Source organism: Amycolatopsis sp. FBCC-B4732 (assembly GCF_023008405.1).
Lineage (GTDB): Bacteria > Actinomycetota > Actinomycetes > Mycobacteriales > Pseudonocardiaceae > Amycolatopsis > Amycolatopsis pretoriensis_A.
On the sequence record NZ_CP095376.1, the window covers coordinates 3,601,353 to 3,716,695 of the forward strand.

General features: G+C 72.7%; 89 protein-coding genes and 1 pseudogene (2 of these 90 cut by a window edge). 35 read left to right on the plus strand and 55 right to left on the minus strand.

The window, feature by feature from the left end:
- Both MUY14_RS15435 and MUY14_RS15440 read right to left on the minus strand, forming a co-directional pair.
- Positions 1 to 622, minus strand: the start of a protein-coding gene (locus MUY14_RS15435; protein ID WP_247023700.1) for a beta-galactosidase. The gene continues 3,470 nt to the left of window position 1, outside the view; 622 of the gene's 4,092 nt are visible here — the first part of the coding sequence; its start codon is at positions 620 to 622; the stop codon falls past the left edge of the window.
- Positions 623 to 788: 166 nt separating this feature from the next.
- On the minus strand, positions 789 to 1,832 hold the full coding sequence (locus MUY14_RS15440) for a LacI family DNA-binding transcriptional regulator (protein ID WP_281506330.1): 1,044 nt from the start codon (positions 1,830 to 1,832) through the stop codon (positions 789 to 791).
- 111 nt (positions 1,833 to 1,943) lie between these two features.
- Between MUY14_RS15440 and MUY14_RS15445 the strand changes: the two genes are divergently transcribed.
- The gene (locus MUY14_RS15445; protein ID WP_396126807.1) at positions 1,944 to 3,266 is read left to right on the plus strand and encodes a TSUP family transporter; all 1,323 of its coding nucleotides are present in this window, start codon (positions 1,944 to 1,946) and stop codon (positions 3,264 to 3,266) included.
- Here the strand turns inward: MUY14_RS15445 and MUY14_RS15450 are convergent.
- A complete protein-coding gene (locus MUY14_RS15450; RefSeq protein WP_247023701.1) occupies positions 3,263 to 3,916 on the minus strand; it encodes a metalloregulator ArsR/SmtB family transcription factor in 654 nt (217 codons plus the stop codon). The genes MUY14_RS15445 and MUY14_RS15450 overlap by 4 nt on opposite strands.
- A gap of 88 nt (positions 3,917 to 4,004) precedes the next feature.
- Here MUY14_RS15450 and folE point away from each other — a divergent pair, with 88 nt between their 5' ends.
- Together folE and MUY14_RS15460 are read left to right on the plus strand one after the other, a co-directional pair.
- Complete coding sequence (folE, locus tag MUY14_RS15455; RefSeq protein ID WP_247023702.1) at positions 4,005 to 4,613, plus strand: GTP cyclohydrolase I FolE; 609 nt, start codon at positions 4,005 to 4,007, stop codon at positions 4,611 to 4,613.
- Positions 4,610 to 5,821, plus strand: a complete 1,212-nt coding sequence (locus MUY14_RS15460) for an NAD(P)/FAD-dependent oxidoreductase (protein WP_247023703.1) — start codon at positions 4,610 to 4,612, stop codon at positions 5,819 to 5,821. Before folE ends, MUY14_RS15460 begins: the two co-directional genes overlap by 4 nt.
- Before the next feature lie 40 nt (positions 5,822 to 5,861).
- Here the strand turns inward: MUY14_RS15460 and MUY14_RS15465 are convergent, their stop codons facing one another.
- The 4 genes from MUY14_RS15465 to MUY14_RS15480 all read right to left on the minus strand — a co-directional run bounded on the left by MUY14_RS15465 (position 5,862) and on the right by MUY14_RS15480 (position 9,111).
- A complete protein-coding gene (locus MUY14_RS15465; protein ID WP_247023704.1) occupies positions 5,862 to 6,296 on the minus strand; it encodes a hypothetical protein in 435 nt (144 codons plus the stop codon).
- Between the two features lie 111 nt (positions 6,297 to 6,407).
- Entirely contained in the window at positions 6,408 to 7,067 is a 660-nt protein-coding gene (locus tag MUY14_RS15470; protein ID WP_247023705.1) for a response regulator transcription factor, read from the minus strand.
- The gene (locus MUY14_RS15475; RefSeq protein WP_247025143.1) at positions 7,064 to 8,563 is read right to left on the minus strand and encodes a GAF domain-containing protein; all 1,500 of its coding nucleotides are present in this window, start codon (positions 8,561 to 8,563) and stop codon (positions 7,064 to 7,066) included. The genes MUY14_RS15470 and MUY14_RS15475 overlap by 4 nt, the downstream gene beginning before the upstream one ends.
- 149 nt (positions 8,564 to 8,712) lie before the next feature.
- The gene (locus tag MUY14_RS15480; protein WP_247023706.1) at positions 8,713 to 9,111 is read right to left on the minus strand and encodes a pyridoxamine 5'-phosphate oxidase family protein; all 399 of its coding nucleotides are present in this window, start codon (positions 9,109 to 9,111) and stop codon (positions 8,713 to 8,715) included.
- Positions 9,112 to 9,349: 238 nt separating this feature from the next.
- Here MUY14_RS15480 and MUY14_RS15485 point away from each other — a divergent pair, with 238 nt between their 5' ends.
- Complete coding sequence (locus MUY14_RS15485; RefSeq protein ID WP_247023707.1) at positions 9,350 to 9,964, plus strand: sigma-70 family RNA polymerase sigma factor; 615 nt, start codon at positions 9,350 to 9,352, stop codon at positions 9,962 to 9,964.
- Between the two features lie 25 nt (positions 9,965 to 9,989).
- Positions 9,990 to 10,505 carry an AAA family ATPase gene (locus tag MUY14_RS15490; RefSeq protein WP_247023708.1) on the plus strand — a complete coding sequence of 172 codons (516 nt, stop codon included), beginning with the start codon at positions 9,990 to 9,992 and terminating at the stop codon, positions 10,503 to 10,505.
- Here the strand turns inward: MUY14_RS15490 and MUY14_RS15495 are convergent.
- Positions 10,474 to 11,865, minus strand: a pseudogene (locus MUY14_RS15495) (MFS transporter). The gene MUY14_RS15490 and the pseudogene MUY14_RS15495 overlap by 32 nt on opposite strands.
- Positions 11,866 to 12,278: 413 nt before the next feature.
- Positions 12,279 to 13,079 (minus strand): IclR family transcriptional regulator, encoded by an 801-nt coding sequence (locus MUY14_RS15500; protein WP_247023709.1) that lies wholly within the window; start codon positions 13,077 to 13,079, stop codon positions 12,279 to 12,281.
- A gap of 116 nt (positions 13,080 to 13,195) precedes the next feature.
- Here MUY14_RS15500 and MUY14_RS15505 point away from each other — a divergent pair, with 116 nt between their 5' ends.
- From MUY14_RS15505 to MUY14_RS15530, 7 genes are all read left to right on the plus strand, one after another.
- On the plus strand, positions 13,196 to 14,344 hold the full coding sequence (locus MUY14_RS15505) for a CaiB/BaiF CoA-transferase family protein (RefSeq protein WP_247023710.1): 1,149 nt from the start codon (positions 13,196 to 13,198) through the stop codon (positions 14,342 to 14,344).
- 1 nt (position 14,345) lies between these two features.
- A complete protein-coding gene (locus MUY14_RS15510) occupies positions 14,346 to 15,248 on the plus strand; it encodes a hydroxymethylglutaryl-CoA lyase (protein ID WP_247023711.1) in 903 nt (300 codons plus the stop codon).
- Between the two features lie 319 nt (positions 15,249 to 15,567).
- The gene (locus MUY14_RS15515) at positions 15,568 to 16,998 is read left to right on the plus strand and encodes a DUF1996 domain-containing protein (protein WP_247023712.1); all 1,431 of its coding nucleotides are present in this window, start codon (positions 15,568 to 15,570) and stop codon (positions 16,996 to 16,998) included.
- A gap of 210 nt (positions 16,999 to 17,208) precedes the next feature.
- A complete protein-coding gene (locus MUY14_RS46890) occupies positions 17,209 to 17,343 on the plus strand; it encodes a hypothetical protein (protein WP_255482016.1) in 135 nt (44 codons plus the stop codon).
- A 73-nt stretch (positions 17,344 to 17,416) separates the two neighbouring features.
- Entirely contained in the window at positions 17,417 to 19,723 is a 2,307-nt protein-coding gene (locus MUY14_RS15520; protein ID WP_247023713.1) for a YcaO-like family protein, read from the plus strand.
- 10 nt (positions 19,724 to 19,733) lie between these two features.
- On the plus strand, positions 19,734 to 20,954 hold the full coding sequence (locus tag MUY14_RS15525; RefSeq protein WP_247023714.1) for an MFS transporter: 1,221 nt from the start codon (positions 19,734 to 19,736) through the stop codon (positions 20,952 to 20,954).
- Positions 20,947 to 21,417: a GNAT family N-acetyltransferase gene (locus MUY14_RS15530; RefSeq protein WP_247023715.1), complete on the plus strand. Its 471-nt coding sequence runs from the start codon at positions 20,947 to 20,949 to the stop codon at positions 21,415 to 21,417. Before MUY14_RS15525 ends, MUY14_RS15530 begins: the two co-directional genes overlap by 8 nt.
- On the opposite strand, the gene MUY14_RS15535 is transcribed toward MUY14_RS15530, so the two are convergent.
- Positions 21,377 to 22,600 (minus strand): MFS transporter, encoded by a 1,224-nt coding sequence (locus MUY14_RS15535; RefSeq protein ID WP_247023716.1) that lies wholly within the window; start codon positions 22,598 to 22,600, stop codon positions 21,377 to 21,379. The two genes, MUY14_RS15530 and MUY14_RS15535, sit on opposite strands and share 41 nt — an antisense overlap.
- A 75-nt stretch (positions 22,601 to 22,675) precedes the next feature.
- Between MUY14_RS15535 and MUY14_RS15540 the strand changes: the two genes are divergently transcribed.
- On the plus strand, positions 22,676 to 23,206 hold the full coding sequence (locus MUY14_RS15540) for a transcriptional regulator (protein WP_247023717.1): 531 nt from the start codon (positions 22,676 to 22,678) through the stop codon (positions 23,204 to 23,206).
- A 50-nt stretch (positions 23,207 to 23,256) separates the two neighbouring features.
- On the opposite strand, the gene MUY14_RS15545 is transcribed toward MUY14_RS15540, so the two are convergent.
- From MUY14_RS15545 to MUY14_RS15570, 6 genes are all read right to left on the minus strand, one after another.
- Positions 23,257 to 24,015: an SH3 domain-containing protein gene (locus MUY14_RS15545; RefSeq protein ID WP_247023718.1), complete on the minus strand. Its 759-nt coding sequence runs from the start codon at positions 24,013 to 24,015 to the stop codon at positions 23,257 to 23,259.
- Between the two features lie 146 nt (positions 24,016 to 24,161).
- Entirely contained in the window at positions 24,162 to 25,601 is a 1,440-nt protein-coding gene (locus tag MUY14_RS15550; protein WP_247023719.1) for a glycoside hydrolase family 3 protein, read from the minus strand.
- A gap of 3 nt (positions 25,602 to 25,604) precedes the next feature.
- Complete coding sequence (locus tag MUY14_RS15555) at positions 25,605 to 26,435, minus strand: carbohydrate ABC transporter permease (RefSeq protein WP_247023720.1); 831 nt, start codon at positions 26,433 to 26,435, stop codon at positions 25,605 to 25,607.
- Entirely contained in the window at positions 26,432 to 27,418 is a 987-nt protein-coding gene (locus tag MUY14_RS15560; protein WP_086858551.1) for a carbohydrate ABC transporter permease, read from the minus strand. The genes MUY14_RS15555 and MUY14_RS15560 overlap by 4 nt, the downstream gene beginning before the upstream one ends.
- Positions 27,415 to 28,719: a sugar ABC transporter substrate-binding protein gene (locus tag MUY14_RS15565; protein ID WP_247023721.1), complete on the minus strand. Its 1,305-nt coding sequence runs from the start codon at positions 28,717 to 28,719 to the stop codon at positions 27,415 to 27,417. Before MUY14_RS15565 ends, MUY14_RS15560 begins: the two co-directional genes overlap by 4 nt.
- Positions 28,720 to 29,551: 832 nt before the next feature.
- Complete coding sequence (locus MUY14_RS15570) at positions 29,552 to 29,887, minus strand: hypothetical protein (protein ID WP_247023722.1); 336 nt, start codon at positions 29,885 to 29,887, stop codon at positions 29,552 to 29,554.
- Between the two features lie 12 nt (positions 29,888 to 29,899).
- On the opposite strand from MUY14_RS15570, the gene MUY14_RS15575 reads away from it, so the two are divergent.
- Positions 29,900 to 30,190, plus strand: coding sequence for a hypothetical protein (locus MUY14_RS15575; RefSeq protein ID WP_247023723.1), 291 nt, complete (start codon positions 29,900 to 29,902; stop codon positions 30,188 to 30,190).
- Here the strand turns inward: MUY14_RS15575 and MUY14_RS15580 are convergent.
- From MUY14_RS15580 to MUY14_RS15590, 3 genes are all read right to left on the minus strand, one after another.
- Complete coding sequence (locus MUY14_RS15580) at positions 30,117 to 30,434, minus strand: FHA domain-containing protein (protein WP_247025144.1); 318 nt, start codon at positions 30,432 to 30,434, stop codon at positions 30,117 to 30,119. The genes MUY14_RS15575 and MUY14_RS15580 overlap by 74 nt on opposite strands.
- A gap of 222 nt (positions 30,435 to 30,656) precedes the next feature.
- A complete protein-coding gene (locus MUY14_RS15585; RefSeq protein WP_247023724.1) occupies positions 30,657 to 32,759 on the minus strand; it encodes a (Fe-S)-binding protein in 2,103 nt (700 codons plus the stop codon).
- A gap of 31 nt (positions 32,760 to 32,790) precedes the next feature.
- Positions 32,791 to 33,210: a hypothetical protein gene (locus MUY14_RS15590; protein ID WP_247023725.1), complete on the minus strand. Its 420-nt coding sequence runs from the start codon at positions 33,208 to 33,210 to the stop codon at positions 32,791 to 32,793.
- A 221-nt stretch (positions 33,211 to 33,431) separates the two neighbouring features.
- Between MUY14_RS15590 and MUY14_RS15595 the strand changes: the two genes are divergently transcribed.
- Positions 33,432 to 34,094 (plus strand): nitroreductase family protein, encoded by a 663-nt coding sequence (locus MUY14_RS15595; protein ID WP_247023726.1) that lies wholly within the window; start codon positions 33,432 to 33,434, stop codon positions 34,092 to 34,094.
- Here MUY14_RS15595 and MUY14_RS15600 read toward each other — a convergent pair.
- The 3 genes from MUY14_RS15600 to MUY14_RS15610 form a co-directional block, all read right to left on the minus strand.
- Positions 34,091 to 36,181, minus strand: a complete 2,091-nt coding sequence (locus tag MUY14_RS15600) for an EAL domain-containing protein (RefSeq protein WP_247023727.1) — start codon at positions 36,179 to 36,181, stop codon at positions 34,091 to 34,093. The two genes, MUY14_RS15595 and MUY14_RS15600, sit on opposite strands and share 4 nt — an antisense overlap.
- Positions 36,182 to 36,270: 89 nt before the next feature.
- On the minus strand, positions 36,271 to 37,362 hold the full coding sequence (locus MUY14_RS15605; protein ID WP_247023728.1) for an alpha/beta hydrolase: 1,092 nt from the start codon (positions 37,360 to 37,362) through the stop codon (positions 36,271 to 36,273).
- 71 nt (positions 37,363 to 37,433) lie between these two features.
- Positions 37,434 to 38,753, minus strand: a complete 1,320-nt coding sequence (locus tag MUY14_RS15610) for a cytochrome P450 (protein ID WP_247023729.1) — start codon at positions 38,751 to 38,753, stop codon at positions 37,434 to 37,436.
- Between the two features lie 122 nt (positions 38,754 to 38,875).
- Here MUY14_RS15610 and MUY14_RS15615 point away from each other — a divergent pair, with 122 nt between their 5' ends.
- A complete protein-coding gene (locus tag MUY14_RS15615) occupies positions 38,876 to 39,691 on the plus strand; it encodes an SAM-dependent methyltransferase (RefSeq protein WP_247023730.1) in 816 nt (271 codons plus the stop codon).
- Between the two features lie 10 nt (positions 39,692 to 39,701).
- Here MUY14_RS15615 and MUY14_RS15620 read toward each other — a convergent pair whose 3' ends face one another.
- Entirely contained in the window at positions 39,702 to 42,617 is a 2,916-nt protein-coding gene (locus tag MUY14_RS15620) for a glycoside hydrolase family 3 protein (protein ID WP_247023731.1), read from the minus strand.
- 334 nt (positions 42,618 to 42,951) lie between these two features.
- On the opposite strand from MUY14_RS15620, the gene MUY14_RS15625 reads away from it, so the two are divergent.
- The 5 genes from MUY14_RS15625 (at position 42,952) to MUY14_RS15645 (ending at position 49,066) form a co-directional block, all read left to right on the plus strand.
- A complete protein-coding gene (locus tag MUY14_RS15625; RefSeq protein WP_247023732.1) occupies positions 42,952 to 44,004 on the plus strand; it encodes a LacI family DNA-binding transcriptional regulator in 1,053 nt (350 codons plus the stop codon).
- Between the two features lie 87 nt (positions 44,005 to 44,091).
- Positions 44,092 to 45,318 (plus strand): sugar ABC transporter substrate-binding protein, encoded by a 1,227-nt coding sequence (locus MUY14_RS15630; protein WP_247023733.1) that lies wholly within the window; start codon positions 44,092 to 44,094, stop codon positions 45,316 to 45,318.
- The gene (locus MUY14_RS15635; protein WP_396126808.1) at positions 45,315 to 46,253 is read left to right on the plus strand and encodes a carbohydrate ABC transporter permease; all 939 of its coding nucleotides are present in this window, start codon (positions 45,315 to 45,317) and stop codon (positions 46,251 to 46,253) included. The genes MUY14_RS15630 and MUY14_RS15635 overlap by 4 nt, the downstream gene beginning before the upstream one ends.
- On the plus strand, positions 46,250 to 47,053 hold the full coding sequence (locus tag MUY14_RS15640; RefSeq protein ID WP_247023734.1) for a carbohydrate ABC transporter permease: 804 nt from the start codon (positions 46,250 to 46,252) through the stop codon (positions 47,051 to 47,053). The genes MUY14_RS15635 and MUY14_RS15640 overlap by 4 nt, the downstream gene beginning before the upstream one ends.
- A gap of 9 nt (positions 47,054 to 47,062) precedes the next feature.
- Positions 47,063 to 49,066: a TIM-barrel domain-containing protein gene (locus MUY14_RS15645; RefSeq protein WP_247023735.1), complete on the plus strand. Its 2,004-nt coding sequence runs from the start codon at positions 47,063 to 47,065 to the stop codon at positions 49,064 to 49,066.
- On the opposite strand, the gene MUY14_RS15650 is transcribed toward MUY14_RS15645, so the two are convergent.
- Positions 49,067 to 49,627 carry a TetR/AcrR family transcriptional regulator gene (locus MUY14_RS15650; protein ID WP_247023736.1) on the minus strand — a complete coding sequence of 187 codons (561 nt, stop codon included), beginning with the start codon at positions 49,625 to 49,627 and terminating at the stop codon, positions 49,067 to 49,069.
- 83 nt (positions 49,628 to 49,710) lie between these two features.
- Here MUY14_RS15650 and MUY14_RS15655 point away from each other — a divergent pair, with 83 nt between their 5' ends.
- The 3 genes from MUY14_RS15655 (at position 49,711) to MUY14_RS15665 (ending at position 52,129) form a co-directional block, all read left to right on the plus strand.
- Positions 49,711 to 50,592 carry an aldo/keto reductase gene (locus MUY14_RS15655; protein WP_247023737.1) on the plus strand — a complete coding sequence of 294 codons (882 nt, stop codon included), beginning with the start codon at positions 49,711 to 49,713 and terminating at the stop codon, positions 50,590 to 50,592.
- 70 nt (positions 50,593 to 50,662) lie between these two features.
- Positions 50,663 to 51,520, plus strand: a complete 858-nt coding sequence (locus tag MUY14_RS15660) for an oxidoreductase (RefSeq protein ID WP_247023738.1) — start codon at positions 50,663 to 50,665, stop codon at positions 51,518 to 51,520.
- Between the two features lie 9 nt (positions 51,521 to 51,529).
- Positions 51,530 to 52,129: a TetR/AcrR family transcriptional regulator gene (locus tag MUY14_RS15665; RefSeq protein WP_247023739.1), complete on the plus strand. Its 600-nt coding sequence runs from the start codon at positions 51,530 to 51,532 to the stop codon at positions 52,127 to 52,129.
- Between the two features lie 65 nt (positions 52,130 to 52,194).
- Here MUY14_RS15665 and MUY14_RS15670 read toward each other — a convergent pair whose 3' ends face one another.
- From MUY14_RS15670 to MUY14_RS15715, 10 genes are all read right to left on the minus strand, one after another.
- A complete protein-coding gene (locus MUY14_RS15670) occupies positions 52,195 to 53,310 on the minus strand; it encodes a GntG family PLP-dependent aldolase (protein WP_247023740.1) in 1,116 nt (371 codons plus the stop codon).
- A gap of 17 nt (positions 53,311 to 53,327) precedes the next feature.
- Entirely contained in the window at positions 53,328 to 54,803 is a 1,476-nt protein-coding gene (locus MUY14_RS15675) for an argininosuccinate lyase (RefSeq protein ID WP_247023741.1), read from the minus strand.
- The gene (locus MUY14_RS15680; protein ID WP_247023742.1) at positions 54,800 to 54,967 is read right to left on the minus strand and encodes a hypothetical protein; all 168 of its coding nucleotides are present in this window, start codon (positions 54,965 to 54,967) and stop codon (positions 54,800 to 54,802) included. The genes MUY14_RS15675 and MUY14_RS15680 overlap by 4 nt, the downstream gene beginning before the upstream one ends.
- Complete coding sequence (locus MUY14_RS15685) at positions 54,964 to 56,157, minus strand: ATP-grasp domain-containing protein (RefSeq protein WP_247023743.1); 1,194 nt, start codon at positions 56,155 to 56,157, stop codon at positions 54,964 to 54,966. Before MUY14_RS15685 ends, MUY14_RS15680 begins: the two co-directional genes overlap by 4 nt.
- On the minus strand, positions 56,154 to 57,188 hold the full coding sequence (locus MUY14_RS15690) for a pyridoxal-phosphate dependent enzyme (protein WP_247023744.1): 1,035 nt from the start codon (positions 57,186 to 57,188) through the stop codon (positions 56,154 to 56,156). The genes MUY14_RS15685 and MUY14_RS15690 overlap by 4 nt, the downstream gene beginning before the upstream one ends.
- A gap of 5 nt (positions 57,189 to 57,193) precedes the next feature.
- Positions 57,194 to 58,012 carry a kinase gene (locus MUY14_RS15695; protein ID WP_247023745.1) on the minus strand — a complete coding sequence of 273 codons (819 nt, stop codon included), beginning with the start codon at positions 58,010 to 58,012 and terminating at the stop codon, positions 57,194 to 57,196.
- A 218-nt stretch (positions 58,013 to 58,230) separates the two neighbouring features.
- Positions 58,231 to 62,214: an amino acid adenylation domain-containing protein gene (locus MUY14_RS15700; protein WP_247023746.1), complete on the minus strand. Its 3,984-nt coding sequence runs from the start codon at positions 62,212 to 62,214 to the stop codon at positions 58,231 to 58,233.
- Positions 62,211 to 82,253 carry a non-ribosomal peptide synthase/polyketide synthase gene (locus MUY14_RS15705; RefSeq protein ID WP_247023747.1) on the minus strand — a complete coding sequence of 6,681 codons (20,043 nt, stop codon included), beginning with the start codon at positions 82,251 to 82,253 and terminating at the stop codon, positions 62,211 to 62,213. The genes MUY14_RS15700 and MUY14_RS15705 overlap by 4 nt, the downstream gene beginning before the upstream one ends.
- Before the next feature lie 16 nt (positions 82,254 to 82,269).
- Entirely contained in the window at positions 82,270 to 82,476 is a 207-nt protein-coding gene (locus tag MUY14_RS15710) for an MbtH family protein (RefSeq protein WP_125315379.1), read from the minus strand.
- A complete protein-coding gene (locus MUY14_RS15715; protein WP_247023748.1) occupies positions 82,473 to 83,753 on the minus strand; it encodes an MFS transporter in 1,281 nt (426 codons plus the stop codon). Before MUY14_RS15715 ends, MUY14_RS15710 begins: the two co-directional genes overlap by 4 nt.
- Positions 83,754 to 83,919: 166 nt before the next feature.
- On the opposite strand from MUY14_RS15715, the gene MUY14_RS15720 reads away from it, so the two are divergent.
- Positions 83,920 to 84,180, plus strand: coding sequence for a hypothetical protein (locus tag MUY14_RS15720; RefSeq protein ID WP_247023749.1), 261 nt, complete (start codon positions 83,920 to 83,922; stop codon positions 84,178 to 84,180).
- On the opposite strand, the gene MUY14_RS15725 is transcribed toward MUY14_RS15720, so the two are convergent.
- From MUY14_RS15725 to MUY14_RS15740, 4 genes are read right to left on the minus strand one after another with little or no spacing between them, the layout of a single operon-like run.
- Positions 84,175 to 85,428, minus strand: a complete 1,254-nt coding sequence (locus MUY14_RS15725; RefSeq protein ID WP_247023750.1) for a glutamate synthase-related protein — start codon at positions 85,426 to 85,428, stop codon at positions 84,175 to 84,177. The two genes, MUY14_RS15720 and MUY14_RS15725, sit on opposite strands and share 6 nt — an antisense overlap.
- Positions 85,425 to 86,408, minus strand: coding sequence for an asparagine synthetase A (locus MUY14_RS15730; protein ID WP_247023751.1), 984 nt, complete (start codon positions 86,406 to 86,408; stop codon positions 85,425 to 85,427). Before MUY14_RS15730 ends, MUY14_RS15725 begins: the two co-directional genes overlap by 4 nt.
- A gap of 31 nt (positions 86,409 to 86,439) precedes the next feature.
- Positions 86,440 to 87,690 (minus strand): methylaspartate mutase, encoded by a 1,251-nt coding sequence (locus MUY14_RS15735; RefSeq protein WP_247023752.1) that lies wholly within the window; start codon positions 87,688 to 87,690, stop codon positions 86,440 to 86,442.
- Positions 87,687 to 88,172 carry a cobalamin B12-binding domain-containing protein gene (locus MUY14_RS15740; RefSeq protein ID WP_247023753.1) on the minus strand — a complete coding sequence of 162 codons (486 nt, stop codon included), beginning with the start codon at positions 88,170 to 88,172 and terminating at the stop codon, positions 87,687 to 87,689. Before MUY14_RS15740 ends, MUY14_RS15735 begins: the two co-directional genes overlap by 4 nt.
- A gap of 409 nt (positions 88,173 to 88,581) precedes the next feature.
- Here MUY14_RS15740 and MUY14_RS15745 point away from each other — a divergent pair, with 409 nt between their 5' ends.
- From MUY14_RS15745 to MUY14_RS15760, 4 genes are all read left to right on the plus strand, one after another.
- A complete protein-coding gene (locus tag MUY14_RS15745) occupies positions 88,582 to 91,452 on the plus strand; it encodes a type 2 lanthipeptide synthetase LanM family protein (RefSeq protein WP_247023754.1) in 2,871 nt (956 codons plus the stop codon).
- Between the two features lie 37 nt (positions 91,453 to 91,489).
- Complete coding sequence (locus MUY14_RS15750; RefSeq protein ID WP_160702386.1) at positions 91,490 to 91,669, plus strand: hypothetical protein; 180 nt, start codon at positions 91,490 to 91,492, stop codon at positions 91,667 to 91,669.
- Between the two features lie 93 nt (positions 91,670 to 91,762).
- Positions 91,763 to 91,936 carry a hypothetical protein gene (locus tag MUY14_RS15755; protein ID WP_247023755.1) on the plus strand — a complete coding sequence of 58 codons (174 nt, stop codon included), beginning with the start codon at positions 91,763 to 91,765 and terminating at the stop codon, positions 91,934 to 91,936.
- A 68-nt stretch (positions 91,937 to 92,004) separates the two neighbouring features.
- Complete coding sequence (locus MUY14_RS15760) at positions 92,005 to 94,893, plus strand: helix-turn-helix transcriptional regulator (RefSeq protein ID WP_247023756.1); 2,889 nt, start codon at positions 92,005 to 92,007, stop codon at positions 94,891 to 94,893.
- A gap of 18 nt (positions 94,894 to 94,911) precedes the next feature.
- Here MUY14_RS15760 and MUY14_RS15765 read toward each other — a convergent pair whose 3' ends face one another.
- The gene (locus MUY14_RS15765; RefSeq protein ID WP_247023757.1) at positions 94,912 to 95,295 is read right to left on the minus strand and encodes an ATP-binding protein; all 384 of its coding nucleotides are present in this window, start codon (positions 95,293 to 95,295) and stop codon (positions 94,912 to 94,914) included.
- A 95-nt stretch (positions 95,296 to 95,390) separates the two neighbouring features.
- On the opposite strand from MUY14_RS15765, the gene MUY14_RS15770 reads away from it, so the two are divergent.
- Positions 95,391 to 96,002 (plus strand): TetR/AcrR family transcriptional regulator, encoded by a 612-nt coding sequence (locus MUY14_RS15770; RefSeq protein ID WP_247023758.1) that lies wholly within the window; start codon positions 95,391 to 95,393, stop codon positions 96,000 to 96,002.
- Between the two features lie 22 nt (positions 96,003 to 96,024).
- On the opposite strand, the gene MUY14_RS15775 is transcribed toward MUY14_RS15770, so the two are convergent.
- Positions 96,025 to 96,582, minus strand: a complete 558-nt coding sequence (locus tag MUY14_RS15775; RefSeq protein WP_247023759.1) for a YceI family protein — start codon at positions 96,580 to 96,582, stop codon at positions 96,025 to 96,027.
- 105 nt (positions 96,583 to 96,687) lie between these two features.
- Between MUY14_RS15775 and MUY14_RS15780 the strand changes: the two genes are divergently transcribed.
- Genes MUY14_RS15780 through MUY14_RS15790 form a run of 3 tightly spaced genes read left to right on the plus strand, consistent with a single transcriptional unit; the run spans position 96,688 to position 98,937 of the window.
- Entirely contained in the window at positions 96,688 to 97,176 is a 489-nt protein-coding gene (locus MUY14_RS15780; RefSeq protein ID WP_247023760.1) for a MarR family winged helix-turn-helix transcriptional regulator, read from the plus strand.
- Entirely contained in the window at positions 97,173 to 98,156 is a 984-nt protein-coding gene (locus tag MUY14_RS15785) for a glutathione S-transferase family protein (protein ID WP_247023761.1), read from the plus strand. The genes MUY14_RS15780 and MUY14_RS15785 overlap by 4 nt, the downstream gene beginning before the upstream one ends.
- 22 nt (positions 98,157 to 98,178) lie before the next feature.
- The gene (locus MUY14_RS15790) at positions 98,179 to 98,937 is read left to right on the plus strand and encodes an SDR family NAD(P)-dependent oxidoreductase (protein ID WP_247023762.1); all 759 of its coding nucleotides are present in this window, start codon (positions 98,179 to 98,181) and stop codon (positions 98,935 to 98,937) included.
- Positions 98,938 to 99,307: 370 nt separating this feature from the next.
- Here the strand turns inward: MUY14_RS15790 and MUY14_RS15795 are convergent, their stop codons facing one another.
- Entirely contained in the window at positions 99,308 to 100,240 is a 933-nt protein-coding gene (locus tag MUY14_RS15795; RefSeq protein ID WP_247023763.1) for a YafY family protein, read from the minus strand.
- 62 nt (positions 100,241 to 100,302) lie between these two features.
- Here MUY14_RS15795 and MUY14_RS15800 point away from each other — a divergent pair, with 62 nt between their 5' ends.
- Entirely contained in the window at positions 100,303 to 101,445 is a 1,143-nt protein-coding gene (locus MUY14_RS15800) for an epoxide hydrolase family protein (RefSeq protein ID WP_247023764.1), read from the plus strand.
- Positions 101,446 to 101,460: 15 nt separating this feature from the next.
- Here MUY14_RS15800 and MUY14_RS15805 read toward each other — a convergent pair whose 3' ends face one another.
- The 5 genes from MUY14_RS15805 to MUY14_RS15825 form a co-directional block, all read right to left on the minus strand.
- Positions 101,461 to 102,678 carry an MFS transporter gene (locus MUY14_RS15805; RefSeq protein ID WP_247023765.1) on the minus strand — a complete coding sequence of 406 codons (1,218 nt, stop codon included), beginning with the start codon at positions 102,676 to 102,678 and terminating at the stop codon, positions 101,461 to 101,463.
- Entirely contained in the window at positions 102,671 to 103,912 is a 1,242-nt protein-coding gene (locus tag MUY14_RS15810) for a glycosyltransferase family 2 protein (protein WP_281506300.1), read from the minus strand. The genes MUY14_RS15805 and MUY14_RS15810 overlap by 8 nt, the downstream gene beginning before the upstream one ends.
- 156 nt (positions 103,913 to 104,068) lie before the next feature.
- Positions 104,069 to 104,563: a GNAT family N-acetyltransferase gene (locus MUY14_RS15815; protein ID WP_247023767.1), complete on the minus strand. Its 495-nt coding sequence runs from the start codon at positions 104,561 to 104,563 to the stop codon at positions 104,069 to 104,071.
- Between the two features lies 1 nt (position 104,564).
- A complete protein-coding gene (locus MUY14_RS15820) occupies positions 104,565 to 105,077 on the minus strand; it encodes a TetR family transcriptional regulator C-terminal domain-containing protein (protein ID WP_247025146.1) in 513 nt (170 codons plus the stop codon).
- A complete protein-coding gene (locus MUY14_RS15825) occupies positions 105,019 to 105,675 on the minus strand; it encodes a GNAT family N-acetyltransferase (RefSeq protein ID WP_247023768.1) in 657 nt (218 codons plus the stop codon). Before MUY14_RS15825 ends, MUY14_RS15820 begins: the two co-directional genes overlap by 59 nt.
- A 136-nt stretch (positions 105,676 to 105,811) precedes the next feature.
- On the opposite strand from MUY14_RS15825, the gene MUY14_RS15830 reads away from it, so the two are divergent.
- Complete coding sequence (locus MUY14_RS15830) at positions 105,812 to 106,411, plus strand: hypothetical protein (RefSeq protein ID WP_247023769.1); 600 nt, start codon at positions 105,812 to 105,814, stop codon at positions 106,409 to 106,411.
- Positions 106,412 to 106,429: 18 nt separating this feature from the next.
- Here MUY14_RS15830 and MUY14_RS15835 read toward each other — a convergent pair whose 3' ends face one another.
- The 9 genes from MUY14_RS15835 to MUY14_RS15875 form a co-directional block, all read right to left on the minus strand.
- On the minus strand, positions 106,430 to 106,618 hold the full coding sequence (locus tag MUY14_RS15835) for a hypothetical protein (RefSeq protein ID WP_247023770.1): 189 nt from the start codon (positions 106,616 to 106,618) through the stop codon (positions 106,430 to 106,432).
- Positions 106,619 to 106,731: 113 nt separating this feature from the next.
- Positions 106,732 to 108,423, minus strand: a complete 1,692-nt coding sequence (gene groL / locus MUY14_RS15840; RefSeq protein WP_247023771.1) for a chaperonin GroEL — start codon at positions 108,421 to 108,423, stop codon at positions 106,732 to 106,734.
- Positions 108,424 to 108,434: 11 nt separating this feature from the next.
- The gene (locus MUY14_RS15845; protein WP_247023772.1) at positions 108,435 to 109,460 is read right to left on the minus strand and encodes an NAD(P)-dependent alcohol dehydrogenase; all 1,026 of its coding nucleotides are present in this window, start codon (positions 109,458 to 109,460) and stop codon (positions 108,435 to 108,437) included.
- Positions 109,457 to 110,155 (minus strand): metal-sulfur cluster assembly factor, encoded by a 699-nt coding sequence (locus tag MUY14_RS15850; RefSeq protein WP_247023773.1) that lies wholly within the window; start codon positions 110,153 to 110,155, stop codon positions 109,457 to 109,459. Before MUY14_RS15850 ends, MUY14_RS15845 begins: the two co-directional genes overlap by 4 nt.
- Positions 110,152 to 111,189 carry an amidohydrolase family protein gene (locus tag MUY14_RS15855; RefSeq protein ID WP_247023774.1) on the minus strand — a complete coding sequence of 346 codons (1,038 nt, stop codon included), beginning with the start codon at positions 111,187 to 111,189 and terminating at the stop codon, positions 110,152 to 110,154. The genes MUY14_RS15850 and MUY14_RS15855 overlap by 4 nt, the downstream gene beginning before the upstream one ends.
- A gap of 38 nt (positions 111,190 to 111,227) precedes the next feature.
- Positions 111,228 to 111,599 (minus strand): propane 2-monooxygenase effector subunit MimD, encoded by a 372-nt coding sequence (gene mimD, locus MUY14_RS15860; RefSeq protein ID WP_247023775.1) that lies wholly within the window; start codon positions 111,597 to 111,599, stop codon positions 111,228 to 111,230.
- Positions 111,596 to 112,765, minus strand: a complete 1,170-nt coding sequence (locus tag MUY14_RS15865) for a toluene hydroxylase (RefSeq protein WP_247023776.1) — start codon at positions 112,763 to 112,765, stop codon at positions 111,596 to 111,598. The genes mimD and MUY14_RS15865 overlap by 4 nt, the downstream gene beginning before the upstream one ends.
- An 8-nt stretch (positions 112,766 to 112,773) precedes the next feature.
- A complete protein-coding gene (locus MUY14_RS15870) occupies positions 112,774 to 113,802 on the minus strand; it encodes an NADH:ubiquinone reductase (Na(+)-transporting) subunit F (protein WP_247023777.1) in 1,029 nt (342 codons plus the stop codon).
- 85 nt (positions 113,803 to 113,887) lie between these two features.
- A protein-coding gene (locus MUY14_RS15875) for a methane monooxygenase (RefSeq protein ID WP_247023778.1) crosses the window boundary here: on the minus strand, positions 113,888 to 115,343 show its 3' portion. It continues 197 nt past the right edge of the window; the window shows 1,456 of its 1,653 coding nt (coding positions 198-1,653); the start codon falls outside the window, past its right edge; its stop codon occupies positions 113,888 to 113,890.

The following is a 115,343-nucleotide window of genomic DNA, read 5'->3' on the forward strand; positions in this document are numbered from 1 at the left end:
GGTGCTTCATGTACGCGCGGCCGTCGGCGTTGCCGTTGTAGTACTCGTTCTCGACCTGGTACGCGAGCACGCTGCCGGTGCCGTCGGTCAGCTGGTGGCGGGCGATGATGCGGTCGATCTGCGTCTGCCACTCGTCGGAGTACCTGAGGTAGACGGGATCGGCGCTGCGGGTGTGGCCCGGGGTGGTGGACAGCCAGGTCGGGAAGCCCCCGCCGTCGACCTCGGCGTTGATGTAGGGCCCGGGCCGCGCGATGACGTAGAGCCCGGCCTGCTGCGCCATGTCGAGGAGCTTGTCGAGGTCGCGGATCCCGCTGAAGTCGTAGACGCCCTGACGCGGCGAGTGGTAGCCCCAGTCGAAGTAGAGCGAGGTCGAGTTGAAGCCGGCGGCCTTCATCTTCTGGAAGATGTCGAGCCACAGGTCGGGGCTGGGGAGGCGGTAGGAGTGGAACTCGCCGGACCAGAGGTAGGTCCGCTGCCCGTCGACGAGGAAGGAGTAGCCGTCGTAGGTGACGGTGTGCCCTTGCTTAGGTGGCGCGGCCGCGGCGGCTTGCGGGACGGTCACCCCCGCGACCGCGAAGACCATCGCGAGCAGAGCGGTCAGCAACGTCCGGACGCGGCGCATGTGGCCTCCTGACACTTCCTGGCACGGCGGGGGACCAGAATCGAACACGATCCTTTGCCGATCACACAGAAGCGGTCAAGATACAACACCGAAATGGATCAGTGCCGAGGTCGTGTTAGCGCTAACAGTGCGCGGCGAATGACGTGAACGGGTCATTCGAGACGATTCAGCGCGGTCCGGTGCTCTCCCGGACGATCAGCTCGGCGGGCACCAGGTGCCGGGCCCCCGCGTCGCCGCCTGCCATGCGTTCCTCCAGGAGACCGAACGTCTGGCGGCCGACCTCGATGAAGTCCTGGCGGACCGTCGTCAGCGGCGGGGAGAAGTACGCCGCCTCCGGGACGTCGTCGAAGCCCGCCACGTGGACGTCCTCCGGCACCCGGATCCCCGCCTCGGTGAACGCCCGCAGCAAGCCCAGCGCCATCTGGTCGTTGGCCGAGAAGACCGCCTTGAGCCCGCGCTTGCCGGCCAGCGCGCGGCCGGCTTCGTACCCCGAGCGCGGGCTCCAGTCGCCGCGCACCAGGGCCGGGACTCGCAGGCCGCGGGCCTCCAACGTCTCCCGCCAGCCGCGTTCGCGGTCGCGGGCCTCGAGCCAGTCCTCCGGGCCGGCGAGGTGCCAGACCGTCCGGTGGCCCAGTGCGAGCAGGTGCTCGGTGGCACGGCGGGCGCCGTCGTACTGGTCGACCGAAAGGACCGGGACCGGGGCCGACTCGCCGCCGCCGACGGCCACCAACGGGATGTCGGACGGGGCCGCCGCCAGTGCGCGGCCGGCCGTCACGTGCGGGGCGATCACGACGATGCCTTCGACCGCCTGGCGGCGCAGGCTCTCCACGGCGTCGCCGATCGACGTCCGGCCGGGGCGGGTCACGCTGCAGATCGCGACGCCGTAACCGGCCTCGCGCGCCGCGTTTTCGATGCCGTACAAGGTGCTCGCCGGTCCGTAGAGGTTCGACTCCAGCGCGACCACGCCGAGCGTGCCCGACCGGCCGGTGACGAGCGTGCGCGCGGCCGTGTTGGGCCGGTACCCGAGCTTCTGCACGGCGGCGAGCACCCGCTCGCGGGTCTCCGGGCGCACCGGCCCGCTCTCGTTGACCACGCGCGAGACGGTCATGTGCGAAACCCCGGCCATGCCGGCGACGTCGGCCAGGCTCGGCTGCCGCGGCCCGGGTGCCGCCGCCCTCGTCTGCTCCCCCGCCTTCGCCCGGTCCACCACCCTGGCCCCTTCCACCTCGCGCCTTGTCCCCACGTCCGAGACGTTACCGCCGAATCGGCGGCCGCCGGGCTTCCCGCGCCGGGCCGGGACCAGCCGAGCGGACCGGACCACGTGCGGTTACCGTCGGAGGGTGGAAAACGCCCGGTTTCCCGAGCGGTTCGGGCGGTGATCGCCGTCCTGCTCGTCGCGGTCCCGGTGGGGATCTGCATCGGGATCGTCGGCATCGGCGGGGTCCTGCTGCCACCCGCGCTCACGTGGCTGGCGGGCCTCGACATCCACGCGGCGGCCGGCACGAGCAGCTGGTGCTTCCTGTTCACGGGCATCGCCGGCACGCTCGCGTACGCCCGCAACCAGGCGATGCCCTGGCGTTTCGGCGGCTGGCTCACCCTCGGCGCGGCCCCGGCGGCGGCCGCGGGAGCCCTGGTGAACGGCGCGGTGCCGGCAACGGCACTGTGGCTGGTGCTGGCAACGCTCACGGCGGGGTCCGGAGCGTTCAACCTCTGGGGACGGCCACGCAAGGAACTCACGGACGAGTCCGGGACGGCGGCGGAGCTCGGCCCGGCTCACCCCGCAACATCGGCAACGCCCGAGGCGCCACCGGCCGAGCCTGGCGACGCGCCACCCGCCGAGCCCGGGTTACCCGCCGCAGCACCGCCAGCCGAGGCCGCGCCACCGGCCAAGAGACCACCGGCCAAGCCCGAGTTGCCCGCCGCAGAGCCGCCGGCTGAGCCCGAGCTGCCCACCGGAGAACTACCACCCGAGCCCGAGCCACCCGCCCAAACATCAGCCGCCGAACCCGAGTTGCCCACCGCAGAGCCGACAGCTGAACCCAAGCTCTCCCCCGGAGAACTACCACCCCAGTCCGAGCCACCCGCCCAAACGCCAGCCACCGAGCCCAAGTTACCCACCGCAGAGCCGACAGCCGAACCCAAGCTGCCCACCGGAGAACTACCACCCCACCCCGAGCCACCCGCCCAAACGCCAGCCGCCGAACCCGTGAGGACCCGGACGCCAGCACAACCCCAGCCCGCCAACCCCTCACCCGGCGAGCCCGGGCGTCGGCGCGAGCTGCCGCCCCTCGCCGCAGTTGCCGTCGGGGTCTTCGTCGGGTTCGGGTCCGCTCTCACCGGGACCGGCGGGCCCGTGCTGCTCGTTCCCGTCCTCCTCGCCCTCGGCGTGCCCGTGCTCACCACCGTCGCCGCCGGGCAGCTCATCCAGTTGCCGCTCGTCGGGTTCGCGACCGTCGGGTACGCCCTGCACGGCTCCGTCCACTTCGGACTCGGGAGCCTCCTCGGCGTCCTCTCCGCGGCCGGGGTCCTGCTCGGCGCGCGCTGGGCACGAAGGCTCGCCGGCCGCCACCTGCACCGCGTCGCCTCGGCCGCGCTCGTCGGCTTCGGCGCCGTTCTCTTCGTGCTTCCCTTCCTCCCCCGCTAGGCAGGACCGAGGCGCACGCAGCACAGCCCCGGCCCCGGTGCCAGCCGGGCACGCAGCCGGTCGTCGCCCACGCCGGCGAGCATGCCCTCGACCAAGCCGAGGTTCATCTCGCAGACCAGCCGCTGGTGCGTCCGGGCCAGCTGGTGGAACGGGCAGTTGCCCAGCAGCACCTCGGCCCCCTCGACGCGCGGTTCGAACCCGTTTTCTTCGAGCGTGCCGACGATGTCCGCCCCGTGAGCGAGTTCCGCGCCCCGCTCACGGGCTCGCCGGACCAGGATTTCGCGGGCCGGGTCGCCCGTCTCGTCGGCCTCCTCGACCGCGGTGGCGAGCAGCTGACCGGCCAGTTCGTACTGCCGCTCCGGCAGGGAGACGCTCACCTGCCGGTCGGACCTGCGGTACAGCTTCGCCGGCCGTCCGGCGCCCGGGCCGCTGCGGCCGGTGCGGCGCTCGTGGCCGACCGCCAGCAGCCGTTCGTCCACCAGGCGGTCGAGGTGGAACGCGACGGTCGCGCGGGGCACGCTGAGGGCGGCGGCGACGTCGTCGCGGCTCACCGGCTCCGGCTGGCGGACGACGAACTCGTACAACCGGCGCCGGGTCGGCTCGTCGAGCGCCGCGACCGCGGCCAGCGCACCGGCCTGGGGTTCCTGCATCACCGCATTCTAAAACACAAAACTGTTGACGAAAACCCCGGAGAGCTTCTAACGTCGGCTCGACTTGATTTTAGAAGGAGGCACGCCCGTGAGCGTCGAACCCGTCCCGCTGCGGCACCTCGGTGTCGTCCACGACCGCGACGCCGTCGACCTGCACGCGGCGGAACGAGCGGTCGCCGATCTGCTGCGGGCACTCGGCAAGGACCCGACGTCGGAGCACCTGGGCGACACCCCGCGCCGGGTCGCCCACGCCTACGCGGAGATGCTGCGGCCCCGCGACTTCCAGCTGACGACCTTCCCCAACGACGAGGGCTACGACGAGCTGGTGCTGGCGAAGAGCATCCCGGTGCAGTCGCTGTGCGAGCACCACATGCTGCCCTTCCGTGGCGTCGCGCACGTCGGCTACCTCCCCGGCGACCGGATCCTCGGCCTGTCGAAGCTCGCCCGCGTCGTCGAGCTGTTCGCGCGCGACCTGCAGGTGCAGGAGCGGCTGACCAAGCAGGTCGCGGACTGGCTGCAGGAGCACCTCTCGCCGAAGGGCGTCGGCGTGGTGATCGAGGCCGAGCACCTGTGCATGTCGCTGCGCGGGGTCCGGGCGACCGGCGCGCTCACCGTCACGTCGTCGCTGCACGGCCTGCTGCGCGAGGAACCCAAGACGCGCCAGGAGTTCTTCGCGCTGACCGGGGTGAGCGCATGACCGACACCTTCGTCGTGATCGGCGCCGGGCTGACCGGCGCGAAGGCCGTGGAAAGCCTGCGCGCGGAAGGGTTCGCGGGCCGGATCGTGCTCGTCGGCGCGGAACCGGACCTGCCCTACGAGCGGCCGCCGCTGTCGAAGGGCTACCTGCTCGGCCAGGACGACCGCGCGTCGGTGTTCGTCCACGACGAGAAGTGGTACGCCGAGCAGGACGTCGAGGTGCGGACCGGACAGCGGGCCACGGCGCTCGACCGCGCCGCCCACGAGGTCGAGCTGGCCGGCGGCGAGCGCCTCGGCTACACGAAACTGCTGCTGGCCACCGGATCCTCGCCGCGACGGCTGCGGGTGCCCGGCAACGACCTGGCCGGCGTCCACTACCTGCGCCGGCTGTCCCACGCCGACCAGCTGCGCTCGGCGCTCTCGGCGGGCGGCCGGGTCGTCGTGGCCGGCGCGGGCTGGATCGGCCTGGAGACCGCCGCGGCGGCGCGCACCTACGGCTGCGAAGTGACCATCGTGGAGCCCGGTCCCTCGCCGCTGCACGCCGCGCTCGGCCCGGAACTGGGCGGGTTCTTCGCGGACCTGCACCGCACCCACGGCGTCGAGCTGCGCCTCGGCACCGGCGTGACCGGGTTCGCCGGCGACGACGCGGTTTCGGCGGTGCTGACCGACGACGGCGAGATCCCGGCCGACGTGGTCGTCGTGGGCATCGGCGCGCGGCCGGAGACGCAGCTCGCGGAAGAAGCGGGCCTGACCGTCGACGACGGCGTCCGCGTGGACGCGGCCCTGCGCACCGAAGACCCGGACGTCTACGCGGCGGGCGACGTCGCGAGCGCGTGGCACCCGCACTACGGGCGGGCGATCCGCGTCGAACACTGGGCGGCGGCCACGAACGGCGGCCCCGCGGCGGCGCGCTCGATGCTCGGCCAGGCGGTCGAATACGCCGAGCTGCCCTACTTCTTCTCGGACCAGTACGACGCGGGCCTGGAGTTCACCGGCTGGTTCCCGCCGGGCGGCTACGACCGGGTCGTGCGCCGCGGCGACGCCGAGGCGTTCCACGCGTTCTGGCTGGCCGGGGACCGGGTGGTCGCGGGCCTGCACGTCAACCGCTGGGACGAGGGCCTCGACGCGGTGCGCGAGCTGATCCTCAGCGGCCGCGCGGTCGACCCGGACCGGCTCGCCGATCCCGGCCGGCCACTCGGCTCGCACTGACGGAGCGGGGGCCGGGGTGGACTCCGGCCCCCGCTCGACGTCAGTCCGCGCGCCGGTGCCGGCCGCGGCGGGCGCCGGTGAGCGCCCGCACCCGCAGCACCAGATCCCCGCGGCGGGCCTTCCGCGCGTACTCGAGCAGCGCCTCGACCTGTTCCTGCGGCAGCCAGCCCTGATCCGCCCCGGCTTCCAGCCGCAGCAGGTGGGTCACCAGCTCCCGCGAGTCCTCGTCGTTTTCCCCGGCCAGCTCGGCGAACCTGCGGGCCGACTCGACCTCGCCGTCGCACCACGCCGTCATCGCCAGCAGCGTCGCCGTGGCCGTCATGATGTCGCCGCGGTGGACGCCACCTTCCGCCGCCAAGTGCTCCGCCAGCTGGAAACTGCGCGTGCCGACGCCGCCGGCCCCTTCCCGGCGCACCGCTTGCGCGAGTGCCCGGATCTGCTGCGTGACGTAGTCCCCGCTCGACAACCCCGACATGCCGTCCCCTCCACCGCGCACGCCGATCCGTGCGTCCCCCGACAGGTGTACCGCATCGGCGGCTGGATACGTCGAACGCCCCACCGGGTTGCGGCCGATCGGTCCCCGGATTCAGCCCGATCGGTCCGGGCCGGCGCGCCGCTGGGACATGTAGACGGCCGCGGACGTGCGCCGTTCGACGCCGAGTTTGTGCAGCACCGACGAAACGTAGTTCTTCACCGTCTTCTCGGCCAGGAACAGCCGCTCCGCGATCTGGCGGTTGGTCAGGCCCTCGGCGACCAGGTCGAGCACCCGGCGTTCCTGCGGGCTCAGCTGCTCGTAGCGCGGGTCGGCGGTGGCGACGTTCTCCCCGCGCAGCTTGTTCATCACCGACGCGGTGAGCGTGGCGTCCAGCAGCGAGCCGCCGCTGGCGACCGTGCGGACGGCGTCGATCAGGGACCGGCCGGACACCTGCTTGAGCATGTAGCCCGCCGCGCCCGCCATGATCGCGCCGAACAGCGCGTCGTCGTCCGAATAGGACGTCAGCATCAGGCACGCCGGCGGCGGTTCCACAGTGGACCGGATCTCGCGGCACACCTCGACGCCCTGCCCGTCCGGCAGCCGGACGTCGAGGATCGCGACGTCCGGGCGCGCCTGCGGGATCCGCACCAGCGCCTCGGCCGCCGTCCCCGCCTCGCCGACCACTTCGATGTCGGGTTCGGCCTCGAAGACGGTCTTCAGCCCGGTCCGGACCAGCTCGTGGTCGTCGAGCAGGAACACCGCGATCGTCATCGTCCACTCCCCTGCTCGCCGGCCCTGGCCGGCAGTTCGGCGGTCCATTCCAGCCGGGCGCCGCCGTCTTCGGCGGCCACCAGCACGCACGTCCCGCCCCAGCGGGCGGCCCGCGCGGCCAGGTTGCCGAGCCCGCTGACCCGGTCGCGGTCCGGCGGCGGGCCCGTTCCGTCGTCGCGCACGACCAGGGTCAGCCGCCGGCCCAGGCCGTCGACGGTCACGTCGACCGACGACGACGTCGCCCCGGCGTGCCGCGCGACGTTCGTCAGCGCTTCGCGCAGCGACGCGATCAGGTCCGAGCGGACGGCGTCCGGCACCGCTGCGTCGAGCGGCCCGTCGAACCCGACGCGCGGCTCGAACCCCAGCGTGTCGCGGGCGTCCACGGCCACCCGCAGCAGCTCCGCGCGGAGGCTGCCGTGCGCCTGCGCGGGTGCCTGCAGCGAAAAGATGCTGTTGCGGATCTCGCGGATGGTGCCGTCGAGGTCCTGGGCGAACCCGGCCACGCGCGCGGCGACCGCCGGGTCGGCGATCAGCCTGCTCACGCCCTCCAGGCCCAGCCCGGTCGCGAAGAGCCGCTGGATGACCAGGTCGTGCAGGTCGCGGGCGATCCGGTCGCGGTCTTCGAACACCGCCAGCTGCTGGCGCGCTTCCTGCGCGCGGGAGAACTCGACGGCGAGGGCGGCGTGCCCGGCGAAGGTCTCGGCCAGCTGGACGTCGGAGTCGGTGAACGGCGACTTGTCGCGGAACTTCGCGACCACCAGCACCCCGAGGGTGTCCTCGCCGACGAGCAGCGGCACCGAGATGGCCGAGTCGAGGTCCTTGATCATCGCCGGCATCGGCCCGGCGCGGTCGCGCTGCTCCTCCTGGACGCGCTCGCCGTAGTCGCGCACGACGACCGGGCGGCGGGTCGCGAACGCGACGCCGGTGGCGGTGCCTTCGGTGGGGACGGTCAGCCCGGTGAGCCGGTCGGCGTCGTCGCCCGGGGGCTCGACGACGTCGAAGATCAGCTGCCCCGGCCCGGCCGGGCGGGCGATCGCACCCGCCGTGCCGCCGGCGACGATGCGGGCGCGTTCGGCGATCAGCCGGAGCGTGGCGTTCAAGTTCTGCGACGCGAGCAGCGCGCCGGTGACGTCGTAAGAGGCTTCGAGCCAGCGTTCGCGGCGGCGCATCTGGTCGACGAGCAGGGCCTTTTCCACGGCCATCCCGGTCGCCGCGGTGAGCGCGCCCAGCACTTCCCGTTCCCGCCGGGAGAACCCGCCGCCGGGGCCGGGTTCGATGACGAGGGTCCCGTAGACCTGCGGCCCGGCGCGGACCGGCACCTCGACCGCGCCGGCACCGGGCTCGCCGCCGTAGCGGGCGACACCGTTTTCGGGCAGCTCCAGCCGGCCGCGCGGGGCGCCGACCAGCTCGCACGTCGTCGCGACCGCGCGTTCCAGCAGCGACGGCAGCTCCAGCTCGCGGGCGATGCCGCCCACGGCCGCGAGGATCGCCGGCATGCTGATCTCGTCCGTCACTTCCCGTCGACCCCGCAGGCTCCGCCCGAATCCCGGGCCACTCCCGGGCCGTCAAGGGTGCCACAGAAGACTGCCCGCGTCGGCCCAATCCGGTTCGTCCATCCGGTGGGTCGATCGGCGGAGCCGGTTCGTTACTGGGCGTGGCAGGCGAGGCGGTGACCGCTGATCGACTCGGCCGGGACGCGCAGGAAGCGGTGGCCCGGCGGCACCGGGCAGGGGCACGGGCAGGCGATGTCGACCGCGCCGGACTCGGCGGCCCGCCCGAGCAGGCTGACGTACCAGCCGGCGCCGAGGTCGTCGGCGTATTCGTCGGCTTCGAACGCGACGACGGCGTCGCGCGCACCCGCGTAGAGGGGACTGGCCGCCGGGACGGCGAACACCACGGCGTCCTCGACGACCGTGAAGCGGACCGGGCGGACCGCCGGCATCGCCCGGTGGGTGAAGATCACCCGCCCGAGGCTCGCCGTCCGCAGCAGCGCCAGGCATTGCTGCCGGTCCAGCAAGAGCCCGAAGCCCACGTCGTCCACCATCGCGTCCCTGTGTTTCTCCTGTGAATAACCCGGTCACCAGCGTGATCGGTGGCCCGGGCGCCCCGATAGGGCCGTTCGGCCCGCCCACCGCCGCGGGCGCGCGGACACACACCGCGGTCCCGCGCACCAGGGCCGGAAGACCCGGGCCGCAGCGGCCGGCCGGCCGGTGTGGCGACCACGCGGAGTGACTTAGCGTCGTGATCATCCGTGACGGCGAGTGTGGGAAAGGATGAGGCCGATGTCGCCGCACTCCGCCGAGGGCGCGTCCGCTCCCCCGGCGACGTTCACCCTGGACCCGGACCTCGTCCGGTCGGCGATCCGCGGCGACCGCGCCGCGGTGGCCGGGCTGCTGCACACCTTGCGGCCGCTGGTGTTCCGCTACTGCCTGGGCCGGCTCCGCACCTGGCAGGACGGCTCGTCGGACGCCGAGGACTGCGCGCAGGACGTGCTGCTGGCGATCGTCAACGCGCTGCCCGGCTACCGCTACGCGGCCGACGGCTTCCTGGCGTTCGTCTTCGGCATCGCGTCGCACAAGGTGTCGGACTTCCACCGCCGCCGGGCGCGCGACCGCACGAGCCCGGTCGCCGAGCCGCCCGCCGACCGCTGGACCGGCGGCGACCCGACCGGCGAAGAGGTCCAGCGCTCGGCGGCGCTCGACCGGTCGTCCGGCCTGCTCGACACGCTCCCGCCGCGGCAGCGCGAAATCCTGGTGCTGCGGATCATCCTCGGGATGACCGCGGAGGAGACGGCCGCCGCGGTCGGCCTCGCCAGCGCGGGCGCGGTCCGCGTCGCCCAGCACCGGGCGCTGGCCACCCTGCGGCGCGGCCTGCTCGCGCAGAAGCACGCCTCGTGAGGGCCGCGGGTGCGATCATCCCGGGGTGCCCCCGCTGCTGATCGCCGTCGGCGGCCTGCCCGCGACCGGCAAGACCACCGTCGCCGCGGAGCTGGCCCGCCGCACCGGTTTCGCGTTCCTGCGCGTCGACACGATCGAACAGGCCATCGTCCGTTCGTCACCGCTCGCGCAGCCGCTCGGGCCGGTCGGCTACGTCGTCGCCCAGGACGTCGCGGCCGACCTGCTCCGCACCGGCGTGAGCGTGATCGCCGAGTGCGTGAACCCGCTCGCGGTGACCCGCGACGCGTGGCGCGCGGCCGGGCTCCGGGCCGGCGCCCGGGTGCTCGAAGCCGAGATCGTCTGCTCCGATCCCGCGGAACACCGGCGCCGCGCGGAAACCCGCGACGTCGGCATCGCGGACCTGGTTCCACCGACGTGGCAGCAGATCGTGAACCGCGAGTACGAGCCGTGGACGCGCGAGCGCCTCGTCGTCGACACCGCGCGGCTGCCGGTCGGCGAGGCGGTGGCGGTCATCGAATCGGCTGCGCTGCCGCGTCGTTGACGTTCTCCAGGCGGCGGCCCGTGGTGCGCGGGCCGAAGACCGCGATGTCCACCGCGACCACCACCAGCGCCCCCGCGACGACCGGGAACAGCGTGGTCGGGCCGTGCGAGCTCAGCAGCGGGACCAGGACGAACGGCATCGCGCCGCTGGCCAGGCGCGAGAGCGAGTACGTGCCGCTGGACGCCGTGGAACGCAGCGCCGTCGGGAAGATTTCGGCCTGGTAGATGTGGAACGCGTTCGAGAAGAGGTTGCTGGTCGCGGTCTAGAGGAAGCCGAAGATCAGGATCAGCGCCATCGAACCCGCGTAGCCGAACGCGATGCCGAACACCGCCATCGCCAGCACCGAACCGATCACGAGGAACTTGCGCTCGACGCGTTCCACGATCGGCAGGGAAAGCGCGGAGCCGACCGGGTAGCCGAGGTAGGTCAGCGCGGCGAACAGCAGCGACTGCGAAACGGCGTACCCCTTGGCCGCGAGGACGAGCGGGACCAGCGTGCCGAAGCCGTAGTAGCCGAGGGTCTGCAGGATGTGGAAGACGACCATCATCCACGTCCGCCGCCGCAGGGCGGGGGCGAAGAGCTCGCGCACGGGTGCGGCGACGCGCTTGCGGGTGACGCCGCGCGGCGGGGCCGGGGTGCCGGCGATGGCCCCGCGCGCTTCGGCCTCCATACCGGCGACCAGGTGCTCGGCCTCCTCGGTGCGGCCGACGGAGTCCAGCCAGCGCGGCGATTCGGGCAGGCCGCGGCGCAGCAGGAAGACCGCGGCGGCGCCGAGCGCGCCGATCACGAACAGCCAGCGCCAGCCGGCGATGCCGAAGACCTCGTGGTCGGTCAGGCCGCGGGCGAGGAAGCCGACGACCGGGAAGCCGCAGAAGGCGAGCGTGTAGGCCCAGGCGATGAAGCGGCCGCGCTTGCGGGCGGGCAGCAGGTCGGTCAGGTAGGTGTCGGCCAGCGGTGGCTCCGCGCCGAGGCCGATACCCGCGAAGAACCGCGTGACCAGCAGCATGAGCGCGCTGCCGCTGAACGCGCCGAGCAGCGAGAAGACCGAGTAGAGCCCGAGGTTCACGAGGAACGCCCCGCGCCGACCGAACCGGTCGGCGAGCCGGCCGAGCAGGAGCGCCCCGAAGAACATGCCGACGAACGTCGAGGCGAGCAACGGCGGCAGGTCGGCCTTGGTCAGGGCGAACTCTTCGACGAGCACCGAGCTGAGCACCCCGGTCAGGAAGACCTCGTAGAAGTCGAAGAACAGCCCGAGCCCGACGGCGACGGTGGCCCGCCGATGGGTGCGGGTGATGGGCAGCCGGTCGAGCCGGCCCGCGATCGTGCCGGTGTCCGGCGCCGCGTCGGGGAGGTGGGCCATCCGTCGTCTCCTTTGACTTCGCCACTATGTGGTTGTCGAACCCATAATGTGACGGGCCGGGTGATGGAGTCAAGGACTCACGGGACGGGGACAGGATGGGTCAGGTGGCACCGGATCGCAGGTCGGGGCGTGGATCCGAACAAGAGGGGACCGACCGGGAATCTCGCCGCCCCGCATGTCATGAACGGGTCGTTCACCTCGCCGGACGACATGAACGAGTCGTTCATGACATCGCGGCCGGAGGTCCCGAAAGTCGCACGGCCGGGCCACTCCGCCGCCGGTGATCCGCTCGCCCCACGGCGGCACAACTTTGCCGACCACACCGACGCGTCTTTGCCGGAGCCCCGGCATCCGGCGAGGTGAACGACTCGTTCATGACGTTGCGGACCGCGGGACCAAATCCCGCAGCCCGCTCAGAGGCCGGAGACCTGCTCCACGCCCGGCCGGTACCCCAGCCGCTCCGAGGCGCGCCGGGCCGCTTCCACCACCACCGGTGCCAACCGCGGCACGTCGGCCGGTGTCATGCGCTGGGTCGGGGCGCCGATTCCGATCGCCGCGCCGACCTCGCCGTTCAGCCCGAACACCGGGGCGCTCAACGACGCCGCGCCCAGGTCACGTTCCTCGAAGCTCACCGCGTACCCCGTCGAGCGGATCTGGCCGAGCTGCTCGGTCAGCAGGTCGATGTCCACCACCGTGCGCGGGGTGAACCGGGCCAGGCCGTGGCCGATCGCGTCCTTGATCGCCAGTTTGTCCCAGGCCAGGAAGACCTTGCCCGCCGAACCCGCGTGCAGCGGCATCACCATGCCGACCACGAACAGCCGGACCACCGGGTGGCGGGACTCGGCCAGCGAAATCACCGTGCGGTAGGCGCCGTCGCGGACGTACAGGCACGCCGTCTCGCCCGTTTCGTCGCGCAGCTGCTGCAGCACCGGGCGGGTCAGCCGGACCAGGTCCAGGCCGAACGTGCCGGGCGCCGCCCAGCGGACCAGGCCGAGGCCGACGCGGTAGGTGTCGTCGTAGCGGTCGAGGAAGCCTTCGCGCACCAGGTTGTGCACCAGCCGCTGGCACGTGCTCGCCGGCAGCCCGGTGGACCGCGTGATCTGCTGCAGCGTCAGCTCCGGGTCGTCGATCGTGAACGACTCGAGGATCTGCTTGAACTTGCGCAGCACCAGCACCGGCGTCGTCCCGCCGCCACTGCGCTCTTCCTCTGCCATCGCCCCGCCCCGTGCCCGTGGTGTGCCGCACAGTCTAGCGACGCTCGCCCCCGTTGACTCCACGACACACGCCCGTATTCTGAGTTGACAGCTCACATAGTAGTTTGTGGTCGGGCATGAGTGAACAATCCGGGCCCCTCGCGGGCCTCCGGGTGGTCAAGGTCGAGCGCCCCGGCACCGGCGACGAGCTCCGCCGCTGGCGGCTGCACGACGGCGACACCTCGCTGCTCTTCCGCACCCTCGGCCGCAACAAGCGCTCGGTGACCGTCGACCTCCGCCGTCCCGAAGGCCAGGACATCGTGCGGGCGCTGGCCGCGCGCAGCGACGTCCTGCTCGAGAACTTCCGGCCCGGCACGCTCGAACGCTGGGGGCTCGGACCCGGCGAGCTCCGCGCGCTCAACCCGCGGCTGGTCGTCGTGCGCGTCTCCGGCTACGGCCAGACCGGCCCGTACCGCGACCGGCCCGGCTTCGGCGGTGTCGCCGAAGCGATCGGCGGGCTGCGCGCGCTCACCGGCTACCCCGGCCAGGCGCCCACCCGCGTCGGGGTCAGCCTCGCCGACTCCGTCGCCGGTCTCTACGCGGTGATCGGCGCGCTCATGGGCTTGCTCCGCCGTGAACGCGAGCCCGGCGCCCGCCCCGGCGAGGTCGTCGACGTCGCGCTCTACGAAGCCGTCTATTCCCTGATGGAGTCGCTGCTCCCGGACTTCGACGCGCACGGCGTCGTGCGCGGCCCGGCCGGCTCCGCGCTGCCCGGGGTGGCGCCGTCCAACACCTACCGCTGTGCCGACGGCAAGTACATCGTGGTCAGCGGCAACGGCGACGCGATCTTCCGCCGGCTCGCGCACGCCATCGGCCGCGCGGACCTCGCGGCCGACCCGCGGCCGGCGGACAACGCCGGGCGCGTCCGCCACACCGGCCTGCTCGACGACGCGATCGGCGCGTGGGCGGCCACCCTCACCCACGAAGCCGCCGGAGCCGCGCTGCTGGCCGCTTCCGTGCCGAGCGGCCCGATCCTCACCGCCGCGGACATCGCGAAGGACCCGCATTTCGAAGCCCGCGGCATGCACGAACGCCACCGCGTGCGCGTCGGCGCGGGCCGCGAAGCCGAAGTCACCTTCCCTGGCATCGTCCCCGCGCTGGCCGAACGGCCCGGGCGCACCCGCTCGCTCGGGCCGGACCTGGGCGAACACACCGAAGCCGTGCTCGCCGAGCTCGGCATCACCGGCGACGCCGTCGCCGGCCTCCGCGAAAAGGGAGTGATCTGACGTGACCGAAGTCCTCATCACCGAGGTCGTGCTGCGCGACGGGCTGCAGGACGAGCCCGTCACCGTGCCGGCGCACGAAAAGGTCCGGCTCGCCCGCGGCCTGGTCGACGCCGGCGTCCGCGCGCTCGAGGTCGGCTCCTTCGTCTCCGCGCGCCGCGTACCGCAGCTGGCCGACACCGGCGAGGTGCTCCGCGCGCTGCTGCCGGACACCCCCGCGTGCCTGCACACCCTCGTGTTCACCGAACGCGGGGCGCGGCAGGCGATCGACGCCGGCGCCAAGTCGGTGCGGCTGGTCGTCTCCGCCGGCGACGGGCACAGCACCGCGAACGCCGGGGTCCCGGCGGCCGCGGCGCTCGACCGGCTGGCCGGGTGCGCCGAACTGCTCACCGGCGCGGGGGTCGCGCTCGAAGCGTCGGTCGCGACCGCGTTCGCCTGCCCGTTCGACGGCGACACCGAGCCGGACCGGACCGCCGACGTGGCCGCGCACCTCGGCCGGCTCGGCGCACGGGTCGTCCACCTCGCCGACACGATCGGCGCCGCCCGGCCGAGCCGGCTGCGCGCGGTCGTCTCGGCGGTGCCCGACGAACTGCCGGACGTCCCGCTCGGCCTGCACCTGCACAACACCTACGGGCGCGCGGCGGCCAACGCGTGGGAAGGGCTCTCGCTCGGGATCCGCCGGTTCGACGCCGCGCTGGGCGGGATCGGCGGCTGCCCGTTCGCCCCGGGCGCGTCCGGCAACGTCGGCACGGACGACCTCGTCGACTTCTTCCACGGCGAAGGAATCGCGACCGGAATCGACGTCGCGAAACTCGCCGAGGTGCGCGATCAGGTCGGCCTCGCGGTCGGCCACCGGCTCGGCTCGGCGCTGGCCGCCATTTCCGCGGTGCCCGCGCCGCTGCGCTGATCCCGGGTTCGCGCAAGGCTTTCCGGCCGGGCCCAGTCGCCGGGCCTCACCTGGGGATACGGACGGGGGTTCAGTTCGGTTCAAACTTTTTTCGGTGCTTGCCCGGTGTCAAAGGCCCGTGTAACTTCCATAACGGAACGATAACCAGCCGGTTGACGGCGCGGCCACGGGCAGGTGAGCGCGCACCCACTGATGTCGGGTCAGTGGACCAGCCGGAAAGCCGTTCCTTGCCGACGCATTCCTGATGGGCACGAGCCTGGGCTCGTACCCGTTCAGTGTCGCGCGTTCCCGCCAGCCCGACACCCCGGAGGATTTCCCCATGCCCAGCAGCACCCAAGGACGGCACCGCCTGTCCCGCAGAACCAAGATCGCGACCGGCGGCCTCGCCCTCGCGATCGCGGTCGGCGGCATCGTCGTCGCGACGACCACCGGAAACACCGGCGAAGCCAGCGCCGACGAAGCGAACCCCGCGTTCTTCGTCGACATCCTGAAGGTGAAGCCGAACCAGTTCGACCCGCGGCCGGTCTACGGCGCCGCGACGGGCACGTTCACCGTCGACTGCGGCCGCAACGAGAACCAGCACTTCAACCCGGACAACTTCATCGCGCAGCCCGGCGTCCGCAACGGCGCCCAGCACCTGCACGACTACGTCGGCAACCTCTCCACCAACGCCGACTCCACCAACAAGACCCTCGCGAAGGCCGGCACCACCTGCCGCAACGGCGACAAGTCCGCCTACTTCTGGCCCGTCGTCCGGATCGACACCGGCGAAGAGGACAAGAACGAGCCCGCGAAGGCGCCCGACGGCGACCGCGCGCAGGCCGCCCAGGAGTCGAAGACGGTCCAGGTCGCCTGCCCGGACGTCGCGAGCAAGCTGCCGGACATCCCCGACCAGGCGATGGACGAAGTGGACAGCAACCTCGACCAGCTCGACTCCCAGGCCGACGAGGCGAACAAGAAGGTCGCGGCGGCGCAGGGCCAGGGCGGCGAGAACCTCGTCCAGAACAGCATCATCGGCCCGCTCAACGACCGCCGCAAGGCGATCATCGACCGGATCCTCACCGCGATCGGCCGGTTCGCGCCGAAGCCGGGCGGCATCGGCGGCCTGCCGTGCGGGACGAAGCCCGGCAAGGACACCGGATCGCCGACGCCGCCGCCGAGCAGCACCGCGGGCGGTGCGCTGCCCGGGCAGGACGACAACAACGAGCTGCCCGGCAACGACGGCAAGATCCTGCGGCCGCAGAAGGTCCAGATCACCTTCCGCGGCAGCCCGGTGGGCAAGGTCGTGGCCATGCCGCGGTTCCTGCGCGTGCTCTACGGCGACGCGAAGGTCTCGACCAACGGCACCGCCAACGCCCGCGCCAGCTGGACGTGCAGCGGGTTCGAGAACCGCGTCACCGAGAAGTACCCGATCTGTCCGGAGAACAGCAAGGTCAAGCGCGTGCACACGTTCCCGAGCTGCTGGGACGGGCAGAACACCGACAGCGCGAACCACCGCACGCACATCGTGTTCCCGGACCAGAACGGCCGGTGCGCCAAGGGCTTCAAGGCGGTGCCGCAGCTGCAGATCTCGCTGACCTACGACATCCCGCACGACATCCAGGTCAAGAAGCAGTACAAAGTGGACGCTTTCCCGCAGGAGAAGCACAACCCGTTCTCCGACCACGACGACTTCGCGAACGTGATGTCACAGCGGATCATGAACGGGCTGGTCAACTGCGTGAACCGCGGCCGGACCTGCCGGGCGTGAGCTGAGCCGGACCGAAGGCCCCCACCGAGCGCCGGTGGGGGCCTTCGTCGTGCACGGGTCATGTCCGGACCGTGACGAACGCATGGGCGCGGGCGTGCGGATCGCAGTCCAGAAGACGTCAGGACGCACGGCGCCGCCCGAAACTGGTTCCCGTCACCCCGCCCCGGTGGGCCCGCCGGGGGACATCCACTTCACCCCGCAGGAGGAACCATGATCTCGAGCTTCGAGCGTCCCTCGGCCGTCGTCGTCCACAACCGCGCGGTCGTGCACAACCGGGCCGTCGTCCACAACCGCGCCGTGGTCCACAACCGCGCCGTCGTGCACAACCGCGCGTCCGCCAAGTAGTCCCGGCCCAGCCGTAGACGTGCCGCGGCCCTTCCCCGGGCCGCGGCACGGCCCCGCCGACGAGGGGATCGCCATGCCTTCCGACGACATCCGCCTGCAGCTGACCGGCGTCGAGCTCCACGACCTGGAGCCGGAGCTGTGCCTGCTCAGCACCCCGAACGGCGGCCAGTACTCGATCACCGCGCCGGTGGGCGAGTTCCGCGCGTGGCTGAGCCGCTGCGACGGCACCCGGACGCGCGCCGAGCTGCTCGCGGGGATGAGCCCGGACCACGCGGAGGTGCTCGACGTCCTCGAAGCGGACGGCTGCCTGCACCCGGCCACCGGCGACGACGGCGCCCGGCGCCTCGCCGCGACGACGGTGCTGGTCACCGGGGCGGCCGAGCTGACGGGACCGCTGGCGGAGGTTCTCGGAGCGACCGGTTACGGGTCGGTGCGGCCGCTGGCCGAAGCGGCGCTCCTGGTGAACCCGGCGGAGGTCCTCCGCACGGCCGGCGATGGTCCGGCGCGGTCCGCGGACCCCGCGGACCCGGCGGAGATCCTCGGCTCGGCCGCCTACAACGCGGTTCCACCGCTCGTCGAAGCCGCGTTCCCCCTGGCCCCGGCCGACACCGTCCTCGTCGCCGCCTACACCCACCCCGCCTACCGGGAGCTCAGCGCACTCGACGCGTTCTGCACCGAGCACGGCGTGCGGTTCTTCCCCTTCCGCTGCGAACGCGGCCAGGGCATCGCCGGTCCCGCGGTCGAACCGGGCTTCGGCCCCGACTTCGCCGACGTGCTCGCGCGGCGCCGCTCGGCCGCCCTCGACGCCCGGGTCCCCGACGCCTTCGCCGCCGCCGAGGCCCCGCCCGGGCCGCGGTTCCGGCGAACCGACGCCCGCTGGCTGGTCAGCGCCCTCGCCGTCCAGCTCGAACGGTGGATCGCCGGCGAGCCCGCCGAGACGACGACCGGCGAGCTCGAGCTCGACCCCGTCCGGCTGACCGCGCTCCCCCGGCCCGTTCTCCCCGTGCCCGACCGGCCCCGGCCGGTCCGGGACCAGGGCCTGCGGCCGGACCTGCTCGTCGACGACCGGACCGGGATCGTGACCGCGGTGCACGAACTGCCCGCCGCGCCGGGGATGCCCGCCCGGCTCAAGGTGTGCGCGGTGGACGTCGCGGACATGCGGCGGGTCGTCGACTGGCCCAACGACCGCCAGGCGTTCGGGACGTCGTGGCACGACTTCGAGCCGGCCCGCGAGTCCGCGATCGGCGAGGCCGTCGAACGCTACTGCGGCAGCTGGCTGCCCCCGGAACGCGAACTCCGCCACGGCAGCTACGACCAGCTGCGCCGCGCCGGCGTCCCGGCGCTGGACCCGCGCCGGCTCAACCTCTACTCGGCCCGGCAGCACCGCACCCCCGGCTTCCCGTTCGCGCCGCTGACCACCGACGCGGAATGCGCCTGGGTGGAAGCCTTTTCGCACACGACGAAGGAGCCCGTATGGGTACCCGCGTGCCTCGTCTCGCAGGCACCCGAACCCGGTGGGGCGCGCTTCACCGACCCGCTGATCGCCGGGCTGGCCGGTGGCACGAGCGCCGAGCACGCCGTCACCTCCGGCCTCGAGGAGGTTCTCGAACGGGACACCACGATGGTGTGGTGGGCCAACGCACCGCGGCTGCGCGCCCTGCCGGTGCCGCCCGAGGTGCGCGCGCTCGTCGCCGACACCACCGAAACCTACGAAGTCACGCTGATCCCGCTGGACAACGAGTTCGCCGTCCCGGTCGTCGCGGCGGCGGTGTTCGACCGGGCGCGCCGCTGGCTGTCGATCGGGTTCGCCACGCGCCCCGACGCCCTGGAAGCGGCCAAGAAGGCGCTCGCCGAAGGGTTCACGCTGCAGCACACCTGCCTCGCGCTCGACGACGAGCGCGAGCTGGCCGCGATGCGCGACGACCTGCCGCACCTGGGCAACCTGAAGCCGTACCGGGCCGACCGGCGCTACCTCGACTCCTACCGCGCGGACTTCGGCGACGTCGTGGACCTGCTGTGCCAGCAACAGGTCTACCTCGACCCGCGGGCGGCGGCCCACGTCGCACCGTGGGTCCGCGACCTGCCGGAGCGGAGCTGGGAAGGCCTGCCCGCGCTCGGCGAACGGACGCTCAAGACCTACCAGGACCGCGTCGAGGCACGCGGGTTCGAGGTGCTCAGCGTGGACCTCACCACCCGTGACGTCGCCGCGGCCGGGTTCCACGCCGCGCACACGCTGGTGCCGGGGCTGGTGGCCAACTTCCCGGCCGGGCTGCCGTACTGGGGCGACGGCCGCGTGCGCCGCGCGGCGGTCGACCTCGGCTGGCGCGCGCACCCCCTGCCCGAAGCGCGGCTGAACACCTTCCCGCTCCCCCACGCCTGAGGACGCACCGATGGCCGTCACCGCACTGCTCGGGCTGCCCCGCACCCGGGGCCGCCTCCCGCTGGTCGCCGCCCAGGGCGTGGACGCGCTCGGCACCGGCCTGTTCCTGCCGTTCGCCGTCGTCTACTTCCACGCCGCCAAGGGACTTCCGCTGACGGCCGTCGGCGCGGCGCTCTCGCTCGCCGCGTTGCTCGCCCTGCCGGCCGGGCTCTGCGCGGGCCCGCTGGTGGACCGTTTCGGCCCGCGGCGGGTGGTCGTCGCGGCCAACCTGCTGCGGGTGCTCACCTTCACCGGGTACGTCTTCGCCGGGTCGCCGCCGGTCCTGGTGGTGCTGGCGGCGCTGACGTTCTGGGGCGAAGGCCTGTTCTGGCCCGCGTCCGGTGCGCTGGTGGCGCAGGTGGCCGACGACGGGCAGCGCGCCCGCTGGTACGCGATGGAGCGCACGCTGCGCAACGTCGGGATCGGCCTCGGCGGGCTTGCCGGCAGCGTGCTCGTCGTGGTGGGCGGCTACGCGGCGATCGTCGTGCTCAACGCCGTGAGCTTCCTCGTCGCCGCCGTGCTCGTGGCGACCTGGCGGGGCCGGGCGGGCGAAGCCCCGGCGCGGACCACCGCGCCGCGCGGGGGTTACCGGGCCGTGCTCGCCGACCGCGCGTTCCGCCGCGTGCTGGTGACCGTCTTCGTCTTCGCGTTGTGCGACCTGGCTTTGACGGTGCTGCTGAGCGCGTACGTGCTCGACGCGCTGCGGTTGCCGGCGTGGCAGCCCGGTGTGCTGTTCGCCCTCAACACGGTGCTGGTGGTGCTCGCGCAGACGGTCGTGGCCGGGCGGGTGGAGCGGTTCCGCCGGGGGCGGACGCTGCAGGTCGCGGCCGTGGTGTGGGCCGGGGCGTTCCTGCTCTACGCGGCCGTGCCGCTGGTGACGGCGCTGCCCGCGTTCGCCGTGCTGACGCTGGCCACCGCGGTTTTCACGGTGGCCGAGCTGCTGCAGGCGCCGACCAGCAGCGCGTTGACCGTGGCGCTCGCGCCCGCCCACCTGCGCGGGCGCTACCTCGGGCTCGAGGAAGTGCTCTGGGGTGCGGCGCGGGTGCTGGCCCCGGTGACCTTCACGGCGTTGCTGGCGGGTGGCCCGCAGCTGCCGTGGCTCGTGCTCGCCGGGTGCTGCCTGCTGGCGGTGGCCGTCCTGACCGGGCTGAAGGCGGTCCCGGAGCCGGTGCGGGAGACGGCGAATGCCTGACTGGACCGCGGTCACCGGCCTCTACCACCAGGTCTACCGCGAACCTCCCTATGGGGAAAGCGAAGCGGACGTGGCCCGGTTCCGCGAAACGCTGGCGCAGCACGCGGAGTTGCCCGGGTTCGCGCTGACGGCCGTCCACAGTGGAGACGTGTTGGACGGGTTCGCCTACGGCGTCGGCCGCGAGGCGGGCTGGTGGCCGTCCCCGGCGGCGGCCGCCCCGCCGCCGTGGCTCGCCGGGCGTCCGCTGTTCTACGTGTACGAGCTCGCCGTCCGGCCGGGGCGGCGCGGGCGGGGCCACGGCCGGGACCTGCTCGACCGGCTGCTGCGCGACCGGGCCGAGCCGTGCGCGCTCCTCGCCGCGGCGACGGCGGCCCCGGCGCACGCGCTGTACCGGCGGTGGGGCTGGGAGGCGGTCGGCGTGTTCAGGCCGGGTGTCTCGGAACTGCTGGCTCGGCGGCTCTGAGAGCGTCCTCGGTCACCACGAAAAGCCCGCCCACCACCGAAAACGCCAGCACGGTCATCACGACGAACACCACGTGCAGCCCGAAGGCCTGCGCGAGCGCGCCGCCGGCCAGCGCGCCGAGCGACTTCGTGCCCCACGCGACCAGCCGGTGGCTGCTGGTGAGGCGGCCGAGCAGCCGGTCCGGCGTGATCCGCTGGCGCAGCGACACCATGACCACGTTCGACACCAGGATGCCCGCGCCGCCGGCGAAGAAGGCCGCACCGACGACGTACGGGTCGGCGGTCACGGCGAGCACGCCGACCGTCAGGCCGCCGGCGAGCCACGACACCCGGAGCGCGCGGACGCGGCCGAGCCGGCGTTCCACCGTCTCGGCGAGCAGCGACCCGGCCAGGCCGCCCGCGGCGGTCGTCGCCGTCAGCAGGCCGAAGGCCGGTCCGGACAGGCCCATCGCCGAGCCGGGGCCGACCGCGTAGAGGACCAGGACCGCGAACGTGGCTCCGGTGGCGAAGTTGAACGTGCCGACCATGAGGGAGAAGGTCCGCAGAACCTTGTGGCGGGCGAGGAACCGCAGGCCCTCGGCGATGTCCGCGCGCAGGGTGGCGGGTCGGTCGCCGCGCGGGATCCGGTACGAGCCCCGCACGAACAGCAGCGCGGCGACCGCCACCGCCCACAGCACCACCGGCGTGACGAACGCGGCCAGCACCCCGGCGGTGACCAGGACCCCGGCCAGCGGCGGCCCGGCGAACTCGTTGGCGGTCTGTTCGACCGCGTAGACCCGGCCGTTGGCGCGGGCGAGGTCGGCCCGCCCGACGACCTGCGGGACGATCGACTGCGCGGCGGTGTCGTAGAGCGTCTCGGCGGTGCCGGCACCCAGCGCGACGACGTAGAGCGCCCAGATCGAGCCCCCGCCGTAAGCGGTCAGCACCGCGACGACGGCGACGAGCGCCCCGCGCAGGACGTTGGCGCCGAGCATCGCGCGGCGGCGGTCGAGCCGGTCGACGAGCGCGCCGGCGGGCAGCGCGAAGAGCAGCCACGGGACGCTGAAGGCGAACGCGAGCCCCGCGACCAGCGCCGGCTCGCGCGTGTACCCGACGGCGACCAGCGGCAGGGCGACCTTGAGGACGCCGTCGGCGAGGCTCGACAGGCCCGCGGCCGTCCACAGCCGCCAGAAGGTCCGGTGCATGAATGGAGGATCGCACATCGATGGACTTTTCTCCATCGATCCGAGCTTTCCCCATCGATCGACTACGCTGCGTCCATGAACGAACCACGCCGCCGCCGTCCGGCGACGCCGGAGGAAGCCAAGGCCCTCGGCCACCCGCTCCGGTTGCGCATCATGCGGCTGTGCCTGGTCGACGAGCTGACGAACAAGCAACTGGCCGACCGCCTCGACCGTGACCCGGGCACGGTCCTGCACCACGTCCGCCAGCTGGTTTCAGCCGGCCTGCTGCACCCGGCGCCGGTCCGGACGGGGCCGAGCGGAGCGCTGGAGAAGCCCTACCGCGCGGACAACGAGACCTGGTGGCTCGACGGTCCCCTGGCCACCGCCGACGCGGAGACGCGGTTCGCGCCGATCGAGATCTTCCAGGAGGAGCTGCACGCGGCGGGCCCGGATTCGGTGGCGGTGCACGAGAAGTTCCTGCTGCACCTGTCACCGGACGAGGTGGAAGAGCTGGACCGCCGGATCCTGGCGGTGCTGGACGAGTACGTGGCGACCGACCACGAGCGCCCGGACCGGCCGGCGATCGGCGGGATCTTCGTGCTGCACCACCTGAAGCCCGGAACCTGAACCGCCCCCTGCCCGGGGGAGGTGGGCAGGGGGCGGTCCGGTTGGTCAGGTCAGTGGTTCACCTTGAACCACGGCTGCGACCAGCCGAGGTAGGTCTGGCCCCACTTGCTCTTGATCTGGGCGATCGTCGTCTCGGTGTAGCTGCCGTAGCCGTTGATGTCGTTCGACAGGAACTTGCCGCCGCCGATGGAGATCATCGTGTGGCCCGCGCCGCTGCTCTTGAAGAACGCGAGGCCGCCCGCCGGGACCTGGGTGTCGCCCGGGTGCTTGAACGAGGCCGGGATCTGGGTCCAGTGGATGTAGGCCGTCTCCGAGCCCGACGCGGTCCAGCCGTAGTTCTGCGCGTTGATCCGGTCGCACCAGCCCTCGTAGGAGTCGAGGTCGTTCGTGTGCACGCGGGTCTTGGCGTAGGCCACCGCCTGCGCGCAGGTCTTCGGGTTCCCGGTGCCCGCGGTGGTGCAGGACAGCGTCGAGCCCGCGCAGTCCGGGGCCACCCGGCCGTCCGAGCCGGTGTAGACGTAGGCGTCGCTGATGTAGCCGTCGCCGACCTTGTCCCAGATGTCCGACGTGCCATACTTGCCGTCGACGGTCGATCCGTTGGTCTGGCAGGAGATGGTGACGGCGGTGCCGTCCGCGATCGTGCCGACCGCGCTGCCGCCGGTGCTCGGCGTGGACCGCACGGTCAGCGCGATCCCCGAGTCCGTGTGCACCGTGCCTGTCGCCGCCAGGGCCGGGGTGGCGCCGGCCAGTGCGATCGCCGCGGCGATGCCGGCCACGCCGGCCACCCGCTTCCCGATCCGAATTCTCATTTGTCCGTCCCTCCGGGATTCGTTGTGGGGACAGCGTGGCGGCCGCCGGTACAAGGGCCGTACAAACGCACGCACCGGCCTCTGGAGATGCGGCAAACAGGACGAAGCCCCGCCGGAGGGGTGCCCGGCGGGGCTTCGACGCGAACTCAGGCCAGGTACTCGGCCGCCGCCCGCAGGCTCACGTAGGAGCCGCTGAACGTGTCGATCCGCGGGCCGCCGTCGCCGGCCGGTCCCGGTGCCCCGGTCTCGACGCGGATGTAGTCCACAGTGGACAACGCGGCCAGCAGCTCCCGCACGCGCGGGTGCCGGTGTGCCTCCCGCGTGACCACGACAACGCTGCGGAACCCCCGCGCCGCTTCGAGAACCGCGTCGGCGTCGTCCGGGGTCGCGGCCAGTACCCGCGTTCCCGGCACCAGCTCGGCCAGGTGCGCACCGAGTCCCCACGGCATCGGACCGGCCGCGATGGTCGGCTCGGTCTGGACGTCGACCACCAGCGGCGGTCCGGCCAGCCGCACGTCGCCCCGCACGCGCAACGCCTTGCGCGCCGCTTCCAGCCCCAGCCGCCGGTCGACCGGGCCGACCGTCGCCGGCGCGGGGTCGGTGCCGAGCGCCGCCGTCCGCGAAGCCGCTTCGGAAAGCCGCTCCAGGGGCAGCTCCCCCGCCGCCACCGCGGCCACGATCGCCGCGACGCAGGCGTCCAGGTGCTCGGCCTCGAACGCCGCGCCGCCGAGGCAGAGCGCGTCCGCGCCCGCGGCCAGCGCCCGCACGGCCGAGCGGCCGAGGCCGTCGTGCTTGCCGTACGCGCCCGAGACCGCGCCCATCTCCAGCGCGTCGGTGATGACCGCGCCGGTGAAGCCGAGCTCGCCGCGCAGGACGTCGGTGAGCGCCGTCCGGTTGAGCGTGGCCGGCTCGTCGCCCCAGGCCCGCACGACCAGGTGGCCCGACATCACCGAGCGCACCCCGGCCCGGATCGCCGCGGCGAACGGGACCAGCTCGATCTCGCGCAGCTCTTCGACGGTCCGCGGCAGCACCGGCAGGGCCACGTGCGAGTCCTCGGTCGCCGCGCCGTGGCCCGGGAAGTGCTTGGCGCACGCCGCCACGCCGTACTTCTGCAGCCCGGTCACATACGCCGCGACGTGCGGCGACGCCTTCGCCGGGTCGGACCCGAACGCCCGGACGCCGATGATCGGGTCTTCGGCCGCCAGCGTCAGGTCCGCGCACGGCGCCAGGTCGAGCGTGACACCGCAGGCCGCGAGCCGTTCGCCGAGCGCGGCGGCGACCGCCGTGGTCAGCTCCGGGTCGTCGGCCGCGCCGAGGGCCAGCGGCCCCGGCACGAACGACCCGGTGTTCACGTCGAGGCGGGTGACGTCGCCGCCCTCCTCGTCGATCCCGACCACCACGCCGTCGCGCTCGCCCCGCAGCTGCGCGGTGAGCGCGGCGACCTGCTCGTCGTCGACGACGTTGCGCCCGAACAGGACCACCCCGCCCAGCCCGCCGGCCACGCGGCGCCGGAGCCAGTCCGGCGCGGTCGTCCCGGCGAACCCGGGCAGGAGGACTGCTTCGGCGAGCTTCTCCGGTGTGGACAACGGCTACCCCTTCACGGCACCGGCGGTCGCGCCGGACACGAGCTTGCGCTGCACGAGCAGGAAGAAGATCAGCGCCGGGATGGCGTAGATGACCGACGCGGCCATCACCCCGCCCCAGTCGGTGGCGAACGCCGTGCGGAAGGACGCCAGCCACACCGGCAGCGTCTCCTTCGGCTTGTCCTGGATGAAGACCAGCGCGAACAGGTACTCGTTCCACGCGGTGATGAAGCTGAACACCGACGTGGTGACCAGTCCCGGCCCGAGCAGCGGCAGCGTGACGCGGCGGAAGGCGCCGGTCTGGCTGCAGCCGTCGATCATCGCGGCCTCTTCCAGCTCGTACGGGATCCCGTTGACGAAGCCGTAGAGCATCCACACCGTGAACGGCAGCGTGGTGGCGAAGTAGATCAGCAGCAGCGACGGCAGCGTGTTGAGCAGCCCGGCGTCCCGCATCAGCAGGAACAGCGGGATGAACAGGGCCGACACCGGCGCCAGCTGCGCCACCATGACCAGCACCAGGAAGCCCTTGCGGCCGGTGAAGCGCAGCCGCGAGAGCGGGATCGCCGCGAGCGTCCCGGCGATCAGCGCGCACAGTACCGAGCCGACGGTGACGATCAGGCTGTTCAGCAGGTACGTCGGGAAGTTGTCCTTGCCGAGCGCGGTGGCGAAGTTGCCGAACGAGAACGACGTCGGGATGAGGTCGTACTTCGGCGAGAGGATCTCGCCGGGCGTGCGCAGCGACGTGACGAACATCCAGTACGTCGGGAACACGATCGCCAGCGCGACCAGCACGCCGACCACCGAGAGCACGATCCGCTGCGACAGCGACTTCTTCACGACAGATCACCTTCCCGGGTCCGGGTGAGCAGCTGGATGTACCGGCCCGTGATGAGCGCGAGCACGATCAGCATCAGGGTCGCGATCGCGCCCGCCGCGCCGAAGTGGTTGCCCGCGATGCCCTTGAGGTACAGCACGACGGCCAGCGTGGTGCTCCCGCCGTCCGGGCCGCCCTCGCGGATCGCCCAGATCTGGGCGAAGGCGTTGAAGTCCCACAGCACCGACAGGAAGGTCACCATGGTGGTGATCGGCCGGATCGCGGGCCAGGTGACCGCGCGGAACGTCTGCCACGCGCTGGCACCGTCGATGCCGGCGGCCTCGTACTGCTCGCGCGAGACGCCGATGATGCCCGCGTACAGCGAGAACGTCACGAACGGCACGGCCTGCCACACGATGAGCAGCCCGATCACGGCGAGCGTGCTGGGGCCGCTGGAGAACCACGAGAAGCCGATGAAGCCGTGGAAGCCCAGCCGGTCGAGGGTCTTGTTGAGGATGCCGTACTGCTGGTCGAAGATCCACTGGAACACGGTGGTCGTCGCGATCACCGGGGTGGCCCAGGCCAGCACCAGCGTCACCTGGACCATGATCCGCACGACCGGGCCGAGGTGGCGCATGAGCACCGCCAGCAGCAGGCCGCCGAGGATGGTGGCGGCGACGATGGCGGCGGTGAAGACCAGGGTCCGGAAGGTGACCGTCCAGAACTCCGGGTCCGAAAGCGTGTTCGTGTAGTTGTCGAACCCGATCCAGACCGTCTTGCCGGAGACGAGCTGGCCGATGTCGAGCTTGCGGAAGCTGATCGCGAGCACCTGGACCAGCGGCCAGGCGAGCAGCACCAGGATGGCCGCCAGGGCGGGGAGGAGCAGCAGGTACGGGAGGACCCGGTCGCCGAACCGGCCCCGCTTGCGCCGCTTGACCCCCGCGTCGCGCGGCGATGCCGGCGGGGTCGCCCCCGCCGGCATCGTCACATTCGCGGTCGCTGTCATCCGCCGATGAGCTTGTTCAGCGCTGCGTTGGCGTCGGCGGTCGCCTGGTCGAGCGTCTTCTTGCCGGTCAGGTACGCGGTCAGCATGTCCTTGACCGGGTTCTGGCCGGACTCCACGTCACCCCACTTCGGGCTGGCCGGCACGGCCTTGCCGTTCGTGGAGGCCTTCGCCATCACGCTGCCCAGCGGGTCCTTGTCCAGGCCCGTGAGGTCGGTCGACGTGCCCGGCACGACGCCGGCGGCGGCGAGCTGGCCCTGGTACTTCGCGCTGGAGAGCAGCTTGATGTACTCCTTGGCCGCGGCCACGTTCTTGCTGTTGGCCGGGATGGCCAGGTTCGAGCCGCCCAGGAAGACCGGGGCGCTCTGGCCGGCGGTCTTGCTCGGGATCGCGAAGGCACCCGTCTTGGCGGTCAGGCTCGCGTCGGTCTTCGCGGCCGTCGCCAGCTCCCACGGGAGGCCGATCATCATGGCCACCTTGCCGGCGCCGTAGACGGTGGCCTGCTGCGGCTTGGCCTCGTCCGCGTCCTTCGGCGCCTTGGTGCCGGAGGTGTCGACGAGCTTCTTGTAGAACTCGAGGCCCGCCTTCGCACCGGCGCTGTCCAGCGTCGCCTTGAAGTTCTTGCCGTCGGCCTGCGCGATGTCACCGCCGTTGTCCCAGATGAAGGACAGCAGCGAATACCAGTTCTGCCCCGGCATGTACAGCGCCTGGAAGTCGGGGTCCGAGCCGAACTTCGTCTTCAGCTTGGTGATCGCGTCGACCCACTCGTCGTTCGACGTCGGCGGCTTGGTGATGCCGGCCTGCTCGAACATGTCCTTGCGGTAGATGACCTCGCGGTTCGCCGCGTAGAACGGCACGCCGTAGGTCTTGCCGTCGTAGGTGCCCGAGTCGGCGAGGCCCTTCAGCCACTGCGCGCCGTTGAAGCTGTCCTTGTCCCCGGACAGGTCGGTCAGCACGCCTTCCTGCGCGGCGAACGCCGCGGTCTGCGTGTTGCCGATCTCGATCACGTCCGGCGGGGTGCCGCCGGCCAGGGCGGTGGTCAGCTTCTGCTGGATGCCGTCCCACTGCTGGACTTCGTACTTGACCTTGACCCCGGGGTGCGCGGCCTCGAACTCCTTGTTCAGCGCGTCGGTCAGCGTGGCGGGCGCGGAGCCCGTCATCAGCCAGACCGTGACGTCGCCGGTGATCTGCGCGGGAGCACCGCTCGACGACGCGGCGGTGTCCGATCCGCTGGAGCCCGCGCACCCTGCGGTGGCGAGCGTGAGTGCGGCGGCGCCCGCCGCCAGCTTGAGCCAGCGTTTCACTCGATGCCGTCCTTTCGATACCCGGCCGCCACGGCCAGGCTCCCCAAATGGTGTAGACCAATGTTGGGGTTAGAGTGGTACGTACCACAGGCCCTGTCAAGGCGGTTGCCGGAACGTTGTAAACCCACCGGGCACTCTGACTCGGAGTAGTCGCCCGGTCACCCGGTCGCCGCTTCCGGTGGGGGAAGTCGTCCGGATAGGAAGGTGTCCGGGCCGTTTTTCACCGCGAGGGAGCCGGAATCTCGCAGCCGGCGGTTCGAGGGCACGACGAAAGCCGCTCCGGGCAAGAACTCCCGGGGCGGTGGTTGCGGCGAAGCCGGCGTTTTCGCCGGTGGCGCCGCATGTCAGGCGGCGCGGGCCGCCTCCCCTTCGAGCGCGTCGGAGGGGTGCAGCATCCGCGCCGATCAGGCTCGGCGCCGGTGACGAGCAGCCCGGCCGGCAGTGCGAGCGGCCGTCTCCGTCGGCGTGGCGTGCACGAGCCCGTCGGCGCGCTCTACGGCCGTCAGGTCGTCGGTCTCTGCCCGGGTCGGGCCGGAGCGTTTCCGCAGGTCGCCGACCAGCCGTGCGCTCCGGCGAGAGTTCGTCGAGGTGCGGCAGGATCGGCTCCACGTTCACTGGCAAACGACCCAAAGCCACGACAGTCTCCACAAATGTACGAACTGGTTAGTTCTTCCTACAGCGATCAGCGCACCGCAGAAGGGCCGGGCTCGCGCGGGGTCCCGGGACGTCATGAACGACTCGTTCATGACGTCGGACGCGGTGAACGACTCGTTCATGACGTCCGAGCGGACCGGGACAGCGAGGAGACCGCGACTCCGTCCACTGTGGACGACTAGAACGGCACGCCGAGGCCGCCGGCGGCGCGGAGCAGGTCACGGGCGTGGGTCACCGTGGAGCGCGCGGACCCGCCGTGCACGACCTCCCGGTCGACCTCGTCCAGGGCGTCGTGCACGGCGTCTTTCGCCGCCGGTGGCAGGCGGGCCGCGTCGAGTTCGGTGCGGACCAGCTTGGTGACGTGGCGGGCGTCGAGGCCGCGGTGGATCTCCTGGTGTCCACCGTGGACGGTGTTGATGTCGCCGTGGACCGCGTCGGTGATCGTTCCGGCCCGGACTCGCCGTGGAAGTGGATCCCGTCCATCCAGCGCCTCCCGTTCCGGCGCCGCTCGCACGCCGCCCTGGCCATGACCATCCCGATCAGCACCACGACACCACCCAGCCCGAACAGCGCGAAGCCGACCGCGCCGAGCGGAACGCCGTCGAAGACCTCCGGGCCGAGCAGCGGCGGCGGCGAGCCGAACGACCCGGACGAGACCGAGTCGGAGCCCGCTTTGACGAACCGGAAGATCACCGACACCCAGATGCCGAACCCGGCCAGGATCATCAGCAGCCCGAGCACCATCACCACCCGGCCGGCGCCCTTCCCGGTGGCCAGCAGGGTGATCGCTTCGCCTTCGGGCGTGGTGAACTCGTAGTTGTGGTGCTGCCGGTGGTCGTAGCTGGTGTCGACGTCGCGCCCGGCGTTGGTGATCGTCCCGGCCGAGACGTCCCCGAAGGAAACCCCCGCCGGAGGACGACCGCTCCCACGTCCGCGTCTGCCGCGCACCGCCCTCCCCGTCGGAGGTGGTCCTGGCGCGGGGCCAGCCGCCGGCCGTTCACCCAGGTGCCGTTGCGCGAGCCGGCGTCGGCGACCCAGGTGCCGCGCCCGTCGCGGCGGATCCAGGCGTGCGCAGCGACACCTGGTCCGAAGGCAACCGCAGGTCCGCGTCAGGCCCGCGCCCGACCAGCCACGAACCCCGGCGCACCGCCGGCCGCGCCCCGGACCCGCCGAGCGTTTCGATCCTCGCCTCGGCCACCGGCACTCCTCCCGCACGGCTCTCCGCCTTTCGAGGAAGAGCCGTGCGGCGGGTGCGGGGATATCCGGCGGACGGGTGAACCCGGTCAGACCTTCGGTGCCGGGCTGTCCGGGGTCTTCACCCGCTCCAGCAGGAGCTGGGCCACGTCGCGGACGTCGACGTTCTGCGCCTTCTGCTCGCTCTGGCGCTGGACCAGGCCGTCGGTGAGCATCACGCGGCAGAACGGGCAGCCGGTCACGATGGTTTCCGCGTCGGTCGCGATCGCTTCGTCCACGCGCTCGAGGTTGATGCGCTTGCCGATCTGCTCCTCCATCCACATGCGCGCGCCGCCCGCGCCGCAGCAGAGGGCGCGGTCGGCGTGCCGCGGCATCTCCGTGAGCTGGGCGCCCGCCGCGCCGACCAGGTCGCGCGGCGGGGTGTAGACCTTGTTGTGGCGGCCCAGGTAGCAGGGGTCGTGGTAGGTGACGCGCGGGCCGTCCTCGACGCCCTTCACCGGGGTCAGCTGCCCGCCGCGGACGAGGCGGTTGAGCAGCTGCGTGTGGTGCACGACCTCGTAGTGCCCGTACAGCTGCGGGTACTCGCGGCTGAGCGTGTTGAGGCAGTGCGGGCACGTCGTGACGATCTTGCGCAGCCGCGGTTCGCGGCCTTCGAACACGGCGTTGAGCGTCTCGGCCGTCTGCTGGGCCATCATCTGGAACAGGAACTCGTTGCCCGCGCGCCGCGCCGGGTCGCCGGTGCACGACTCCTCGTTGCCGAGCACGACGTAGTTCACGCCGGCGATGTTCAGCAGCTCGGCCGTCGCGCGGACGGTCTTGCGCGCCTGGTCGTCGAACGCGCCCGCGCAGCCGACCCAGAAGACGTACTCGACGTCCTCCCCCAGCTCGCCGTCGAACACCGGGACGTCGAAGGGGAGGTCTTTCGTCCAGGCGAGCCGCTCGGAGTTGTTCTGGCCCCAGGGGTTGCCCTTGGTCTCCAGGTTCTTGAACAGCCCGCCCAGCTCGGTCGGGAACGCCGATTCGATCATCACCTGGTAGCGGCGCATGTCGACGATGTGGTCGACGTGCTCGATGTCCACCGGGCACTGCTCGACGCACGCGCCGCAGGTGGTGCACGACCAGAGGACGTCGGGGTCGATGACGCCGCCGTCGGCCTCCGGGCCGACCAGCGGGCGCGCCTCCTCGTGCTCGGTGCCGGCGAGGATGTAGGGCGCCTCCTCGAAGAGGTTGTCGCGCAGGTTCATGATGACGAGCTTGGGCGACAACGGCTTCCCGGTGTTCCACGCCGGGCACTGCGACTGGCAGCGGCCGCATTCGGTGCACGTGGCGAAGTCGAGCATGCCCTTCCACGTGAAGTCGCCGATCTTGCCGCGGCCGAACGTGTCGTCCTCGCCCGGGTCCTCGAAGTCGATCGCGACGCCGCCGGACTCCATCGGCAGCAGCGGGCCGAGCGCGTCCGGCAGCCGCTTCGCCGAGACGTTGATCGGCGCGACGAAGATGTGCAGGTGCTTGGAGTAGAGCACGATCGACAGGAACACGAGCATGACGCCGATGTGCAGCAGCAGGCCGACGGTCTCGAGCACTTCGGTCGTCGAGTGCCCGAGCGGCTCGAGCAGGTTCCCGACGCCGAGGGAGACGTACGCGCCGTTGTCGTAGGGGAAGTTCCCGGACGCCGAAGAGGCGCCGCGGAAGAAGAACATCGTCCAGACGACGTTGAAGATCATGATCAGGATCAGCCAGGCGCCGCTGGTGTGCGAGCCGTAGAAGCGCGACGCGCGATCCTTGCGCGCGGGGGCGTTCTTGATCCGGATGATCGTGAACACGCCCAGCGAGACGGCCACGGCGACGGCGATGAAGTCCTGGAGGAAGCCCAGCACCGCCCAGTGGCCGATCCACGGGATCGCGAACCGCTCGTCGAACAGGGCGCCGTAGGCCTCCAGGTACACCGAGGCCAGGATCACGAAGCCCCAGAACGTGAAGAAGTGCGCGGCGCCGGGCACCGACCACTTGAGCAGCTTGCGCTGGCCGAACACCTCGCGCACCTGCGCGAGGAGGCGGGCGCCCAGTTCGTTCGACCGCTTCGCGTCGGGCTGGCCCGCCTTGATCAGCTGGTACAGGAAAGCCACTCGCTTGCCGGCGACGGCGAGGCCGACGACGGTCATGAGCAGACCGAGGATGAGACGAACGAGCACGAGTCCTCCGCGTCGTGATGGAAGGACCGGCTCAGTGCGAGCCGGTGTAGTACCGGCACGCCTTGCACGCGTACCGCATCTTCGCGACCCGCCAGTGTTTCCGGTACAAGTCGAGGTCGGCCGAGCGGCGGACGCCGAGGCGCTGGTAGCGCCCGGGCCGCCGCCGTCCGGTTTCGTACTGCTCGGTCGCGCGGCCGAGGTGGGCGCGCCGCAGCACGCACCCCCGCGTCCGGCAGCGGCCGAGCGCGCCGCGGCAGAAGCGGTGCAGCAGCACGAGGTCGCCGGTCACTTCTTCGACCACGCCGTAGCCGGGGTGGTCGCCCGGTCCGGTGAGCCGCACCGGCAGCCCGCAGTACGCGCATGTGAGCGTGCACGGAAGGCAACCGGAGAGGTGCCGGATCCGCAGTTCGCGCCGGTCTTCGGAGCCAGGTCCTCGGACGCGCGACGCCATAGAGCCTCCCGGAACGACTGTGACCGGCACCACTGCCTGCTACTGGAGGGTAATGAGGAGATCACTTCGCGCGACAGGACCGAACAGCCTAGTTACCCTGGGCTGTCCGGCGTAAAAATCGAGGAAAGGCAGACCTTACTGTCCGTAGAACGGACGCTTCACACCGCGGATCGTACGTTTGGCCCTGCTGCGGCGAGCGTGTCGCCCGCCACAATCCGGGCATGACCTACCACCCGGTCCCCTACCGGCCCGCCCGGTTGCCCGACGACGAAGCCCTCGCCCAGGCCGCCGCGCTGCGGCAGCGGATGGAGGCCCGGCGCTCGGTCCGGATGTTCTCCGCCGACCCGGTCCCCGAGCGCGCGGTGCTGGACGCGATCGCGGTGGCGTCCACGGCGCCGAGCGGGGCGCACCAGCAGCCGTGGACGTTCGTCCTCGTCACCGACCCCGACGTCCGCCGCCGCCTCCGCGAAGCCGCGGAAGAGGAGGAGCGGATCTCCTACGACGGCCGCCTCGGCGAGGCGTGGCTCGACGCGCTGCGGCCGCTCGGCACGGACGCGGTGAAGCCGCACCTGACCGACGCGCCGTACCTGATCGTCGTGTTCCAGCAACGCTTCGCCCTCGACGACGACGGCGGCGTCCGCAAGCACTACTACGTCGACGAGTCGGTGGGCATCGCGGTCGGCATGCTGCTGACGGCGCTGCAGGTGGCCGGCCTGGCGGCGCTGACGCACACGCCGTCCCCGATGCGCTTCCTCGGCGAGCTGCTCGGCCGCCCCCGCAACGAGAAGGCGTTCGCGGTGATCCCGGTCGGCTACCCGGCCGACGATTGCGTGGTCCCGGACCTGCGGCGCAAGCCCCTGGACGAGGTGCTGGTGCGGATCTAGAGGCCGGTCGGCCCGGTGAACGCCGGGCCGGACAGCCGGTCCACGCCGCGGTCTCGCCACCACTGGGCCTGGTCGGCGTTCTCCACCCCGGCTACGGCGACCTCCGCGCCGGCCTGGTGGACCGCCTCGATCAAGGCCGTCAGCGAAGGCTCGACCAGCGGGTGCGTACGGCGCTCCACCAAGCCCGACGCGAGACGGACCGTCCGGGCCGGGAACTCCGCCAGGCAGGTCGCGTCGCCGACGTCGTGCAGCTCCGCCCGGACGCCGATCTCGGCCAGCACCTTGAGGTTGTCGGCCGCGTCGCCGGAATCCGCCAGCAACGCCGCCGCCGGGAAGCCAGGGCGGATGGCGGCCGGGGCCAGGCCGGTCGATTCCAGGACGCCGCGGATCTCGCCGACCAGTTCGGGGTCGGCCGCTTGCTGCGGCGTCAGCTCGACGGTGAGCGGGAGCTCGCTCCCGGATTCGAGCAGCCGCTCGGCCGCCGTGCGCAGGAGCCACGCGCCCAGCGGGAGGGCCAGCCCGGTCGCCGCCGCCAGGCCCACGCACGTGTCGTGCGCCAGCACGCCTTCGGCCGGGTGGTTCCACCGCAGCCGGGCCTCGACGCCGCGGGCGGAGCCGTCGGCCGCGGACACCAGCGTGCGGTAGCAGACCTCGATCTCGCCGTTCTCCCAGGCGCCCGCCATCCCCGCGGCCACGCCGAAGTCGTGGCGGTCGCGCCGGTCCAGTTCGCGGTCGAACAGGCCCCACTGGCTGCCCGTGCGCTGCACGCGGCGCAGCGTCAGGTCCGACGCGTGCAGCAGTTCCACCGGCGTCACGTCGCGCGGCGGGCGGTGGACCACGCCGATCGCGGCCGCCACCGCCACCCCGCGCTGCCCGTCGACGTACTCCGGCTCCGCGAGGTCGTGGGTGATGCGGCGGACCAGCGTCAGCACGCCCGGCGTCTCCGCCCCGTTCTGCACCAGCACGCCGAACTCGTCGCCGCCGAGCCGGGCGACGAGCGCCTCCTCGCCGTCGAAGATCGTCTTGAGCTTCGCCGCGACCCCGCGCAGCACGCGGTCGCCGAGCTCCTGGCCGAGGCCGCCGTTGATCCGGGAAAAGCCGTCGAGGTCGAGGTGGAACAGCGTGACGCCGCGCGCCGGGTCGGCGTCGCGCAGCAGGGTTTCCAGGCGGGTGCTGAAGAACTGGCGGTTCGGCAGCCCGGTGAGGACGTCGTGCAGGGCTTGGTGGGACAGCCGCCGCTGCAGCAGCGAGACCTCGGTGTCGTCGTCGACGATCGTGAGCAGCTGCCTCGGCTTGCCGAGGGCGTCCCGGATCACCGACGCGGCGAACGTGGCCCACATCGGTTCGCCGTCCTTGCCGACCAGCCGCCGCCCGGTGCGCAGCCGGTGCAGCTTGCCCGCCACCAGCTCGCGGTAGGCGTCCCGCAGCTGCTCGACGTCCTCCGGGTGCACCAGGTCGAACAGGCTCAGCGCGCCGATCTCGGCCGGCGTGCGGTTGAGCGTCTTGGCGAGTGCCGCGTTGGCCCGCAGCACGCGGCCGTCCAGCTCGGTGAGCGCGACGCCGCTGGCCGAGCCGGCGAACACCTCCTCGAACTGCGCGCGCGTGATGACCTGCTTCTGGCGCGTCTCCTGCTCCACCTTCAGCAACGCGCGGCTCAAGCCTTCCTGGCGCTTCTGGATGTCCTCGCGCTGCATCTCGCCGTAGCCGGAGCTGAGCGCGCCGAGCACCAGCACCACCCGTTCGGCGAGCCCGTCGACGCGGTGCAGTTCCGGCTCGCGCAGCAGCGCCCTGCCGAGCACCTCCAGGCTGCGGCGCAGGCTGTCCGTGCCGACGCAGCGCAGTTCGACGAGCCGGCCGCCCGCGGCCGCGGCCGCGGCGAGGTCGGGCGGGTCGGCGGCGACGGCGTCGAACAGCGTCGTGACGAGGAGGCCCAGCTCGCGCTCGATCTCCTCGGGCGTGTGCGGCAGGTACGCCGTGGTGCTGATCAAGTAGCCCCACTTGCGCGCGAGCGTGCCGAGCCGCCGCGCCGCTCGTTCGGCGGACGGCTTCTGCCGCGGGTGATCACCACGGGGTTGGGGAGCAGTCACCTCAGCCTGTCCTGGGTTCGACGGACGCACTCCGGTCGGTGGGCCGATTTATCTTGGCGCGAAAAGGCGTCCGGCGCACGAAACAGCATTCATCCAATCGAGTGATAACCCTGCGGAGCGATCCCCAGGGCGGATTGCAACCACGTACGGGTGGCGTCGCGGTAATCGGCGGCGTTTTCGTGCAACGCAACGGAATGACCCGCGCCCGGCAGGACGTACATCGACAGCTTCGACGGGTCGGCGTAATACGGCGCCTCCTGCGCCCGCAACACATCGGAACGGGTGCAGTCACGCAGCGCGAGCAGGCCGCAGAAAAGAACGTCCTTTTCCCCCACCACCTGCAAAACCGGTGCGGTAATTCCCTTCGTCGCCGGCAGCACGATCCCGAACAGCGCCACCGTGCCCATCCCGGGCACCGAAACCTGGTCCTTGGTCGCCTCGTCCGCCGCGATCACGGCGGGATCGGCGTCGCCACCGGCGTAGAACAGCCCGGCCCGGGCGCCCGGCCTCGTCGTGAAGTACAGCGGATCGCTGCCGAGCTTGCCCAGCTGCCCGTCGAGCAGGGCCGGCTGCAGGCCCAGCGCGGCGCCGAGCGCGAGCACCGGCAGCGCCGGCAGGTGCGTGATGCCGGTCAGGACCACGCCGTCGACGTCGTGGTAGGTCGACGCCTCCACCGCGACCACGCCGGAGCCGACCGAGTGCCCGACGATGACCACCTTCGCGAACGGGACCCCGCCGACGCGCCCGGCGCGCAGGTGGCCGACGACCTCGTGCATCGACTCGGCGGCGGCCCAGACCGACAGCGGCAGGCTCAGCGGGTGGCTGCTGCGGCCCGCGCCGAGCTGGTCCGCGGCGAACGTCGCGTAGCCGTGGGTGGCCATGTCGCGCTGGTAGGAGTAGCGCTGCGGTTCGTAGGGCAGGTCCCAGTACGCGCTGTTGTACGTCCCGCCGTGCACCAGCAGCTGGACGGTGTCGGGCGCCTCGCCGGCGGGCAGGCACAGCCGGCCGTGCACGGTCGCGGGCGCGCCCGGCACCAGCGGCGGCAGCCCCGGTCCGGTGACGGGGAGATCCGTGTCAGTGCACGAGATGGCGGCGGCCTCGGCGGGCATCGCGGCGGTCAGCGAGGCGAGCAGCACCCCGCAGGCGAACAACGCGGACGTCAGCTTGACCGGCAGTCTCACGCCGTACTCCTCCGGATGGGGCGGGCTGTTCGGACCCGAGAACACTACACCCGGTAGTGGAACCGGCACCGTCAGGTCCGCGGCACCACGGTCATCGGCAGGCGGTTCGGCTGCATCGTCGCCTTGAGCTGCGCGTACACCTTCTTTCCCGGCACCGGGACCAGACGCCAGCGCGCTCCGATCGTCGCGGCGACGATGCCGATCTCCGTCGGCGCGAAGACGTGCCCCGGGCACAGCCGCGCGCCCGCGCCGAACGGGATGTACGCGCCCTTGGGCAGTTCCGCGGTGTGGCCCGGGGTCCACCGGTCCGGGTCGAACCGGTCCGGGTCCGGGAACCAGCGCGGGTCCCGGTGCAGCGTGTGCTGGCTGACCGCGACCTCGGTGCCCGCCGGGATCCGGACGCCGCCGAGCACGACGTCCTCGCGGGCGCGGCGCATGAGGATCAGCGGTGGGGTGCGGCGGACGATCTCGTTCACGATCCGGTGCGTGTAAACGAGATCCGGCAGGTCTTCGAAACGCGCGGGCCGCCCGCCGAGGACTTCGTCGACCTCCGCGTGGAAGCGCCGTTCGACTTCCGGGTGCTGCCCGAGCTCGTGGAAGAACCAGGCGAGCGCGACGGCGGTGGTCTCCGCGCCGGTGGTGAGGATCGTGATGACCTCGTCGTGCACCTGGCGGTCGGACATGCCCTCGCCGGTGTCCTCGTCGCGGGCCAGCAGCAGCATCGAGAGCAGGTCGCCGTGGTCGGCGCCCTGTTCACGGGCCGCGACGACGGTTTCGCCGATGACGTCCCGCAGGCGCGCGGCGGCGGCGTCGAACCTGCGGTTGGGCGGGATGGGCAGGCGTTCCACGAACTTCGGCGAGAACGCCCGGACCAGCACGTACTTCAGCATGACCGGGATCGACCGCTGGATCTCCGCCAGCGCTTCGGAGCCGAGCGCGGTGGAGAACAACGTCTGCCCCGCGATGGTGAGCACGAGCTCCTGCATCCGCCGGTCGAACTCGACGACTTCGCCGGGCTGCCAGGACTTCGCCAGCTCGTCGGCCAGTTTCGTCATCGTGTTCTCGGCGTAGCCCGCGAGCCGGGTGCGGCCGAACGCGGGCATCACCAGGCGGCGCTGACGGCGGTTCAGCTCGCCGTTGGAGGTGGCCAGCCCGTCGCCGAAGAGCGGGCGCATCTTGTCGAAGACCAGGCCCTTGTCGAACTTGTCGGCGTCGGTGGCGAGCACCTGCCAGGCCAGCTCCGGCGTCGTCACCACGTGCACCGGCAGCGGGCCGAGGTGGAGTTTGACGACTTCTCCGTGCGCGGGCAAGGAAGTGAAGAGTTTCAGCGGGTCGCGCAGCAGGGGCACGGTGTGCCCGAGCACGGGCCAGCGACCGGGGACGTTCGTCATGGCCTCGTCTCCTCGTGACCGCGTCACCTTAGCGGGCGGCGCGGGCCTCGGCTGTCACTCCACACGAACGGAGGAGGGCGCTACACTCCCGCTCTCCAGAATGGGCGAGGGCAGGAGGTCCCGTGACCGGGGAATCGAGCTGGGTACCGCCGGAGATCGACACCTCGGTGCCGAACCCGGCGCGGGTGTACGACTTCTGGCTCGACGGCGACCACAACTTCGCCGCGGACCGCGCGCTCGGCGAGCAGATCCTCAAGATCATGCCGGGCGTCCGCGACGCGGCCCGCCTCAACCGGGCCTTCCTCCGCCGCGCGGCCCGCTACCTCGTCGGTCAGGGCGTCCGGCAGTTCCTCGACATCGGCTCCGGCATCCCGACGGCGGGCAACCTGCACGAGATCGTCCAGCAGGCCGACCCGTCGTGCCGGGTGGTGTACGTCGACCGCGAGTCGGTCGCGGTCGCGCACAGCGAACTGCTCCTGCAGGGCAACGACAACTGCCTGGTCCTGCAGGCCGACCTGCGCGACGTCAACGACGTCTTCGACGGCGCGGGCAAGCTCCTCGACCTGGACGAGCCGGTCGCCGTGTTCATGTTGCTGCTGCTGCACTTCGTCCCGGACTCCTGGGACCCGGCGAGCATCGTGGCCCGCTACCGCGACCGCCTCGCACCGGGCAGCTTCCTGGCGGTCACGCACGTCGCGGCCGACTCGGAGTCGCAGCGCCTCGACGAGGCGGTCGAGGTGTACAAGAGCAACCAGAACCAGCAGAACCAGCCGGTCCCCCGCACCCACGACGAGGTCCTCGCCTTCTTCGACGGCTTCGAGGTGGTGGAACCCGGCGTGGTCGGCTGCGCGATGTGGAAGCCCGAAGGCGCCGGCGACATGTCGGACGACCCGGCGATCAACGCGCTGCCCTACGCCGGGCTGGGCCGGAAACCCTAGCGCCCGGCTCTCACCGCAGGGAGAACGTCGCCAGGTTCACCGGGCCGTCGAACGTGAGGTAGACGTCGTGGTGGCCGGTCGCCGCCGCCAAGGGCGCCGTCACCGTCGTGTACGCGTAGTGGTCGCCCGTGGCCGGTACCGCCGCCGTGCCCAGGACGCGGCCGGTCGGTGCGTCCAAGCGCACCGTGACCTCGGCCGGCGCCGAAGCCGACACCGAAGCCGAGAAACGCGCCGGGCCGGTCAAAGCGACGTTGCGGTAGGCCAGCCAGCTCCCGGCCACCGCCGCCACCGAGGTGCCGGACGTCTTGGCCGTGTCCGTCAACGTCGTGCCGGCGTAGTCGTCGAAGTTCTCCGCCGGGGTCGGCCGGCTCAGGTCGCGGGGCAGCGCGCGCTCCCCCGGCACGTACACCGGCTGCGCCGCGGAAAGGTCGGCCGCGTTGTGCCCCACGGAGAACTCGCGCACCCCGGCCGCCACCGCGGACCGTCCCCGCGAGACGTCCCACGACGCCAGTTCCGACACCGGGACCGAGAACCGGACCGTGCGGGTTTCCCGCGGTGCCAGCGTCACGCGCTCGAAGTCGCGCAGCCGCTGCACCCCGGAGTCCTTCGAGTACAGCTGGACGACGTCACTCCCGGCCCGGCTGCCGGTGTTCGTCACGTCCACGCTCACGCGCACCGACGAACCAGCCGGCGACGCCCGTACCGCGCCGTAGCGGAAGCTCGTGTAACTGAGCCCGTACCCGAAGGGGTACAACGGCTTCCCGCGGTAGTACTGGTAGGTCATCCCGGTCTTCGCGATGTCGTAGTCGAGGATGCTCGGCAGTCCCGCGTCGGACGCGTACCACGTCTGCGTGAGACGCCCGCTCGGGTTGACGTCGCCGAAGAGGACGTCGGCGATCGCGTGCCCGGTCTCCTGCCCGGCGTGGCTGGTCCACACGACACCTGGCACGGGCAGCGTGTCCCAGCCGGTCGTCGGGTAGCTGTTCTCCGCCACGACCACCGTGTGCGGGTTGACCTTCGCGACCGCCTCGATCAAGGCGCGCTGTGCGGGAGCCAGCGTGGTGCTGGTCCGGTCGTTCGCCTCGCGGCCGTTGATGAACGGCATGCTCCCGACCACCACGACGGCGGTCGACGCGCCGCGGGCCGCGTCGACGGCCGAGGAAATGCCGCTGACGAGCACGTCCCGGCCGAACTTCGTGGCGTGCGCGGCGTCCGGGGCGGAGATCGTCAGGACGCCGTCCGCGCCGACGACGGCGAAGCGGTTCGGCCCGAACCACGGCTCGGTCACCTCGTTGCCCGCGTACTCGAGCACGTAGCTGCCGTCCGGCTGCGGGTCGAGCTTGAGCTGCTGCTGCACGAACCACCCGGACGGCTGCTCGGCGTCGTTCACCAGCGCACCACCGGAGTAACTCAGGAACCGCCCGTTCGCGGCGGCGCGCAGGGTGTTCTTGCCCGCGCCCCAGTCGTAGACGTCGAACGACTCGGCCGTGCCCGCGGTGGTCGCCCCGGCGGTCACCTTGCCGGGCGTCTCGGGAGCGGTCAGGTAGCGGCCCGTCGCGAGGTCCTTCAGCGCGATGCGGTCGACGCCTTCGGACGACGCGACCGGGGCGCCGAGCCGCTCGGCGATGCCCTGCTTCGGGGTCACGCGGTACGGCATCGTGCCGCTGTACCAGTCTTCGTACAGCGTGCCCGACAGCGGGCCGACGACCGCGACCTTCCCGGTCGCGGCCAGCGGCAGCGCGTTCCGGTCGTTGCGCAGCAGCACGACCTGCTCGGCCGCGGCCTTGCGGGCGAGGGCCTGGTGCGCGGGGGAATTGATCACCGCCGGGGTGATCTTCGCGTACGGGTTGCGGCCCGGCGGGTCGAACTCGCCGAGCCGGAACCGCAGCGAAAGCAGGTGGCGGTCGGCCTTTTCGACGTCGGCCATGCTCAGCAGCCCGCGCTCGAGGGCCTCCTTGACCGCGGCGGCCGTGATCGAGCCGTCGGTGTCGTCGTCGGTGAAGCTGTCGAGCCCGGCCTTGATCGCCGCCGCGTCCGCCTCGGCCTTGGTGGCGTAGTACTTCTCGGAGTTGACCAGGTTGGACGGTGCGCCGGCGTCGCTGACGACGGCGATGTCCTGGGGCGCCCACTTCCGCAGCGCGCCGCCGAGGTCCGGGCTGACCGTGTTCGGGCGGCCGTTCACCAGGTTGTACGACGGCATGACCGCGTTGGCCGCCCCGGCTTCGAGCGGGATCTTGAACGCCTGCTCGTCGTAGTCGTGCAGGATCTTCGGCGGCACCGACGAGTTGCTGGTGTCGCGGCTGACTTCGTTGTTGTAGGCGAGGTAGTGCTTCAACGTCGGGGCGGCCTGCAGGTAGCGCGGGTCGTCGCCCTGGATGCCGCGCCCGTACGCGGTCGCGAGCTCGCCGGTGAGGTGCGGGTCCTCGGAATACCCCTCTTCGTTGCGACCCCAGCGCGGGTCGCGCAGCAGGTTGACGACCGGGGCCCAGAGGTTGAGGCCCCACAGCGTCGGGTTCCGCGCGTTGAAGCCGCGTGCCTCTTGCCCCACTGCCGAACCCACCTGCTTGACCAGCGCCGGGTCCCACGTCGAGGCCAGGCCGACCGCCTGCGGGAACACGGTCCCGTCCGCCTTGACGACCGCGCCGTTGTTGTCGTAGTCGGTCGACCAGGCCACCCCGTGCAGCGCCTCGGTGCCGGTCTTGAACACGCCGATGCCGAGCCGCGGGATGGCCGGCTGGTACTGGTGCAGCAGCGAGATCTTCTCGTCGGCGGTCAGCCGGGACAGCAGGTCGTCGATCCGCGCGGCCACCGGCAGCGCCGGGTCGCGGAACGGCGGCGGGGGCGCCGCGAGCGCCGGCGACGGGGCCAGCAGCAGGGTCGCGGTGACCACCGGGACGAGGGCGCGGCGGAACGGGGACAGGCGCACGGACGGCCTCCGGTTTCGTCGAATCGTTTCGACGGCGCGGCGCGGAACATTCGCGTCGAGGGTGGGGATGCGACGACTATTACAGCCACGCCGACGGATGGTCAAGACTCACTGGACGCGCTCCCAGCAACTCCGGCCGACCGCCCGAATCTACGCCCTGAGCTGCGGGAAGAACCGTCATCAGCGACGTTCGACAATTTCGACGAACAACGCTGCCGTCGAATGGGAATCGAATTCACGGGAACCGCGAATCACGCTTGTGTTTCCGGCGGGTGTCACTTACCTTCATGCCATCGTCGATGCGCTTCGACAATGATCTCCCTGGAGGCCGCCCGTGGTCACGATCAACGACGTCGCTTCCGCGGCGGGGGTGGCCCCCAGCACGGTGTCGTACGTGATCAGCGGGAAGCGCTCGATCTCGCCGAAGACCCGGCGGCTGGTCGAGGACAGCATCCGCCGGCTCGGCTACCACCCGCACGCCGGCGCGCGGGCGCTGGCCAGCAGCAAGACGAACGTACTCGCGCTGGTCGTGCCGCTGCGCACCGACCTCAACGTCGCCGTGGTGATGGAGTTCGTCGCCTCGGCGGTCACCGCGGCCCGCGCGCACGACCACGACCTCCTGCTGCTGACCAAGGACGAAGGCCCGGCCGCGCTGCAGCGGGTGGCGTCCTCGGCGATCGCCGACGCGCTGATGGTGATGGACGTCGAAACCGCCGACCCGCGGGTGCCGATGCTGCTCGCGCTCGACCTGCCGGTGGTCCTCATCGGCGTGCCCGACCACCCGGCCGGGCTCAGCTGCGTCGACCTCGACTTCACCGCCGCGGCATCGGCGTGCGTCGCGCACCTCGCCGACCTGGGGCACCGCGCGATCGGCCTGATCGGCCCCTCCCCCGCCGTCTACCGGCGCGGAACCAGTTATGCGACGCGATTCCTGCGCGGCTTCGACGACGCGGCGAAGACGCGGGACGTGCGGGCGGCGAACCGGCCGTGCGCCCACTCCTACGAAGCGGTGAGCGCCTGCCTGGACGACCTGCTCACCGCCGACCCGGACCTGACCGGCCTGGTCGTGCACAACGAGGCCGTCCTGCCCGGTCTGCTCGCGGACCTGCGCCACCGCGGCCTGCGCGTGCCCGAGGACATCTCGGTCATCGCGGTCTGCCCGGACAGCATGGCCGAGCAGCACGCCGTCGCGCTGACCAACGTGGCCATCCCCGCCGAAGAGGTCGGCACCCAGGCTGTCGAAATGACCATGCGCCGGCTCGCCGGCCACACCACCCCGGAGGTCCGGCTGCTCGGGCCCCGCCTCACGCGCCGCGAGAGCACCGCCGCGCCACGCTGTGTTGTTCGTTCCCGATCCGACCACAGTCACGGCCGGATCGCCCCGTAGGGACGGTTACGTACCGCTCGGGGGACCGGCCTGCTTTTCGGCCGGATCGGCAACCCGGTTCTGCTCCACCGCCGAAGGAGAATCGCCATGCCCGTAGCCCGTCGCGCCCTCGTGCTGGCCGCGAGCGCCGCGCTCTTAGCCGCCTGCAGCCCCAGCCCGGCGCCCACGACGTCCAGCAGCGCCCAGCCCGCCGGCTCGATCACCGAGCTCGACTACTACGCCGACGAGCAGGGATCGGCGGCGTGGCAGAAGATCCTCGACGCGTGCGCGGGCCAGACCGGCATCAAGATCGAGCGGCAGAAGGTGCCGACCAGCCAGATGCTGCCGAAGGTCCTGCAGGGCGCGAGCTCGAAGACGCTGCCGGACCTGCTGTTCACCGACAACCCGACGCTGCAGCAGGTCGCCGCCACCGGTGCGCTGACCCCGCTGGCCGACTACGGCATCACCACCGACGGCTTCTACGAAAGCATCGTCAAGGCGGGCACCTACCAGGACAAGGTGTACGGTGTCGCGCCCGGCGTGAACGGGCTCGCGCTGATCTACGACAAGGACCTGCTCGCCGCGGCCGGTGTCCAGCCGCCGAAGACCTGGGACGAGCTCAAAGCCGCCGCGGCGAAGCTGACCAAGGACGGCAAGTACGGGCTCGCCTTCTCCGCCATCCCGTCCGAAGAAGGCACTTGGCAGTTCTTGCCGTTCTTCTGGAGCAACGGCGCCGAACTGTCCCAATTGGACTCGGCGCAGTCGGTGAAAGCGCTTCAGTTCGTCACCGACCTGGTGAACTCCGGGTCGGCCTCGAAGTCCGTCGTGACGTGGAACCAGAACGACGTCGCCGACCAGTTCGTCGCCGGCAACGCGGCGATGATGGTCAACGGGTCGTGGAACCTCGCCCGGCTCGACGAGCAGCAGGCGCTGCACTACGGCGTCGTGCCGATCCCGGTGCCGCAGGCGGGCGCCAAGCCGGTGGTCGCCCTCGGCGGCGAAGTCGGCGCCGTGCCGGTCACGAGCGGCCCGGCCCAGCAGGCGGCGGGCAAGGTGCTCTCCTGCATCCTCTCCGAACCCACGATGCTGCAGTGGAGCAAGGCCCACGCCTACATCCCGTCGAAGACGGCCGTGGCCGCGAAGTTCGGCACCGAGCAGCCCGCGATGCAGGCGTTCGTCGACGAAGTCGGCTCGGCCCGCTCCCGCACCGCCGAGCTCGGCGAGAAGTACCCGAAGGTCTCGCAGGCCCTGGCCGACGCCGTCCAGGCGGCGCTGACCGGGAAGCTGCCGGCCGACCAGGCCCTCAAGGCCGCGCAGCAGGCGAGCGGGTCGTGACCCTGCTCGCCCCGGCCGTCGCGGCACCCCCTCGCGCCGGCCGGAAACCCCGGCGGGACAACCGGTTCGCCGCGTGGCTGTTCCTGCTGCCCGCGCTCGCCTACATCGTCGTGTTCTTCGGCTACCCGCTGGCCGCGAACGTCGTGATGAGCACGCAGGACTACACGGTGAAGTCGTTCTACACCGGCGAAGCTCCGTTCGTCGGCCTCGCCAACTACGCGGCCGTGTTCGGCAACCCGCTGTTTTCGACGGCGGTCGTCGACACGGTCCTGTTCACCGCCGGGTCGCTCGTCTTCCAGTTCGGCATCGGGCTGGCGCTGGCGGTGTTCTTCAACGGCCGCTTCCTCGGCAGCGCGCTGCTGCGCTCGCTGCTCCTGCTCCCCTGGCTGCTGCCGCTGGTGGTCAGCGGCGCGGTCTGGCGGTGGATGTTCGACCAGGACCACGGCGTGCTCAACGCGGCGCTGCGCGCGGTCGGTCTCGACGCGGTCCCGTGGCTGAGCAGCACCGGCTGGGCGCTGCCCGCGGTGATCCTCACCAACATCTGGATCGGCATCCCGTTCAACCTGGTCATCCTGCACGGCGGGCTGCGCGCGATCCCCGCGTCGCTCTACGAAGCCGCCGCGCTGGACGGCGCCGGGGCCTGGCAGCGGTTCCGGCACCTCACCTGGCCGCTGCTGCGGCCGGTCACCGGGATCGTGCTCATGCTCGGGCTGGTCTACACGATCAAGGTGTTCGACGTGATCATGGTCGTCACCGGCGGCGGGCCGGCCAACGCGACCCAGACGCTCACGACGTGGTCCTACCGGCTGTCCTTCCAGGACTTCGCGTTCGGCCAGGGCGCCGCGGTCGGCAACGTCCTCATCCTGGTGGCGACGGTGTTCGGGCTGCTCTACCTGCGCTCGGCGAAGGCGACCCTGGCCGAGGCGGCGGCGTGAAAGGCCGCACGGTGGCCGGCGTCCTGATCGTCGCGGTACTGTTGTTCCCGCTGTACTGGATGGTCAACGCGTCCCTGCAGCCCAGCGGCGCGCTGCTGCGCCCCGACCCGGCGTTCTTCCCCGTCGACGGCACCCTGGACGGCTACCGGAAGGCCGTGGCGACGCAGGGGCCGAACCTCCTCTCCAGCGTCGTCGTCGCCCTCGGCACGGTGCTCGTGTCGCTGGTGATCGCCGCACCGGCGTCGTACGCGCTGGCGCAGCTGAAGGTGCGCGGCGGTCCCGTGCTGGTGTTCGTGCTGCTCATCGTGCAGATGATCCCCGGCATCGTGATGGCCAACGCGCTCTACACCGTGTTCGGCAACCTCGGGCTGATCGACAACTACCTCGGGCTCGTGCTCGCGGACTCCACCGCGACCATCCCGTTCGCCGTGCTCCTGCTGCGGGCCTTCATGATCTCGGTACCCAAGGAGCTCACCGAAGCGTCCCGGGTGGACGGTGCCGGGTACTGGCGGACGTTCTTCTCGATCATCGTCCCGGTCAGCCGCAACGCGCTCGTCACCGCCGGGCTGTTCTCGTTCCTGTTCGCCTGGGCGGACTTCCTGTTCGCGGTCACCCTCACCACCGGCCGGTCGTTCGAGCCCATCACCGTGGGCATCTACCGGTTCGTCGGCAACCAGTCCGCCGACTGGAACGGGATCATGGCCACCGCCGTGCTCGCCGCGATCCCCGCGGCCGTCCTGCTCGTCGTCGCCCAGCGGTACGTCGTCGCCGGGCTGACCAGCGGCGCCGTCAAAGACTAAGGAGAGCGCTTGATCGCCACGACCGAAGACGGCCGCTCGCTGGAGGTCCGCGTGCGGCACGAGGTGCTGCGCGTCGAGCCGTGGGGCGACGGCAGCCTGCGCGTGCGCGCCGGGCGCCACCGGATCCTCGACGACGTGCCGGGCGCGCTGCTGCCCGCGAAGCCGTCCTCCGCGACCGCCACCGCCGACGGGCGCACCGGCCGGGTCGTCAACGGCGCGCTCACCGCGATCGTGGAGCTCGCCGACACCGACACCGGCATCGACGCGCAGCTGCGGTTCGTCCGCACCGACACCGGCGAGGAGCTGCTTTCCGAGCAGCGGGCGCACTTCTGGTGGCCCGGCGCGCGGCTGTTCATGCCGTCCCGCAACGGCTACGGCCGGCTCGAGCAGCGGTTCGCCGCCTACGACGACGAGCGGGTCTACGGGCTCGGGCAGCACACGCACGGGCGGCTCGACCAGAAGGGCCTCGTGCTCGACCTGGTGCAGCGCAACGCCGAGGTGTCGGTGCCGTTCCTGCTCTCCAGCCGCGGCTACGGGTTCCTGTGGAACAGCCCGGCCGTCGGGCGGGTCGAGCTGGCCGCCAACGGCACCCGCTGGGTCGCCGACGACGCCCGCCAGCTCGACTACTGGATCACCACCGGCGACGGCCCGCGGCAGGTCCTGAGCCACTACGCCGACGCGACCGGGCACGCGCCCATGCTGCCCGAGTGGGCGGCCGGGTTCTGGCAGTCGAAACTGCGCTACCGCACCCAGGACGAGCTCCTGGCCGTGGCGCGCGAGTACCACGCGCGCGGGCTGCCGCTGTCGGTGATCGTGGCGGACTTCTTCCACTGGACGCACCTCGGCGACTGGCGGTTCGACCCGGACGGGTGGCCGGACCCGGCCGGGATGATCCGGGAGCTGGCCGACCTCGGCGTCAAGCTGATGGTGTCGGTGTGGCCGTCGGTCAGCCCGCTCTCGGAAAACTACCGGGAGCTGCACGAGCAGGGCCTGCTGGTCGCCGCGGAGAGCGGGGTCCCGGCGCACGCGCCCTGGAAGGACAAGGGCTTCGACGTCGAGATGCCGGTCGCGTTCTACGACGCGACGAACCCCGCGGCGCGGCGGTTCGTCTGGGCGAAGGTCAAGGAGAACTACTACGACCTCGGTGTGCGCGCGTGGTGGCTGGACGGCGACGAGCCCGAGATCCAGCCCGGCCACCCGCACAACCTCGGCTTCCACGCCGGGCCGGGCTCGGAGGTCTTCAACCTCTACCCGCAGGCGAACGCGCAGGCGTTCCACGACGGCATCCGCGCCGAGGGCGACGACGAGGTGGTGCTGCTGTCGCGCTCGGCGTGGGCGGGCAGCCAGCGGTACGGGGCCGCGCTCTGGTCGGGCGACGTCGCGGCGACGTGGGAGTCGCTGCGCGCGCAGGTCCGGGCGGGGCTGAACGTGGCGCTGGCCGGGATCCCGTGGTGGACCACGGACATCGGCGGTTTCCACGGCGGCGACCCGGCGTCGCCGGAGTACCGCGAGCTGATGGTCCGCTGGTTCTCCTACGGCGTGTGCTGCCCGCTGTTCCGCCTGCACGGCTTCCGCGACCCGCGCCCGCCGTTCGGCCCGGCGATGACCGGCGGGCCCAACGAGGTCTGGTCGTACGGCGATTCGGCGTACGAGGCCATCACGGCGTCCCTGCGGCTGCGGGAACGGTTGCGGCCTTACCTGATGGCGCAGATGCGGGTGGCGCACGAGCAGGGCATCCCGCCGATGCGGCCGCTGTTCGTCGACTTCCCCGGCGACCCGGAGAGCTGGACGGTCGAGGACGCCTTCCTGCTGGGCCCGGACCTGCTGGTCGCGCCGGTGCTCGAGCCCGGGGCCACCGCTCGTGCGGTGTACCTCCCGGACGGTGCCGTGTGGACGGACGCGGTGACCGGGAAGCGTTACGACGGCGGGACTTCCGTCGAGGCACCGGCTCCGGCGGACCGGATCCCGCTGTTCCTCCGCGACGACGTGGTGCTGCCGATCCGCCCGGAGTGATCAGGGCCGGACGGCGGCCGCCACGAGGTCCAGCAGGCGCCCGGTCCGCGCCGGCTCGGGGCCGGCCGAGAGGCACACGCCCAGCAACATGAAGGTGACGTCCTCGGGGTCGGCGTCGGCGCGCAGCGTGCCCGCCTTCGCGCCGGCTTCGAGGATCGCGCCGATCGCCGCGACGATGCGCCCGCGTGTCTCCGCCGTCACGATGCGCCCGGCCCCGAGGCTGACGCGGAGCGTGTCGGCCATCCCGCGTTTGGTGGCGAAGAACGCGGCGTAGCGGTCCATCCAGGCCCGGAGGGCCACCGCGGGCGGGTGCTGCTCGAGCAGGGCCGGGGCGCTGGCGCAGACGGCGTCGAGCTCGGCCGCGTAGACGGCTTCGACGAGCGCCTCGCGGGTCGGGAAGTGCCGGTAGAGCGTCCCGATCCCGACGCCGGCCTCACGGGCGATGGTCTCGAGCGCGACGGCACCGTCGGCGGCGAAGGCGTCGCGCGCGACTTCGACGAGCTTTTCGCGGTTGCGGCGCGCGTCGGCGCGCACCGGGCGCCCGGTTTCGGACGAAGGCAAAACGGAGGTCCCTCCGATTGTGCTACGGTCGGTTTAGCGGAGGTTCCTCCGCTTCACCATCATCGCACGAAAGCGGGACAGCCATGCCCTCCAGCCAGCTCGCCGGCCACACCGTCTCCCGCGTCGGGTTCGGCGCGATGCAGCTCGAACGCCTCCACGAGGACCGGCCCGCGGCCGTCGCGCTGCTGCGCCGGGCCCTGGACCTGGGCGTCGGACACATCGACACCGCCGAGTTCTACGGCAACGGCTTCGTCAACGACGTCATCCGCGAAGCCGCCGACGACGACGTCCTGATCGCCACCAAGGTCGGCGCCGACCCCGACCCGGGCGGCCCGATCCCGCTCCGCCTGGCGCAGCGGCCCGAAGAACTCCGCAAGAGCGTCGAGGACAACCTCCGGACGCTCGGCACCGAGCGGGTCGCCCTGGTCAACCTGCGCCGCGCGGAGCTGCGCCCGGGCCTGCTGGCCGAGGGAGACCAGCTGGTCGACGTCGACGACCAGCTCGCGGTCCTGACGGAACTGCGCGACGAAGGCAAGATCGGGGCGATCGGCCTCAGCAGCGTCGGCCTCGACACCTTCCGGCGCGCCCTGCCGGCGGGCATCGCCTGCGTGCAGAACGCCTACAGCCTCGTCGCCCGCGACGACGAGGAGATGCTCCGGCTGTGCGTGGCGGAGGACATCGCGTGGGTGCCGTTCTTCCCCCTCGGCGGCGCGTTCCCGGGTCTGCCGAAGGTGACGGACGAGCCGGTGGTCCAGGCCGCGGCGTCCGCGCTGGGCGTGACGCCGGCGCAGATCGGGCTGGCGTGGCTGCTGCACCACGCCCCGAACGTCCACCTGATCCCGGGGACGGCGAGCGTGGCGCACCTGGAGGCGAACATCGCGGCGGGATCGGTGGTGCTCGACGCGGAGACGCTGGCGGCGCTGGACGCGGTGCCGTCGCAGACGATGGACGCCTCGCTCGGCTGAAACCGACATGGTGTCGATTAAAATCGACACCATGTAGAGTCAGGGGTGAACCTCAGGACAGGAGCACCTCGTGGACGGCAAGACCTTTCTCATCACCGGTGTCAGCAGCGGCCTCGGCCGCGCCTTCGCCCGCGGCGCGCTCGAGGCCGGGCACAGCGTCGTGGGTACCGTCCGGCGAGAAGCCGACCTCGGTGCCTTCGAAGCCCTCGCCCCCGGGCGCGCCCACGCGCGGCTGCTCGACGTCACCGACGACGAAGCCGTGTTCTCGCTCGTGCGGGACGTCGAAGCCTCGGTCGGCGCGATCGACGTGCTCATCGCCAACGCCGGGTACGGCCACGAAGGCGTGTTCGAGGAGTCCCCCCTCGCCGAGCTGCGCGCGCAGTTCGCCACCAACGTCTTCGGCGTCGCCGCGACCGTGCAGGCGGTGCTGCCGTTCATGCGGCAGCGGCGCGCCGGGCACATCTTCGCCGTCAGCTCGATGGGCGGGCTGATGACCGTGCCCGGGCTGGCCTTCTACTGCGGCAGCAAGTACGCCGTGGAGGGCATCCTGGAGACGGTCGGCAAGGAGGTCGCCGTCTTCGGCGTCCACGTCACGCTCATCGAACCCGGCTCGTTCCGCACCGACTGGGCCGGCCGCTCGATGGTCCGCACCGAACGGTCCATCCGGGACTACAACGGCCTGTTCGAGCCGATCCGCGCGGCCCGCCAGGCCGCCAGCGGGAACCAGCTCGGCGACCCGGGCAAGGCGGCCGAGGCCGTCCTCGCGGTCGTCGGCTCCCCCGAACCGCCGGCGCACCTGGTGCTCGGCTCGGACGCGCTGGAGCTCGTCGCCGCGGGCCGGGCGGCCGTCGACGCCGAAATCGGGAAGTGGGCCGGGCTGTCGCGCTCCACCGACTTCCCCGAGGGGCACCGGATCGACGGGAACTAGGATTCGGCCATGGCCACCCCGCGCAAGCGCCGCGCCGCACCACGCAAGGGCGACCTGCGGGAACAGGCGATCCTCGACACCGCCGAAGCGCTGCTCGAACGCGAGCACGTCGAGCCGATGACCGTGGAGACCATCGCCAAAGGTGCGGGCATCTCGCGCGCGTCGCTCTACTTCTACTTCGGGTCCAAACAGGACGTGCTCACCGCGCTGGTCGCCCGCACGGTCGCCGTCCTCGGCCAGGACGCGGCTTCGGTGGGTGCCGATGCGGCGCCGGCGGAAACCGCGCGGACGGCCGTCCGGCTCACCGGGCAGATGTGGCGGGACCACGGCCCGGTGATGCGCGCGGCCGTCGACCTCTCCCCCACCGTGCCCGAAATCGCCCGGCTGTGGAACGAGACCGTCGCCGCCTACGCCGAGGTGATGACCGGCGTGCTGCGCCGGGCTGGCCTGCCCGGCGGGGACGAGCCGACCGGCGCCGCCGCGGTGGCCCGGGCGCTGTGCTGGATGACCGAACGCGTCTTCTACCACGCGTCGAGGCCGCCGGGGGACCTCGACGCGGCGGCCGAGACCTGCGCCGAACTCTGGCGCCGCGTCCTCGCGCCGGGCTGAGCGACCCCGGCCGCCCGGATGTCGTGAACGGGTCGTTCACGACATCCGGGCCCTGACGTCCCGGGTCACCGCACCATCGCGTCGTGGCCCAGGAGGTCGCCGAAGACGGAGACCGCGCGGTCGACCGCGTCGTCGTCCACGCCCGCGTGCGTCACCGCGCGGATGCGGTCATGGCCCAGCTCCTCCACCCGGATCCCGCGGCGGCGGGCCGCCTCGATCAGCGTCCGGGTCGTGTAGCGGTCGTCGCGGACCTTGAAGAACACCATGTTCGTCAGCGGCGGGCCCGGGTCGAGGCGGACGCCCGGGATGCGGGACAGGCCGCGGGCCAGGCGGGCCGCGCGGGCGTGGTCGTCGGCCAGGCGCTCGGTCATCTCCGTCAGGGCCACGATGCCGCAGGCCGCGATCATGCCCGCCTGGCGCATGCCGCCGCCGAGCATCTTGCGCATGCGGCGGGCCGCCGCGATCGTCACGCGGTCGCCGACCAGCACCGAGCCGATCGGGGCGCACAGGCCCTTCGACAGGCAGATCTGCACGGTGTCCGCGTGCTTGGCGACCTCCGCCGCGCTGACGCCCAGCGCCACCGCCGCGTTGAAGATGCGGGCGCCGTCGAGGTGCAGGGCGACGCCGTGGGAGCGGATCAGCCGGGACACCTCGCTCAGGTAGTCCAGCTGCAGCGGCAGCCCGCCGCAGCGGTTCTGCGGGGTCTCCAGGCTGAGCACCGCCGGCGGCGCGATCTGCGGGTCACTGCGGTCGACCGCGCACGCCTCGGCGATGGCCGCCGGGTCGATCGTGCCGTCGGGCAGGTTCGGCAGCGGGTCGTAGACGATGCCGCCGCACAGCGACGCGCCGCCCGCTTCGTAGACGTAGACGTCGGACTCGTGCCCGACGATCGCCTTGCCGCCGCGCGGGCAGTGCGCCAGCAACGCGGTCAGGTTGGCCATCGTGCCGCTCGGCATCAGGCAGCCGGCCTGCTTGCCGAGCAGCTCGGCGGACAGCTGCTCCAGCCGGTCCACGGTCGGGTCCTCGCCGTAGACGTCGTCGCCGAGCGGGGCGCGGGCGGCGGCTTCCAGCATCGCGGGCGTCGGCAGGGTGAAGGTGTCGCTGCGGAGTTCGACGTGCGCGCCCGGGGTGGACGCGGGTTCCGGGCGCAGCGTCGCGAGGTCGTCGGCGAAAGTGGTCACAACAGGCTCCTTGCGGGTCAGCGGATGAGGGTTCGGACGGCGTCGTCGAGGCCGATTTCGGCCTGGCTCCACCGCCAGCGGCGTTCTTCGGCGGCGGCGCGGATGCGGGTGAACGCGGTTTCGGCTTCGGTCACGGCGGCGAGCACGGACTCCCGGGCCGGGCCGCCGCCGTACGCCGCGTGCTGCGCGACTTCGGCCGGGTCGAGCGCGGCCAGGACGTGCGGCGGCTGCCCGGCGAGCCGGACGCGGGCGACTTCGTGCAGCGGGAGGTTCCCGGCGAGGGCCTCCTTGGCGATCGCGCCGACGTCGTGGTGGGCCTGCCGGAACGGGACGCCGGCGTCGACGAGCCGTTCGGCGAGGTGGGTGGCCGCGGTCTGGCCGCCGACCGCGCGTTCGTACATCCGTTCCGGCACCGGTTCGGCGCCCTCGACGACCAGCCGGAGCAGGACGACGGCGTCGGTCGCCGCTTCCAGCGCCGTCCACGCCGGGGCCACGGCTTCGGTGCCGACCGCGATCGCGTTGGTGAAGCGCGCGGTCGCCATGGCCCCCGCCGACGCGGTGAACGCGCCGAGCGGCGCCAGCGCCCGGCCCTGGACGTGCTCCAGCAGGAACGGGTTCCGCTTCTGCGGCATCATCGAGCTCGACCCGACGACGTCGTCGGCCAGCCGCAGCAGCCCGGCCTCGGCGCTGGTCCACGCCTGCAGGTCGTGCGAGACGCGGCAGAGCAGCACGCCGAGCACGGTGGCCGCGGACAGCTGGCGCAGCACGAGGTCCCGGGACGCGACCGCGTGCAGCGAGTTCGCCAGCGGCGCGGCGAACCCGAGCAGTGCGGTGGTGCGGTGCTGGTCGACCGGCAGCGACGTGCCGCCGACCGCGCCCGCGCCGAGCGGGTTCTGGTCGAGCTCGGCCCCGGCCTGCCAGACGCCTTCGACGTCGCGGACCAGCGCGCACGCCACCCCGGCCAGGTAGTGGCCGTAGGTGATCGGGACCGCGGGCTGGTGGTGGGTGTAGGCGGGCATCGTGACCCCGGCCCAGCGCCGGGCCCGCTCCAGCAGCGCGCGGCCGAGCGCGTCGGACTCGGCGAGCAGCCGTTCGTGCGGCTCGCGCAGCCGGAGCCGGACGACGGTGGCGTTGAGGTCGTTGCGCGAGCGTCCACTGTGGAGGATGCCGCCGACTTCGGCGCCGAGGGTGTCGATCAGGTGGGATTCGTAGGCGAGGTACCGGCCGCGCGGCGCGGGGACGTCGTGCAGCGGCGCGAACCGCCGGGCCCGCAGGTCTTCGATGCCGGCCAGCAGCGCCGCCGCGGGCCCGGGTTCGACGATGCCGCGTTCGGCGAGCATCACGACGTGGGCGCGGTCGACCTGGCTGATCAGCCCGAGTTCGGCCGCGACCGGGTCGGGTGCGGGTGCGGTGTCGCGGTCGAAGAGGATCTCCCTGGCCGCGGCGGCGATGGGGCTGGTGAGCCTGCCGGTCCCGCCTGGGGCGATGGTCATCGAGGTGCTCCTTCCGGGGTGTCCGGGTGGGTTTCGGTGGCTCGCCCGGATGTCATGAACGACTCGTTCATCGCGTCGGACGACATGAAAGAGTCGTTCATGACATCCGGCGGGCGGGCGGCGGCGGTCTGGGCCACGGTGGTGATGAGGAACCGCAGGGTCATCGGTGGGGGCCTTCCGGGATCAGGGCGGCACGCAGGCGGTCGAGCGCGCCCGCGGCGGCCGCGCGGGCACCACGGGGGCGGTCGGAAACAGCGAGGACGTGCCCCACGCGGTCGCGGTAGTCGCGCGCCGGGCGGACCACGGTGCCGTCCGCGCGGTACAGCCGGGCTTCGGCGACGCCCGGCACCGCCGACGCCTTCGCCACCGCGTCCCCCGCCTCGAGCACCGAGGTCGAGCTCGCCGTGAGGAACCGCAGTGACGCGCACGCGCGCCGGGACGCCCGCAGGTCCGGCGGCAGTCCGAGCACCGCGGACACCTGCGCCGCCACCAGGTCGACGCCGGTCGCCGCGCGGACCAGCTCCGGGATCATCCCGCCCGCCGGGCGCGGGTTGACCTCCATCAGCCGCGGCCCGTCGGGCGTCAGGCGGATCTCGACGTGCGCCGCGCCGAAACCGAGGCCCAGCGCGGCCACCGCCGCCCGGGACGTGTCGATCAGCGCCAGCTCGTCCGCCGGGGGCACCGTGGCCGGGACGTCGTGGCCCACCTCGACGAAGAACGGCGCCGGGCCCAGGTGCTTGCGGACCACCGCCACCACGACGTCGCCGAACAGCTCCACCGAGTACTCCGGCCCGCTCGCGTACGGCTCCACGAGCACCTGCGCCGGGACCGGCAGCCCGCGTTCGTTGTGCGTCACCGAAAGCAGCGCCGCCGCCTGGGAAGCGACCGCCTCCGGCGTCTCGCAGCGCAGCACGCCGACGCTGCCCGAGCCCTCGGCGGGCTTGAGCACCACGGGGAACTCGACCGCCGCCGCGACGGCCGCGTCCACCGACGTCGCCACCGTGCACGGTGCCCCGAGCACCGCCCGCTGGTGCGCCTTGTTGCGGCACTCCGTCACGGCCAGCGGATCCGGCCCCGGCAGGCCGAGCTTCGCCGCGATCCGCGCCGCGACCGGGATGAAGTATTCCGAACTGCTGGTCACCCCCGCGGGCTCGCCGATGTCCGCCGCCAGCACCGCGCACGCGTCCGCGGTGTCGCACCGGACGACGCGGACGCCGTCTTCGGCCGCGTACGGGTAGCGCGCGGGGTCGGCAGCGGCCAGCACCGGCTCGAAGCCCAGCTCCCTGGCCTGCCGCGCGAACAGCCGCCCGGTACCGGTCGTGTTGCTCTCGACGAGCAAAAGCGTCCGCGTCACGACACGTCACCGAGCGGGCGCCGGCCCCAGTTCAGCCACGTCCACGAGCCACCGGGCTCGGTCGGCGCGACCACTTCGTACGGCTCGGCCGCCCCCGGATGCGCCAGCCCCTGCGCGCGCAGCCACTCGTCGGAGTAGACGGTGTCCTGGTAGCGATAGCCCTCGTCCGGCAGGAGCGCGACGACCGTGGCGTCGGGGTTGCGGCGGGAGAACCAGTCCGCGACCTTGAACGACGCGCCGCTGGTCGGGCCCATGAACAGGCAGTGGCGCGCGTACAGCTCGCGCGTCGCGGCGAACGCCTCGGCCGCGCCGATCCAGTGCACCTGGTCGTAGCTCGAGTGCTCGACGTTGGGCGGTACCAGGCTGTTGCCGAGCCCGCGCAGCACGCGCGGGCCGTCCGGCTGGCCGAAGATGGCGCTGCGCTGGGTGTCGACGCCGATCAGCGTCAGCTCCGGGACGAGCATCCGCAGGAACGAACTCGTGCCCGACGTCGAACCGCCGGAGCCGACCGCGCCGACAAGGCAGTCCGGCACGCCGATCGTCTCGGCGAGCTGCTCGGCCACCAGCGCGTACGACCGCGGGTTGTCGGGATTGCTGTACTGACCCGGAACCCAGTGGTTCGGGTACTCCGCGCGCAGTTCCTCGAGCCGGTCCAGCCGCGCGCGCTGGTAGCCGCCGACGGGACTGGGCTTCGGGCAGATCTCGACGCGCGCGCCGAGGTGCTCGAGCCGGCGCTTGAGCGGGGCGTCGATCGCCGGGTCACCGACGATCGTGAGCGGGTAGCCGCGCAGCCGGCAGACCATGGCGAGGCCGAGGCCGAAGGTGCCCGACGACGTCTCGAGCACGGTCGTGCCGGGGCCGACTTCGCCGCGCTCCTCCGCGCGGTCGAGCATGAACCGGGCGGGCAGCAGCTTCATCAGGCCGAAGGCGGCGACGTGGAAGTTGGGCCGGACGCGGATGATCCGGGGCAGCTCGGTCGCCTCCACAATGGACCGGCTGACGGTGTGGCTGACAGGGGCGGCAAGGGTCATCGGACTCACCTCTCGGTTTCGAACTGCCAGGTCTCGGTCACGTCGAGCCGGGTGGCGGCGAACTCCAGCCGGGCCGGGGTTTCGGGGTCGGTCGCGTCGAAGAGCAGGCCGGCGACGTCACCGCTGTGGGCGACCTGCACGCCGGCCGCTCCCGAGGCGCGGGCGACGGCGAGGATCCCGTCCAGGCCGGGGATGGGCAGGTGCCGCTGGTTGAGCAGCGTGCTGGCCGTGGCGACCCGACCGAGCAGGCCCGCGTCGCCGTCGCGGACGGCCCGGCGCAGCAGGCCGCGAAGCGGGCGGAACGCCTCGATCTCCCACGACGTGTAGCGCGCGGGCGTCAGCTCCAGGGTGTCGACGCCGCGCCCGCCCGGGCTGGTCCCGAAACCCAGGACGGACAACGGCATCAGCTCGCCGAGGTCCTCGATCGGCTCGCCTTCGCGGTGGGCGAAGACCACCGCCCGCCCGCCGTACATGAGCGAGTCGGACGCGGTTTCGGCTTCGACGGCCAGCGCGCCCACCTCGGCGGGCGGGAGCCGGCGGCCGGTCGCGGCGAGGACCGCGCCGATCGCCGACGTGACGTCCGCGGTCGAGGAGCCGAAGCCGCGGCACAGCGGGATGTCGCTGGTGATGTCGAGCAGCCCGCCCGGCACCGGGTGCCCGAGCCGCGCCAGCGTCAGGTCGGCGGCGCGGCGGGCCTTGCTGCGCCACGCCGGCCGCACGGTGGTGCCGGGGTCTTCGGTCGGCAGGAAGGTGGCTCGGGTGCTGTAGAGCGGGCACGGCAGGGTGACCAGGCCGCGGCGCAGCCGGCCCCCGGTGGCGAACACCCCTTGCAGGATCTCGCCGTGGTGGGCATCGACGCGAAAGCTCCCGGCCCGCGGGTCGGTACTGTGCTGATCGTTACTGGTCCGACCACAGTCACGGCCGAATGGCTTTGTATCGACGGTTACGTACCGCGCGAGGGTCGGCCTGCTTTTGGCCGGACCAGTAACCGGGGCGGGGGCCGGTGCGGCGACCGCGAGGTCTTCGGTCATGGCGTTCTCCTTCACTCGTCGGCGGTCACGGCGAGCCCGGCCAGCACGGCCCGGGCCAGCTCCGCCACGTGCGGCGGTTCGACCATGTCCCAGTGGTGACCCGGCACCGGTGTCACCGTGAGCTCGCCGCGCGTGCGGGCGCGCCAGCTCTCCGGCCGCACCTCCGGGCGGCCCTTCACCGGGTGGGTGCCGGTGGAGGTGATGAGGTGGATGCCGGTGTCGACGACGGCCCGGCAGCGGTAGGCCTCGACGGCGTCCTTGCCGGCCAGGTAGACCCGCGCCATCTGTTCGACGACCGCGTTGCCCGCGACCTCGGAGACCATCCCGCGGTCGCGGGCCTCGGCGAGCATTTCGTCGAGGGTGTCGGCGGCCCCCGGGGCCAGCTTCAGCACGGCCTCGCCGAACCAGGCCAGTGGGTCGCTGGTGTCGACCTCCGGCAGCGGGTTGCCGTAGTCGTCGACGCCGAGGACGGTCGCGTCGATGACGCACAGGTGCTCGACCGCCCGGCCCGCCGCCTCCAGCTGGGCGGCCATTTCGAAGGCGACCGAGCCGCCCTGGGACCAGCCCGCGAGCCGGATCGGGCGGTCCCCCGCCACCGGCAGGAGGTCGGCGACGAACGCGGCGGCCAGCTCCTCGATGGTGTGGACCGGGTCCTCGCCGGGGGCGAACCCGGGCGCCTGCAGGCCGAACACCGGCAGCGCCGGGTCCAGCTCGGCGACCAGCTGCAGGTACGGGAAGGGGCTCCCGGCGGTCGGCGGCAGCAGGAACAGCGGGGCGACGCCCGCACGGCCCGGCGAGAGCGGCACGACCAGTCCCCCGGCGCTCTCCCCGGCGCGGATGAGGTCGGCCAGCGCCCGGACCGTCGGGGCGCGGAACACCTCGGCCAAGCCGACGGTCGCGCCCAGCTCGCCCTTGATCCGGTCGACCAGCACGACGGCCAGCAGCGAGTGCCCGCCGACGTCGAAGAAACCGTCGGTGACGCCGACGCGGCGGCCCAGCAGGTCCTCCCACAGCTTGGCCAGGGCCATCTCCAGCTCGTCGCGCGGCAGGACGCCGGACGTCGAAACCGGCGCAGCGTCCGGGGCGGGCAGCGCGACCCGGTCGATCTTGCCGTTGGACGTCAGCGGCAGCGTGTCCAAAGTGGTCAGTGTCGCCGGGACCATGTACTCCGGCAGCCGCTCGGACAGGTGCGCGCGCAGGGCGTCGGCGTCCACAGTGGACGGGGCGACGTACCCGGCGAGCGCGCCGTCGCGGACCACCGCGACCGCTTCGGTGACACCGGGGCCGCCGACCAGCGCGGCTTCGATCTCGCCCAGCTCGATCCGGTAGCCGCGCACCTTGACCTGGTGGTCGGTGCGGCCGACGAACTCCAGGCGCCCGTCCGGCAGGTACCGGGCGAGGTCGCCGCTGCGGTAGAGGCGGCCGGGGCCGAACGGGTTGGCCACGTACTTCGCCGCGGTCAGGCCGGGGTTGCCGGCGAACCCGCGGGCGACGCCGGCGCCGCCCGCGTACAGCTCGCCGGTGACGCCGACCGGGACCGGCCGCAGGTGCTCGTCGAGGAGGTAGACCTCGGTGTTCCAGATCGGGCGCCCGACCGGGATCGGCGTGGTGACGCACTCGGCGGCGGGCAGCAGGTTGATCACGTTCGCCACGGACGTCTCGGTGTGGCCGTATTCGTTGGCCACCACGACGTCGGGGGCGTTGTCCCGCCAGAACTCCAGGGCTTCCGCGGTGAGCTGCTCGCCGCCGACGACCAGGTGCGCGGCCGCGGCGGCGGCCGCCGGGGCGAGACAGCGGCGCAGCGGTTCGAGGTGCGCCGGGGTGAGCTTGACGAAGCTGAACTTCCGGCCGCTCGAGAGGACGTCGGCGAGCCCGGCGACCGGGTGCTCGTCCTCCGGCACCAGCGTCACCGTCGTGCCGCACAGCAGCGGCAGGAACAGCCCGGTCACGGTCAGGTCGAAGGCGAGCGACGAGTGCACGGGGGCACCGTCGCCCTCGTCGGCGCGGTAGGCCTGGCGGCACCAGTCCAGGTAGTGCAGCACCCCGCGGTGGCTGATCTGGACGCCCTTGGGGCGCCCGGTCGACCCGGAGGTGTAGATGACGTAGGCCAGGTTCTCCGGGTCGACGACCGGGTCGGTCCACGGCACCGGGTCGTCGGCGACCGGCTCGTCGGCCAGGACGACGACGTCCCCGAGGTCCGCGCCGGCGTACCGGCGGGTGGTGACCAGGACCCGCGCACCGGCCTGGCGGAGCATGTACTCCTTGCGGTCCTGCGGGTAGGCCGGGTCGAGCGGGATGTAGTGGCCGCCGGTCTTGAGGATGGCCAGCAGCACCGGCAGCAGCAGCGGGCCGCGTTCGCAGAGCACGCCGACCGGGGTTTCGACGCTGACGCCGTGGGCGCGCAGCCGCTGGGCCAGCCGGGTCGCACGGGCGTCCAGCTCGGCGTAGGTCAGCTCGGTCCGGCCACAGCGGACGGCGATCGCGTCCGGGGCGGACGCGGCCTGCGCGGCGATCCGGCCGTGCACAGTGCCGCGCAGGTAGGGCTCGGCGGTGTCGTTCCACCTGCCCAGCAGCAGTTCGCGCTCGTCCGCGCCGAGGATGTCCACTTGGGACAGGCGGGCGCCGGGGCGGGCGGCGAGCCCGGTGAACAGCCGGACGAAGTGCTCGCCCATCCGGGCCATCCGGACCTCGTCGAACAACGCGGTCGCGTACTCCAGCACCCCTTCCACGGACCCGTCGGCCTGGCGGACGAAGGAGATCATCAGGTCGAACTTCGCCGTCGTCGAAGGCAGGTCGACCGACGACACCCGCAGGTCACCCAGGTCCGGCGAGCCGGACGAAGCGTCGTAGACGGCGAACATGACCTGGACGACCGGGGTGTGCGCGAGGTCGCGCTCCGGCGCCAGTTCCTTGACCAGCCGCTCGAACGGCAGGTCTTCGTGCGCCTGGTCGGCCAGCCGCGCCACGCGGACGCGGTCGGCGAGGGCGGCGAAGTCCGGGTCGCCGGAGAGGTCGCCGCGGGCAACGACGGTGTTCACGAAGAACCCGACCATGTGCTCCAGCTCGGCCCGCCCGCGCCCGGCGACCGGGGTGCCGACGGCGATGTCCTCACGGCCGGTGTGCCGCCCGAGCACCACGTACGCGGCGGCGAGCAGCGTCATGAACGGCGTCGCGCCAGTGGTCTTTCCCTGGTTCAGCACCGCTTCGGCGGCGGCCGCGGGGATGGTGAAGCGGACGGAGGCGCCGTGGTGGTCGCGCTGGGCCGGGCGCGGGCGGTCGGCGGGCAGTTCCAGGGTCTCCAGGCCGGCGAGCCGCTCCTTCCAGTACGCGAGATCGGCCGCGTGGGCGTCGGTCCGGGACTGCTCCCAGGCCGCGAAGTCCGCATAGGACAGTTCGATCGGCGGCAGCTCGCCGCCGGTGTAGAGCTTGCGGAGGTCGGCCATCAGGATCGGCAGGGACCAGCCGTCACAGGCGATGTGGTGGACGTTCAAAGCGAGCACGTGCCGCTCGGACGCCTCGCGGACCAGCAGCGCCCGGAACACCGGGCCGGTGGCGAGGTCGAAGGGACGGCCGACGTACTCGGCGAGCACGGTGTCCAGGTCGCCTTCCACCACCGGCAGGTCGACCGGGGCCGGAGCCCCGATCACCTGGCGCGGCCGGTTGTTCTCCGCGGTGTACGTCGTGCGCAGGATCTCGTGCCGCGCCACCAGGGCGTCGAGGGACCGCCGGAGCGCGTCGACGTCGAGGGCGCCCTCGAGCCGCAGGAGCAGCGGCACGGCGTACTCGGCGCTGTCCGGGTCGAGCCGGTCGAGGAACCACAGGCGCTGCTGCCCGGCCGAGAGCGGCAGCGGGGCGCCGCGATCGGCGCGGCCGAACGCCCGCGCCGGCGTGGCGGCCCGGCCGCGCAGCCGTTTCGCGAGCACCGCGGCCCGCAGCCGTGCGGCGCGCTCGGCGTCGGCCGGCTCGGCGGCGGGGCGGATGTCGAACGTGGTCATGCGCTGGCCTCCTCAGAGAGGGAGTCGAGGAGCTCCTGCTCGGACATGCCGGCGAGCTCGGCCTCGATCTCGGTGTGGACCACGGCGGCGAGCGCGGCGACCGTGGTGGTCTGGAACAGCACGGGCAGGGAGAGGTCCACCCCGAACGCGGCCTGCAGCCGCATCCGGACCTTGGCGGCGAGCACGGAATGCCCGCCGAGGGCGAAGAAGTCGTCGCCGAGCCCGACGCGGGGCACGCCGAGCACCTCGCTCCAGATGTCGGCGATCAGCTGCTCCTCGGGACTGCGGGGGGCGAGGTAGTCCGCCACTTCCTCGGCCGGTTCGGGCAGCGCCGCCCGGTCGAGCTTGCCGCTGGCGTTGACCGGCAGGGCGTCGAGCACGACGAACGCGCTCGGCACCAGGTGCTCCGGCAGCCGCTGCCCGAGGAACGCCCGCAGGTCCGTGGCCGTCACCTCGCCGGCGACGTAGGCGACCAGCCGTTTCTGGCCGGCCGGGTCCGGCTTGGCAAGCACGACCGCCGCGGTGAGCGCCGGGTGCGCCCGCAGCGCGGACTCGACTTCGCCGAGCTCGATGCGGAAGCCGCGGATCTTGACCTGGTCGTCGGTCCGGCCCAGGAACTCCAGCTCCCCGGCGCGGGTCCGGCGGACGAGGTCGCCGGTGCGGTACATCCGCCCGCCCGCCGGGTTCGCCACGAACCGGCTCGCGGTCAGCCCCGGCCGCCCGAGGTAGCCGCGGGCGAGGCCCGGGCCCGCCACGTACAGCTCACCCGCGACGCCCGGTGGCACCGGCTGGAGCCGGTCGTCCAGGACGTACGCGCTGGTGTACCGCAGCGCCCGGCCGATGTTCACCGGCGCGCCGGCCACCAGTGGTTCGGACACCGTCGAGACGACGGTGGCTTCGGTCGGGCCGTACATGTTGAGCATCCGGCGCCCGGGCGCCCACTGGGCGACCAGCTCGGGCGGGCAGACGTCGCCGCCGACCACGACCGTCCGGAAGTCCGGCAGGTCCGCGTCTTCCACGGTGGCCAGCGCCGCCGGCGGGATGAGCGCGTGCGTCACCCGGCCTTCGGCGAGGACGTCCCGCAGCTGGTCGCCCAGCAGCGGGCCGGGCGGGGTGACGACCAGGGCCGCACCGGTCATCAGGGACGCGCACAGCTCGAGGATCGACGCGTCGAAGCTCGGGGACACGTACTGCAGCACCCGGTCGCCCGGGCCGACCTGGTAGGCGGCGATGGTGTTGGCCACCAAAGTGCCGAGGCCGGCGTGGCTGACGACGACCCCCTTCGGGCGTCCGGTCGAACCCGACGTGTAGATCACGTACGCCGCGTGCTCCGGGCGGACCACCACGTCCAGCGGGCTTTCGTCCACTGTGGACATCCCGAGGTCCTTCAGCACCACCACCGGGTTCGCGTCGTCGAGCATGTACCGGATGCGCTCGGCCGGGTAACCGGGGTCGATCGGGAGGAACGCGGCCCCGGTCTTGACCACCGCAAGCTGCGCGACGACCAGGTCGGCCGAGCGCGGCAGCAGCAGCGCGACCACCGTTTCCGGGGCGGCCCCGCGTTCGCGCAGGGCGTGCGCCAGCCGGTTGGCCGCGCGGTCCAGTTCGCCGTAGGTCAGCGAACCGGGACCGGCCACGACGGCCGGGGCGTCCGGGTTCCGCCGCACCTGGGCCTCGACGAGCCCGGCGAAGGTGCCGCCCGGCGCGTCGGCTTCGGTGGCGGTGACTTCGGCCGCGTCGAGCATCGGGACGCGGTCGACCGGTCGCGCCGGGTCTGCCGCGAACCCGGCCAGCAGCCGCAGGTACCGGTCGGCGAACGCGGCGACCGTGTCCTCGTCGAACAACGCGACCGGGTACTCCAGCACCCCGCCCACTTCGCCGGAGGCCTGCTCGCGCAGGACCATGGCGAGGTCGAACTTGGCCGCGCCGGTCTCGACGCCGAGCGGCTCGCAGTCCAGCCCGGCGAGCTCCCAGCTGCCCGCGGACACCGTCTGCAGCGCGAACATCAGCTGCACCAACGGGTTCCGGCTCGGGTCGCGGTCGGGCCGCAGCTCGGCCACGACCCGGTCGATCGGGACTTCCTGGTGGCTGAAGGAGTTCAGCGCCGTCTCGCGGACCCGGCCCAGCAGCTCGGTGAAGCCGGGCGAGCCGGTCAGGTCCGCGCGCAGGGCGAGGGTGTTGACGAACTGGCCGATCAGCCGCTCGGTGTCGGGGTGGTCGCGGCCGGCGACCGGGCTGCCGATCGCGAACTCCCGCAGCCCGGTGTGCCGCGAGACGAGCACCTGGAACCCGGCCAGCAGCGTCATGAACAGGCTCGCCCGTGCTTCCGCACCGACCTCGCCGAGCCGGGCGGCCAGCTCCGCGGGCACGGTGAACTCGTACCGCGCGCCCCGCGGGTCGCGCACCGGCGGCCGCGGGCGGTCCGCCGGGAGCTGCACGACCTGCGGCACGCCGGCGAGCTGCGCCCGCCAGAACTCGACGTCCGCTTCGGTCGGCTGGGACCAGGCGGCGACGTCGGCGTACTGCACCGGCAGCGGCGGCAGTTCGGCACCCGCGTAGAGGTCACGCAGCTCCTCGGCGAGGATGCCTTCGGACCAGCCGTCGAGCACGATGTGGTGCGCCGACAGGAGCAGCACGTGGTCGTCCTCGGCCAGCCGCCCGAGCGCGGCGGCGAACACCGGCCCGGTGGTGAGGTCGATGCCCCGCACCGCGAGGAACGGCTCGATCGCCTCGATCGCGGTGACCGGCAGCGGGACCGGCCCGGCCGGGTCGACGACCTGCCGGGGCTCGCCGTCGATCTCCACGAACCGGGTCCGCAGGACCTCGTGCCGTTCCACCAGCTTCGTCAGCGCGGCGGCGAGGGCGTCGACGTCGAGCGGGCCGCGGAGCCGGACCGCGTTGGGCACCAGGTATTCCGCGCTCGAGGGCGCCATCCGGTCGGCCAGCCACATGCCGGTCTGCACGCCGGCCAGCGGCGCCGGGCCGCCCGCCCGCTTCGGGATCGCCTCGAACTCGCGCTTGGTGGCGCGGGCGACGGCGTCGGCGAGTTCCGCGACCGTGGGCGAGTCGAAGATCAGCCGGATCGGGATGTCCGCCGAGAGCCGCTTGCGCAGCTCGGCGACCACCCGCACCCCCAGCAGGGAGTGCCCGCCCAGGTCGAAGAAGTTGTCGTCGGCGCCGACCCGCTCGACCCCGAGCACGGTCCCCAGCACCCCGGCGACCAGCTCCGCGATCGGGCCTTCCGGCGCGCGGTACTCGGCGCCGGCCGCGGCCGGGGCGGGCAGTGCCTTGCGGTCGATCTTGCCGCTCGTGGTGGTCGGGAACTCGGGCAGCACGCTCAGCGCCGTCGGCACGAGGTACACCGGCAGCCGCTCGCGCAGCTGCGCACGGATCGCGGCCTCGGTGAGCGTGACGCCGGCCTGCGGGGTGACGTACCCGGCGAGGCGCTTGTCGCCCGGTGTCGGCTGCCACACCGTGACGGCCGCCTCGCGCACGCCGGGCAGCTCCAGGAGCACCTGCTCGACCTCGCCGGGCTCGACGCGGATGCCGCGGATCTTGACCTGCGAGTCCTGCCGGCCGAGGAAGGTCAGCGCGCCGTCGGGGGTGCGCAGGCCGCGGTCGCCGGTGCGGTAGAGCCGCTCCCCCGGTTCGAACGGGCTGGCGAGGAACGCCGACGCCGTCTTGACCGGGTCGCCGAGGTAGCCGCGGGCCAGGCCGACGCCGCCGATGAAGAGGTCACCGGGGACGCCGACCGGGACCGGCCGCAGGTGCTCGTCGAGGACGTGGATCTGGTTGTTGGCGATCGGCGACCCGACGCTCACCGAGCCCGCGCCGTCGAGGTCGGCCCGCAGGCATTCGCGCATGGTCGAGTCGATCGAGACCTCGGTGGCACCCCACTGGTTGTGCAGCGTGGCGGTCTCGCCCAAGCGGTCGAAGAAAAGCTTCAGCAGTTCCGGCTGCAGGGCTTCGCCGCTGGTGATGACGTTGCGGACCGTCTTGAGCGCGGCCCGGTCGGCCGGGGTCAGCTGTTCCAGGAACAGCGTCAGCATGCTCGGCACGAACTGCAGGTTGACCACCCGGTGCTTGACCGCTCCGGCCAGGATCGCGGCCGGGTCGCGGTGCAGGCCCGGCGGGATCAGCGCGACGCGGCCGCCGACGACGAGCGGCCACAGGCATTCCACGGCGGCGTCGTCGAACACCAGCGTCGTCTTCTGCAGCACGCCTTCGCCCGGCTGGAGCCGGTAGGTGTCCTGGTGCCAGCGCAGCCGGTTGACCCAGCCGCGGTGGGTGCTGGCGACGCCCTTCGGCTTCCCGGTGGAACCCGAGGTGTAGTAGATCGACACCAGGTTGTCCGGGTGGGTGGTGTCCGGCCACGGCGCCGCCGCACCGTCCAATCCGGACACTTCGAGGAAGACGACGTCGGTGCTGTCCGGCGTCGGTGCGCCCGCGTTGACCAGGCAGACCGGGGACTGCGCGTCGCCGAGGATGCCGAGCACCCGAGGTTCCGGTGCGTCGGTCTCGATCGGGACGAACGCGCCGCCGGCCTTGAGGATCGCGACCAGGCCGACGATCAGGTCGATCGAGCGGTCCATCCGCAAGCCCACCGGGACGTCCGGGCCGACGCCGTGGCCGGCCAGCCGCGCGGCGAGCACGCCCGCCCGCCGTTCGAGTTCGGCGTAATCGATGTGCTCGTCCAGGTACTCGACGGCCACCGCGTCCGGGGTCTTCCGCGCCTGCTCGCTGATCAGGTGGTGCAGGCAGGCGGACTCGTCGTAGGCGACGGCGGTGTCGTTGACGCCGTGGACGAGGTGGTCCCGCTCGGCCTCGCCCAGCAGGTCCAGCTCGCCGACCGGGGTGCCCGGCGCGTCGGCGATGCGGGCCAGCAGCGTGGTGAAGTGGCCGGCCAGCCGCTCGATCGTGGTGCCGTCGAACAGCGCCGTCGGGTACTCGAAGATGCCGGTCAGGGCACCGTCGGCGTCCTGGGCGAGCGCGAGTTCGAGGTCGAACTTGCTGACCCGGGTGTCGACGGCGAGCTTCTCGACCGCCAAGCCCGGCAGTGCCCAGCCCGCCTCCTCGGTGTTCTGCAGGGCGAAGACGATCTGCACCAGCGGGGTGCGGGTGAGGTCGCGTTGCGGGCGCAGCAGCTCGACGATCCGGTCGAACGGGACGTCGTCGTGGTCGAACGCGGCCAGGGTGCTCGCGCGGACGCGGGTCAGCAGCTCGGTGAACGCCGGGTCGCCGGTCAGGTCCGCGCGCAGCGGCACGGTGTTGACGAAGTGCCCGATGAGCGGCTCGGTCTGCGGGTGGCTCCGGCCGGACACCGGGGTGCCGATCGCGAAGTCCCGCAGGCCCGTGTACCGGCTGATCAGGACCTCGAAGGCGGCGAGCACGGTCATGAACAGGCTCGCGCCGTGCCCGGCGCCCAGTTCGGCCAGCTTGCGCACCACGGGAGCCGGGATGTGCACCGGGGTCTTGGCGCCGTCGATGTCCCGGGTGAGCGGCCGCGGCCGGTCGGCGGGCAGCTCGGCGACGTGCGGCATGCCGTCGAGCGCCTGCCGCCAGAAGGCGAGCCCGGCTTCGTCGGACGCGTTCGCCTGCCACGCGGCGACGTCGCCGAACTGCACCGGCAAGGCCGCGGGCGTCATCCCGGCGTAGTGGTCGCGCAGTTCGGCGGCCAGGACGCCCATGGACCAGCCGTCGGCGACGATGTGGTGCAGCAGCAGCACCAGGACGTGGTCGCGGTCGGCCACGCGGCCCAGCGCGGCCCGGAAGACGGGCCCGTGCTCGAGGTCGAGCGGGGTGTCCACCTGCGCCCGCACGAACGCCTCGACGTCGGTCACCTCGACGACGGGGAGCGGCACCGGGCGCACCGGGTCCACCACCTGCACGGGTTCGCCGCCGGTCTCCACGAACCGGCTGCGCAGCACCTCGTGCCGCGCCACCACCGCCGACAGCGTGCCGGCCAGCGCGCCGGTGTCGAGGACGCCCTCGATGCGCAACGCCAGCGGGACCAGGTACTCCGCCGAGCCCGGGGCGAGCCGGTCGGCGAACCAGAGCCCGCGCTGCACGGGCGAAAGCGGCGTCCGCGCGCCGTGCTCGCGCACCGGGATCGGCTCGAAGTCCACAGTGGACGCGTCCGGTACCAGCCGGGCCAGCGCCGCGATCGTGGGCGCCTCGAACAGCGCCCGCACGCCCAGCCGGACACCGAACTCGGTGCGCATCCGGCCGGTCACCTTGGCCGCCAGCAGCGAATGCCCGCCGAGGGCGAAGAAGTTGTCCGCCACCCCCGGTTCCGGCACGTCGAGGACGTCCGCCCAGATCGCGGCGAGCGCGGTCTCCACGGCGGTGCGCGGGGCGACGTGCCCGGCGACGACCCGCTGCGGCGCCGGCAGCGCGGCGCGGTCCAGCTTGCCGTTGGCGGTCCGCGGCAGCTCGGCCAGCGGCACGATCACCGACGGGACCAGGTATTCGGGCAGCCGGGCCGCCGCGAACTCCGAGACCGCGGCCGGGTCGGCGGTGCCCACGACGTAGGCGACCAGCAGCCCGTCCCGGACCACGACCGCCGCCTGCGTGACGCCGTCGTGCGCGGCCAGTACGGCCTGCACTTCGCCGGGCTCGACGCGGAAGCCGCGGATCTTGACCTGGTCGTCCGCGCGGCCGGCGTACTCCAGCACGCCGCCGGCGTTCCACCGGGCGAGGTCGCCGGTGCGGTACATCCGCTCCCCCGCCCGGAACGGCGAAGCCACGAACCGCTCGGCCGTCGCGCCGGGCTGCCCGAGGTAGCCGTGGGCGGTGCCGACGCCGGCGAGATACAGCTCGCCGACGACCCCGGCGGGCACCGGCCGCAGCCGGGCGTCGAGGACGTAGGCGTGCTTGCCGGTCAGCGGCCGCCCGATCGGGACCGGGCCGTCGACCGCGGTGACGGCGTGGAAGGTGCTGAAGCCCATGGTCTCGGCCGGGCCGTAACCGTTGACGACCGCGACGTGCGGGTACTCCCGCAGCACCTTCGCCAGGTGCGCGGGCGAGGCCGCCTCGCCGCCGGTCATCGCGCAGCGGACCGTCGCGAACACCGCCGGGTGCTCGTCGACCAGGAAGTTGAACAGGCTCGCCGAGACGTCCAGGACGGTGACGCCGTGCGCCAGGACCAGGTCCTCGATCAGCGCCGGTTCGGGGCGCTGGCCGGGCTGGAGCACCACCGTGCCGCCGGCCAGGAGCGGGCCGAGCAGCTGCGTGCCGAACGCGTCCCACGACACCGGCGCGCACTGCAGCCAGACGTCGTCCGGGCCGAACCCGGCGTAGTCCTGGCCGGTCAGCGTGCCCACGACCGCGCGGTGCGGGGCCGCGACCGCCTTGGGGACGCCGGTCGAGCCGGAGGTGAACATGACGACGGCGAGGTCGTCCGGGCGGCCCGGCAGGCCGAGGACACCGCCGTCGCGCACGGCGATCGCGGCCGCGTCTTCGACGACGTCGATCCGCCGCCACGGCAGGTGACGGCCGTCGGTGAGGACGACCGCGGCCGACGTCCGCCGCAGCGCGCCGAGGAGGCGTTCCGCGGGGAAGTCCGTGTCCAGCACGGTGTAGGCGGCGCCCGCCTTGAGCACGGCGAGCAGCGCGACGGCCAGCCGCGGTGACCGTCCGATGTGGACACCCACCAGGTCACCGGGCCGGACGCCTTCGGCGATCAGGTGCCGGGCGAGCCGGTTGGCCTCGGTGTCGAGCTGCCGGTAGGTCAGGGGTGAGCCTTCGAAGACCAGCGCGGTCGCGTCCGGTGCCCAGGCCGCCTGCCGCTCGAACAGCTCGTGCAGCCGCATGCCGGGCGCGGTCACCTCCGTCGTGCCCTGGGCCAGCAGCGCGGCGCGCTCGTCGCCGGTGAGCAGGTCCAGCTCGGTCACCGGGACGTCCGGCGTCGTGACGGCGGCGGTCAGGAACCGGGCGAACCGGGCCGCGATCGCCGTCGCCGTGGCCGCGTCGAACAGGTCGGCCGCGTACTCCAGCTGCCCGGTCAGCCCGGCCGGGCTGCCGTCGGCGGCGTGGTTCTCCTCGATGCCCGCGGTGAGGTCGAACTTGGCGACGTCCCGGCGGACCGCGACGCCTTCGGTGGCCAGTCCCGGCAGGCTCAGCCGGGCGGTGGCGTTGTTCTGCAGCACCAGCATCACCTGGAACAGCGGGTGCCGGGCGGCCGACCGCGCCGGGTTCAGCTCTTCGACGACCCGCTCGAACGGGACGTCGGCGTGCGCGAGCGCGGCCAGCCCGGCGTCGCGGACGCGGGCCAGGAGCTGCCGGAACGTCGGCTGCCCGGACACGTCGGTGCGCAGGACGAGCGTGTTGACGAAGAAGCCGGCGAGGTCGTCCAGCGCGGTGTCGCCGCGGCCGGCGACCGCGGTGCCGAGCGGGACGTCGTCGCCCGCACCGAGCCGCGAGAGCAGCGCGGCGAACCCGGCCTGCAGGGCCATGAACAGCGTCGCGCCGCCGCGGCGGGCCAGCTCGGCCAGTCCTGCGTGGACGTCGGCGCCGAGCGCGAACTCCACCGAGCCGCCGCGGTGGCTCGCCACCGCCGGGCGGACCCGGTCGGCGGGCAGGGCCAGCTCTTCCGGCGCCCCGGCGAGGGCGTCCCGCCAGAACGCGAGCTGGCCGCCGACCTCGTCGTCGTCGAGGACTTCCCGCTGCCACAGCGTGTAGTCCGCGTACTGCACCGGCAGCGGCGCCCAGCCCGGAGCGGCACCGTCGAGGCGGGCCGCGTAGGCGGTGGCGAGGTCGTTCCACAGCGGCGTGGCCGACCAGCCGTCGGAGGCGATGTGGTGCAGCACCAGCAGCAGCACGTGGTCGTCGGCGGCGACCCGGACCAGGTGCGCCCGGATCGGCAGCTCGGTGCGCAGGTCGAAGACGTGCGCGGCGGCCGCCGCCAGCACGTCGCCCAGTTCGTCCTCAGTGGACTCGACGACCGACCAGGGCACCTCGAAGCCGGCCAGGATCTCCTGCCACGGCTCGCCATCGCGGGACGGGAACACCGTCCGCAGCGACTCGTGCCGTTCGACGACGTCGGCCAGGGCCGCTCGCAGGGCGGGCACGTCGAGAGAGCCGCGCAGGCGCAGGGCGCGCGGGACGTCGTAGCCCGCGTTGGCCTCCTCGGCCTGGTCGACGAACCACAGCCGCTGCTGCGCGAACGAGAGCGGGAGCCGCTCGGGCCGTTCGCGCCGCGTCACCGGCGGGCGCGCCGGAGCGGCGTCCCCGAGGACCTCGGCCAGCCCCGCGACCGCCGGGGTGCGGAACAGGTCCCGGATGCCCAGCTCGACGCCGAGCACCGCGCGGACGCGGCCGATCAGCCGGGCGGCCAGCAGCGAATGCCCGCCCAGGTCGAAGAACCCGTCGTCGAGGCCGACCTCCGGCAGGCCGAGCACCTCGGCGAACAGTCCGCAGAGGACGTTCTCGGTCACGGTCCGCGGCCGGCGCCGGGACGCCGCCGCGAAGTCGGGGGCGGGCAGCGCGCGGCGGTCGAGCTTGCCGTTCGCCGTCCGAGGCAGCTCGTCCAGCGCCACGATCGCCGAGGGCACCAGGTAGTCCGGCAGCCGCCCGGCCAGGTACGCCCGCAGCGCGGCCGGTTCGGCGGTGCCCACGACGTAGCCGATCAGGCGGCCGTCGCGGACGACGACCGCGGCCTGCTCGACGCCGTCGTGGCGGGCCAGCACCGCGCGGACCTCACCCGGTTCGACGCGGAAGCCGCGGACCTTGACCTGGTCGTCGGCGCGGCCGACGTACTCGAGGACGCCGTCGGCGCGCCACCGGACGAGGTCGCCGGTGCGGTACACCCGCTCCCCCGGGACGAACGGGTTCGCGACGAACCGCTCGGCCGTCGCGGCGGGCAGGCCGCGGTAGCCGTCGGCCAGGCCGTGGCCCCCGAGGTACAGCTCACCCGTGACGCCGGGCGCGGCCAGGGCCAGGTGCGCGTCGAGGACGTACGCGCGCTTGCTCGCGACCGGGCGGCCGATCGGGATCGCCGTGCCGCCGAGGTCGGCGGCGGTGATCGGGTGGAACGTCGTGTAACCCATGCTTTCGGCCGGGCCGTAGCCGTTGATCAGCTTGACGTCCGGGTACTCGCGCAGCGCCTTGGTCACGTGCTCGACCGAGGCCGGCTCGCCGCCGGTCATCGCGCGGTGCAGCACGGTGAAGACCTGCGGTTCGGAGTCCAGGAGGTAGTTGAACAGGCTGGCCGAGGCGTGCAGCACGGTGACGCCGTGCTCGGCGACCAGCGCGGCGATCCGCTCCGGCTCCGGGTTCTGGCCCGGCTGCAGGACCGTGCGGCCGCCGTGGAGCAGCGCGCCGAACAGCTGGAGCGCGAAGCCGTCCCACGACACCGGCGCGCACTGCAGCCACACCTGCTCGGCGTCGAAGGTGGCGTAGCCCTGGCCCATCGTGGCGACGACCCCGCGGTGCGAAGTCGCGACGCCCTTGGGGACGCCGGTCGAGCCGGAGGTGAACATGACGCAGGCCAGGTCGGCCGGGGTCAGCTCGACGCCCGGGTTCGCCGTGTCCGGGTGGCTCGGCAGGGACCTGAGCACCCGCTCGACGCCCGCCTGCGCGGTGACCGCGGCCAGCCGCTCGGCCGGGTAGCTCGGGTCCAGCAGGGTGTAGGCGGCGCCGGACTTGAGCACGCCGAGGACCGCGATCGCGAAGTCGAGGCCGCGTTCGATCAGAACTCCGACGACCTCGCCGCGTTGGACGCCGTCGTCGAGGAGGTGGTGGGCGACCTGGTTGGCGCGGGCGTTCAGCTCGCCGTAGGTCAGCGATTCGCCCTCGAACAGGATCGCGACGGCGGCGGGGTCCTGCCGCTCGACGATCGTGTGCAGGCAGTCCACGGGCGCGGCGCTCACCCGGCCGGCGTTGCCCGCGGCCGCCACGAGGTCGCGCTCGGCGGCGGTCAGCACCTCGAACGCGGCCACCGGCGTCGAAGGCGCGTCGGCGATCTGCTCCAGCAGCCGGACGAACGCGCTCGCCAGCCGCTCGGCGGTGGCGGCGTCGAACAGCGCGGTCGCGTATTCGAAGGCACCGGTGATCCCGCCGGCGCCGGGGTGTTCCTCCAGGGCGGCGGTGAGGTCGAACTTGGCGACCGCGCGGGCCACCTCGTACGGCTCGCACTCCACTCCGGGCAGCACCGGCGCCGGGGTGTCCTGCTGCAGCACCAGCATCACCTGGAACAGCGGGTGCCGGGCGGCCGAGCGGGCCGGGTTCAGCTCTTCGACCAGTCGCTCGAAGGGTACGTCGTCGTGCTCGAACGCGCTCAGGTCGGCTTCGCGGACGCGGTCCACCAGCTCGGTGAACGTCGGCGCGCCGCCGAGGTCCGTCCGCAGGACCACGGTGTTGACGAAGAAGCCGACGAGGTCGTCGAGGACCGGGTCGGGCCGGCCGGCAACCGGGGTGCCGATCGGGATGTCGTCCCCGGCGCCGAAGCGCGCCAGCAAAGTGGCGAGTGCGGCCTGCAGGACCATGAACAGGGTCGCGCGCTGCCCGGCTGCCAGCTCCAGCAGCCGGGCGTGCAGTCCGGCCGGGATCGTGATGGCCGCGGACCCGCCGGTGTGGTCCGCGGTCGCGGGCCGGACGCGGTCGTAGGGCAGCGCCAGTTCCTCGGGCAGCCCGGCGAGCGCGCCGGTCCAGTACGCGAGGTCGGTGTCGAGTTCCCGTTGCCACAGCGTGTAGTCCGCGTACTGCACCGGCAGCGGGGTCCACTTCGGAGCGTCGCCGCCGAGCCGGGCCGCGTACGCCTCGGCGAGGTCGCGGAGCAGGACCGGGATCGACCAGCCGTCGCCGGCGATGTGGTGGGTCAGCACGAGCAGGACGTGCTCGTCCCCCTCGCCGAACAGCCAGGACCGCACCGGCGGCGCGGCGGCCAGGTCGAACGGCGTGCGCGCGGCTTCGGCGACCGAGCCGGTCGCGACCTCGAACGGCACCTCGAAGGAGTCCAGGATCACCTGGTACGGCCCGGACTCGTCCTCGGCGTAGTACGTGCGCAGGGCTTCGTGGCGACCGGCCACATCGGACAGTGCCGCCGCCAGCGCGGCGGTGTCGACGGCGCCGCGCAGCCGCAGGGCGATCGGCATGTGGTACGCGGTGTCCGCGGAGTCCATCCGCGCCAGGAACCACAGGCGTTCCTGGCCGGGCGCCAGCGGGAGGCGGGCCGGCCGCTCGCGCCGCGTCACGGCCGGGCGGGCCGCGACGGCGTCGCCGAGGCTTTCGGACAGGCCGGCCACGGTCGGGTTCGCGAACAGCGCCCGCACGGTGACGTCGAGGCCGAGCACCGCGCGGATCCGCCCGGCGAGCCGGGTGGCGAGCAGCGAATGCCCGCCCAGGTCGAAGAAGCCGTCGTCGATCCCGACCTCGGGCACGCCGAGGACCTCGCCGAACAGCTCGCACAGGGCGTGCTCCCGCGCGGTCCTCGGGAGCCGGCCGGCACCGGTCTCGAGGGCGGGCGCGGGCAGCGCCTTGCGGTCGAGCTTGCCGTTCGGCGTCCGGGGCAGCTCGTCGAGCGCCACGATCGCCGAGGGCACCATGTACCCCGGCAGCGCGGCGGCGAGGTGCCGGCGCAGTTCCTCGGTCTCGATCGGCGACGTCAGCACGACGTAGGCGACCAGGCGCTTGTCGCCGGGCCGGTCCTCGCGGACGACGACCGCGCGCAGCGCGACCGCCGGGTGGGTGGCCAGCACGGCCTCGATCTCGCCGAGCTCGATGCGGAACCCGCGGATCTTGACCTGGTGGTCGACGCGGCCGAGGAACCGGAGTTCGCCGTCGCGGCGGCGGGCGACCAGGTCACCGGTGCGGTACATCCGCTCGCCGGCACCGAAGGGGCTCGCGACGAACCGGTCGGCGGTCAGATCGGGCCGCCCGAGGTAGCCGCGCACGACGCCGTCGCCGGCGAGGTACAGCTCGCCCGGGACGCCCGGCGGCACCGGCCGCAGCGCGCGGTCCAGCACGTGCACCTGCGTGTTGGCGATCGGCGTGCCGATGGTCGGCGCCCCTTCGCCGACGCGGGCGGTGGTCGACCAGATCGTCGTCTCGGTCGGGCCGTACATGTTGGTCACCGACGCGGCCCGGGCCCGCAGCGCGACCGCGAGGTCGTCGGGCAGGGCTTCGCCGCCCACCAGGACGTGCACGCCGGAGAGGTCGACGGGCTCGGCCAGCAGCGCGTGGAAGAGGCTCGGCGTCGCCTGCAGGAGGGTGACGTCTTCGGCGAGGGCGGCCAGCGCGCGGGTGTCGCGCACGTCGTCGCGGCTCGCGAGGACGACGGTCGCCCCGGCCAGCAGCGGCGCGAAGATCTCCAGGCCGGCGATGTCGAAGCCGACCGTGGTGACGGCCAGCAGCCGGTCCCCGGCCGCGATGCCGAACCGGTCCACCATGTCCAGGAGGAAGTTCAGCAGCGGGCGGCGCGGGACGACGACGCCCTTCGGGCGGCCGGTCGAGCCGGACGTGAAGATCACGTACGCGGGGCTGTCCGGGGACGCGGTGTGCGCCGGGTTCTCCGCCGGTCCGGCGAAGACGAGTTCGTCGCGGGTGACGACGAGGGCCGGGTCGGCGTCCTCCAGCATCATCGCGATCCGGTCGGCCGGGTAGTCCAGGTCGAGCGCGAGGTAGCCGGCGCCGGTCTTGAGCACCGCGAGCATCGCGACGACCAGGTGCTCGTCGCGCGGCAGGGCGAGGGCGACGTACCGTTCCGGCCCGGCGCCGCGCCCGGCCAGATGCCGGGCGAGCTGGTTGGCGCGGGCGTTCAGCTCGGCGTAGGTCAGCGTCGTCGCGCCGAACTCCAGCGCGGGCGCGTCCGGGGTGCGCGCGGCCTGGGCTTCGAACAGCTCGATGACCGAGGTGTCCGGGACCGGGACCGCCGTGCCGGCGTTGGCCGCGTCGATCGCGGCGGCTTCCGCGGGCGCCAGCAGGTCCACTGTGGACAGCGGCGCGGCGGGGGCTTCGACGGCCGCGGTCAGCAGCCGGACGAACCGGTCGGCGAGGTCGGCCGCGGTGCCCGGCTCGAGGAGGTCGGTCGCGTACTCCAGGTAGCCGCCGATGCCGGCCGGGCTCCCGTCGGCGCCGGCGTTCTCCTCCAGGTTCAGGGTGAGGTCGAACTTCGCGGTCTCCGTGGCGACCGGGACGTCCGCGGCGGTCAGGCCGGGCAGGGTCAGGTTGGCCGCGACGTTGTTCTGCAACGCCAGCATCACCTGGAACAGCGGGTGCCGCGCGGTCGAGCGGGCCGGGTTGAGCCGTTCGACGATCCGCTCGAACGGGACGTCGGCGTGGTCGAACGCGGTCAGGGCGCGCTCGCGGACGCGGTGCACGAGCTCGGTGAAGCTCGGGTCGCCGCCGAGGTCGGTCCGCAGCACGAGGGTGTGGACGAAGAAGCCGACGAGGTCGTCGAGCGCGGCGTCCGGGCGGCCCGCCGACGGCGTGCCGATCGCGATGTCGTCGCCCGCACCGAGGCGGGAGAGCAGGGCGGCGAAACCGGCTTGCAGCACCATGAACAGCGTCGCGTGCTCGCCGCGGGCCAGCTCCAGGAGCCGGGCGTGCAGGTCCGCGTCGAGGGTCACCGGCAGGGTGGCGCCCCGGTGGGTCGCGACCGGCGGGCGGGGGTGGTCGAAGGGCAGGTTGATCTCATCCGGCAGCCCGGCGAGCGTCTCGGCCCAGTGCTCCAGCGAGTCGCCGGTGGCTTCCTGCTGCCACAACGCGTAGTCCGCGTACTGCACCGGCAGCGGCGTCCACTTCGGACTCTCGCCCTCGACGCGGGCGGTGTAGGCGGTGGAAAGGTCACGCAGGAGCGGGGCGAACGACCAGCCGTCGCTCGCGATGTGGTGGGTGACGAGCACCAGGACGTGGTCGTCACCGTCGGGCAGCAGTGCCGCGCGGACCGGGAGGTCGGCGGCGAGGTCGAACTCGCGCGCGGCGAACTCGGCGACGTCCACCGGGCCTTCGGTCCACGGCAGCGCGGTGAGCGGGCGGATCTCCTGGCGGGGGACGCCGTCGGTGTCGGGGAACACCGTGCGCAGGGCCTCGTGCCGCTCGACGACGTCGGCGAACGCGTGGCGCAGCGCGGCCACGTCGAGCGGGCCGGTCAGCCGGAGCGCGCGAGGGACGTGGTAGGTCGCGCCGGCCTGGTCGAGCTGCTCGACGAACCACAGGCTGCGCTGGTTCGACGACAGCGGCAGGACCTCCGGCCGCGGCCGGGCCACGACGGCCGGGCGGGCCTCCCGCGCGCTGTCGAGCACGGCGGCGAGGGCGGCGACGGTCGGCGCGCGGAAGACGTCCGCCACCCCGATCCGGGCGCCGAGCACGGCGCCGATCCGCGCGACCAGCCGGGCCGCGAGCAGGGAATGCCCGCCGAGGGCGAAGAACCCGTCGTCGACGCCGACCGTTTCGACGCCGAGCACGTCGGCGAAGAGCCCGCATAGGACCTCTTCGCGCGGGGTGCGAGGCGCCCGGGACGTGCTCGTGCGCTCCGGTGCGGGCAGCGCGCGGTGGTCGAGCTTGCCGTTGGCCGTCAAGGGAAGCGCGTCGAGGAGCACGAACGCCGAGGGCACCAGGTGTTCGGGCAGCCGCTCCGCGAGGTGGGCGCGGAAGTCGGCCGGCTCGCCCACGACGTAGGCGACCAGGAGCTTCTGCCCCGGCCGGTCTTCGCGGACGACGACGGCGGACTCGGTGACGGCCGGGTGGGTACCCAGCGCGGTCCGGATCTCGCCCGGCTCGACGCGGAACCCGCGGATCTTGACCTGGTCGTCGGCGCGCCCGACGTACGCCAGGACACCGTCGGCGCGGCGGCGCACCAGGTCACCGGTGCGGTACATCCGCTCCCCCGGCGCAAACGGGTTCGCGACGAACCGGACGGCGGTGAGGTCCGGGCGGCCCGCGTACCCGTCGGCGATCCCGCCGCCGGCGGCGTACAGCTCGCCGACGACGCCGGGCGCGATCGGGCGCAGCCGCTCGTCCAGCACGTACGCGCGCTTGCCGTTGAGCGGCACGCCGATCGGGATCGGCGCGCCGGTGAGGTCGGCGCTGGTGACGCGGTGGGAGCTGACGAAGATCATGTTCTCGACCGGGCCGTAGCCATTGGTGAAGGCCACGGCCGGGAAGGTCTCGACAGCCCGCGTGAGGTGCGTGACCGACGCCGCTTCCCCGCCGGTGTGCACCTCGCGGACGTGCTCGAACACGCCCGGGTACTCGTCGAGGAGGAAGTTGAGCAGGCTGGCGGAGGCGAACATCGTGCTGACGCCGTGGCGCGCGACCAGCTCGGCGATCAGCGCGGGCTCGGGCTTCGGGCCCGGCTGCAGCACGCAGGCGGCGCCGGTGAGCAGGGCGCCGAAAAGCTCGAACGCGAACGCGTCCCAGGAAACCGGCGCGGTCTGCAGCCAGACGTCGCCGCCGTAGCCCTGGCCGAGGATCGTGGTGGTGACGGCTTCGTGCGAGGCGACGACGCCCTTCGGCGTGCCGGTGGACCCGGAGGTGAACATGACGCAGGCGGGCCCGGCCGGGGACACCACGCGGGCCGGCGCGGCCGTCGTCGGCGTCAGGAAGGACAGGTCGTCGAGCACGAAGGGCGCGTCGACCTGCTCGGCGAGCAGCTGCCGGCGCTCGGCGGGGAACGACGGGTCCAGGAGCGTGTAGCCGCAGCCGGCCTTGAGCACGCCGAGGATGGCGGCGACCAGGTCCGGGCCGCGGTCGAGGCAGATCGCGACGATCCGCCCGGCCGGGACGCCGGCGAGCAGCGCGGCGACGCCGTTGGCGCGGGCGTCCAGCTCGGCGTAGCTGACCGACCGGTCCTCGAACAGCAGCGCGGTCGCGTCCGGCGTGTGGCGGGCGTGGCCCTCGACGACCTCGTGCACGGTGACGGCGGGGACCGCGGGTGCGCGCAGCCCGCCCGCCGTGGCCTGGGCGTGCTCGGTGGCGTCGAGGAGGCCGAGCTCGCCGATCCGGGCGTCGGGGTTCTCCGCGACGGCGGTCAAGACGCGCAGCAGGCGTCCGGCCAGCGCTGCGGCGGTCTCGCGGTCGAACAGGTCGCTCGCGTACTCGAGGAGGCCGGTCAGCTCGCCGTCGCGTTCCTCGAAGATCGCGGCCAGGTCGAACTTCGCGTACCCGATGTCGACGCGTTCGCCGGTGGCGCGCACCCCGTCGAGGGCCAGCTCGGCCGCGACGTTGTTCTGCAGCACCAGCAGGACCTGGAACAGCGGGTGGCGCCCGAGCGAGCGGGCCGGGTTCAGCTCCTCGACCACCCGCTCGAAGGGCACCTCGGAGTGCTCGAACGCGGCCAGGCAGGTCTCGCGGGCCCGGTCCAGCAGCTCGCGGAACGTCGGGTCGCCGCCGGTGGCGGTGCGCAACACGACCGTGTTGACGAAGAACCCGACGAGGTCGTCGAGGGCGGCGTCGGTGCGGCCGGCGACCGGCGAGCCGACCGGGACGTCGTCGCCCGCGCCGAGCCGGGTGAGCAGCGCGGCGAACGCGGCCTGCAGCACCATGAACAGCGTCGCGCCTTCGGCCGTTGCGAGGGCCGCCAGCTTGCGGTGGACCTCGGCGGGGACGTCCATCGGGACGACACCGCCGCGGTGGCTCGCGACCGCCGGGCGGGGGCGGTCGGCGGGCAGCGGCAGTTCCTCGGGGGCGCCGGCCAGTGCGCCGCGCCAGTAGGCGAGGTCGCGCTCGACGGGCAGATCGCGTTGCCACAGCGTGTAGTCCGCGTACTGCACCGGCAGCGGCGTCCACCGTGGAGCGGTTCCGGCCATGCGGGCCGCGTAGGCCTCGCCGACCTGGCGCAGCAGCGGGGCCATCGACCAGCCGTCGCACGCGATGTGGTGCACGACCAGCAGCAGCACGGCGGCGTCGCCGGGCAGGGTGAACAGCGTGGCGCGGATCGGGAGTTCGCGGGCGAGGTCGAACCCGGCCTCGGTCGCGGCGGTCAGGTCGCGGTTCAGCGTGTCCTCTGTGGACGTTTTCACGGCCCACGGGACGTCCCCGCCGGGCAGGATGTGCTGCACCGGCACGTCGCCGTCGCGGGTGAAGACCGTGCGGAGGGCTTCGTGGCGGGCGACGACGTCGCCGACGGCCAGCCGCAGGACGCCGGCGTCGATCGGGCCGGTCAGCCGGACGGCCTGCGGCACGTGGTAGCCGGCGTTCCGGGTGCCGGCCTGGTCGAGGAACCACAGCCGCCGCTGGGCGAACGAGAGCGGCATCGGCTCGGGACGCCGCCGCGGGGTCAGCGGAACGCGGGCCGGGGCGGCGCCTTCGAGGAGCTCGGCCAGGCCCGCCGGGGTCGGCGCGCGGAAGACGTCGCCGATCGCGGCTTCGAGGCCGAGGGTGGCGCGGATGCCGGAGACGAGCTTCGCGGCGAGGAGCGAGTGGCCGCCGAGGGCGAGGAAGCCGTCGTCGATGCCGACGCCGTCGATGCCGAGGACGTCGGAGAACAGCGTGCAGAGCGCGGCTTCCCGCGGGGTGCGCGGGGCGCGGCCGGTGCGGGCGGCGGCCCAGTCGGGGGCGGGCAGGGCCTTGCGGTCGAGCTTGCCGCTCGGGGTCAGCGGGAGCTCGCCGAGCACGACGAACGCGGCCGGGACCATGTACTCCGGCAGATGCTCCGCGAGGGCGGCACGCAGGGCGTCGAGGTCCGGGGTGCCGTCCGGCACGAGGTAGCCGACCAGGCGCTGGTCGCCCTCGCGGTCTTCGCGGGCCAGCACGCAGGAGCCGCCGACGCCGGGCTGGCGGTCGAGGACGGCCTCGATCTCGCCGAGTTCGACGCGCAGGCCGCGGATCTTGACCTGGTGGTCGGTGCGGCCGAGGTAGTGCAGCGCCCCGGTTTCGTCCCGGCGGGCCAGGTCGCCCGTGCGGTACATCCGCTCCCCCGGCAGATGAGGGCTGGCCACGAACCGCTCGGACGTAAGGCCGGGACGGCCGTGGTAGCCGCGGGCCAGCTGGATGCCGGCGAGGTACAGCTCGCCCGGCTCCCCGGGCGCTACCGGCCGCAGCCGTGCGTCGAGGACATACGTGCGGGTGTTCCACACCGGACGTCCGATGGGGACGGTGCTGTTCTCCGGACGGCAGGCCCAATACGTGACGTCGACCGAGGCTTCGGTGGGGCCGTAGAGGTTGTGCAGCTCGACGCCGGGCAGCGTCGCGAAGAACCGGGCCTGCAGTTCGGCGGGCAGTGCTTCCCCGCTGCAGAGCACGCGGCGCAGGCCGGTGCAGGTCGCGGCGGCGGGGTCGAGCAGGAAGGCCTGCAGCATCGACGGGACGAAGTGGACGGTCGTGATCCGCTCGGCGCGGATCAGCCCGGCCAGGTAGGCGGGATCGCGGTGGCCGCCGGGGCGCGCGAGGACGAGCGTGGCGCCGGTCAGCAGCGGCCAGAAGAACTCCCAGACGGAGACGTCGAAGCTGGACGGCGTCTTCTGCAGCACGCGGTCTTCGGCGGTGAGCCCGTACTCGGCCTGGGTCCAGGCGAGCCGGTTGACGATGCCTTCGTGCGGGACCAGCACGCCCTTGGGGCGCCCGGTCGAGCCGGAGGTGTAGATGACGTACGCGAGGTCCTTTGTGGACACTTTCGGCTCGGTCGCCGGGCGGGCACTGAGGTCGACGGCGTCGAGGAGGATGGTCTCGGCGGCGAAGAGGTGCCGGTGGTGGGTCTGGGTGAGGACGACCGGCGCGGCGCTGTCGGCGACCATGTACGCGAGGCGGTCGGCCGGGTAGTCCGGGTCGAGCGGGACGTAGGCGCCACCGGCCTTGAGCACCCCCAGCAGGGCGATCACCAGCTCAAGGGAACGGTCGGCGCAGACGCCGGTGAGGACGCCGGGGCCCACGCCCCGCTCGACCAGGAGATTCGCGAGCCGGGCGGCTCGGTCGTGCAGTTCTCGGTAGGTCAGGGTCTCGCCTTCGAACACCAGCGCCGTCGCGTCCGGGGTGCGGGCCGCCTGCTCGGCGAGGAGCCGGGTGAGCGTGCGGCCCGCCTCCGGGACGTCGGTGGTGGTGTCGTTCCAGGCCGCCAGCAGCTGCCGGGCGTCGTCGTTCACGGTGATCAGCTCCAGTTCGTTCACTGCCGGCGGGGAAAGGTCAGCGCATCGCGGCGACGAGGCTCGCCGGGCGCAGGTCGGTCCAGTTCTTCTCGACGTACTCGAGGCAGGCGGCGCGGGTGTCCTCGCCGTGCACGGTCCGCCAGCCGGCCGGGACGTCCACTGTGGATGGCCAGAGCGAGTGCTGGTTCTCGGCGTTGACCAGGACCAGGAAGGTGCCGTTCTCGTCTTCGAAGGGGTTGCTCATGATTTCTTCTCCTCTGTGAGTGCGGCCCGGCCGAGTGCCGGGGTGGCGACGAGCAGGGCGAGCGCGACGAGCGCGACCGCGGCGTGGGCGAACATGGTGAGCGGGACGCCGAGCGCCTCGACCATGACGCCGATCAGCAGGTTCCCGACCGGCGTGGCGGCCAGGGTGAACAGCGCGAGGATCGACATCACGCGCCCGCGCATCTCCTTCGTCGACCACCGCTGGGCGAGGCTCACGAGCACGAGTGCGGTGAGGCCGGCGACCAGGCCGAGCGCGAAGAAGGCGGCGATGCCGACGGCGAGGTTCCCCGTGGCCAGCAAGGCGAGACAGCAGGCCTGTGCGGCGAGCCCGAAGGTGGCCAGCCGCCCGGCCTTTTCCCGCGGCGGCCACTTGACCGAGACGACGAAGGCGAGCGACGCCCCGAGCGTCATGGCGGTGAGCAGCCAGCCGGCGCCCCGGTTCCCGCCCAGCAGGACGAGCCCGAGGTTGATCGGCCCGGCACCGCTGAGTTCGAGCAGCCCGGTGACGATCATGGCGGCCCGCAGCGCCGGCCGCTTCGCGACGTAACGGCAGCCTTCGCCGACGTCCTTGGCCAGCTGCCGGACCTTGACGCGCTCCCGGGGTTCGGCCTTGGCGAGGGTCTTGGTGTTCCCGGCGGCGACGGCGGAGACGAGGAAGCTGACCCCGTTGACCGCGGCGACGACGACGAGCCCCCCGAGCCCGGCGAGCCACGACCCGAGCGCCCCACCGGCGGCCTGGCCCCCACGCACAGCGGCGAGGTAGACGGCGTTGCCGCGCACGAGGTGCTCGGGCGGCAGCAGGTTCGGCCGCAGCGCGTCGGAGGCCGGGATGAAGAAGGCACTGGCGACGGCCATGACGACGATCAGCCCGGCGAGGAGCGGCAGGGACGGCCCGGCGAGTAGCACGGCGGCGGCCCCGCCGAGCATGGCCCCGGCCCGGATCAGATCGGTGCCGATCAGCACCCGCCGCGCCCCGGTCCGATCGGCGACGGCGCCGCCGACCAGGAGGGTGATGACCTTGGGGAGCGAACCGAGCGCGAGCACGAGCCCGGCGAGCGCGGGCCCGGCGGTGCCGACGAGGGTGACGGAGAGGGCGATGAGCCAGACGGCGTCGCCGAAGGAGGAGAGCCCCATGGCGAAGACGAGCCCGAGGAAGGGAGCGGGCAGCGCCCGCGCCTTCGAGGTGCCGCCGCCTTCGGACGCGGTGGTGCCGCCGCCCGCGGTGGAGCCGCCGTCCGCGGCGGACGGCTCGGTCACAGAACCACCACTCGCAGCGGGCGGCTCGATCACGGAACCACCGACGGTGGAAGCACCCTCCGCGGCGGGCGGGGCAGTGCCCACGCCGGCGGCCGCAGCCACTGGCCCGCCCGCCGCAACGCCCGGCACGGCCGCAGCCGCAGCCGCGCGCGGCTCAGCTGCTGCGATGCGCGGCTCTGCTGCCGCGATGCGCGGCCCGGCTGCCACGGCGCGCGGCTCGGCCGCCGCGATGCGCGGCTCGGCCGCCACGATGCGCGGCTCGGCCGCCACGATGCGCGGCTCCGCTGCCGCGATGCGCGGCTCGGCCGCCACGGCGCGCGGCTCGGCTGCCGCGGTGCGCGGCTCGTCCACGGCGGTCACCACGCACCCCCCGCTGCCGCCGCCGTCGGCCGGGGTCGCCGCAGGGGTGCCGCGGCGCGGGTCATGACAGCACCTCGTGCGCCACTCGCTCCGGCGTGCCCGGGAACCACACGTCCTCCGGGGTCAGCGCGTCCGGCTGGTACTGGCCCAGTGCGCTGATCAGCATCCGCAGCTCCAGCGCCAGCGCCTCCGCGAACCGCACCAGGCCCGACTCCGGGTCCGTGTCCACCGCCAGCAGCGCCGCCCGGCCGAGGCCCGCCGCGCGGGCGCCCAGGGCGATGACCTTCGCCACCCGCGTGCCTTCCCACATCCGGCCCGAAGCCAGCAGGCAGCCCGCCGGGGTGCCGATCCGGGTCAAGCACTCCGCCAGCGGAAGCCCCACCGGCCCGAACGACGTCGGCGTCCAGCCCGAACCGCCCTCGGCGCCGTCGACCGTCACCGCGTCGGCGCCGGCCTCCCACGCCACCGCCGCCGCCGAAGCGACGTCGCGGCCCGGTGGGAGCTTCACCCACACGCCGGCGCGCGGGAAGTTGTTGCGCATCAAGCGGATCTGCTGCCGCAGGATCTCCGGCGTGAACGTCCCGGGTGAACTGCTACGCAGCACCGAAGACCCCAGGGAGAGGTCGACCGAGTACAAGGAAGCGAGCGAAGCGGCGGCAGCGGGATCCACCAGCGTCATCCCGCCGAGCCCCGGCTTCGCGCCCTGCCCGACTTTCAGCTCGAACGCCAGCCGCCCGGACTCCAGCAGCGGAGCCGCCGACGGGTCCGAGTACACGAGGTTCCAGACCTCCGCGTCCGCGTCCTCCGTGCTCTGCTGCACGACGACGCCGCCGAGGCCGTCCGGGACCGCGTCGCCGTACGCCCGCAGGCGCTCCAGCAGCGTGCCCGCCGAGGGACCGCCGGCCCGGCCGTGGCCGTGCACCGGGACGACGTTCTCGCCGATCACCATCGGGATGCCGAGCCGGGCGGCCTGCGCCGAAGCCGCCGCGCCCAGGCCGGCGCCCGCCACCTGCGTCGAGCCGAACGCCGACAGGTACAGCGGCAGCGAAGACGCGAACCCGCCGATCGACGCCGCCAGCGAGACGTCGCCGTACAGCGGCTCGCGGCCCAGCTCGATCAGCTTCTCCAGGCGCCGCGGGACGAACACCGGCGGCACCAGCCGCGCCGACTCCAGCAGATCCGCGGGAGCAGCGGAAGCCGCGCCGAACAGGGAAGTCCCGTAGGAAGAAGCGTCCGGGAACACCGCCGCGGCACCGTTCCGGGCCCGCTCCCGGACCTGGTCGGCGGGGAAACCGGCAGCGCTCAATGCGGTCACGGCGAGACCACCCCCGGCAGCTTCGGGAACGCCGTCGCCTGCCACACCGCGTCCAGCCCGGCCACGTACCGCGTGAACCGCTGCACCCCCAGGCCGAACCCGGAGCTGGCGGGAATGCCGGTGCGGACCAGGTCGAGGTACCACGCGTACTTGGCCGGGTTCTCGCCCGTCTCGCGCATCCGCGTGACGATCCGGCCGTAGTCGTGCTCCCGCTCGCTGCCGGAGCACAGCTCGCCGTACCCCTCCGGCGCGATCAGGTCGAAGTTGCGCAGGACACCCGGCGCCGAAACGCTTTCCCGGTCGTAGAACCCGCGCGAGCCCTTCGGGTAGTCGACGAGGAAGAACGGCCTCGCGTGCTTCTCGGACAGGATCGCCTCGCCCGCCCAGTCGATCTCGGCGTCCGCGCTCTGCGGGTGCCCGAGCTCGCGCAGCGTCTCGACGGCGGTCGCGTGCGACAGCCGGCCGAACGCGCCGCCGAGCAGGTCGGTGAACGCGCCCGAGTCGCGGCCGAGTGCTTCCAGCACGTCGCCCGCGTCCTCGACGACCCGGCGCACCACGTGCGCCACCAAGTCCTGCAGCAGGTCGAGCACGTCGTCGCGGGACGCGCCGGCGACCTCGACGTCGAGCTGGTGGAACTCGGCGAGGTGCCGGCTCGTGTTCGCCGTCTCCAGCGGCTCCAGCCGCACGTTCGGGGCGACGTAGAAGATCTTCGAGAAGCCGAGCAGCGACGCCTGCTTGTACAGGATCGCGCTGGTCATCAGCTTGTAGCGGTGGCCGTAGAAGTCGACGTCCACCTGCTTCGCGCCGCGCCCGCCCGGGTCGGTGACCGGGCCGATCACCGGCGGCAGCAGCTCGGTGAAGCCGCGGGCGCCGAGGAACGCGCGCGCCTCGGTGAGCAGCTTGTGCTGGAGGCCCAGCACGTGCCGGGTGGTCTCCGAGGTCAGGTGCGTGCGCGGGTCCGGCGGATCGGTGTGCTCCATGGCGTTCTCACTCCCAGCTGGTCGGGGCGGATCAGGACAGGACCGGGTCGAGCCTTCGGCGGTGGTAGGACAGGTCGGCGAGCAGCCGGGTCGCGCTGACCCGGTCGTCGCCGCGGCGGCCGCCGAGCGCGGGCGGCAGCGGCATCCGGCCGGTGTGCCACCACTGCAGGCGGCCTTCGTCGTCGAGCACGCAGCGGGTCTCGCCGCCGTTGTCGGGGTGCAGGCAGTACGGGACGTCGAGCAGGCCGCGCTCGAACGCCGCCGGCAGCGCCTCGGTCAGCGTCGGCGCGAGCGAGCGCACCTCGTCGACCAGCAGCCGGGCCTGGGCGTACACCTCGGTCTCCCCCGGCGGCCCGGCCGGCGCGGGTTCCGCCAGCGCGGTCGCGTGCGCCAGCTGCAGCGCCGAAATGTTCTCTTCGACGGTCGGGATCCGGTGCGCTTCCGCGGTGGTCTTGACGATCAGCCGCTCGGTGCCGGTCCGCACGGCCAGCCGGACGCTCTCGGCGACCAGCTCCCGCGCCCCGGCCGCGGACTCGGGGAACAGCCCCATGTAGGTGTAGAGCACCAGGTGGTGGTCCACGCCTGCCAGTTCCTCGGCGCACAGCCGCCGCATCGCCCACAGCGCTTCGGCGTCCTGCTCCGGGCTCGTCTGCTGCGCGTAGCTGGCCGACACGCTGCGCACACCGTGCTCGGCGAAGAACAGGCACTCCAGCACCGACAACGCGACGAGCAGCCCCGGCGGGCACAGCTGGCCGAGCATGCAGCCGCCGAAGCTCTCCAGGTGGCAGTCCACTCCCCGGTCGGCCTGCCCGGCCAGCAGGGACGCCGAGCGCGACCACGCCTTCGCCGCAGTCCGCAGCGGGACGCTGCTGTAGGGCAGGCAGTAGGACACCGGCCCGCCTTCGGAGGCGTCGAGGCCGGCTTCGAGCATCACGGCGAAGATGTCTTCGGGCTGCGCCGAGCCGTGGCGCACCTGGACCGGGAACCCGGGCAGGTCCGCCACCAGCCCGGCGGTGACGGCCGGGCCCAGCGCCACCAGCGGGAAGCCGTTGAGCGGGACCCCGGACTGGACGGACATCGCGGCGAGGTCGTGCTGCCCGGTGCGGGTGTAGCTGTCGAGCGTCACCGTGCCGACGGCCGGGACGCCGGCGCCGGCCACCGCGCGCAGCCCGCGTCGCATCGCTTCCGGTTCCGAGAATCCCATCCGCGGCTGGACGACGAGCGTCCGGCGGCGGCGGTGCTCGGCCACGAACGCGCTGAACACCGACCGGGCAGCGGTCACCGCAAGGTCCGGATGTTCGCGGCGACGAACTCGCGGAACGACTCGATCGCCTGGCCGGAGTCGCCGGCGCCGACGTGGAAGACCGCGTCGTAGCCCAGCGCCAGCAGCTCGGCCTCCAGCGCGCTGTTCGCGTCGCCGTGGACGCCGAGCTTGCCGCCGATCACGGCGGGCAGCCCGGCCAGGACGGCGTCGGAGCGCAGCGCGGAGATCACCCGGGCGCCGTCGACGTGGCCGTGGCCGTTGATGGTGCTGATCACCAGGCAGTCCGGCCGCTCGTCGTGGCACGCGGCCAGCAGCCGCCCGACCGGGACGCAGGCACCGAGGTTGACGACCTCGTGGCCCATTTCCTCCATGATCAGCTGGAGGGCGACGAGGTTCCACATGTGCGAGTCGGACTCGACGCTGGACAGGACGAACTTCAGCGGGGGCCCCGCGGACACGGCGGGCCGGTCCGGGGTCTGCTCGATCTGGAAGGTGGTCATCGTGCGTCGCTCCCTGTGCGTTCGGGGAACGTCCGCGGTGCGGGCCGCGAACTTCTCACGACGAATCGTCATCGGCCGGCGCCCGGCGCACATGGGTGCGGCGGCCCCGCATTCCCGCGCCGGTCCCGCCCCCGGTCCGCCTCGCGCGCGAGCGTCGCGGCCGCGCGCGCGAGCGCGGAGTCCGGTGCGCCGAAGGTGCCCCGCATGGGGGATCACGCCGCCGCAGCGCCGCCCGGACCCCCGCCCAGCCCGCCCGCCGGACGGCGCAACCGCCCCGTCCGAACGGTCCAATCCCCCACTTCGCGACCAGGCCTTTCCCCGCGCGGTCCCCCATGAGCCCCCAGAACGCGCCCATGCCGCGCGGGAATGCGGGCGTAGCACCCCCATGTGGTCCGCGTCACCCGCTGGCATGCTCGATCCCGTGATTCCCCCGCAGCCGAACCCGGCGACCACGACGCTCCCGCCCACCTGGTGGGCGGCCGGGCTGACCCCGCACGAGCGGCGCCCCGGTGGCACCCGCCCCGCGTGGGTGGACTTCGCCGAGGCCGCACTTTCACGTGAAAGTGCGGCCCCCAGGTCGGCACTTTCACGTGAAAGTGCCGACTGGCGGACGGCGTTCGCCGCGGTGTTCCGCCCCTTCACCGACGCGGTGCGCGTCGCGATCGCCGGTGCCGCAGCGGGTTCGCCCGCCGTCGACGCCGCGCCGGTCGCCGACGGCTGCGCCGCGCAGCTCGGTCACCAGCTGGCCGGCCTCGCCGCCCGCACCCTGGTGCTGGAGCTCGGCCGGGTGCGGCACAAGGGGATCCTCGACGGCGAGACGCCGCAGGCGCGCTTCGCCGACTTCGTCCGCCGGACCAGCACCCCCGCGGGCCTGACCGACCTGCTGCACCGCTACCCGGTGCTCGCCCGGCTCGCCGCGCAGGCGTCGCTGCACGCCATCGCCGCCGCCACCGAGCTGCTGGCCCGGTTCGACGCCGACCGCGTGGCGCTGGCCGCGTTCGTCGGCACCGATCCCGGCCCGCTGGTCGAGGTCAGCGGCGGCACCGGCGACGCGCACCAGCGCGGCCGCTCGGTCCGCGAACTCCGGTTCGCGAGCGGCGCGCGGGTCGTCTACAAGCCGCGCCCGCTCGACCTGCACGCGGCGTTTACGGCGCTGGCCGGCTGGCTCAACCCGCGCGTCCCCGGCCTCGAGCTGCAGACGGTCGACGTGCTGGCCCGGCCCGGCTACGGCTGGCTGCGGTTCGTCGAGCACCGGCCGTGCGCGGACCTCACCGAGGTGGACCGCTTCTACCGCCGCCAGGGCGTGCTGCTCGCCCTCCTGCACGCCCTCGACGGCACCGACGTGCACTTCGAGAACATCATCGCGGCCGGCGACCAGCCGGTGCTGATCGACATCGAAACGCTGTTCCAGCCGGTGCTGCCGGCCGAGAGCGGCGAAAGTGACCCGGCCGCGGAGCTGCTGGCCCGCTCGGTGCACCGCACGATGCTGCTGCCGCAGATGATCGTCGGCGAGCACGGTGCGGTGGACATCTCCGGGCTCGGCGGCGGCCGCGCGGCGGCCCCGGCGCTGGAGCGCGTCGACTGGCTCGACGCCGGCACCGACCGGATGCGGCTGGTCCGGGTGCCCGGCGGCATCGGCACCGGCGTCAACCGGCCCACCCTCGGCGGCGTCGACGTCGAACCGGCCGAGCACGGCGCCGCGCTGCTGGCCGGCTTCCGCGCCGGGTACGACGCCATCGCCGCCGGCGCGACCGAGTTCGCCGCCCTGCTGGCAAGCTGCGCCGGCGCGGGGGTCCGCGTCCTGGTCCGCCCCACCAGCTTCTACACGCGGCTGCTCGACGAGACCACGCACCCGTCGCTGCTGGCCGACGCGGCCGCCCGCGACGAAGCGTTCGGGCTGCTGCACGACGACAGCACCGACGACGTCCGACGCGCGCTCGTCGCCGCGGAGCTGACCGACCTGTGGGCGGGCGACGTCCCGATGTTCACCGGCGAGCCCGGCTCCGCCGACGTCTGGGACACCGAAGGCAACCGGCTGGCCGGCCTGCTCGGCACGACGCCGCTGGCGTCGGTGCGGGCGAAGGTCGCCGGCATGACCACGATCGACCGCCGCGACCAGGAGTGGCTGATCTCCGCCGCGCTGGCCACCCGGCCCGCCGCCGAGACCCACGCCGGCAGCGGCGTCAGCGACGGCATCCTGCCGAGCAAGACCCCCGAGCCCGCGCACCTGCTTTCCGCCGCGTGCGGCGTCGCCGACGCCATCATCGCCCGCGCCTGCACGGCGGACGGGCGCGTCAACTGGGTCGGGCTGGAGCTCGTCGACGAGAAGTACTGGACCGTGCTGCCGATGGGCGGCGGGCTCGGCGAGGGCTACCCCGGCGTGGCGCTGTTCCTCGCCCAGCTCGCCGAACTGACCGGCATCGACCGCTACCGGGACCTGGCCGGCAAGGCCGTTTCCGGTCTGCCGTCGCTGGTTTCCGCGCTCGAAGCCGACCCGGACCTCGCCGAAGCGGCCGGGCCGGGCGGCCTGCTCGGGCTCGGCGGCGTCGCCTACGCCGCGGCCCGCCTCGCGCGGCTGCTCGACCGGCCGGACCTGCTGGACCTCTGCGCGCGCACGGTCGCGGTGATGCCGGCTCCGACGCCGCGGACGTCACCGCGGTTCACCACCGGGCTGGCCGGCGGCCTGGTCGCGCTGCGCTCGGTCGCCGCGCAGACCGGCATGGACCTCGCCACCGTGCTCGCCGGTGCGTACGCGGCCGAGCTCGCGAGCCGCTCCATCGACCCCGATCTCGCCGACCCCGGGTTCGCGCACGGCGCGGCCGGCGTCGACTGGGCCCTGTCCGGGCACCCGCGCGAGACCGCGACCCTGCCGCCGGCGAAGGCCGCGACCGGGCACGGCTGGTGCTCCGGCCTGGCCGGCCAGGTGCTCGCCTACGCCGACGACCCGGCGGTGCTCGGCGGCCTCGACGAGCAGGTCCGGCGCCTCGCCGCCCAGGAACCGCTGCGCGACCTGTCCCTGTGCCACGGCGAAACCGGCATCACCGACGTCCTCGGCGTGCTGGCCGAAACCGGCCACACCGGCGCGGAAGCCGCGCTCGCCACCCGGACCGGCCTGCTGCTGACCGCCGTCGAACAGGACGGCGCGCGCTGCGGCACCCCCGACGGCGTGCCCTCCCCCGGCCTGCTCACCGGACTGGCCGGGATCGGCTACGGCCTGCTGCGGCTGGGTTTCGGCCCCCGCGTCCCGTCCGCCCTGCTCTTGCGCCCCCCGACCCGCTGAACCGCACCCGCCCCACCTCACGAGGAGAGAACCACAGATGCGCGAAACCACGACCGAGACCGCCGAAGCCACCGTCGGCGCCCTGGTGCTCCCGCGGGCGAACCACGCCGGCGCCCGCAACCAGGCGCTCGCCGGCACCCGGCCCCGGCTGTCCGGCGTCACGCTCGACACGCTCGGTTCGCCGACCGTCGTCACCAACGGCACCTTCGCCCTCTGAGTCCCGGTTTGCCACGCCGGTCTTCACGGCCGGCTTCGCCGAACAGCTTCCGTTTCACCCAGCACGACTACTACCGAGAGTGGAGCCACCTGCATGACCGAGCACGACTTCGCCGGCACGGACAACCCGATCGGCGACTTGACCCTCCCGACTTCCTCCCGCACGGGCGCGCGCAACCACGCGCTGTCCGGCAAGGCGGCGCGGGTCAGCCAGAACTCCCTCACCACCATGGACATCACGGTCGTCACGGGCAATTTCCCCGGATAGTGAGACGATCACCGCGTCGGTAATTCGACCTACGCCCGGAGGACGCCCGTCCGGTTATAGTGACCGCGATGGGCATCCGATCGACGCGCCTGATCGGGCGCGACAGGGAGCTCGGCGCCCTGTCCCAGGCTCTGGAGAAGGCCCGCACCGACCACGGTGGGGCCTTCTTCCTTGTCGGTGAAGGCGGGATCGGCAAGTCCCGGCTCGCCGCCGACGTCGCCGCACGGGCACTGGCGACCGGGCTCCCCGTGCTGCGTGGACGAGCCAGCTCGATCGGCCCGATGGTGCCGTTCCGGCCGCTGGCCGAAGCCCTGCTGTCGCACTTCCGCGGCGGCCACCCGCCCGCGGCGCCCGAGCTCGACCCGCTCGTGCCGGTGCTCGCCCGGCTCGTGCCCGACTGGTACCGCGGCGACCGCCCGCACGACAACGGCAACCTCCTCGTCCTGGCCGAGGCGGTGTTCCGGCTGCTGTCGGTGGCCGGGCGCGAAGGCGGCTGCCTGATCGTGCTGGAGGACCTGCACAACGCGGACGCCGAAACGCTGTTCATCGTCGAGTACCTCGTCGACAACCTGGCGTCGAGCCGGGTGATGCTGATCGGGACCCTGCGCAACGAACCCGGCGAGGCGCTGCGGCTGGCGACCGCGGCGGCGCAGCGCTCGGCCAGTCACACCTTCGAGCTGACCCGGCTCGACGCCGAGCGCACCCGGGACTTCGCCGCCGCCTGCCTGGAAACCGAGCCGGCCGCGGTGCCCACCGCCGTCGCGAACCTGTTGTGGCAGAACAGCGAAGGCGTGCCCTTCGTCGTCGAGGAGCTGCTGCACGGCATGGTCACCGACGGCCTGCTCGTCGGCGGCGCGAACGGCTGGCAGGTCGTCGGCGAACTGCAGGCCCGCGTCCCGGAGGCGCTGATCAGCAGCATCGCCGCGCGCGTCGACGCACTCGGCGCGGACGGCGAGACGCTGCTTTCGGTGGCCGCTGTGCTGGGCCGGCGGTTCCCGCTGTCGGTCGTGCAGGCGGTGACCGACATGGACGACCGCATGCTGCACAACCACATCAGCGCGAGCGTCGCCGCGCACCTGGTCACCACCGACGAGACCACGCCCGGCTGGTACGCCTTCCGCCACCCGCTCACCGCGGAGGCGCTGCTGGCCCGGCTCGTGCCGTCGACGAAGGCGAACCTGGCGCGCCGGGCCGCGGACGCCGTCGAGCTGCTGCACCCGGGCCTGCCCGGCGAGCTGTGCGCGCTGGCCGCGGCGCTGCGGCTGACGGCGATGGACCACCCCGGCGCCGGGCGGCTGTTCGCCGAAGCCGGCCGGCGCGCCCTCGACGGCGGTGCCGCCGACACGGCGGTGACCATGCTGACCCGCGCCGTCGACCTGCTGGCCACGGCGAGCCCCGACGACCGCGCCGACGCGCTGGAGTCCCTGCTGCACGCGCTGGGGCAGACCGGGCAGTTCGACCGCGCCGTCGAGTTTTCCGCTCGTTTCGCCGAGATCGGCCGGCTGGAGCGGGCGGTCGACCTGCACGTCCAGCTGGCGTGGGCGGCCTACATCGGCGGCCGGCACGACGAGTGCCTCAACCAGATCGAGCAGGCCCGCGCCCCGCTCGGCGGCGAGATGACCGAGGAGCAGAAGGCGGGCCTCGACGCCGTCGAAGCGACGCTGTGGCTGGACGTCCCGGGCCCGGCGCACACCGAACGCGCTCGCCTGCTGGCCGAGCAGGCGTGGGAGGTGGCCGAGCGCGCCGGCGTGCCGTTCGTGTCGTGCCAGGCGTTGCAGGTGCTCGGCATGGTGGCGCTGGAGACGGACCTGGCGGAGGCCGAGCGCTACCTGCAGCTGGCGCGGCGGCTGGCCGAACGCCACCAGCTGACGCACCTGCGCACCCAGGTGCTGGTCCGCCTCGGCGGGCACCGGATGCTCGCCGAGGGCGACGTCCGCACGTTCGACCTGGCCCGCGCGGAGGCCCAGCGCACCGGCGCGATCACGCTCACCTGCGCGGTCGACGCGAGCCGCGCGGTGCACGCGGTGATGCGCGGCGAGTTCGCGCAGGCGGAGAAGATCCTCGACGAGAACCTCGCCGTCCTCGGCCGGCTCCGGCTCGTCGCGCTGCTGCAGTACACGCACATGACCCGCGCGATGGTGGCCGCCCACCAGGCGGACCGGGTCCGGATGGAGCAGGCGCTCGACGACTTCCGCGCCGAGGGCGGCAACAGCGCGCAGGAGATGGTGCTCAGCGTCGGGCTGGCGCAGGTGTTCTGCTCGCTGCTGGAGGAGGACGCCGAACGAGCCCGCCGCGAGCTGGCGCAGGTGCTGGCCCTGGAGGAGCGCCAGCCGAGCCGCTTCCACCTGGCGGGCCAGCACGGCCTGCGGCTGCTGGTCGAGGCGCTCGACGGCACGGCACCGCCCGAGCGGCCCCCGGCGGCGGTCAGCGGTATGCGCTGGAACCGCCAGTTCGTCCTGCTGGGCGACGCGGTCCGCCACGGCCGCGCCGGGTCCCCGGAACTCGCCGACGAAGCGGTGGCGGCGGCGATCGAGGCGGCGGCGCCGTTCCCGATGAGCAGGCACCTCGGCCTGCGCATGGTGGCGGAGTCCGCCGCGGCCGACGGCTGGGGCGACCCGGTGACGTGGCTCAAGGAAGCGGAGGAGTACTTCCACCAGGCGGACGTGACGGCGGTGGCGAGCGCGTGCCGCGGGCTGCTGCGCAAGACCGGCGTCGCGGTCGGCCAGCGCCGCACGGGCTCGGACCGCCTCCCGGCGGGCCTGCGCTCGGCGGGGGTGACCGTCCGCGAGTACGAGGTGCTGCAGCTGCTGGCGGACAACATGGGCAACAAGGACATCGCCCGGCGGCTGCACATCTCGCCGCGGACGGTGGAGAAGCACGTGGCCAGCCTGATGGCGAAGTCGAACCTGCAGAACCGCAGCGCGCTGACGGAGTACGCGCGCAACACCCCGCACTGACCGCCGCCCGGCGGGGCCTCAGGTGCCGATCGGGATCTCCGCCCAGACCGTCTTGCCGCCGTCTCGGCGGTGGAAGTGACCGTGTCGGCGGCTGCACGCGGCGACCAGCTTCAGGCCGGTGCCGACCGGGGCCACGTCGGGCGCCGCCGGGTCGAACCACGCCGCTCCGCCGGAGTCCTCGATACCGATCCACACCGTCGAATCCGCGCACGTCAGCAGCGCGCGCACCGGGCCGATCGCGTGGCGGACCGCGTTCGCGGCCAGCTCCCCCGCGATCAGCACGACGTCCGCCGCGATCTCGTCCGGCACTTCGTCCGCCGTGGCCAGGCGCTCGCGCACCCAGTCGCGCACCCGGCGGACCTGGGCGGGTTCCCTGTCGAACACGAACTTGTCCAGCAGCATGATTCCCTCCCCGGGGCCGGGAAAACGATTCCCCATCCGCGGGGTTCCGCACACCTCTCCGGGCCGGAATCGCCCGAACGGACTAGATTGGACCCGTGAGTCCAGCCACCAAGCAGCTGACCGCCAAGGGCGCGGCGACGCGGCAGCGGATCGTCGAAGGCGCGGCGGAGGAGATCCGGGAGCGCGGCGTCGCCGTCACGACGCTGGACGACGTCCGGGCGCGGACCGGCACGAGCAAGAGCCAGCTCTTCCACTACTTCCCCGGCGGCAAGGAAGACCTGCTGCTGGAAGTGGCCCGCTACGAAGCGGATCAGGTGATCGCGGCCCAGCAGCCCCAGCTGGGCGGGCTGACGTCGTGGGCGGCGTGGCGGCGCTGGCGCGACACGGTCGTCTCGCACTACACCGAACGCGGGCAGCACTGCCCGCTCAACGTGCTGATCTCCCAGCTCGGCCGTGCGACACCGGGCGCGCAGGCCGTCGTCGGCGAGATGCTGGAGCGGTGGCGGCAGGAGATCGCGGCCGGCATCCGGCACCTGCAAGCGGCCGGCGAGGTGGCCGCGGACACCGACCCCGAACGCACCGCCGCCGCCCTGCTGGCGGGGATCCAGGGCGGCGTGGTGGTGATGCTGTCGACCGGGCGCATCGACCACCTCGAAGCGGCGCTCGACGTCGGGATCGAAAACCTGCGGGCGAGCGGGAACCGGTGAGCCCGGTCCCCGCTCGGCGAAGTCAGGCGTTCTTGATCGCGGAGATCTCGAACTCGAGGGTGACCTTGTCGCTCACCAGCACGCCACCGGTCTCGAGGGCGGCGTTCCAGGTGATGCCGTAGTCCTTGCGGCTGATCGTGGTGGAGCCTTCGAAGCCGATGCGGTCGTTGCCGAACGGGTCCTTCGCGGAGCCCTCGAACTCGAACGGGACGGTCACCGAGCGGGTGACGTCCTTGATGGTCAGGTCGCCGGTGACGTCGAAGGAGGTCTCGCCGGTCTGCTTGACCTCGGTCGAGGTGAAGGTGATCTGCGGGTACTCGTCCATCGACAGGAAGTCGTTGCTCTTCAGGTGCCCGTCGCGGTCCGCGTTGCGGGTGTCGATGCTGTGCGCCTGGATGGTCACCTGGACGCTCGACTTCTCCGGCGCGTCGCCGTCGATCGTGGCGGCACCGGTGAACTCGTTGAAGCTGCCGCGCACCTTGGTCACCATGGCGTGGCGGGCGACGAACCCGATCCGCGAGTGGGCGGCGTCGAGGGTGTATTCGCCGGTCAGCTGGGGGTAGGTGGTCGCGCTGGTCATCGCTGTTCTTCTCTCCTCGTGGCGGCCCCCGGGTGATTGAGGGTTCAACGACACTCTACTCACTTTGGCTGGTTGCGCAAGCAAGCTTTCGGTAGAGTCGCCGGTATGGGTGATCTTTCCGCGCTCGACACCGGAGAAGCCGCGTTCTGGCGGTCGCTGATCCGCGTCACGACCGTGCTCCCGCGCGCCCTGGAGGACCAGTTCCTGCCGGAGACCGGTCTCACGGTCAGCGACTACGGCGTGCTCGTCGCGCTGTCGGAAGCCCCGGACCACCTGCTCCGCATCTCCGCGCTGGCGGCGACGACGGCGTTGTCGCTCAGCCGGATCAGCCGGGTGGTCGACGACCTCACCCGCCGCGGGCTGGTCGAGAAGCGGCGCTGCAAGGAAGACGGGCGCGCATCCAACGCCGTGCTGACCGCCGCCGGATTGGCCAGACTGGAGGCGGCGTTCCCGAGCCACCTGGCCCGCGTGCGGGCTTCGGTGTTCGACCACCTGAGCGCCGAGGACATCCGGGCGGCCGGGCCGGTGCTGGCCCGGCTGGCCGCGGTGCTCGACGCCACTCCCCCGACCGACGAGGAGCCGAGGACGCGATGAGCGACAAGGGCGAGTACCAGCGGGACCTGAACTACCTCCCGGACCGCATCACCGCCGACGGCCGCGACGGCTGGCCGGTCGAACCCGGCCGCTACCGGCTGGTCGTGGCCCGTGCGTGCCCATGGGCGAACCGCGCGGTGATCGTCCGGCGGCTGCTGGGCCTGGAGCCGGTGCTTTCGATGGGCATCGCCGGGCCGGTGCACGACGAACGCAGCTGGAGCTTCGACCTCGACCCCGGTGGGCGCGACCCGGTGCTCGGCATCGAGCGCCTGCAGGAGGCGTTCTTCAAGCGCGACCCGCAGTACCCGCGCGGCATCACTGTGCCCGCGTTCGTCGACGTGCCCACCGGCCAGGTCGTCACCAACGACTTCGCGCAGATGACCCTCGACATGTCGACCGAGTGGACGGCGTACCACCGCGACGGCGCGCCCGAGCTGTACCCCGAGAAGCTGCGCGACGAGATCGACGACGTCGCGCAGAAGGTGTTCACCGACGTCAACAACGCGGTGTACCAGTGCGGGTTCGCCCGGTCACAGGAGGCGTACGAGCACTCCTACCGCAAGCTGTTCGCCCGGCTGGACTGGCTGTCGGAGCGGCTCGCGGGGCAGCGGTACCTGGTCGGCGACACGATCACCGAAGCCGACGTCCGCCTGTTCACCACGCTCGTCCGGTTCGACGCGGTCTACCACGGCCACTTCAAGTGCAACCGGCAGAAGCTGACCGAGCTGCCGGTGCTGTGGGCCTACACGCGCGACCTGTTCCAGACGCCCGGGTTCGGCGACACGATCGACTTCCCGCAGATCAAGGAGCACTACTACGTGGTGCACGAGAACGTGAACCCGACCGGGATCGTCCCGCTCGGCCCGGACACCTCGGGCTGGCTGACCCCGCACGACCGCGAGCAGCTCGGCGGCCGCCCGTTCGGCGACGGCACCCCGCCGGGCCCGCCGCCCGCCGACGAGCGGGTGCCCGAGCTGTAGTTCCCGGGCTACGGTGATCGCCATGGAACGCCTGCGCGATCGCCGGATCCTGGTCACCGGCGCCGGTTCCGGCATCGGCCGGGCCACCACCGTCCGCCTGGTGGCCGAGGGGGCGCGGGTCGTGGCCACCGACGTCAAGGGCCTCGAAGACCTGCCCGCGCTCGAGACGCTGACGATGGACGTCGCCGACGAAGCCGCGGTGACCGCCGGAGTGGCCGCGGCGACCGAGGTCCTGGGCGGCCTCGACGTCCTGGTCAACGCGGCGGGCATCCTGCTGGCGTCGCACACGCACGAGACGTCGCTGGAGCTGTGGAACCGGGTGCTGGCGGTCAACCTGACCGGCACGTTCCTGGTGACGCGCACGGCCCTGCCGGCACTGCTGGCCGCCGAGAAGGGCGTGGTGGTCAACTTCAGCTCGACGTCGGCTTCGTTCGCCCACCCGTACATGGCGGCGTACAGCGCGAGCAAGGGCGGGATCCAGGCGTTCACGCATTCCCTGGCCCTGGAGTACGGCAAGCAGGGCCTGCGCGCGGTGAGCATCGCCCCGGGCAGCGTGAAGAGCGGCATCACGGACTCGGCGGCGAGCTGGCTGCCCCAGGACATCGACTTCACGCTGTTCGGCCGGCTGCTGCCGATCCTGCCGACGGGTCTGACGACGGAGGTCGGCAACGCGGTGGCCCGCCCGGAGGCGGTGGCGGGAGTGGTGGCGATGCTGGCTTCGGACGACGGCGAGTTCATCACGGGCACGGAGATCCGTGTGGACGGCGGAACCCACACCTAGACCGCCGGGGCTCATCTCCTGTCCCCGCCTGGGGCGTGTCTGGCAAAGCCCTGGTCCGGGAACTCACGGCCCGCGGATCACCCTCGATGAACAGGCCTTGTCGCCGCGAGCACGGTCGGGCCGGGCTCGCCCGCGGCCAAGCCGAGCGACGCGCAGATACCGCATGAGATGCGGGAACATCGGTGCGTCCCCTGCCTGGCCGCCGCGGGAGCGGCCGATCGCGTGGTCAGGCGGCTCGGTGCGCAGATCCGTGTAGTTCGACCCAGCCTCCTGTGAGGCGCGTGATGTTCGTGGCGTGCTGATGCGCCCGCGCGATCGTCGAATCGACCGACAGCATCCCAGCGACCAGCAGACACTTTGTCGGCCCCGTCTAGGTGGCGGCTGCGTACCTCGCCGAAAGCGCCCGGAGGCGCTCCGCCAGCTCAGGGGGTGACTCCACCTCGAACGGCACGTCCACCATCCCCACCACGAACGCCACGACGTCCCACGATTCCGAGGCCAGCTCCCACCGGCACGTCCGCTCGTCGATCGGCGTCAGCTCCCCCTCCACCCGCCCCGCCAGCTCCGACGCCGGCGCGTGGACCTTCAGCCGCGCGCGCAACGGCCACATCTCCCGGCCCATCGTGCGCTTCAGGTACGCCGTCAGGTCGCCGTCCGGCGGTTCGCGGTGGCCGAAGCGAGGTCCGTTGGGCGTGCGAAGGGCCAGCCGGTCCGTGCGGAACGTCCGCCAGTCCGCGCGGTCGGTGTCCCAGCCGACCAGGTACCAGCGGCGGCCCCACGAGACCAGGCGGTGCGGCTCCACCGAGCGGCGGGACTCGCGGCCGTCGTGGCTCACGTAGTCGAAGCGCAGCGTCTCCGCCGCTCGGATCGCCGACGAGACCGCCGTCAGGACCTCCGCCGCCACCACCGGGCCGCGGGCCGGGAGGGCCAGCACGCTCGCTTCCAGTGCGGCCACGCGGTGGCGCAGCCGGGACGGCAGGACCTGCTCGACCTTCGTCAGCGCCCGCAGCGACGCCTCCTCCAGCCCCGAGACGCCGCCCGCGTGCAGGCCGACCACCACCGCGACCGCTTCGTCGTCGTCGAGCAGCAGGGGTGGCAGTTCCGCGCCGGCGCCCAGGCGGTAGCCGCCGATCGGGCCCAGCGCCGCGTGGACCGGGTAGCCCAGTTCGCGCAGGCGGCCGACGTCACGGCGGATCGTCCGGGTCGTCACGCCGAGGCGTTCGGCCAGGTCGGTGCCGGACCAGTCGCGGTGCATCTGGAGCAGCGACAGCAACCGCAGCAGGCGGCCGGGGGTTTCGCGCATGGTGCGGAGTCTGCCCGATGATGAGGACCGTTCCTGTCCTACACGGACGAGAAGGTGCGCTCATGGATCCCTTCCGCATCGACGTCCCGCAGGCCGGCCTCGACGAGCTGCACCACCGCCTCGCCCGCACCCGCTGGCCGGGCGAGCTGCCCGGCGCCGGCTGGGGGTACGGCGTCAGCGAACCCCACCTGCGCGAGCTCGCCGAGTACTGGCGCACCGGCTTCGACTGGCGGGCGCAGGAAGCGCAGCTCAACGCGTTCCCGCAGTTCACGACCACGATCGACGGCCAGCGCGTGCACTTCCTCCACGTCCGCTCGCCCGAGCCCGGCGCGAAGCCGCTGATCATGACCCACGGCTGGCCGAGCACCGTCGCGGACTTCCTCGACGTCCTCGGTCCGCTCACCGACCCGCGGGCCCACGGTGGCGACCCGGCGGACGCGTTCCACGTCGTCGCGCCTTCGGTCCCCGGTTTCGCGTTCTCCGGCCCGACCGGCGAGCCGGGCTGGAACACGCGCCGGACGGCGCGGGCGTGGGCCGAGCTGATGCGGCGGCTGGGCTACGAGCGCTACGGCGCCCAGGGCGGTGACTTCGGCAGCATCGTCTCGCCCGAGCTGGGCCGGGTCGCGCCGGAGTCGGTGATCGGGGTGCACGTCAACGCCGTCGCGAACGCCGGGGTGCCGACCGCGCCGGGCGACCTCGAGCGACTGTCCGAAGAGGACCGGAAGCGGGCGCGGGAGAACGAAGCCTGGTGGTACGCCCACTCGGGGTACGCCACGCAGATGGCCACCCGCCCGCAGACGCTGGCCTACGCGCTGAACGACTCCCCCGCCGGGCAGCTCGCGTGGAACCTGGAGTGGTTCGTGGACTGGGACCCGGCCGCCACGCGGCAGGCGCCGGTCTCCCGGGACGCGATCCTGACCGACGTGACGATCTTCTGGCTCACCGGCACCGCGGGCTCGGCGGCGCGCCTCTACCTGGAGGCGGCCCAGGACGGCTGGGGCGAGCGCCCGCCACCGTCCGGCGTCCCGACGGCGGTCGCGAACTTCCGCGGCGACCACGCGCTGCGGGGCCTGGCCGAGCTGTCCAACACGGTGACGCGGTGGACGGAGTACGACGACGGCGGGCACTTCGCGTCCCTGCAGGCGCCGGACGTGCTGGTGCGCGACATCCGGGAGTTCTTCCGCGACCTCGACCTCCGGTCCTGACGGTCGAGGGCCCGCTCAGCCGGCCAGGGGCGCCTTCCGCTCCTGGCCGGCCATCACCCTGGCGTTCAGCACCACCGCGCCCAGCAACGGGAGCAGCCCGGCCAGCGTCCACGTGAGGCTGGTGGCTTCCGCGAACCACCCGATGAGCGCCGGGCCGATCAGGCCGCCCGCGTAGGTGAACGTGGTGAACCGGGACAGGAACGTCGCCGCCCCGGCGCCCGCGCCGCCGGCGTGGCCGACCGCGCTGAAGATCAGGGGCAGCAGGACCGAGCCGCCGAGCCCCAGCAGCGCGAACCCCGCGATGCCGGCCACCCACGACGGGCTCAGCACGACGACGGCGAGCCCGACCGCCGCGATGACGCCGCCGACGCGGAACAGCGCCGGTGCCCCGTGGCGTTCGGTCAGCCGGTCGCCGACGAGCCGGCCGGCGGCTTGGCAGGCGGAGAACGCCGTGAAGCCCAGCGCCGCCGCGGCGAGGGTGGCGCCGCGGGCGTCGTGCAGGAAGACGCCGCTCCAGCTGATCACCATGGCTTCGAGGATCATCGCGGTGAACCCCATCGCCCCGAACACGCACACCCGCCGGGTCCAGCCGGATCGCCAGCTCGCCCGCTTTGTGCCGCCACCACCGGTCTCCTCGACGCGGTCGGCCGACGCCGGCAGCAGTCCGGCCGTGGCCGCCAGGCCGGCGACGACGAGCACGGCGCCGACCCACAGGTAGTGCTCGGCCGCCGAGCTGCCCGCCCGGGTGAACCCGGCACCCACCAGCGACGCGGCGACGGCGCTGATGCTCCAGGCCGCGTGGCAGCTGCTCATCACCGACCGGCCGCTCTCCCGTTCCACCACGACCGCGTGCGCGTTCATGGCGACGTCGAGCGTGCCGTGCATCATGCCGAGCAGCAGCACCGCGCCGCCGAGCTGGACGGCGTCGCCCGCGAGACCGATCCCGGCCAGCAGGAACGGCGACACGACCACGGCCAGCCGGATCACGCGGGCGCTGCCGAACCGGCCCACCAGCGGGCCGGCGAACTGCATGGTGAGCAGCGCCGCCAGGCCGAACAACGTCAGGATGGCGCCGAGCGTGCCGTCACTGAGCCCGAGGTCGAGCTTCAGCGACGGCACGCGGCTGACGAAGGTGGAGAACACCGTGCCGTTGACGAAGAACACGGCGAGCGCGGCCCACCGCGCCCGCGCCACGGCGACGGTGCCGCTCCGCTCGGCGACCTGCTCAGTCATGCTCGGCGCCGAAGCCGGCCGGGACGACGACTTCCCGCCCGACACGGCGGGCTTCGGTCAGCAGCTCGTCCTGCCAGCGCTCCCAGAGGCCGGCGAACCGGGACGTGACGATCACCGTGTCCACGGACTGGTCGGCCAGCGGCGTGCGCAGGCCCATGGTGTGGTGCCCGACGTGCCCGCCCGCCGCGGCCGCCCGCGCCACCAGTCCGGCGTCGAAGTCCAGCAGGATCGCGGGCGGGACGGCCGCCGGGATTTCCCCGCCGGAGCCGAGGATCGCGATCTTCGCGCCCGCGGGGACGCGCCGCACGGCCTCGGTCAGCTCGGCCGCCACGTCCGTGTCGCGCGCCTGCTCCTGCCACGCAAGCAGGGCGCGGTAGTCCTCTTCGTAGCTCCAGAAGAGGTGCCGGATGGCCAGCGCCAGGCCGATCTCGATGGCGGGCTCGCGGTGCTTGGCCAGGAAGTGGAGCATATTCCGGGCGAGCTGCTCCCACAGGTCGAACTGCTCCCGGTCGTGCGGCAGGTCGACCACCCAGGCGTCCTCGGCGACGGTGAACCGCACGCCGTGGCGGGACAGCCGGAACGCGAGCTCGGTGTCCTCCGCGCCCCAGCCGTGGAACTCCTCGTCGAAGCCCCCGACGGCCCAGAAGTCGTCCGTGCGGACCGAGCAGTTGATGGTGAAGAAGAGCCGCCAGGGCAGGTGGTCCAGACCGGAGACGATGTCGGCCAGGTACGGGTGCCGGACGTCCTGGAACTCCGGGTCGTGGGCGTGGCGCGCGACCGTCTCTTCCGGACCCACCTGCGCCACGACGCCGGTGATCCAGGACATGTCCTTTTCCGGCTTGTACCCGTAGGCGTAGCCGATGACCGCCCGGCGCTCGGTTTCGTCGGCGTGGGCCGCGAGGTGGCGGAGCAGGAAGTCGGTGCCGAACAGCGGCCCGGTGTCCAGGAAGACCAACAGCGGTGCGGCCGCCGATCGCGCCCCGGCGTTGCGCGCGGCGCCGGCGCGGAACCCGAGGTCCTCCTGGAAGTGGTACTTCACCCGCAGCCGGTCCGCGAAGGATTCGACGACTTCCTTCGTGGCGTCGGAGGAACCGTCGTCCGCGACGATCACCTCGAACTCACCGAGCGGGAGCTGCTGGCGCGTCAGGTGCTCGAGGGTGGTACGCAGCATCTCGCACCGGTTGTACGTGGGTATGACCACGGACACCCGCGGGCGATCCCCGTCCGAACTCATGGTCACGAACCTCTCAGTAGGGTCGAGCGAACATCACGGGGTACACGATTACCGGTCACCCCCGGCTCCTCCCCCGGACGGGCGATCCCTGATGGCGAGAGTGGCACTGCCGACCCGGGCGAGCGTCTTCAGGAATGCGCTTTCGCACTCTTGACGCTACGGGAGCGCGCGGGTCAGCCAGACCACCGTTCCACTGTCCTCAGTGGACACGTGGTGCCGCTCGAACCCGAGCTTGTCCAGCACGCGCAACGGCGGGGCGTTCCCCTCGCCCACGGTCGCCCAGAGCCGGTTCCGCCCGGTCGCCGCCGCGGCTTCGAGCACCGCGGCGGCCGCCTCGGTCGCGTAGCCGCGCCCGTGCGCGCGGCGGAACAGCTCGTACGCGATTTCCGGCTCCTCGAGGGTGGAACGGCCGGTGATCAGCCCGCAGTAGCCGATGAAGTCGCCTTCGAGGCGACGCCGGATGGGCAGCAACGCGATCCCGGCCGGCTCCGCCAGCTTCGTGACGAGTACGCGGATGTCCTCGATCGCGGGCGTCCCCCTGCCGCGTTCGGCGTGCAGGGCGCGGAGGTCTTCGGCGTCCGAACCGGTCCACGGCCGCAGGAGCAGCCGCTCCGTCTCCAGGTGGGACGGCATCGGCTCGTACGTGACCACGTCAGATTTCGCGGCGGCGCCGCCGGTCGACCGCGCCGTCCAGGAGCGGGCGCAGTTCTTCGACCACCGTTTCCAGGGGCGCGACGTCGCGATGGGCGCGGGCCAGGACGATCGCGCCCTCCAGGGTGCTGATCATCAGGACCGCCAGGGACGCGCTGCGGGCCGGCGGGACGCCCAGCTGCTCGAGGGCCGTGGCGACCGGGCGTTGCCAGCCGTCGAACGCCTTGCCCACCGCGTCGCGCAGGGCGTCGCTGGTGGCCGCCGTGTCGGCGACCGTCGCGACCAGGGGGCAGCCCGCGTCGAAGCCGTCGCCGGTGAACTGGTCGCGCCACTGGCCCGCCATCGCCGCGAAGAGCTTGCCGGGGGTCGGGTCCTCGATCTTGGTGACCAGGCGCGCCACTCGCCGGGCGGCGTAGTCGCCCGCCCACGCGACGGCTTCGCCGATCAGCTGGTCCTTACCGCCCGGGAAGTAGTGCTGCAGGGACCCCCGCGGGGCTTCGGCGTGGACGGCCACGTCCCGCATGCCGGTCGCCCCGACACCGTGGATCCGCACCAGGTGCGCGGCGCTGAGCACCATCCGCTCGCGCGGCGTCCTCGTCATCGGCTGCCTCCTTCATGACGTCCGTCATGGTAGCCCAGGCGGGCACGACGAGCGTGAAGTCGCGCTCGCCCCGCTCGTACGTGGGCACCGGCCGGAAGCCCTGGCGCAGCAGCAGCGCTTCGGCACCGGCGTTCCCGGCCCGGACGGTGGCCCGGACGGTCCACCCCGGCCAGCGCCCGGCCGTCCACAGCCACCGGCTCAGCGCGGTGCCGATCCCCTGCCGCTGCCAGGCGTCGGCGACCAGGATGCCGATTTCGCCGTCGCCCGGGGTTTCCGAGACGAAGTTGAGCAGGCCGACGGGGGTGCCGGCCCGGAACGCGAGGAGCGCGACGCCGTCGGGCGGTCCCGCGAGCAGGAAGCGCTGGTAGCGCCGGAAGACCTCGGCCGGCTCGGCGGGGCCGCCCATGCCGAAGCGGCGCCGGAGACCGGCGGGCGAGCAGGCCGCGACCAGCGCGCCGACGCACTCGCGATCGGCCTCGCCCGCTTCGCGGATCTCTATGACGGTGGTCATAGTGCCATGAGAGCACACCGCGGCCGCCGACACACTATGACCGGTGTCATAGCCCGGCCTGGACCGCGCGGTTCACCGGAACGGCCCCCGGGTACGTTGCCGTGGCCGCGCTCCCCCACCGCGAAAGGCGCCTTCGATGCAGCTCTACGCCGAACGGCCGATCCGCCGCACCGCCCAGCTCGTCAGCGACCTGCTCGCCCTGCTGCTCGTCGTAATCGCGGTGTGGCTGGCGACTTCGGTGTACGACCAGGTGATGAAGCTGCGCGCCCCGGGCGACGGCCTCGTGAACGCGGGCACGGGCCTACGCGGCACGTTCGACGGCGCCGCGAACTCCGCCGGCGGCATCCCCCTGGTCGGTGACGCGCTGGCGAACGCACTGTACGGCGGCTCGAACGTCGGCAACCAGCTCGCCGACGCGGGCCGCTGGCAGATCGAAGGCGTGGCGGACCTGGCGTGGTGGCTGGCCGCGATCATCGTCGTGCTGCCGGTGCTGACGCTCCTCGTGACCTGGCTCCCGCTGCGCTGGCACTTCGCCCGCCGCGCGACGGCCGCCGCGCAGCTGCGGGCGCTCGGGGACGAAGGACTCGACCTGCTCGCCCTGCGGGCGCTGGTGACGCAACCGTTGCGGCGCCTGGCTTCCGGGACCGCGCCGGCCACCGGCTGGCGGGAGCGGGACCGCGATGTCATCGAGGAACTCGCCGGCCGCGAACTGGCCCGGCACGGCCTCGCTCCCTGAGGCCGGGCCGGGGCCGGGTCAGCGCGGGCCCTGCCGGCGGCCGACCGAGCGGCCGATGAAGAAGCCCAGGAGCAGGCCGACGACCAGGCCGATCGCGACGAAGAAGATCACCGTGGCCGCGGCGATCTTGCCGACCGTGCCGAGGAACCCCTTGGCCTCGAACTCCCCGACCGTCGCCAGCGTCTGCGCGAGAACGTAGTGCGTCATGATCTCCAGGGTGGCACCGTTCGCCGCCCCGCGCACGGGGAGAGGTCCCCCCACGGCGGCTCAGGACGCCGGTGGGGGGACCTCCGTTCTCCGTCGGCCGAACGGGCGATGGCTCAGCCGACGGAGGGGCCCATCCCGAGGGACTGCGGGGTGCTCGCGTCGGGCGACGGCTGGTGCAGGCCCCCGTCCAGCGGGCCGAACTCGGTCATCAGGGCCGCGCTGCCGCCCCACGGCGTCTGTTCCTCCGCGATCAGCGAGTTCGTCGTCAGCAGCAGCCCCGCCACCGAAGCGCCGTTCTGCATCGCCGAGCGGCACACCCGCAGCGGGTCCACGACGCCCATCGCGATCATGTCGCCGTACCGGTCGTGCAGGGCGTCGAAGCCTTCGTCGTCGCCCAGTTCCCTGGTGCGCGCCACGATCTCGTGGGCCGGGTGGCCCGCGTTGTGCGCGATCAGGTACGCCGGTTCCGCCAGTGCCCGCCGGACGATCTCCACGCCGATCGCCTGGTCGCCGTCGAGACCGAGGCCCTCCAGGGCCTTCTCCGCGTGCAGCAGCGCCGCTCCCCCGCCGGCCACGATGCCCTCGGCCATCGCCGCCCGGGTGGCCGACAGGGCGTCCTCGACGCGGTGCTGCAGCTCCTTGAGCTCCGCCGGGGTCGCCGCGCCGACGTGGACCACCGCGACCTTGCCGGTCAGGGCGCCGATCCGCTCGGTCAGGACGTCCTCGTCGACGCCGAACTGGGCGCGCTCCAGCTCCGCGCGCAGCTGGCCGACCCGGAAGTCCACCGCGGCCGCCGACCCCGCGCCGCCGACGATCGTCGTGCGGTTCTCCGTGACGCGGACCTGCTTCGCCCGGCCGAGGTGCTCCAGGGTCATCGTCTCCATCGAGAACCCGGACTGTCGCGAAAGGACCGCGCCGCCGACGATCGCGGCCAGGTCCTCCAGCTTGTGCAGCCGCCGGTCGCCGAAGCCCGGTGCGCGGATCGCGACCGACTGGAACGTGCCGTTCATGTGGTTGTGCACCAGCATGGACAACGCCGTGCCTTCGACCGTCTCCCCGATCACCACCAGCGGACGCGGCGCGCGCATCACCTTGTCCAGCAACGGCATCAGCTGCTGCACCTTGGTGATCTTCTCCGCGCACATCAGGATGTACGGGTCGTCGAGCACCGCCTCCAGCCGGCCCGGGTCGGTGACCAGGTACGGCGAGAGGTAGCCGTTGTCGAACTCGAACCCTTCGACGAAGTCGACGCCCATCCCGATCGACGGCGACTCTTCGACCGTCACCACCCCGCCGTCGCCGACGGTGTGCAGCGCCTTGGCGATCACCGCGCCGACGGCGTCGTCGTCGTTGGCCGAGATCGCCGCCACCCGCGCGTAGTCCGCTTCGGACACCACCGGGTGCGCCTGCTTCTCCAGGTGCGTCACCAGCAGCCCGACGGCGTGGTCGATGCCGCGCTTGACGAGCACCGGGTTGCCGCCGCCGGAGATCGCCCGCATGCCTTCGTGGACGATCGCCTGAGCCAGCACGGTGGCCGTGGTCGTGCCGTCGCCGACGACGTCGTTGGTCTTGATCGCCGCTTCCTTGACCAGCTGCGCGCCCATGTTCTCGAACTGGTTCTTCAGGTGGATCTCGCGCGCGATGGTGACGCCGTCGTTGGTGACCACCGGCGAACCGGTGATCTTCTCGATGATCACGTTGCGGCCCTTGGGCCCCAACGTGGACTTGACCGCTTCGGCCAGCTTGTCGACGCCCGCCAGCAGCAGGTCGCGGGCGTCCGAGCCGAACCGCAGTTCCTTCGCCATGTTCGGAGCTCCTAGGGGGTGAGGATGGCCCGACCGCGCACGCGACCGGCGTCGAGATCGGCCAGTGCGTCGAGAGCCGCGTCCAGCGGGTACTTCTTCGTGTGGAGCGTGACCTTCCCGGCCTGGGCGAGCACCATCAGCTCCACCAGGTCGTTGTACGTGCCGACCAGGTTGCCGATGACGTTGCGCTCGGTGGAGATGATGTCGATCGTCGGGATGTCGATGTTGCTGCCGTAGCCGATGACGAAGTGCGACCCGGCGCGCCGGGTCATCGCGAAGGCGTCCTGCTGGGCGCCCTGCTCGGCGACGAAGTCGAGCACGACCTCCGCGCCGTCGCCGCCGGTCAGGTCGAGCACGGCGTCGACCTGCTTGCCGTCGGCCAGCACGGTCTCGTCGGCGCCCAGGGTGGCCGCCAGCTCCAGCGCGTCGGCGTTGCGGTCGACCACGATCACGCGGGTCGCGGTCAGCGCCTTCAGCGACTGGATGCCGATGTGCCCGAGGCCGCCGGCGCCGTTGACGACGCAGGTGGTGCCCGGGTACAGGTGCGGGACGGCCTTGCGCACCGCGTGGTAGGCGGTGATGCCCGCGTCGGCCAGCGCCGCGACGTCCTGCGGCTGCGTCGACGGGTCGAGCTTGATGCACGCCCGCGCCGACGTCAGCAGGTATTCGGCCATCCCGCCGTCGGAGTCGATGCCCGGGAAGCTCCCGTTCGGGCAGTGCATGTCGTCGCCCGCGCGGCAGGCGTGGCAGAGCCCGCACGTCGGCGTCGGGTGCAGGATGACCGTGTCGCCGACCTCGACGTTGGTCACCGCCGGGCCGACCTCGTGCACCCACCCCGCGTTCTCGTGGCCGATCGTGTACGGCAGCGCGACGCCGGACTTCTGGGCCCACTGCTCCTCGATGATGTGCAGGTCGGTGCGGCACACCCCGGCGCCGCCGATCTTGACCACGACGTCGAAGGGTCCGGTGGCGCGCGGCTCCGGGACGTCTTCGATCACCGGGTGCTGGTGGTACTTCTGCAGCCGCACGGCCTTCATCCCGTGCCCTCCTCTTCGCTGATCAGCGAGTACCGCGCGCGCAACATGCCGCGGCACACCCCGGAATTGGCCTCCATGCTCGTGCGGGTCAGCCGCGCGATGGCCAGGTGGCGCTTCGCGTCGGCGGGGGCGATCGCCGCACCCGTGGCCGGGTCGAGCAGCAGCGGGTCGTCGTCGGCGGCGGGCAGGCCCAGCTCACGGCGGCGGGCGCGCAACCGGTCGAGGTCCGGCCCCGGCGGGACTTCGCCCAACGTCAGCGCGGTCGGGTCTCGCCCGGACAGGGTCCGGCAGACGCGGTCGGTGCCGGCGAGCACGGCCTTGCGGACGAAGTCGTAGCGGAGTGTGTCGAGCTCGTCGACGGCCTCGCCCTCGAACGACGCGACGAACCCCTGCCGTGCCGCCACCCCGCGGTTGATGACGTCGGAAGCGAAGTGGTCGTCGAGCCGGATGTCGAGCCCGGTCAGGCCCGGCACCCCGGCCACGGCGTCGTAGGCGTCCGCCACCATCAGGAACGCGAAGTTGGGCGCGCAGAAGTAGGTCGGCAGCCGCAGCCGGATGACGGCGCGGCCCTCGTCGTCCACCTCGCAGCGGGCGACGAAGCCGAGGTCGGTGAGGGGTTCGTCCAGCTCGGGATCGCGGACGGTGCCCAGCGCCGCCCACACGGCGGCGCGGGCACCGAGCACCAGGGTGGTCATGAGTTCGGCACGCCGACCGGCTCGACGGGCTCCGGGTCCTCGAGCCGCAGTTCCGCGGGCACGTCGATGTCGTAGAGCCGCGCGGCGTTCAGCCCGAGGATCTTCTTCTTCTGGTCGACAGTCAGCGGCGGGAAGTCCGACAGGTCGTCGTCACCCGGCATGGTCCAGTCGACGAAGCCCTCGACCTGCCACTTCGGTTCCCAGATCGCGTAGTCCGCGCCGAAGACCAGCTTGTCCTCGCCGAGCCAGAACATCAGCTCCCCCATGACCTTCGCGAAGAACTTGGGCCGGGCGTGCATCAGGCCGCCGATCACCACGGCCAGCCCCGCGTAGACGTTGCGCTCCTGCGTGGCCATGAAGCAGAAGTCCTCGATGCGCGGCAGGCCGACGTGCTCGACGATGAAGTTGAGGCCCTGGAAGTCCGTCGCCACGTGGTCCACATCGGACACGTCGAACGCGTCCTTGTCCAGCGGCCAGATCGTCGGTCCCTTGTGGATGTGGACGTTCTTGACGCCGAGCTCCTCGCACTTTTCGAGGTAGCGCGCGGCTTCCGGGTCCTTCAGGCTCCAGCCGCGGGAGTCCCCGCGCCACTCGGCGGTGTAGAGCTTGACGCCCTTGCAGCCGTAGCGCTTGACGCGCTCGGAGAACGCCTTCAGCCCCTCGTCGCCTTCACGCGGGTCGAAGGTCGTGTTGACGAGGAACTTCCCGGGGTGCTTTTCGGCCAGCGCCGCGTCGGCCTCGGTCGTGTTGAAGCCGTTCTTGTACCACTGCCGCAGGTTCGTCGGCTGGAAGATGGCGGTGTCGACGTGCCCGGCCTCGAACAGGTCGTGCATCATCAGTTCTTCGGAGTACTTCTGGAAGCGGTCGATCGGCCAGTGCGTCTCCTTCGGGCCGAGGCCCTGGTAGGCGTGGAAGCACTCGATCCAGCCCTTGGCGTATTCCTCCTGCCCCTTGACCCAGTTGTCCGGGCTCGCGTCCCAGAAGTGGGTGTGGGCGTCCACCACGAAGTACTTTTCGCCGTCTTTTTCGTACATGGTTGATCCTCCTGAGCGGATCGAGTGCTTCCTGCTGGTTACTTGATGACCTTCAGATCGAAATCGAGGTACTCGGCCGCGTCCTCGGGGTTGGCGAACATGATCGTGCGGTCGTCCTCGTGGATCATCCGCCCGTAGTGCGTGGACATGCTTTCCTCGAACTCGGCCGCGTTGAACCAGCCCTCTTCCTCGCCGGCGGCCTCGTCGACCTCGGCGTAGACCAGGTCCGTCCGGCCCTTCGCGTCGACGCGGATCATCGAGGGCAGCGGGGTCACGGTCACGTTGTCCTTCGTGCTCATGACCTCGGCGATGATCGCGCCGACCTGGTTGTTCATCAGGGTGAAGCCGCACATGTTCGACGCGGTGTTGTCGGCCTTGAACGGGCTTTCCGCCGTCTTGAAGATGGTCACTGGCCCAGCTCCTCCGGTGCTTTGAGGCCCAATTCGGACAGGATTCCGGCGAACCGGCTCTTCACGCGATCGAGGCCGTCCTCGAACCGGATCGGCTTGGCGTCGGGCTGCGACCACAGCGGCTGCAGCGCGCGGGCCGCCGCGATGCAGCGCGGCACCCAGTCCTCGAGCCACTTCTGCAGCAGCGCCTTGTTGTGGTCGGCGAACTCCTTATCGTTGACCAGCAGGTGGAACATCGGCTTCGTGTAGCGGAGGTCGCGTTCGGAGAAGTCGAACTCCTCGGCGCCGATCAGCGTCGGGGTGACGAAGTCGCCGTTGGCCGGCGCGGCCTGCTGCACCAGGTTGCTGCGGAACAGCTCGCCGACGAGGGGCTCGAAGACGACGTTCGCGGCGAAGATCGCCTCGCACCAGTCCCAGATCCCGGTCAGCTGCTCGGCGCAGTCCCGCACGCCCTGCCACGCCGGGTCCTCGTTCCAGGTCGCCAGGTGGGCGGTGCCGTCGAAGCCCTCGACCTCTTCGGTGAGGGTCAGGTTGTACAGCGCCAGGTCCTGCGCCGCGCGGATCCGGTGCATGCTGTTCACCGAGATCGCGTTGTTGTGCATGTTGGTCGGCGCGCGGCGGTTGGCGTTGGCGAACAAGTAGAGGCCGAGGCCGTGGTCGACGTGCATCCACGCGCCGACGTGCTTGGCGACGAACTCGACCCAGTTGCGGTTCCACTGCTCGAACGCCTTGGCCTGGCGCGCGGCGTCGATGTTCTGGTTGAGCTGGCGCACGACGTTGGCGTTGTAGCGGTAGAGGGTGAGCTCCCACTCCTCGTTCGGGTCGCGGAACTCGTGCCAGCCGTGGGCCGGCCAGTCGTAGCCCTTGCCGCCGGAGCCCGGGCCGCGTTCGGGCAGCGGCCGGTCCGAACCCCACGCCTTCAGCGCGGTCCACTCGAGCGGGTAGCCGCCCTTGCCGTCGGCGAAGGCGTAGAGCCAGCCCTGGGACAGGTAGTGCCGCGGGTCGGGCTGGACCTCGACGGTGACGTCTTCGTAGTGGCTCTGCTTGCGCTTGGCCGGGGTGAAGTAGTTGTACTGGCGGGCGGTGGAGTCCGGGAAGACCTTGGCCCCCGCTTCGGCATCGGTGAACGCCGGCTTCGGCACACTGCGTTCGGAGGTGGCTGTCATGGGTTTCCTTACCCTTCGCCCGTGGTGGTGAACTTGTCGTAGAAGACGCGCTTGTCGGCGACGCCGAGCGCGGGCAGCAGTTCCAGTGCGGCTTCCACCATCGGCGGGGGCCCGCAGACGTAGGCGTCGGCTCCGGTGAGGTCGGCGCCGGCCCGGCGCAGGACGTCGGTGACGAAGCCGGTCTCGCCGGTCCAGTCGTCGTCGCCCGGTTCGGAAAGCGCCGGTACGTAACGGAAGCCCGGCAGCTTCTCTTCGAGCTCCCGCAGCTCGTCCTCGAAGCAGAGGTCGTGGCGGCGGCGGGCGCCGTAGTAGAAGACCGCCTTCCGGTCGAGACCGCGCTCGGCCATGGACCGCAGCAGCGCCAGGATCGGCGCCATCCCGGCGCCGCCGCCGACGAAGACGAGGTCCTTGCCCGGGTTGTCCCGGAGGGTGAACACCCCGAACGGGCCGGTCACCCGGAGCCGGTCGCCGACCGCGACCCGCGTGTCGAGGAACCGGGAGAACAGCCCGTCGGGGTAGATCTTGATGACGAACTCCAGCAGCCTGTCGCGCGCCGAGGTGTTGGCCATCGAGAACGAGCGCGTCTCCTCGGTGCCCGGGACCGCGAAGTCCAGGTACTGGCCGGGGAAGAACTTCAGCTCCTCGGCCAGCCGCACCACCAGGTGCCGGAGGTCGTGGGTGACGTGCTCGTTCGAGACGACCTCGACGGTCGTCTCCTGGATCGGCAGCCCGGACTGGATCATCTCCTCGTCGTAGTTGAGCAGCTCGATCGTCAGGTCTTCGTAGGCGTGGGCCCGGCACAGCAGCGTGAAGCCCTCCTCCTTTTCGTAGTCGGGGAGCGCGAAGGTCGAGTACCGGTCGTGTTCGACGTCGTCGCCGTCGAGGATGAACGACTTGCACGCCGCGCATTGCCCTTCCTTGCAGCCGTGCATGAGCATGACGCCCTGCTCGGCCGCGGCGCGCAGGATCGTGGTGTCCTCGGCGACGTCGATCTCGATCCCCACCGGCTCGAACCGGACGCGGTGCTTTTCCGCCATCCCAGCCCCAATCCGGCACTTTCACGTGAAAGTGCCCACCTGGGGGCGGCACTTTCACGTGAAAGTGCCGCCCCGGTCGGTCGCGTCAGGCCGTCTGGGGGGCCGGGCGGCCGGCCGGGCCCTGGCGGTTGTAGTCGGCCACGAAGGCGGCGCGCTGCTCGTCGGTCATCTGGTTGAGGAGCACGTTCGGCGACTGCACCTCGGGCATCCGGCGCAGGTGGTCGAGCGTCCACATCTTCTTGGGGTCGAGGTCGAGGTGCGGCTGCGCGACCATGGTCTTGCCGTCGTCGCGCACGAAACCCATGTCGGAAACGACGTCGGCCCAGTTCCAGCCGTGGTAGAGCGTCTCCCACTCGCGGGCGCCGACCAGCTGGCCCATGTTCGGGGTGTTGCGGCCCTGGTAGGTGGGCCGGAACGCCTCGGCGTCGGTCCAGCGGCACGTCTCCGAGCAGTACGTGCGGTGCTGCCCGTCGACCTCGTCGACGACCATGTCCTCACGGATGAGGCACGGCACCATGCAGGTCCAGCAGCGGTGCGGGTACACGTAGTCGACGTCCTCGGCGACGATCGGGTGGTGCCCGTTCGGCGTCGCGAGGCGGGAGTAGTTCTCCCACCACTTGCCGTACTTGTCGTACCAGCCCGGGTACTTGTACTCGAACCACTCGAAGTCCTCGTCGGTCATCGGGTCGATGCGCCAGTAGTTGGCGAGCCACCCGGTGGCGAAGAACTGCGCGACTTCGTGGACGTAGCCCTTGTTCCAGATCCGGTTCCACGCCTCTTCGATGAGGTCGTGCGGGATGACGAGCCCGTACTTCTCGAGCGGGACCAGGTACGAGCGGTAGTAGTCGTCGTAGATCCAGCGGCGCCACATTTCCGCGTAGCTTTCGCGGTCCTTGCGGCGGTCCTTGGTGCCGTATTCGATGAACGTGCCGATCGCGGCGTCGACGACGGCGTGGTTGTTCCACCACGCGTAGCGCAGGTCGCGTTCGAGCAGCTGGTGGTTGCTTTCGTCGGACAGGGCCATCAGCAGGGTGGCGTAGCCGTTGCTGATGTGGCGCGATTCGTCGGACTGCACCGAGTGGAAGACGGTCGGCAGCAGGTAGTCGCCGTTGGCCGCGGCTTCGGCCGGCATCGCGACGAACAGGGTGTTCGTGAACGCGGTTTCGGCGACGATGGTCAGGTAGATGCTCGCCGCGGTGATGGCGTCACCGGTGATGAAGCCTTCGGCGAACTGGCGGCCGATGGTGCCGCAGTAGTCGTTCTGGAAGTTGCGCAGGCTCGAGTTGAAGCCCGCCGGGTCGATGTAGTTCTGCATGTACAGGCGCTTGAGGTTCTGCTGGATCGTCGAGTGGCGGACCTCGTCGATCATCTGGATCGCCTGCCCGTTGTGCAGTTCCGGGTTCGGCACCGTGCGGAACAGCAGCGGCATCGCCCGCGCGGCCGAGATCTCCGGGAGCGGGATGATGGAGAGGAACAGCTTCTGCCACTCCAGCCAGCGTTCCTGGACCTGGCGGAACATGTTGCCGCGGATCGCGCCGTCT

What these genes read in the sequence shown, in the direction of transcription:
- MUY14_RS15450 (WP_247023701.1), bottom strand. Translation starts at nt 3,916, where the DNA reads ATGCAGGAACCCCAGGCCGGTGCGCTGGCCGCGGTCGCGGCGCTCGAC.
- MUY14_RS15460 (WP_247023703.1), top strand. Translation starts at nt 4,610, where the DNA reads ATGACCGACACCTTCGTCGTGATCGGCGCCGGGCTGACCGGCGCGAAG.
- MUY14_RS15465 (WP_247023704.1), bottom strand. Translation starts at nt 6,296, where the DNA reads ATGTCGGGGTTGTCGAGCGGGGACTACGTCACGCAGCAGATCCGGGCA.
- MUY14_RS15470 (WP_247023705.1), bottom strand. Translation starts at nt 7,067, where the DNA reads ATGACGATCGCGGTGTTCCTGCTCGACGACCACGAGCTGGTCCGGACC.
- MUY14_RS15475 (WP_247025143.1), bottom strand. Translation starts at nt 8,563, where the DNA reads ATGCCGGCGATCCTCGCGGCCGTGGGCGGCATCGCCCGCGAGCTGGAG.
- MUY14_RS15480 (WP_247023706.1), bottom strand. Translation starts at nt 9,111, where the DNA reads ATGGTGGACGACGTGGGCTTCGGGCTCTTGCTGGACCGGCAGCAATGC.
- MUY14_RS15485 (WP_247023707.1), top strand. Translation starts at nt 9,350, where the DNA reads ATGTCGCCGCACTCCGCCGAGGGCGCGTCCGCTCCCCCGGCGACGTTC.
- MUY14_RS15500 (WP_247023709.1), bottom strand. Translation starts at nt 13,079, where the DNA reads ATGGCAGAGGAAGAGCGCAGTGGCGGCGGGACGACGCCGGTGCTGGTG.
- MUY14_RS15505 (WP_247023710.1), top strand. Translation starts at nt 13,196, where the DNA reads ATGAGTGAACAATCCGGGCCCCTCGCGGGCCTCCGGGTGGTCAAGGTC.
- MUY14_RS15515 (WP_247023712.1), top strand. Translation starts at nt 15,568, where the DNA reads ATGCCCAGCAGCACCCAAGGACGGCACCGCCTGTCCCGCAGAACCAAG.
- MUY14_RS46890 (WP_255482016.1), top strand. Translation starts at nt 17,209, where the DNA reads ATGATCTCGAGCTTCGAGCGTCCCTCGGCCGTCGTCGTCCACAACCGC.
- MUY14_RS15520 (WP_247023713.1), top strand. Translation starts at nt 17,417, where the DNA reads ATGCCTTCCGACGACATCCGCCTGCAGCTGACCGGCGTCGAGCTCCAC.
- MUY14_RS15525 (WP_247023714.1), top strand. Translation starts at nt 19,734, where the DNA reads ATGGCCGTCACCGCACTGCTCGGGCTGCCCCGCACCCGGGGCCGCCTC.
- MUY14_RS15530 (WP_247023715.1), top strand. Translation starts at nt 20,947, where the DNA reads ATGCCTGACTGGACCGCGGTCACCGGCCTCTACCACCAGGTCTACCGC.
- MUY14_RS15535 (WP_247023716.1), bottom strand. Translation starts at nt 22,600, where the DNA reads ATGCACCGGACCTTCTGGCGGCTGTGGACGGCCGCGGGCCTGTCGAGC.
- MUY14_RS15540 (WP_247023717.1), top strand. Translation starts at nt 22,676, where the DNA reads ATGAACGAACCACGCCGCCGCCGTCCGGCGACGCCGGAGGAAGCCAAG.
- MUY14_RS15545 (WP_247023718.1), bottom strand. Translation starts at nt 24,015, where the DNA reads ATGAGAATTCGGATCGGGAAGCGGGTGGCCGGCGTGGCCGGCATCGCC.
- MUY14_RS15560 (WP_086858551.1), bottom strand. Translation starts at nt 27,418, where the DNA reads ATGACAGCGACCGCGAATGTGACGATGCCGGCGGGGGCGACCCCGCCG.
- MUY14_RS15575 (WP_247023723.1), top strand. Translation starts at nt 29,900, where the DNA reads ATGACCATCCCGATCAGCACCACGACACCACCCAGCCCGAACAGCGCG.
- MUY14_RS15590 (WP_247023725.1), bottom strand. Translation starts at nt 33,210, where the DNA reads ATGGCGTCGCGCGTCCGAGGACCTGGCTCCGAAGACCGGCGCGAACTG.
- MUY14_RS15595 (WP_247023726.1), top strand. Translation starts at nt 33,432, where the DNA reads ATGACCTACCACCCGGTCCCCTACCGGCCCGCCCGGTTGCCCGACGAC.
- MUY14_RS15610 (WP_247023729.1), bottom strand. Translation starts at nt 38,753, where the DNA reads ATGACGAACGTCCCCGGTCGCTGGCCCGTGCTCGGGCACACCGTGCCC.
- MUY14_RS15630 (WP_247023733.1), top strand. Translation starts at nt 44,092, where the DNA reads ATGCCCGTAGCCCGTCGCGCCCTCGTGCTGGCCGCGAGCGCCGCGCTC.
- MUY14_RS15655 (WP_247023737.1), top strand. Translation starts at nt 49,711, where the DNA reads ATGCCCTCCAGCCAGCTCGCCGGCCACACCGTCTCCCGCGTCGGGTTC.
- MUY14_RS15665 (WP_247023739.1), top strand. Translation starts at nt 51,530, where the DNA reads ATGGCCACCCCGCGCAAGCGCCGCGCCGCACCACGCAAGGGCGACCTG.
- MUY14_RS15675 (WP_247023741.1), bottom strand. Translation starts at nt 54,803, where the DNA reads ATGACCATCGCCCCAGGCGGGACCGGCAGGCTCACCAGCCCCATCGCC.
- MUY14_RS15680 (WP_247023742.1), bottom strand. Translation starts at nt 54,967, where the DNA reads ATGACCCTGCGGTTCCTCATCACCACCGTGGCCCAGACCGCCGCCGCC.
- MUY14_RS15690 (WP_247023744.1), bottom strand. Translation starts at nt 57,188, where the DNA reads ATGACCCTTGCCGCCCCTGTCAGCCACACCGTCAGCCGGTCCATTGTG.
- MUY14_RS15700 (WP_247023746.1), bottom strand. Translation starts at nt 62,214, where the DNA reads ATGACCACGTTCGACATCCGCCCCGCCGCCGAGCCGGCCGACGCCGAG.
- MUY14_RS15710 (WP_125315379.1), bottom strand. Translation starts at nt 82,476, where the DNA reads ATGAGCAACCCCTTCGAAGACGAGAACGGCACCTTCCTGGTCCTGGTC.
- MUY14_RS15720 (WP_247023749.1), top strand. Translation starts at nt 83,920, where the DNA reads ATGCGCGGCTCTGCTGCCGCGATGCGCGGCCCGGCTGCCACGGCGCGC.
- MUY14_RS15730 (WP_247023751.1), bottom strand. Translation starts at nt 86,408, where the DNA reads ATGGAGCACACCGATCCGCCGGACCCGCGCACGCACCTGACCTCGGAG.
- MUY14_RS15740 (WP_247023753.1), bottom strand. Translation starts at nt 88,172, where the DNA reads ATGACCACCTTCCAGATCGAGCAGACCCCGGACCGGCCCGCCGTGTCC.
- MUY14_RS15745 (WP_247023754.1), top strand. Translation starts at nt 88,582, where the DNA reads ATGCTCGATCCCGTGATTCCCCCGCAGCCGAACCCGGCGACCACGACG.
- MUY14_RS15750 (WP_160702386.1), top strand. Translation starts at nt 91,490, where the DNA reads ATGCGCGAAACCACGACCGAGACCGCCGAAGCCACCGTCGGCGCCCTG.
- MUY14_RS15755 (WP_247023755.1), top strand. Translation starts at nt 91,763, where the DNA reads ATGACCGAGCACGACTTCGCCGGCACGGACAACCCGATCGGCGACTTG.
- MUY14_RS15760 (WP_247023756.1), top strand. Translation starts at nt 92,005, where the DNA reads ATGGGCATCCGATCGACGCGCCTGATCGGGCGCGACAGGGAGCTCGGC.
- MUY14_RS15765 (WP_247023757.1), bottom strand. Translation starts at nt 95,295, where the DNA reads ATGCTGCTGGACAAGTTCGTGTTCGACAGGGAACCCGCCCAGGTCCGC.
- MUY14_RS15775 (WP_247023759.1), bottom strand. Translation starts at nt 96,582, where the DNA reads ATGACCAGCGCGACCACCTACCCCCAGCTGACCGGCGAATACACCCTC.
- MUY14_RS15780 (WP_247023760.1), top strand. Translation starts at nt 96,688, where the DNA reads ATGGGTGATCTTTCCGCGCTCGACACCGGAGAAGCCGCGTTCTGGCGG.
- MUY14_RS15785 (WP_247023761.1), top strand. Translation starts at nt 97,173, where the DNA reads ATGAGCGACAAGGGCGAGTACCAGCGGGACCTGAACTACCTCCCGGAC.
- MUY14_RS15790 (WP_247023762.1), top strand. Translation starts at nt 98,179, where the DNA reads ATGGAACGCCTGCGCGATCGCCGGATCCTGGTCACCGGCGCCGGTTCC.
- MUY14_RS15795 (WP_247023763.1), bottom strand. Translation starts at nt 100,240, where the DNA reads ATGCGCGAAACCCCCGGCCGCCTGCTGCGGTTGCTGTCGCTGCTCCAG.
- MUY14_RS15800 (WP_247023764.1), top strand. Translation starts at nt 100,303, where the DNA reads ATGGATCCCTTCCGCATCGACGTCCCGCAGGCCGGCCTCGACGAGCTG.
- MUY14_RS15805 (WP_247023765.1), bottom strand. Translation starts at nt 102,678, where the DNA reads ATGACTGAGCAGGTCGCCGAGCGGAGCGGCACCGTCGCCGTGGCGCGG.
- MUY14_RS15810 (WP_281506300.1), bottom strand. Translation starts at nt 103,912, where the DNA reads ATGAGTTCGGACGGGGATCGCCCGCGGGTGTCCGTGGTCATACCCACG.
- MUY14_RS15825 (WP_247023768.1), bottom strand. Translation starts at nt 105,675, where the DNA reads ATGACCACCGTCATAGAGATCCGCGAAGCGGGCGAGGCCGATCGCGAG.
- MUY14_RS15830 (WP_247023769.1), top strand. Translation starts at nt 105,812, where the DNA reads ATGCAGCTCTACGCCGAACGGCCGATCCGCCGCACCGCCCAGCTCGTC.
- MUY14_RS15835 (WP_247023770.1), bottom strand. Translation starts at nt 106,618, where the DNA reads ATGACGCACTACGTTCTCGCGCAGACGCTGGCGACGGTCGGGGAGTTC.
- groL (WP_247023771.1), bottom strand. Translation starts at nt 108,423, where the DNA reads ATGGCGAAGGAACTGCGGTTCGGCTCGGACGCCCGCGACCTGCTGCTG.
- MUY14_RS15845 (WP_247023772.1), bottom strand. Translation starts at nt 109,460, where the DNA reads ATGAAGGCCGTGCGGCTGCAGAAGTACCACCAGCACCCGGTGATCGAA.
- MUY14_RS15850 (WP_247023773.1), bottom strand. Translation starts at nt 110,155, where the DNA reads ATGACCACCCTGGTGCTCGGTGCCCGCGCCGCCGTGTGGGCGGCGCTG.
- MUY14_RS15855 (WP_247023774.1), bottom strand. Translation starts at nt 111,189, where the DNA reads ATGTACGAAAAAGACGGCGAAAAGTACTTCGTGGTGGACGCCCACACC.
- MUY14_RS15865 (WP_247023776.1), bottom strand. Translation starts at nt 112,765, where the DNA reads ATGACAGCCACCTCCGAACGCAGTGTGCCGAAGCCGGCGTTCACCGAT.
- MUY14_RS15870 (WP_247023777.1), bottom strand. Translation starts at nt 113,802, where the DNA reads ATGGCGGAAAAGCACCGCGTCCGGTTCGAGCCGGTGGGGATCGAGATC.